The 111,384-nt window shown below is 71.2% G+C and carries 106 protein-coding genes (2 of these 106 cut by a window edge); 50 read left to right on the plus strand and 56 right to left on the minus strand.

Going from position 1 to position 111,384, the window contains the following annotated elements:
• Positions 1-269: the 3' portion of a methylated-DNA--[protein]-cysteine S-methyltransferase gene (locus ACTOQ2_RS11240; RefSeq protein WP_440099586.1), read on the plus strand. Its footprint begins 247 nt before the window's first position; the window shows 269 of its 516 coding nt (coding positions 248-516); its start codon lies beyond the left edge, outside the window; the stop codon is at positions 267-269.
• Between the two features lie 43 nt (positions 270-312).
• Here ACTOQ2_RS11240 and ACTOQ2_RS11245 read toward each other — a convergent pair whose 3' ends face one another.
• Entirely contained in the window at positions 313-666 is a 354-nt protein-coding gene (locus tag ACTOQ2_RS11245; protein WP_440099587.1) for an antitoxin, read from the minus strand.
• Between the two features lie 73 nt (positions 667-739).
• On the opposite strand from ACTOQ2_RS11245, the gene miaA reads away from it, so the two are divergent.
• From miaA to ACTOQ2_RS11270, 5 genes are all read left to right on the plus strand, one after another.
• The gene (gene miaA, locus ACTOQ2_RS11250; protein ID WP_440099588.1) at positions 740-1,645 is read left to right on the plus strand and encodes a tRNA (adenosine(37)-N6)-dimethylallyltransferase MiaA; all 906 of its coding nucleotides are present in this window, start codon (positions 740-742) and stop codon (positions 1,643-1,645) included.
• Between the two features lie 72 nt (positions 1,646-1,717).
• A complete protein-coding gene (gene dapF / locus ACTOQ2_RS11255) occupies positions 1,718-2,524 on the plus strand; it encodes a diaminopimelate epimerase (protein ID WP_440099589.1) in 807 nt (268 codons plus the stop codon).
• Between the two features lie 83 nt (positions 2,525-2,607).
• Positions 2,608-4,884 (plus strand): tetratricopeptide repeat protein, encoded by a 2,277-nt coding sequence (locus ACTOQ2_RS11260; RefSeq protein ID WP_440099590.1) that lies wholly within the window; start codon positions 2,608-2,610, stop codon positions 4,882-4,884.
• Between the two features lie 252 nt (positions 4,885-5,136).
• The gene (locus tag ACTOQ2_RS11265) at positions 5,137-5,895 is read left to right on the plus strand and encodes an SDR family NAD(P)-dependent oxidoreductase (RefSeq protein WP_440099591.1); all 759 of its coding nucleotides are present in this window, start codon (positions 5,137-5,139) and stop codon (positions 5,893-5,895) included.
• 204 nt (positions 5,896-6,099) lie between these two features.
• The gene (locus tag ACTOQ2_RS11270) at positions 6,100-6,780 is read left to right on the plus strand and encodes an HNH endonuclease family protein (RefSeq protein ID WP_440099592.1); all 681 of its coding nucleotides are present in this window, start codon (positions 6,100-6,102) and stop codon (positions 6,778-6,780) included.
• Here ACTOQ2_RS11270 and ACTOQ2_RS11275 read toward each other — a convergent pair whose 3' ends face one another.
• The 3 genes from ACTOQ2_RS11275 to ACTOQ2_RS11285 all read right to left on the minus strand — a co-directional run bounded on the left by ACTOQ2_RS11275 (position 6,781) and on the right by ACTOQ2_RS11285 (position 8,987).
• A complete protein-coding gene (locus ACTOQ2_RS11275; RefSeq protein WP_440099593.1) occupies positions 6,781-7,170 on the minus strand; it encodes a PepSY domain-containing protein in 390 nt (129 codons plus the stop codon).
• Positions 7,171-7,305: 135 nt separating this feature from the next.
• Positions 7,306-7,929 carry a hypothetical protein gene (locus ACTOQ2_RS11280; RefSeq protein ID WP_440099594.1) on the minus strand — a complete coding sequence of 208 codons (624 nt, stop codon included), beginning with the start codon at positions 7,927-7,929 and terminating at the stop codon, positions 7,306-7,308.
• Positions 7,930-8,105: 176 nt separating this feature from the next.
• Positions 8,106-8,987 (minus strand): STAS domain-containing protein, encoded by an 882-nt coding sequence (locus tag ACTOQ2_RS11285; protein ID WP_440099595.1) that lies wholly within the window; start codon positions 8,985-8,987, stop codon positions 8,106-8,108.
• Positions 8,988-9,071: 84 nt separating this feature from the next.
• On the opposite strand from ACTOQ2_RS11285, the gene ACTOQ2_RS11290 reads away from it, so the two are divergent.
• Together ACTOQ2_RS11290 and ACTOQ2_RS11295 are read left to right on the plus strand one after the other, a co-directional pair.
• Positions 9,072-10,079 (plus strand): chemotaxis protein CheB, encoded by a 1,008-nt coding sequence (locus tag ACTOQ2_RS11290; protein ID WP_440099596.1) that lies wholly within the window; start codon positions 9,072-9,074, stop codon positions 10,077-10,079.
• 31 nt (positions 10,080-10,110) lie between these two features.
• Complete coding sequence (locus ACTOQ2_RS11295) at positions 10,111-12,105, plus strand: CheR family methyltransferase (RefSeq protein ID WP_440099597.1); 1,995 nt, start codon at positions 10,111-10,113, stop codon at positions 12,103-12,105.
• Between the two features lie 16 nt (positions 12,106-12,121).
• On the opposite strand, the gene ACTOQ2_RS11300 is transcribed toward ACTOQ2_RS11295, so the two are convergent.
• Together ACTOQ2_RS11300 and ACTOQ2_RS11305 are read right to left on the minus strand one after the other, a co-directional pair.
• Complete coding sequence (locus ACTOQ2_RS11300; RefSeq protein ID WP_440099598.1) at positions 12,122-13,381, minus strand: HAMP domain-containing sensor histidine kinase; 1,260 nt, start codon at positions 13,379-13,381, stop codon at positions 12,122-12,124.
• The gene (locus ACTOQ2_RS11305) at positions 13,378-14,061 is read right to left on the minus strand and encodes a response regulator transcription factor (protein ID WP_440083092.1); all 684 of its coding nucleotides are present in this window, start codon (positions 14,059-14,061) and stop codon (positions 13,378-13,380) included. Before ACTOQ2_RS11305 ends, ACTOQ2_RS11300 begins: the two co-directional genes overlap by 4 nt.
• Before the next feature lie 93 nt (positions 14,062-14,154).
• On the opposite strand from ACTOQ2_RS11305, the gene ACTOQ2_RS11310 reads away from it, so the two are divergent.
• Positions 14,155-14,685, plus strand: coding sequence for a hypothetical protein (locus ACTOQ2_RS11310; protein ID WP_440099599.1), 531 nt, complete (start codon positions 14,155-14,157; stop codon positions 14,683-14,685).
• Positions 14,686-14,844: 159 nt separating this feature from the next.
• Here ACTOQ2_RS11310 and ACTOQ2_RS11315 read toward each other — a convergent pair whose 3' ends face one another.
• Together ACTOQ2_RS11315 and ACTOQ2_RS11320 are read right to left on the minus strand one after the other, a co-directional pair.
• A complete protein-coding gene (locus tag ACTOQ2_RS11315; RefSeq protein ID WP_440099600.1) occupies positions 14,845-15,924 on the minus strand; it encodes a CU044_5270 family protein in 1,080 nt (359 codons plus the stop codon).
• The gene (locus ACTOQ2_RS11320; protein WP_440099601.1) at positions 15,921-16,520 is read right to left on the minus strand and encodes an RNA polymerase sigma factor; all 600 of its coding nucleotides are present in this window, start codon (positions 16,518-16,520) and stop codon (positions 15,921-15,923) included. The genes ACTOQ2_RS11315 and ACTOQ2_RS11320 overlap by 4 nt, the downstream gene beginning before the upstream one ends.
• A 201-nt stretch (positions 16,521-16,721) precedes the next feature.
• Between ACTOQ2_RS11320 and ACTOQ2_RS11325 the strand changes: the two genes are divergently transcribed.
• A complete protein-coding gene (locus tag ACTOQ2_RS11325; RefSeq protein WP_440099602.1) occupies positions 16,722-17,651 on the plus strand; it encodes an SPFH domain-containing protein in 930 nt (309 codons plus the stop codon).
• A 168-nt stretch (positions 17,652-17,819) separates the two neighbouring features.
• On the opposite strand, the gene ACTOQ2_RS11330 is transcribed toward ACTOQ2_RS11325, so the two are convergent.
• The 6 genes from ACTOQ2_RS11330 to aceB all read right to left on the minus strand — a co-directional run bounded on the left by ACTOQ2_RS11330 (position 17,820) and on the right by aceB (position 25,121).
• Positions 17,820-18,590, minus strand: a complete 771-nt coding sequence (locus ACTOQ2_RS11330) for an IclR family transcriptional regulator (RefSeq protein WP_440099603.1) — start codon at positions 18,588-18,590, stop codon at positions 17,820-17,822.
• A gap of 67 nt (positions 18,591-18,657) precedes the next feature.
• Positions 18,658-19,905 (minus strand): (Fe-S)-binding protein, encoded by a 1,248-nt coding sequence (locus tag ACTOQ2_RS11335; RefSeq protein ID WP_440099604.1) that lies wholly within the window; start codon positions 19,903-19,905, stop codon positions 18,658-18,660.
• Position 19,906: 1 nt separating this feature from the next.
• Entirely contained in the window at positions 19,907-21,241 is a 1,335-nt protein-coding gene (locus tag ACTOQ2_RS11340) for an FAD-binding oxidoreductase (protein ID WP_440099605.1), read from the minus strand.
• A complete protein-coding gene (locus ACTOQ2_RS11345) occupies positions 21,241-22,698 on the minus strand; it encodes an FAD-binding oxidoreductase (protein WP_440070135.1) in 1,458 nt (485 codons plus the stop codon). The genes ACTOQ2_RS11340 and ACTOQ2_RS11345 overlap by 1 nt, the downstream gene beginning before the upstream one ends.
• A gap of 91 nt (positions 22,699-22,789) precedes the next feature.
• Positions 22,790-23,425: a DUF1016 N-terminal domain-containing protein gene (locus ACTOQ2_RS11350; protein ID WP_440099606.1), complete on the minus strand. Its 636-nt coding sequence runs from the start codon at positions 23,423-23,425 to the stop codon at positions 22,790-22,792.
• Between the two features lie 109 nt (positions 23,426-23,534).
• Entirely contained in the window at positions 23,535-25,121 is a 1,587-nt protein-coding gene (gene aceB, locus ACTOQ2_RS11355; RefSeq protein WP_440099607.1) for a malate synthase A, read from the minus strand.
• Positions 25,122-25,365: 244 nt separating this feature from the next.
• Here aceB and ACTOQ2_RS11360 point away from each other — a divergent pair, with 244 nt between their 5' ends.
• Both ACTOQ2_RS11360 and hflX read left to right on the plus strand, forming a co-directional pair.
• Positions 25,366-26,049 (plus strand): DUF4097 family beta strand repeat-containing protein, encoded by a 684-nt coding sequence (locus tag ACTOQ2_RS11360; RefSeq protein WP_440099608.1) that lies wholly within the window; start codon positions 25,366-25,368, stop codon positions 26,047-26,049.
• 250 nt (positions 26,050-26,299) lie between these two features.
• Positions 26,300-27,670 (plus strand): GTPase HflX, encoded by a 1,371-nt coding sequence (gene hflX, locus ACTOQ2_RS11365; RefSeq protein WP_440070215.1) that lies wholly within the window; start codon positions 26,300-26,302, stop codon positions 27,668-27,670.
• Between the two features lie 52 nt (positions 27,671-27,722).
• Here the strand turns inward: hflX and ACTOQ2_RS11370 are convergent, their stop codons facing one another.
• Genes ACTOQ2_RS11370 through ACTOQ2_RS11395 form a run of 6 tightly spaced genes read right to left on the minus strand, consistent with a single transcriptional unit; the run spans position 27,723 to position 33,635 of the window.
• On the minus strand, positions 27,723-29,303 hold the full coding sequence (locus tag ACTOQ2_RS11370) for a SpoIIE family protein phosphatase (RefSeq protein ID WP_440099609.1): 1,581 nt from the start codon (positions 29,301-29,303) through the stop codon (positions 27,723-27,725).
• Positions 29,296-30,978, minus strand: coding sequence for an ATP-binding response regulator (locus tag ACTOQ2_RS11375; protein WP_440099610.1), 1,683 nt, complete (start codon positions 30,976-30,978; stop codon positions 29,296-29,298). The genes ACTOQ2_RS11370 and ACTOQ2_RS11375 overlap by 8 nt, the downstream gene beginning before the upstream one ends.
• Positions 30,975-31,985: an ATP-binding protein gene (locus ACTOQ2_RS11380; protein ID WP_440070129.1), complete on the minus strand. Its 1,011-nt coding sequence runs from the start codon at positions 31,983-31,985 to the stop codon at positions 30,975-30,977. The genes ACTOQ2_RS11375 and ACTOQ2_RS11380 overlap by 4 nt, the downstream gene beginning before the upstream one ends.
• A complete protein-coding gene (locus tag ACTOQ2_RS11385) occupies positions 31,973-32,374 on the minus strand; it encodes an anti-sigma regulatory factor (RefSeq protein WP_440099611.1) in 402 nt (133 codons plus the stop codon). Before ACTOQ2_RS11385 ends, ACTOQ2_RS11380 begins: the two co-directional genes overlap by 13 nt.
• Positions 32,371-32,751, minus strand: coding sequence for an STAS domain-containing protein (locus ACTOQ2_RS11390; protein WP_440083107.1), 381 nt, complete (start codon positions 32,749-32,751; stop codon positions 32,371-32,373). The genes ACTOQ2_RS11385 and ACTOQ2_RS11390 overlap by 4 nt, the downstream gene beginning before the upstream one ends.
• A complete protein-coding gene (locus ACTOQ2_RS11395; protein WP_440099612.1) occupies positions 32,751-33,635 on the minus strand; it encodes an STAS domain-containing protein in 885 nt (294 codons plus the stop codon). The genes ACTOQ2_RS11390 and ACTOQ2_RS11395 overlap by 1 nt, the downstream gene beginning before the upstream one ends.
• A gap of 827 nt (positions 33,636-34,462) precedes the next feature.
• On the opposite strand from ACTOQ2_RS11395, the gene hutI reads away from it, so the two are divergent.
• From hutI to holA, 5 genes are all read left to right on the plus strand, one after another.
• Complete coding sequence (gene hutI, locus ACTOQ2_RS11400) at positions 34,463-35,671, plus strand: imidazolonepropionase (protein ID WP_350974555.1); 1,209 nt, start codon at positions 34,463-34,465, stop codon at positions 35,669-35,671.
• Positions 35,672-35,942: 271 nt separating this feature from the next.
• Positions 35,943-36,812, plus strand: coding sequence for a DegV family protein (locus ACTOQ2_RS11405; protein ID WP_440099613.1), 870 nt, complete (start codon positions 35,943-35,945; stop codon positions 36,810-36,812).
• A gap of 169 nt (positions 36,813-36,981) precedes the next feature.
• On the plus strand, positions 36,982-37,857 hold the full coding sequence (locus tag ACTOQ2_RS11410) for a helix-hairpin-helix domain-containing protein (RefSeq protein ID WP_440099614.1): 876 nt from the start codon (positions 36,982-36,984) through the stop codon (positions 37,855-37,857).
• A 163-nt stretch (positions 37,858-38,020) separates the two neighbouring features.
• On the plus strand, positions 38,021-40,579 hold the full coding sequence (locus ACTOQ2_RS11415) for a ComEC/Rec2 family competence protein (protein ID WP_440099615.1): 2,559 nt from the start codon (positions 38,021-38,023) through the stop codon (positions 40,577-40,579).
• Positions 40,580-40,755: 176 nt separating this feature from the next.
• Positions 40,756-41,727, plus strand: a complete 972-nt coding sequence (gene holA / locus ACTOQ2_RS11420) for a DNA polymerase III subunit delta (RefSeq protein WP_440099616.1) — start codon at positions 40,756-40,758, stop codon at positions 41,725-41,727.
• Positions 41,728-41,855: 128 nt separating this feature from the next.
• On the opposite strand, the gene rpsT is transcribed toward holA, so the two are convergent.
• Together rpsT and ACTOQ2_RS11430 are read right to left on the minus strand one after the other, a co-directional pair.
• Positions 41,856-42,128: a 30S ribosomal protein S20 gene (rpsT, locus tag ACTOQ2_RS11425; RefSeq protein ID WP_440099617.1), complete on the minus strand. Its 273-nt coding sequence runs from the start codon at positions 42,126-42,128 to the stop codon at positions 41,856-41,858.
• A gap of 168 nt (positions 42,129-42,296) precedes the next feature.
• Positions 42,297-43,298 carry a hypothetical protein gene (locus ACTOQ2_RS11430; RefSeq protein WP_440099618.1) on the minus strand — a complete coding sequence of 334 codons (1,002 nt, stop codon included), beginning with the start codon at positions 43,296-43,298 and terminating at the stop codon, positions 42,297-42,299.
• Between the two features lie 41 nt (positions 43,299-43,339).
• Between ACTOQ2_RS11430 and lepA the strand changes: the two genes are divergently transcribed.
• On the plus strand, positions 43,340-45,211 hold the full coding sequence (gene lepA / locus ACTOQ2_RS11435; protein ID WP_440070121.1) for a translation elongation factor 4: 1,872 nt from the start codon (positions 43,340-43,342) through the stop codon (positions 45,209-45,211).
• Between the two features lie 181 nt (positions 45,212-45,392).
• Here the strand turns inward: lepA and ACTOQ2_RS11440 are convergent, their stop codons facing one another.
• The gene (locus ACTOQ2_RS11440) at positions 45,393-46,670 is read right to left on the minus strand and encodes a glycoside hydrolase family 18 protein (RefSeq protein ID WP_440099620.1); all 1,278 of its coding nucleotides are present in this window, start codon (positions 46,668-46,670) and stop codon (positions 45,393-45,395) included.
• A 521-nt stretch (positions 46,671-47,191) separates the two neighbouring features.
• Between ACTOQ2_RS11440 and ACTOQ2_RS11445 the strand changes: the two genes are divergently transcribed.
• On the plus strand, positions 47,192-47,788 hold the full coding sequence (locus ACTOQ2_RS11445; protein ID WP_440099621.1) for a hypothetical protein: 597 nt from the start codon (positions 47,192-47,194) through the stop codon (positions 47,786-47,788).
• Positions 47,789-47,889: 101 nt separating this feature from the next.
• Positions 47,890-49,101 carry a radical SAM family heme chaperone HemW gene (hemW, locus tag ACTOQ2_RS11450; RefSeq protein ID WP_362677355.1) on the plus strand — a complete coding sequence of 404 codons (1,212 nt, stop codon included), beginning with the start codon at positions 47,890-47,892 and terminating at the stop codon, positions 49,099-49,101.
• Between the two features lie 28 nt (positions 49,102-49,129).
• Here the strand turns inward: hemW and ACTOQ2_RS11455 are convergent, their stop codons facing one another.
• Genes ACTOQ2_RS11455 through ACTOQ2_RS11465 form a run of 3 tightly spaced genes read right to left on the minus strand, consistent with a single transcriptional unit; the run spans position 49,130 to position 51,485 of the window.
• Complete coding sequence (locus tag ACTOQ2_RS11455) at positions 49,130-49,819, minus strand: DUF4870 domain-containing protein (protein WP_440099622.1); 690 nt, start codon at positions 49,817-49,819, stop codon at positions 49,130-49,132.
• Positions 49,820-49,852: 33 nt separating this feature from the next.
• Positions 49,853-50,677 carry a DUF3097 domain-containing protein gene (locus tag ACTOQ2_RS11460; RefSeq protein WP_440099623.1) on the minus strand — a complete coding sequence of 275 codons (825 nt, stop codon included), beginning with the start codon at positions 50,675-50,677 and terminating at the stop codon, positions 49,853-49,855.
• A gap of 58 nt (positions 50,678-50,735) precedes the next feature.
• A complete protein-coding gene (locus ACTOQ2_RS11465; protein WP_440099624.1) occupies positions 50,736-51,485 on the minus strand; it encodes a hypothetical protein in 750 nt (249 codons plus the stop codon).
• Positions 51,486-51,667: 182 nt separating this feature from the next.
• Between ACTOQ2_RS11465 and hrcA the strand changes: the two genes are divergently transcribed.
• The 3 genes from hrcA to ACTOQ2_RS11480 all read left to right on the plus strand — a co-directional run bounded on the left by hrcA (position 51,668) and on the right by ACTOQ2_RS11480 (position 54,705).
• The gene (gene hrcA, locus ACTOQ2_RS11470; protein ID WP_440099680.1) at positions 51,668-52,681 is read left to right on the plus strand and encodes a heat-inducible transcriptional repressor HrcA; all 1,014 of its coding nucleotides are present in this window, start codon (positions 51,668-51,670) and stop codon (positions 52,679-52,681) included.
• Positions 52,682-52,695: 14 nt separating this feature from the next.
• Positions 52,696-53,835 (plus strand): molecular chaperone DnaJ, encoded by a 1,140-nt coding sequence (gene dnaJ, locus ACTOQ2_RS11475; protein WP_440099625.1) that lies wholly within the window; start codon positions 52,696-52,698, stop codon positions 53,833-53,835.
• A 138-nt stretch (positions 53,836-53,973) separates the two neighbouring features.
• Positions 53,974-54,705, plus strand: a complete 732-nt coding sequence (locus ACTOQ2_RS11480; protein WP_440099626.1) for a 16S rRNA (uracil(1498)-N(3))-methyltransferase — start codon at positions 53,974-53,976, stop codon at positions 54,703-54,705.
• A gap of 180 nt (positions 54,706-54,885) precedes the next feature.
• Here ACTOQ2_RS11480 and ACTOQ2_RS11485 read toward each other — a convergent pair whose 3' ends face one another.
• Complete coding sequence (locus ACTOQ2_RS11485) at positions 54,886-55,587, minus strand: hypothetical protein (RefSeq protein ID WP_440099627.1); 702 nt, start codon at positions 55,585-55,587, stop codon at positions 54,886-54,888.
• Entirely contained in the window at positions 55,584-56,063 is a 480-nt protein-coding gene (locus tag ACTOQ2_RS11490; protein ID WP_043655278.1) for a SigE family RNA polymerase sigma factor, read from the minus strand. The genes ACTOQ2_RS11485 and ACTOQ2_RS11490 overlap by 4 nt, the downstream gene beginning before the upstream one ends.
• Before the next feature lie 284 nt (positions 56,064-56,347).
• On the opposite strand from ACTOQ2_RS11490, the gene ACTOQ2_RS11495 reads away from it, so the two are divergent.
• The 7 genes from ACTOQ2_RS11495 to era all read left to right on the plus strand — a co-directional run bounded on the left by ACTOQ2_RS11495 (position 56,348) and on the right by era (position 62,305).
• Positions 56,348-56,698, plus strand: coding sequence for a histidine triad nucleotide-binding protein (locus tag ACTOQ2_RS11495; RefSeq protein WP_440099681.1), 351 nt, complete (start codon positions 56,348-56,350; stop codon positions 56,696-56,698).
• A 92-nt stretch (positions 56,699-56,790) separates the two neighbouring features.
• Positions 56,791-57,858 (plus strand): PhoH family protein, encoded by a 1,068-nt coding sequence (locus ACTOQ2_RS11500; protein ID WP_344742684.1) that lies wholly within the window; start codon positions 56,791-56,793, stop codon positions 57,856-57,858.
• A 132-nt stretch (positions 57,859-57,990) separates the two neighbouring features.
• Positions 57,991-58,473 (plus strand): rRNA maturation RNase YbeY, encoded by a 483-nt coding sequence (gene ybeY, locus ACTOQ2_RS11505; protein WP_344742683.1) that lies wholly within the window; start codon positions 57,991-57,993, stop codon positions 58,471-58,473.
• Positions 58,470-59,771 (plus strand): hemolysin family protein, encoded by a 1,302-nt coding sequence (locus ACTOQ2_RS11510; RefSeq protein ID WP_440099628.1) that lies wholly within the window; start codon positions 58,470-58,472, stop codon positions 59,769-59,771. The genes ybeY and ACTOQ2_RS11510 overlap by 4 nt, the downstream gene beginning before the upstream one ends.
• 458 nt (positions 59,772-60,229) lie before the next feature.
• The gene (locus tag ACTOQ2_RS11515; RefSeq protein WP_440099629.1) at positions 60,230-60,841 is read left to right on the plus strand and encodes a hypothetical protein; all 612 of its coding nucleotides are present in this window, start codon (positions 60,230-60,232) and stop codon (positions 60,839-60,841) included.
• A gap of 193 nt (positions 60,842-61,034) precedes the next feature.
• A complete protein-coding gene (locus ACTOQ2_RS11520) occupies positions 61,035-61,367 on the plus strand; it encodes a cytidine deaminase (protein WP_440099630.1) in 333 nt (110 codons plus the stop codon).
• 17 nt (positions 61,368-61,384) lie between these two features.
• Complete coding sequence (gene era / locus ACTOQ2_RS11525; protein ID WP_440083127.1) at positions 61,385-62,305, plus strand: GTPase Era; 921 nt, start codon at positions 61,385-61,387, stop codon at positions 62,303-62,305.
• A 94-nt stretch (positions 62,306-62,399) separates the two neighbouring features.
• On the opposite strand, the gene ACTOQ2_RS11530 is transcribed toward era, so the two are convergent.
• From ACTOQ2_RS11530 to ACTOQ2_RS11555, 6 genes are all read right to left on the minus strand, one after another.
• Positions 62,400-63,266, minus strand: a complete 867-nt coding sequence (locus ACTOQ2_RS11530; RefSeq protein ID WP_440099631.1) for an urease accessory protein UreD — start codon at positions 63,264-63,266, stop codon at positions 62,400-62,402.
• A gap of 4 nt (positions 63,267-63,270) precedes the next feature.
• Positions 63,271-63,939 (minus strand): urease accessory protein UreG, encoded by a 669-nt coding sequence (ureG, locus tag ACTOQ2_RS11535; RefSeq protein WP_440099632.1) that lies wholly within the window; start codon positions 63,937-63,939, stop codon positions 63,271-63,273.
• 28 nt (positions 63,940-63,967) lie between these two features.
• Entirely contained in the window at positions 63,968-64,828 is an 861-nt protein-coding gene (locus ACTOQ2_RS11540; protein ID WP_440099633.1) for an urease accessory protein UreF, read from the minus strand.
• Between the two features lie 72 nt (positions 64,829-64,900).
• Entirely contained in the window at positions 64,901-66,616 is a 1,716-nt protein-coding gene (locus tag ACTOQ2_RS11545; protein WP_440083130.1) for an urease subunit alpha, read from the minus strand.
• Positions 66,606-66,932: an urease subunit beta gene (locus ACTOQ2_RS11550; RefSeq protein ID WP_435287046.1), complete on the minus strand. Its 327-nt coding sequence runs from the start codon at positions 66,930-66,932 to the stop codon at positions 66,606-66,608. The genes ACTOQ2_RS11545 and ACTOQ2_RS11550 overlap by 11 nt, the downstream gene beginning before the upstream one ends.
• A gap of 166 nt (positions 66,933-67,098) precedes the next feature.
• A complete protein-coding gene (locus ACTOQ2_RS11555) occupies positions 67,099-67,401 on the minus strand; it encodes an urease subunit gamma (protein WP_362677318.1) in 303 nt (100 codons plus the stop codon).
• A 331-nt stretch (positions 67,402-67,732) separates the two neighbouring features.
• On the opposite strand from ACTOQ2_RS11555, the gene urtA reads away from it, so the two are divergent.
• From urtA to ACTOQ2_RS11590, 7 genes are all read left to right on the plus strand, one after another.
• Positions 67,733-68,968, plus strand: a complete 1,236-nt coding sequence (gene urtA, locus ACTOQ2_RS11560) for an urea ABC transporter substrate-binding protein (protein WP_440099634.1) — start codon at positions 67,733-67,735, stop codon at positions 68,966-68,968.
• A 118-nt stretch (positions 68,969-69,086) separates the two neighbouring features.
• Complete coding sequence (urtB, locus tag ACTOQ2_RS11565) at positions 69,087-69,953, plus strand: urea ABC transporter permease subunit UrtB (protein WP_362677314.1); 867 nt, start codon at positions 69,087-69,089, stop codon at positions 69,951-69,953.
• Positions 69,950-71,056 (plus strand): urea ABC transporter permease subunit UrtC, encoded by a 1,107-nt coding sequence (gene urtC, locus ACTOQ2_RS11570; protein ID WP_440083132.1) that lies wholly within the window; start codon positions 69,950-69,952, stop codon positions 71,054-71,056. Before urtB ends, urtC begins: the two co-directional genes overlap by 4 nt.
• Complete coding sequence (urtD, locus tag ACTOQ2_RS11575; protein WP_440070102.1) at positions 71,053-71,811, plus strand: urea ABC transporter ATP-binding protein UrtD; 759 nt, start codon at positions 71,053-71,055, stop codon at positions 71,809-71,811. Before urtC ends, urtD begins: the two co-directional genes overlap by 4 nt.
• Positions 71,789-72,478: an urea ABC transporter ATP-binding subunit UrtE gene (urtE, locus tag ACTOQ2_RS11580; RefSeq protein ID WP_440070101.1), complete on the plus strand. Its 690-nt coding sequence runs from the start codon at positions 71,789-71,791 to the stop codon at positions 72,476-72,478. The genes urtD and urtE overlap by 23 nt, the downstream gene beginning before the upstream one ends.
• Before the next feature lie 126 nt (positions 72,479-72,604).
• Complete coding sequence (locus ACTOQ2_RS11585; RefSeq protein WP_440099635.1) at positions 72,605-74,191, plus strand: transporter substrate-binding domain-containing protein; 1,587 nt, start codon at positions 72,605-72,607, stop codon at positions 74,189-74,191.
• Positions 74,188-75,294, plus strand: coding sequence for a hypothetical protein (locus tag ACTOQ2_RS11590; protein ID WP_440099636.1), 1,107 nt, complete (start codon positions 74,188-74,190; stop codon positions 75,292-75,294). Before ACTOQ2_RS11585 ends, ACTOQ2_RS11590 begins: the two co-directional genes overlap by 4 nt.
• Before the next feature lie 33 nt (positions 75,295-75,327).
• Here ACTOQ2_RS11590 and ACTOQ2_RS11595 read toward each other — a convergent pair whose 3' ends face one another.
• A complete protein-coding gene (locus tag ACTOQ2_RS11595) occupies positions 75,328-75,573 on the minus strand; it encodes a DUF2630 family protein (RefSeq protein WP_440099637.1) in 246 nt (81 codons plus the stop codon).
• A 320-nt stretch (positions 75,574-75,893) separates the two neighbouring features.
• Between ACTOQ2_RS11595 and leuA the strand changes: the two genes are divergently transcribed.
• The 5 genes from leuA (at position 75,894) to ACTOQ2_RS11620 (ending at position 81,869) form a co-directional block, all read left to right on the plus strand.
• Positions 75,894-77,606 carry a 2-isopropylmalate synthase gene (gene leuA, locus ACTOQ2_RS11600; RefSeq protein WP_440099638.1) on the plus strand — a complete coding sequence of 571 codons (1,713 nt, stop codon included), beginning with the start codon at positions 75,894-75,896 and terminating at the stop codon, positions 77,604-77,606.
• 561 nt (positions 77,607-78,167) lie between these two features.
• Positions 78,168-78,803: an SSI family serine proteinase inhibitor gene (locus tag ACTOQ2_RS11605; RefSeq protein WP_440099639.1), complete on the plus strand. Its 636-nt coding sequence runs from the start codon at positions 78,168-78,170 to the stop codon at positions 78,801-78,803.
• Positions 78,804-79,199: 396 nt separating this feature from the next.
• Positions 79,200-79,586, plus strand: coding sequence for a TraR/DksA family transcriptional regulator (locus ACTOQ2_RS11610; RefSeq protein WP_440099640.1), 387 nt, complete (start codon positions 79,200-79,202; stop codon positions 79,584-79,586).
• A 299-nt stretch (positions 79,587-79,885) separates the two neighbouring features.
• Entirely contained in the window at positions 79,886-81,169 is a 1,284-nt protein-coding gene (locus tag ACTOQ2_RS11615) for an FAD-binding protein (protein WP_440099641.1), read from the plus strand.
• Between the two features lie 148 nt (positions 81,170-81,317).
• A complete protein-coding gene (locus ACTOQ2_RS11620) occupies positions 81,318-81,869 on the plus strand; it encodes a hypothetical protein (protein ID WP_440099642.1) in 552 nt (183 codons plus the stop codon).
• A gap of 102 nt (positions 81,870-81,971) precedes the next feature.
• On the opposite strand, the gene ACTOQ2_RS11625 is transcribed toward ACTOQ2_RS11620, so the two are convergent.
• Together ACTOQ2_RS11625 and ACTOQ2_RS11630 are read right to left on the minus strand one after the other, a co-directional pair.
• Positions 81,972-82,265: a hypothetical protein gene (locus tag ACTOQ2_RS11625; RefSeq protein WP_440099643.1), complete on the minus strand. Its 294-nt coding sequence runs from the start codon at positions 82,263-82,265 to the stop codon at positions 81,972-81,974.
• Positions 82,266-82,439: 174 nt separating this feature from the next.
• A complete protein-coding gene (locus tag ACTOQ2_RS11630; protein WP_440099644.1) occupies positions 82,440-83,141 on the minus strand; it encodes a TetR/AcrR family transcriptional regulator in 702 nt (233 codons plus the stop codon).
• A gap of 112 nt (positions 83,142-83,253) precedes the next feature.
• Between ACTOQ2_RS11630 and ACTOQ2_RS11635 the strand changes: the two genes are divergently transcribed.
• The 3 genes from ACTOQ2_RS11635 to ACTOQ2_RS11645 all read left to right on the plus strand — a co-directional run bounded on the left by ACTOQ2_RS11635 (position 83,254) and on the right by ACTOQ2_RS11645 (position 85,650).
• Positions 83,254-83,598 (plus strand): YrdB family protein, encoded by a 345-nt coding sequence (locus ACTOQ2_RS11635; protein WP_440099645.1) that lies wholly within the window; start codon positions 83,254-83,256, stop codon positions 83,596-83,598.
• Positions 83,599-83,655: 57 nt separating this feature from the next.
• Entirely contained in the window at positions 83,656-84,600 is a 945-nt protein-coding gene (locus tag ACTOQ2_RS11640; protein WP_440099646.1) for an NAD-dependent epimerase/dehydratase family protein, read from the plus strand.
• A 162-nt stretch (positions 84,601-84,762) separates the two neighbouring features.
• The gene (locus ACTOQ2_RS11645) at positions 84,763-85,650 is read left to right on the plus strand and encodes a Gfo/Idh/MocA family protein (protein ID WP_440099647.1); all 888 of its coding nucleotides are present in this window, start codon (positions 84,763-84,765) and stop codon (positions 85,648-85,650) included.
• Between the two features lie 163 nt (positions 85,651-85,813).
• Here ACTOQ2_RS11645 and ACTOQ2_RS11650 read toward each other — a convergent pair whose 3' ends face one another.
• The 3 genes from ACTOQ2_RS11650 to ACTOQ2_RS11660 form a co-directional block, all read right to left on the minus strand.
• Positions 85,814-86,824, minus strand: coding sequence for an acetamidase/formamidase family protein (locus tag ACTOQ2_RS11650; protein WP_440099648.1), 1,011 nt, complete (start codon positions 86,822-86,824; stop codon positions 85,814-85,816).
• Between the two features lie 159 nt (positions 86,825-86,983).
• Complete coding sequence (locus ACTOQ2_RS11655; protein WP_440099649.1) at positions 86,984-88,411, minus strand: APC family permease; 1,428 nt, start codon at positions 88,409-88,411, stop codon at positions 86,984-86,986.
• A gap of 102 nt (positions 88,412-88,513) precedes the next feature.
• Positions 88,514-89,602, minus strand: coding sequence for a substrate-binding domain-containing protein (locus ACTOQ2_RS11660; RefSeq protein ID WP_440099650.1), 1,089 nt, complete (start codon positions 89,600-89,602; stop codon positions 88,514-88,516).
• An 86-nt stretch (positions 89,603-89,688) separates the two neighbouring features.
• Here ACTOQ2_RS11660 and ACTOQ2_RS11665 point away from each other — a divergent pair, with 86 nt between their 5' ends.
• Positions 89,689-90,180 carry a MarR family winged helix-turn-helix transcriptional regulator gene (locus ACTOQ2_RS11665; protein WP_440070083.1) on the plus strand — a complete coding sequence of 164 codons (492 nt, stop codon included), beginning with the start codon at positions 89,689-89,691 and terminating at the stop codon, positions 90,178-90,180.
• A 154-nt stretch (positions 90,181-90,334) separates the two neighbouring features.
• On the opposite strand, the gene ACTOQ2_RS11670 is transcribed toward ACTOQ2_RS11665, so the two are convergent.
• Positions 90,335-91,624: a Glu/Leu/Phe/Val family dehydrogenase gene (locus tag ACTOQ2_RS11670; protein ID WP_440099651.1), complete on the minus strand. Its 1,290-nt coding sequence runs from the start codon at positions 91,622-91,624 to the stop codon at positions 90,335-90,337.
• A 259-nt stretch (positions 91,625-91,883) separates the two neighbouring features.
• Here ACTOQ2_RS11670 and ACTOQ2_RS11675 point away from each other — a divergent pair, with 259 nt between their 5' ends.
• The gene (locus ACTOQ2_RS11675) at positions 91,884-93,455 is read left to right on the plus strand and encodes an alkaline phosphatase D family protein (protein ID WP_440099652.1); all 1,572 of its coding nucleotides are present in this window, start codon (positions 91,884-91,886) and stop codon (positions 93,453-93,455) included.
• Positions 93,456-93,513: 58 nt separating this feature from the next.
• Here ACTOQ2_RS11675 and rocD read toward each other — a convergent pair whose 3' ends face one another.
• From rocD to ACTOQ2_RS11700, 5 genes are all read right to left on the minus strand, one after another.
• Positions 93,514-94,725 (minus strand): ornithine--oxo-acid transaminase, encoded by a 1,212-nt coding sequence (gene rocD / locus ACTOQ2_RS11680; protein ID WP_440099682.1) that lies wholly within the window; start codon positions 94,723-94,725, stop codon positions 93,514-93,516.
• 41 nt (positions 94,726-94,766) lie between these two features.
• Positions 94,767-95,573: a dimethylargininase gene (gene ddaH / locus ACTOQ2_RS11685; protein WP_440099653.1), complete on the minus strand. Its 807-nt coding sequence runs from the start codon at positions 95,571-95,573 to the stop codon at positions 94,767-94,769.
• A gap of 133 nt (positions 95,574-95,706) precedes the next feature.
• Positions 95,707-96,204, minus strand: coding sequence for an Lrp/AsnC family transcriptional regulator (locus ACTOQ2_RS11690; protein ID WP_440070079.1), 498 nt, complete (start codon positions 96,202-96,204; stop codon positions 95,707-95,709).
• 128 nt (positions 96,205-96,332) lie between these two features.
• The gene (locus ACTOQ2_RS11695) at positions 96,333-97,043 is read right to left on the minus strand and encodes a DUF5941 domain-containing protein (RefSeq protein ID WP_440099654.1); all 711 of its coding nucleotides are present in this window, start codon (positions 97,041-97,043) and stop codon (positions 96,333-96,335) included.
• Entirely contained in the window at positions 97,040-98,614 is a 1,575-nt protein-coding gene (locus ACTOQ2_RS11700) for a CDP-alcohol phosphatidyltransferase family protein (RefSeq protein WP_440099655.1), read from the minus strand. The genes ACTOQ2_RS11695 and ACTOQ2_RS11700 overlap by 4 nt, the downstream gene beginning before the upstream one ends.
• A 171-nt stretch (positions 98,615-98,785) precedes the next feature.
• Here ACTOQ2_RS11700 and recO point away from each other — a divergent pair, with 171 nt between their 5' ends.
• From recO to ACTOQ2_RS11715, 3 genes are read left to right on the plus strand one after another with little or no spacing between them, the layout of a single operon-like run.
• A complete protein-coding gene (gene recO, locus ACTOQ2_RS11705) occupies positions 98,786-99,523 on the plus strand; it encodes a DNA repair protein RecO (RefSeq protein WP_440070076.1) in 738 nt (245 codons plus the stop codon).
• Positions 99,520-100,338, plus strand: coding sequence for an isoprenyl transferase (locus ACTOQ2_RS11710; RefSeq protein ID WP_440070075.1), 819 nt, complete (start codon positions 99,520-99,522; stop codon positions 100,336-100,338). Before recO ends, ACTOQ2_RS11710 begins: the two co-directional genes overlap by 4 nt.
• 44 nt (positions 100,339-100,382) lie before the next feature.
• Complete coding sequence (locus ACTOQ2_RS11715) at positions 100,383-101,147, plus strand: crotonase/enoyl-CoA hydratase family protein (protein ID WP_440099656.1); 765 nt, start codon at positions 100,383-100,385, stop codon at positions 101,145-101,147.
• Positions 101,148-101,327: 180 nt separating this feature from the next.
• Here the strand turns inward: ACTOQ2_RS11715 and ACTOQ2_RS11720 are convergent, their stop codons facing one another.
• The 10 genes from ACTOQ2_RS11720 to ACTOQ2_RS11765 all read right to left on the minus strand — a co-directional run.
• Entirely contained in the window at positions 101,328-101,876 is a 549-nt protein-coding gene (locus ACTOQ2_RS11720; RefSeq protein WP_440099657.1) for a CGNR zinc finger domain-containing protein, read from the minus strand.
• A 244-nt stretch (positions 101,877-102,120) separates the two neighbouring features.
• On the minus strand, positions 102,121-102,528 hold the full coding sequence (locus tag ACTOQ2_RS11725; RefSeq protein WP_440099658.1) for a Fur family transcriptional regulator: 408 nt from the start codon (positions 102,526-102,528) through the stop codon (positions 102,121-102,123).
• Positions 102,525-103,358, minus strand: coding sequence for a metal ABC transporter permease (locus ACTOQ2_RS11730; protein WP_440070071.1), 834 nt, complete (start codon positions 103,356-103,358; stop codon positions 102,525-102,527). Before ACTOQ2_RS11730 ends, ACTOQ2_RS11725 begins: the two co-directional genes overlap by 4 nt.
• Positions 103,355-104,107 (minus strand): metal ABC transporter ATP-binding protein, encoded by a 753-nt coding sequence (locus tag ACTOQ2_RS11735; RefSeq protein WP_440070210.1) that lies wholly within the window; start codon positions 104,105-104,107, stop codon positions 103,355-103,357. The genes ACTOQ2_RS11730 and ACTOQ2_RS11735 overlap by 4 nt, the downstream gene beginning before the upstream one ends.
• Before the next feature lie 36 nt (positions 104,108-104,143).
• Positions 104,144-104,950 carry a metal ABC transporter substrate-binding protein gene (locus ACTOQ2_RS11740; protein ID WP_440099659.1) on the minus strand — a complete coding sequence of 269 codons (807 nt, stop codon included), beginning with the start codon at positions 104,948-104,950 and terminating at the stop codon, positions 104,144-104,146.
• A gap of 495 nt (positions 104,951-105,445) precedes the next feature.
• Positions 105,446-106,279 carry a formate dehydrogenase accessory sulfurtransferase FdhD gene (gene fdhD, locus ACTOQ2_RS11745; RefSeq protein ID WP_440070069.1) on the minus strand — a complete coding sequence of 278 codons (834 nt, stop codon included), beginning with the start codon at positions 106,277-106,279 and terminating at the stop codon, positions 105,446-105,448.
• The gene (locus tag ACTOQ2_RS11750) at positions 106,272-107,267 is read right to left on the minus strand and encodes a 2Fe-2S iron-sulfur cluster-binding protein (RefSeq protein WP_440099660.1); all 996 of its coding nucleotides are present in this window, start codon (positions 107,265-107,267) and stop codon (positions 106,272-106,274) included. The genes fdhD and ACTOQ2_RS11750 overlap by 8 nt, the downstream gene beginning before the upstream one ends.
• Positions 107,264-109,360 carry an NAD(P)H-dependent oxidoreductase subunit E gene (locus ACTOQ2_RS11755; protein ID WP_440099661.1) on the minus strand — a complete coding sequence of 699 codons (2,097 nt, stop codon included), beginning with the start codon at positions 109,358-109,360 and terminating at the stop codon, positions 107,264-107,266. The genes ACTOQ2_RS11750 and ACTOQ2_RS11755 overlap by 4 nt, the downstream gene beginning before the upstream one ends.
• 7 nt (positions 109,361-109,367) lie before the next feature.
• Entirely contained in the window at positions 109,368-111,302 is a 1,935-nt protein-coding gene (locus tag ACTOQ2_RS11760; RefSeq protein WP_440099662.1) for a molybdopterin oxidoreductase family protein, read from the minus strand.
• Positions 111,303-111,348: 46 nt separating this feature from the next.
• Positions 111,349-111,384, minus strand: partial view of a 2-dehydropantoate 2-reductase gene (locus ACTOQ2_RS11765; RefSeq protein WP_440099663.1) — the end only. 954 nt of this gene lie beyond the right edge of the window; 36 of the gene's 990 nt are visible here — the last part of the coding sequence; the start codon falls outside the window, past its right edge — the gene reads right to left on this strand; the stop codon is at positions 111,349-111,351.

Here is a 111,384-nt window from a genome sequence, read left to right on the forward strand (position 1 = left end):
AGCGCAGGGTGCTCGGCACGCTCTACGAGACGGTTCCGTACGGCAAGGTGGTGACCTACGGGGAGCTGGCGGCCCGCAGCGGGACGGGTGTGCCGGCGCGGGCCATCGGGTCGATCATGGGAGCCAATCCGCTCCCCGTCATCGTGCCGTGCCACCGGGTAGTCGCCGGGAACGGGCTCGGCGGGTTCAGCGGAGGCGACGGCGTGGAGTCGAAGCGCCGGCTGCTCACCCTGGAGGGCTACCTGCAGCCGATGCTCGACTGGGACTGACCGGGGACCGGGGCCGGGACCTGTGATCGGCCTCGCCGACCGCCTACGGCCCGTAGGGCGGCGGCGTGGTGCCGGGCTGGCCGGGACCGGACGTGTCGTCGTCCCGTCCGGTGGGCGTGGCGCGGCCGGGCGCGGGTGTCGTGCCGGGCCGGCCGGGACCGGACGCGCTGTCGTCCCGCCCGGGCGCGGGTGTCGTGCCCGGTGGTCTGGTGTCCGGTTCGTTGATCTTGTCGGCCATCTCCCTGGCCTTCTGCGCGGCGGTGTCGATGCGCCGGGCGTGTTTTCCGCCCAGCTTCGCCTTGGCGATCCGTTCCGCCTTGTCGATGCCCTGTTTGGCGAGTTCTTCGGTCTTGGCGCCGCCGCCGAGCATGTGCTTGACCTTGTCGAGGATCGACATGGTGAATCCCCCAATTCCGATGCGAGGACGCATCGTTTCTCATCCATACCCGGGGAGTTGGCAGACTTACCCCGTGCCTCAGCTACCCGTCATCGCCGTCGTCGGCCCGACCGCGGCCGGAAAGTCCGACCTGGCCGTGGATCTCGCCCTCGAACTGGGGGGCGAGGTGATCAACACCGACTCCATGCAGCTTTACCAAGGAATGGACATCGGGACGGCGAAACTCTCCGTGGCGGAGCGCAGGGGGGTGCCTCACCACCTGCTGGACATCTGGGACGTGACCAGGGCGGCCAGCGTGGCCGAGTACCAGTCGCTGGCCCGGCCGATCATCGACGGCCTGCGGGTCAAGGGGATCGTGCCGATTCTGGTGGGCGGATCCGGGCTGTACGTGCGGGCCGCCCTGGACGACCTGGAGTTCCCCGGCACCGACCCGGAGGTCCGTGCCCGGCTGGAGGCCGAACTCGACCTGCGCGGCCCCGGCCCGCTGTACGAGCGGCTCCGCGAGCGCGACCCGAAGGCCGCCGAGACCATCCTCCCGGGCAACGGGCGCAGGATCGTCCGGGCCCTGGAGGTCATCGAGATCTCCGGCCGGCCGTTCTCGGCCACGATGCCGTCGTACGACGCCGTCTACGACAGTGTCCAGCTGGGGGTGGAGGTGCCCAGGGAGGTGCTGGACGCCCGGGTCGAGGCACGGGTCGAGCACATGTGGCGGGCCGGGCTGGTGGACGAGGTCAGGGAACTGGCCGCGCGCGGGCTCGCCGGGGGCCGTACGGCCAGCCGCGCCCTCGGGTACGCGCAGGTGCTGAGCTTCCTCGGCGGTGAGTGCACCGAGGAGGAGGCGAAGCAGGAGACGGTACGGGCGACGCGCAGGTTCGTCCGCCGCCAGGAGTCGTGGTTCCGCCGCGATCCCCGCGTGATCTGGCTGCCCCAGCGGGAACCGGACCTCCTGGGCCGCGCGCTCGCCGCGATCCGCGGTTGACCGCTCCCCGGGCCGGAGACCGGCCGGGGCGGGGCGGCGGGGGCGGACGCGTGCCTGGATAGAGTTGGTCACATGCGATTCGCGAAGGGACACGGCACCGAGAACGACTTCGTCATCCTCCCCGACCCGGACGGTGAGCTGGAGTTGCCCGCGACGCTCGTGGCGGCGTTGTGCGACCGGCGCGCGGGGATCGGCGCGGACGGCGTGCTGCGCGTGACGCGGACGAAGCTCTGCCCGGAGGTGTCCGGCCAGGCGGGCGAGGCCGAGTGGTTCATGGACTACCGCAACGCCGACGGCGGCATCGCCGAGATGTGCGGCAACGGGACGCGGGTCTTCGCCCGATACCTGGTCGACGCGGGCCTCGCCGCGCCGGGGGAGTTCGGCGTCGCGACCAGGGGGGGCGTCAAGCGGGTGCGGCTCGCGGAGACGGGTGACGTGACCGTCGAGATGGGCCCGCCCCGGGTGCTGGGGTCGAGCCGCACGACCGTCGCGGGCCACGAGTACGAGGGTCTCCACGTCGACATGGGCAACCCCCACCTGGCCTGCGTCATCGGTGACCCGGTGGCCCAGCTCGACCTGAGCCACCAGCCCGCGTTCGACCCCGAGGTGTTCCCCGCCGGGGTCAACATCGAGCTGCTCAATCCGGTGGGCGCGCGCCGGGTCGTCATGCGGGTCTTCGAGCGCGGCTCGGGCGAGACCAGGTCCTGCGGCACCGGCGCCGTCGCCTCGGCCGTGGCCGCCGCGCGGCTGGCCGGTGAGACCAGCGGCACCTGGGCGGTGGAGGTGCTCGGCGGCACCGTCACCGTCACCCTCGACGAGCGCACCAGCTATCTGGCGGGTCCCGCCGTCCTCGTCGCGTCCGGTGAGGTCACGCTCTGAGCCGTGCGCGCCACCTGCCGCTTCGCCCCGGTGTTCGCCAAGCCGTTTGGGGCATGCTCGCCGACCTGGCAGACTGACGTCTCATGGACGTGGACATCTGGGCCTGGGTGGGCGACACCCAGCGGCAACTGCATGAAGCAGGTAACACCGGTCTGGCTATGGCGATCGGAGATGTGCCCGCGCAGGCGCTGGAAGGCCGATACGCGCAGCTCGACGTGCTCGCGCCCGCCATCGCGCAGCAGGCGGAGAACCTGCGGCTGCCCTGGCTGGAGTTCTACGCCCGCTACTGGCACCTGATCGGCCGCGTCGGCGACCGCGCGCAGGGGACGGTCGCGATCGCCGACGCCGAGACACTGGTGGAGTTCACCAAGCGGGAGGACGTGCGAGAGTGCCCGGCCGTGCCCGGTGCCGTCGTGGCGCTGGCCATCGCGCAGGCGAACGCCGACGGTCCCGGTTACGCCGCCGAGCGGCTGGCCGCGCTCTCGGCGCTGGACGTCGAGCCGGACTCGCTGGCCTTCGCCTCCGTCGCCGAGCACTACGTCGCGGCGCTGGTCGACGCGGGCCGGGTCGATGAGGCGATCTCGCACGCCGAGACCGCGGTGGCGGCGCTGGGCGGCGCGGGCCGCGAGGCGAGCTGGGAGCTGGGGGCCGCCTCGGCCCGCGCGCTGCTGGCCGCCGGCCGCGCCGAGGACGCGCTCACCGCGCTCGACGCCGCGACCGGTTTCAAGCCCGACGACCCGGTGGCCAAGGAACACCGCGAGGGAGTGCTCCGCGCGCTCGTGCTCGCCACCCTCGACCGGGTGCAGGAGTCCGTCGACGCCCTGCCCGACCTCGACGTGGTGGGCGACCACCCCCGCGTCTGGGTGGAGTGGTCGTACGCCATCCGCGCGCTCGCCGGAACGGCGCAGATCACCAACACCTGGCAGCTGGGCCGGGTGCTCAAGCAGTGGATCGACTACTTCGCCATGATGGGCGGCTACCGCGCCCGGGTCGAGCTGTCGCTCGTCGCCGGGCACCTGGCGGTCGCACGCCAGGGACTCTGGCAGGCGCGCCTCCTGGCCGATCTCGCGGAGTCGGCGGCCGGCGAGCTCAGGAACCCCGGCGACACCGCCAAGCGGATCGCCGAGCTGCGCACCGCCGCGGACGAGGCCACCCCGCTTCAGGCCCCGAGCCCCGAGGCCGAGCTGGTCGGTTCCTTCGACGCCGCCGACGGCTTCAACGCCGACCCGGAGCGCTGGGTGGGCTGGCTGACCCCGCTGTCCGGCCGTGACGTGGAGGCCACCCGGCGCCACACCACCACGCTGGGCTTCCTCGGTTACCCGGCCAGGGGCGCGGACATCTACTGGACCATGCTGGTCGAGTCCGGCGACATCGAGAACGCCGACCCGCAGGACGCCGCGTACCTCAGTGGCCTGCTGATCGAGGCGCGTCAGGACGAGCGTCTGGAGCAGATGGCCGAGCGGCTGCCCGACGCGCAGCGCCACCTCGCCCTGGGCCGCCTGTACACCGCGCGGGAGCGCTGGGAGCAGGCGGCGGCCGAGGGAGAGGCGGCGTTCGTCGCGGGCGCCGGCATCGAGGCGGCCCGCCTGTGGTCGGCCGCGGTGCAGCAACTCGGCGACAACGCCAAGGGCGCGGGCATCCTGCGCGACCTCCTCGACTCCGGGGAGATCGAGCAGCAGGACGTCTGGCGGATGGTCGTCATGGCGACGGCCGCCGAAGACTGGGAGACCGTCCGCCTGGGCGCCGCCAAGATCGGGATGCCGCTGCAGTCGAGCGAGGGGCCGATCGAGGAGGAGATGGGCCTGGTGCGCATCATCCTTCCCGCCCCCGACGGCAGCCAGCGCCAGGTCCTGAGCGTGCGCACCGGCCCCGCGACGGCGCGCCTGGCCATTCCCCAGCCTCCCGGCATGGAGTACAACGCGGGTGACCTGGTCGTCTTCGAGCCGCAGCTGCTCGAGCCGATCCCGGAGAGTGCCGAGGAGCAGGAGAACTTCGTCCCGCCCTTCGCGGCGGTCAGCATGCTCCGTCCGGGCGGCTACACCAGCTGGTTCTTCGACGGCGCCGCTCCCAGTCAGGCCGACTGGACGGAGTTCAACGACGTCATGGCCGAGCGCGGCTGGCCGATGTGGGTCTACAGCGACGACAACTACACCGTGAACCACCCGACCTCGGGCGAGCCGCTGCCCGGCGTGTTCGGCTGGATCGCGGTCCCGCCGGACGTCAGCCCGGTCGAGCTCGACGCGCTTCTGGACGACGCCACCGAGCGCTGGGTGCACCCGCTGGCCTGGCTCGACCTGGCCAAGGCCGTCGACGTCGAGGTGGAGCGGCACGAGAGGATCACCAAGGAGTACGGCCTGTAGGACGGCTCGCCACGGCCGCGCCCGGCGGCCCGTGGCGTCGTCCGGTCTCGGAAAAGTCGTCCGGTCTTGGAAAAGGGGAGGCGGCTCCTCCCTGACCACCTCGGAGCCCGGGAAGCCGTACCGTCCGTGCACCGCTCGGGCCATCGGCCGCACAGGACAACGCGTCGCCCGTGAGGAGAACCCTTACGGGCGATTCTCGTCGCGGTCACTAGAATCTCATTCGGCGCATTGGGCGGACGAAGGAGAATCCGGATGCTGGAACGATTCCGGCTGGACGGCAAGGTCGCGATCGTCACCGGCGCGTCCTCAGGACTGGGGGTCGCGTTCGCGAGGGGCCTGGCCGAGGCGGGCGCGGACATCGTGATCGGGGCCCGCAGGAAGGACCGCCTTGAGGAGACCCGCACCCTGGTCGAGGAGACCGGCAGGCGATGCGTGGCCCTTGTCACCGACGTGACCAGGCCGGAGGACTGCCAGGCGCTGGCCGAGGCGGCGGTGGCCGAGCTGGGCGCGGTGGACGTCCTGATCAACAACGCCGGCGTGGGCTCGGCGGTCCCGGCGCTGAAGGAGACGCCCGAGCAGTTCCGCCAGGTCGTGGACGTCAACCTGCACGGCACCTACTGGATGGCACAGGCCTGCGCCAGGCTCATGCGGCCGGGCTCCTCGATCGTCAACGTCGGGAGCATCCTGGGCGAGACGACCGCCGGGCTGCCGCAGGCCGCCTACAGCGCCTCCAAGGCGGGGGTCGTCGGCCTCACGCGCGATCTCGCCCAGCAGTGGACGGGACGGCGCGGCATCCGGGTCAACTGCCTTGAGCCGGGTTTCTTCACCTCGGAGATGACCGACCAGTACGCCGAGGGCTATCTGACCTGGCACCTTGAGCACCGGGTGCTGATGAGGCGCCCCGGCGATCCGGCCGAGCTCGTCGCCGCCGCGATCTTCCTCGCCTCGGACGCCGCCTCGTACGTCACCGGTGCGGTGATCCCGGTCGACGGCGGGATCCTGATCACCTGATCTCCAGGGGGTGATCACCTGGTCCGGTGACCGTGGCGCGCTTGTGAGGGTATTTGTGCAGGTCACGTGAGGGATGTCGTTAAGGCGTGAATTGATGCGCCGGAAATTCTCGTGTCCCCCCAAAGACTGCTTGAGGCTTTTAAGATTGAGGACGTTATCTGAGGTAATTTGCCGCTTCAGAGAGTGATGCGCGTGAGAGGTGGCATGGTGCGGACTGCGCTGGTACGAGGTGTGGTCGTCGCGACGATCGCGTTCACGGTGGCGGGCTGCGGCCCGGTGCCGGACGGAGGTGTGGACGACGGGGCGCAGTCCTCCGGAGGGGGGAAATCCGCGTCCGAGGCGCTCAAGGATCTGAAGAAATTGCAGGTCAAGGGGCGCGCCTCGATGACCGGGTTCGACCGCGACGAATTCGGTTCCGCGTGGTCGGACGTCGACGGGAACGGCTGTGACACCCGCAACGACATTCTCATTCGCGACCTGAAGGAAGAGGTCTTCAAGAAGGGCGAGGACGGCTGCGTCGTGCAGTCCGGAATTCTCGAGGATCCGTACAGCGGCAAGACCATCAAGTTCGAGCGCGGGACGCGGACCAGCATGGCGGTGCAGATCGACCACGTGGTCGCGCTCGCCGACGCCTGGCAGAAGGGCGCCCAGCAGATGTCCGAGTCCAAGCGGAAGGAACTCGCCAACGACCCGCTGAACCTGCTGGCCGTGGACGGGCCGCTGAACAGCCAGAAGGGCGCCGGAGACGCGGCGACCTGGCTGCCGCCGCGCCGCGCCTACCGGTGCCCCTACGTCGAGCGTCAGATCAGGGTGAAGGTCAAGTACGACCTTTGGGTGACGTCCGGCGAGAAGGACGCCATGGAGTCCGTTCTCAAGTCCTGCTGATCAGTCGTCGTAGTCGCGCTTCAACTTGATGATCTTTCCGGTCTTCGCCGACACGTAGACGTCGTACTCCCAGGCGCCCTTGTGCAGCTCGACCTTCCAGGCCCGCCGGCCGTGCTCCCACTCGCGCTCGACCTTGCTGACGCGCGCGCCGGGAACGCGCTTCTTGGCGATCTGCACGGCCTTGCGGGAGGAGATGCCCGCCGAGGTGGTGACCGGTGCGGCGTCCGTGCCCGTGGCGCCGGTCGCGGTCGCACCGGTCGTACCGGTGCCACCCGCGGTGGCGGTGATCGCCGCGCTGTCCGGCTGCGCGGCGAGAGCGATGCCGCCTCCACCGATCAGGAGAGCGGCGGTCGCCAGGGTTCCGACAGTGATCTTGGCAATTCGTGTCATATGCCAAGATTTGCGTAGACTTTGCTAGGGGCGCGCTAAGGGACCGTTAACCAAAGGCGAGTTCGGCCCGTCGCTGAATTCCGGCGCGTTTTCGTACGCCACTTCAGGTTCGTGCGCCACTTCAGGAAGACCGCATCAGGGGCCGGTCCGCCCGGGGTCGTCTTTCCGGAGATCCTCAGGGTCGTCTTTCCGGAGATCGGGGCCCGCCCGCTCGGCCATGGACGCCCGGTGCTCGTCGGCGGCGGCCTGGCGGCGATGCGTCAGCGCCTGGAGCCGGTGGGTCTCCGCGTCCCCGCTTCCCGCCGTCGCGGCCCGGTCGTGGCTCGCGGCCGCGTTCCGGTGGGCCTGGGCCGCCGACCGGTATCCGGCCACCGCGCGCTCCCTGGCCTGGTCGGCCCGCAGGCGCGCCTTTCCCAGGTGGGCGTCGGCGCGGTCCGTCCGCTCGGCGCGGTCCGTCCGCTCGGCCTGGTCCGTCCGCTCGGCGCGCGACGAGAGTGACTCGGGGGGTGAGAGTGAGCCGGAGGACGAGGGAAACGCGGGGGACGGCGGGGACGGGGGCGGCGGGGAGGCGCGTGACATCGGCGCGGTCTCGCCGCGGGCGAGCTCGTGCCGGCGCTCGGCGGCCTGCCCGGCCCGCTCGCCGGCCTGGACGATGCGCTCGCGAGTGCGCTCGCTCCACTCCCTGCGGGCCTCGCGGCGCTCGTCCTGTGGCTCGTCGTAGGCGTCTGAGCTGTCGTGGATCTCGGGATCGCCCGCCATATGGCTTGCCCTTCGTGGAACCGCGGTAGCGGCTCAGCGGAATTCCCCTCCCTCAGGGAAGCGGAAAAGTCACGACATCATGCTTTCCGGCATGGCCGCGGATAACCGCGAGGGCGCCTGATCATCCGCTCGGCGACCCGGCCGCGGTGCGCCTCGGCCGGATCCGCCGGGAAGTCTCAGCCGGACCCGGCAGGGAAGGAGGCGGCGAGCTCGCGCGCCCGATCCGCCTTCGCCCGGTCGGCGTGGTCGTCGCAGGCCAGCCTCACCGCGGCCCGCATCGCGAGGTGGGCGTCCAGCCCGGCCTGGAGGGCGGCCATCCGGTCGTGGATCTCGGCCAGCGTCGCGCAGGTCGTCTGCGTCTGGAGGTGGAGCGTCTCCAGGCGTGCCGCCGCCTCCCGCCTCAGCCGCGCGGCCCTCTCCAGCGCCGGGTGCGCCGCGCGTTCGGCGGGAGGGTGTCCCGGGTCCGGCTCGGCCCGGGGCGGCGTGCTCTCCTTAGGCGTGCTCTCCTTAAGGGAGGCGATGCGCCCCCGGAGCGTCGTGCTCTCCTGCTCCCAGGGGGAGGTGTGCTCCGGCGGGGTGGCATCCGGTGGGGAGGACTTCTCCGAATCCGGGATCCCGGCGCGCCGGGTGGCGTCCCGGTGGGTGCGGCGCCTGCCGCCGATGCGCCGCAGGGCCGGGAGGTGCCGTGGGGGGAGCGGTGGGATCTCGGGAAAATCGTCCAGGCCGGAGGCGTCGACCAGGCCGGGGTGCTCGGGCTCCTGCGCTCCCCAGAGCACGGTGAACAGCCGGACCACGGCCGGGGAGGGGACGACGAACAACTCTCCTCCGGCCGCGCGGAGGGCCTCGTGAATCCGCTCCAGCGCCCGGGCCCCGCTGACGTCGCAGAAAAGCAGCTCGCCGGCGTCCACGAGGATGTGTCGTATGCCTCTGAGCATGAGCGACTCCAGCTCCGACTCCAGCAGCCGGTAGTTGAAGGCGTCTATCTCGCCCATCACGGCCACCAGGGCCGTGTCACCATATTGATGAATGACATACACCGACATATCCATATTGGCCATACCCTTCAAGGGTCTTTCAGGGGCCCCGCCGACAATCCTACGGTTCCCCAGTATGAATGGGTCCCGACGGGATAGAAGCTAAATGTGGCAGGTTCCAGCGGGCGTGATGTGGTGGTCGTCGCGGCTTCGGCCGGTGGTGTGGAGGCTCTGCGCGCCCTGCTCGCGCGGTTGCCCGGCGATCTCGCCGCCTCCGTCCTCGTGGTGTTGCACCTGCCCCCCCGCGGGGGGAGCAGCCTCGCGGGGATCCTCGACCGGGCCGGGCCGCTGGAGGCCGCCACCGCGGGAGACGGCGAGCCCCTGCGGCACGGCCGGGTCTACGTGGCGCCTCCTGACCGCCACCTGATGGTCCGGGACGGCGCGATCAGGCTCTCGCGCGGCCCCCGCTACAACGGTCACCGGCCGGCCGCCGACCCGCTGTTCCTCAGCGCCGCGCTGGACGCGGGTCCCCGTACGCTCGCCGTCGTGCTGAGCGGCACGCTCGACGACGGGGCGAGGGGGTGCGCCGTGGTGGAGCGCCATCTCGGCGCGGTCGCCGTCCAGGATCCCCGGCAGAGCATGTTCGACGGGATGCCCCGCGCCGCCCTGGCCGCGGCACGGAGCGCGGAGGCGTTCCCTGTGGAGGAGATCGCCGAGTGGATCGTGCGGCAGAGCCGCACGATCGTCGAGGACGAGGTCGTGAAGGATCCGGGCATCGAGAAAGAGGTCGCCCTCTACCTGTTATCCGGTGAGATCGGCCCGTACGGGGGCGATCTCACCGGATTGAGCTGCCCGGAGTGCGGCGGCCCCGTGTACGAGGCGAAGAACGGCGGCGAGGCCCACTACGGCTGCCGGGTGGGTCACGGATGGTCCCCGCAGGGCATGGCCGCGAGCCAGGCCGAGGCCGTGGAGCGGGCGCTGTGGACGGCGGTCCTGCGGCTGGAGGAGCGGCTGCGCATGCTGGAGCGCATGCTGGGGCGCGCGGAGGCGCAGGGAAGGAAACACTCGTCGCGGCGCCTGCGGGAGGACGCCGAGCAGACCAGGCAGGCACTGGAGACGATGCGAATGCTACAAAGCCGCATCGACGGCACCGGGGACACCCTTGCCCTCACGTAGCGGTCGGTGACGGGCCTAGGCTGGCAGTGTGATGCCCGGCGACGAACGTGAATTCGACGACCTCCTGCTCATGTTGAAGGAGACGCGCGGCTTCGACTTCACGGGATATAAGCGCACCACCCTCATGCGCCGCATCAGCAGGCGTCTGGAGGCGCTCAAGCTCCGTGACTACGGCGAGTACCGGGACTATCTGGAGCTGGAACCCGAGGAGTTCAACCGGCTCTTCGACAGCCTGCTGATCAACGTCACCGCCTTCTTCCGCGATCCGGCCGCCTGGCAGACGCTCCGCGAGACCGTGATCCCCAGCCTGCTGGCGAGCAAGGGGCCCGGCAAGGTGATCCGGATCTGGAGCGCCGGCTGCGCGACGGGCGAGGAGGCCTACAGCCTCGCGATGGTGCTGGCCGAAGAGCTCGGCATGGACGATTTCCGCGAGCGGGTGAAGATATACGCCACGGACCTCGACCAGAAGGCCCTCCAGACGGCGCGGACGGCCGTGTACAGCGAGCGGCAGCTCGCCGAGGTGCCGGAAGATCTGCGCCAGACCTACTTCGAGCCGGTGGAGGCCGGTTTCGCGTTCCGGCGCGACCTGCGACGCCAGCTGATCTTCGGTCGCAACGATCTCACGCGCGACGCGCCGATCTCCCGGGTCGACCTCCTGCTGGCCCGCAACACGCTGATGTACTTCAACAGCGAGACCCAGCTCAGCATCGTGCGCCGGTTTCACTTCGCGCTCTCCGACCCCGGCTACCTCTTCCTGGGCAAGGCGGAGATGCTGCTGAACCACGGCGACAGGTTCGAGCCGGTGAACCTCCGGATGAGGCTGTTCAAGAAGATCGGATCGCCGCCGCCGGGCAGCAGGACCACCTGGGCCCCCGGTGCCGGCGTGTCGCAGACCCGCCCGTACGTGCGGCACACGGTGCTGCAGGCGGCGGCGCTCGCCACCGGCCCGGTCGCGCAGATCGCGCTCGACCGCTCCAGGAACCTCGTCCTGGCGAACTCGCGCGCCGAACTGCTCTTCAACCTCAACCCCCGAGACATCGGGCGGCCGTTCCAGGACCTGGAGGTGTCCTACCGGCCGGTCGAGCTCCGCTCGGTGATCGAGCAGGTGGAGCTGGACCTGCGCGTCGCCGAGCTGCAGGACGTCACCTGGCACCGGCCGAACACGCCGGAGCCGAGCGTCTTCGACATCGCAGTCGTCCCGCTCCTGGAGCCGGGCGGTGAGCTGGTCGGTGTCGGCGTCACCTTCCACGAGGTGACGCGCTACCGCCAGCTTCGCGACCGGCTGGAGCAGACGAACCGGGAGCTGGAGCACGCCTACGAGGAGCTGCAGTCCACCAACGAGGAGCTGGAGACCACCAACGAGGAGCTGCAGTCCACCAACGAGGAGCTGGAGACCACCAACGAGGAGCTGCAGTCCACCAACGAGGAGCTGGAGACCACCAACGAGGAGCTGCAGTCCACCAACGAGGAGCTGGAGACCACCAACGAGGAGCTGCAGTCCACCAACGAGGAGCTGGAGACCACCAACGAGGAGCTGCAGTCCACCAACGAGGAGCTGGAGACGATGAACGAGGAGCTGCAGTCGACCAACGACGAGCTCCAGCAGATCAACGACACCCTCAACTCCCGCAGTGACGAGCTCAAGCGGGCCACCCTCCTCGTCTCCTCGGTGGTGCGCAGCCTCGGCGACGCCGTGGCCGTGATCGACACCGACACGCGGGTGGTGATCTGGAGCCCGGGAGCCGAGGAGCTGTGGGGGCTCCGCGCCGACGAGGCGATCGGCTGCCGGCTGGCCTCCCTCGACATCGGCCTCCCCGTCGCGGAGCTTCTGACCAGGGCTCAGCGGATGCTGGAGGCGGGGCCCGAGCCGGGGAACGGCCGCGCCGACGCCGTCACCCTGGACGGCGTGAACCGGAGGGGACGTCCCGCCCGGCTCAACGCCGAGCTCTCCCTCCTGCACACCGACGACATGTCGCCCCATGGAGTGATCATGGTGATGAACCTCCTCCAGCAGGAGCGGGAGTAGCCTTCCGCCCTCGGCCTCAGGGCGTGACGGCCGGCAGGAACAGGATCACGCTCGCCCCGCCCTCGGGGGAGGCCCCCAGGGACAGCGAGCCACCCGCCGACTCCGCCGTCCGGCGGGCGATGTCGAGGCCGAGACCGGTCGACCCGGCACCGCTCTCGCCGCGCTGCGACGGGTCGGGCGTGGCGAAGCCGGGACCGGCGTCGGCGACGGTCAGCAGCGCGCCGCCGCCGGTCGCCTCCAGCCGTACGGAGAACGAGACCCCCTCCGGCGTGTGCGCGAACACGTTGCCGAGCAGGGCGTCCACGCAGGCGGCGAGGTCGTCCGCGGCGACCCCGACCGGCAGCGGGCCGGGGACCAGATCGAGGGTGAAGTGCCGCGACTGGTCCTCGGCGAGCACCGACCAGAACGCGACCCGCGCCCCGGTCACCGCCGCCGCGTCGCACTCGGCCCGCTCACGCCCCCGCCGCCTGGCCTCGGTGATCACCGAGGTGACGGCGCGTTCCAGGGCGTCCACCCGCGCCTCGATCCTGGCCGACTCCTCGAGATCGGCCAGCGACTCCGCCTCCAGCCTCAGCCCGGTCAGCGGGGTGCGCAGCCGGTGGGACAGGTCGGCGGCGCTCTCCCGCTCCTCCGCGAGCAGACCGGTGATGCGCTCGGCCAGGTGGTTGAGGGCGACGCCGACCGCCTGCACCTCCGGAGGGCCGTCGGGCACCGTCCTGGCGGACAGATCGCCCGCCGCGAGCCGGTGCGACACCCCCGCCAGCGCGGTGATCGGCCTGATCACCGCGCGGGCCAGCCGGTCGCCGACCAGCACGCCCAGCCCGACCAGGGCCAGGCCGAGCGCCGCCAGCCCGGCCCAGACCTGGGGCACGCCCCTGGTCAGGCGGCCGTCGTCCAGGAACACCCGGACCACCGCCGTACCCCCGGGTGCCCCCTGGACCGCGACCAGGATCTCCCGCCCGCCGGGGGCGGCGGCGGTGACGCTGCGACCGCGGGAGGCCAGTTCCACGGCGGCGGAGCGCGGGGCGGGATCGCCGATCACCTCGCCGCCGGGGAGGAAGACCGTGACCGGATGCTCGGCCTGCTCCGCGGTGAGCCGCAGGGTCTCGGTGTCCACCGCGCCGACCACGACCGCCACCGACTCGGCCTCGCTCTCGGCCTCGCTGACCGCCCCGCTCACCGCCACCGTGCGGACCAGCAGGGCGAGCGGGACCAGCAGCGCGATCAGCACGAGGGAGGTGGTCGCCGCGACCAGCAGGGTCAGCCAGCGCCTCATGCCGGGGCGGCCAGCCGCACGCCGACACCCCTGACGGTCTGCAGGTAGCGGGGCTCCTGGGACGTCTCGCCCAGCTTGCGGCGCAGCCAGGAGAGGTGGACGTCCACCGTCTTGTCGGCTCCGCCGTAGGGGATCTGCCAGACGTGGGTGAGCAGCTCCCGCTTGGTGACCACCTCGCCGGGCCGGGCCGCCAGGTAGTGGAGCAGGTCGAACTCCCGGGGACTCAGATCCAGCGGCGTCCCGTCCAGGGTCGCCTCCCGGGTGCGCGGGTCGATCCGCAGGCCCCCCACGGTGACCGCGCTGTCGGCGCGGCTCTCACCGGCCACCCGCCGGAGCACCGCGCGGATCCGCGCGTCGAGCTGGGCCGCGCTGAACGGCTTGACCACGTAGTCGTCGGCACCCGCGTCCAGCAACCTGACCATCTCCGCGTCGCCGTCCCGCGCGGTCGCCACGATCACCGGGACCCGGCTCACCGCGCGGAGCATCCGCAGCAGGTCCAGGCCGTCCATGTCGGGCAGACCGAGGTCGAGGACGACCAGGTCGGGGCGTTCCTCGACGGCCAGCCGCAGGCCGTCGAGAGCGGCGGGGGCGGACGACACGGCGTGGCCGCGGTCGCGCAGGCCCCGGGTGAGGGAGGTGCGGATCGCGACGTCGTCCTCGATGAGCAGCACGTTCGACATTTGCCGTCACGTTAGCCCCCTTCCGTACCGCGTCAAAAGCGGGTTAGCGGCTCCTTAGCGTTGTCTTATCGTTTCCGGTGGCACAGTGAGGGCATGCGCAAGCGTCTTTCCCTGGTCGTGGCCGGGTGGCTGATCACCGGGCTCCTCGCGATCGGAGTGGGGGTGGCGGTGATCGACCGGCTCAGCGAGCCGCTGACGGACACCGGGCTCCGGCCGCTCTCCGCCGCCGAGGTCGACGAGGCGCTCGCCCTCGCCTCGTCCCTGCCCAACGCCCTTCCCCCGTCCGTCCCGCCCTCCGTCCCCCCGTCCGCTCCTCTCGCCGAGGGCACCCCGGACCCCGCCGGGCCCACTCCCGCGCCGACCGTCACCACCACCGCCACGCCCGCCCCGGAGCCCGGCAAGAGCCGGTTGATCACCACGGTGGGCGGCAAGGTCATCGCCCGGTGCGAGAACGGCCTGGTCACCCTCCGGTCCTGGAGCCCCGCCCAGGGATTCCAGGCCGACGACGTCGAGCGCGGACCCGCCGGCCGGGCCCGCGTCGAGTTCGAGTCCGAGGAGGACGAGGTCAAGGTCGAGGTCCACTGCGCGGCCGACGGATCACCCGTCCACAGCGTTCACGCCTGACCACGAAGGGCGGAGCAGGGAACCCCGGGCCCGTCTCGCGCACCGTCCGGCCGGCAGGCGGGGCCGGAGAACCGGAGGCCCGTCTCGCGCACCGTCCGGCCGGTCAGCGGCGCCGGGAACCCCGGGCCCGCGGTGCGGGCGGGACCGGGAGGGCGGCTGTCAGCCGCATTTGTCCGCGTCCGTGATCTCCACCTCGGGAGCCTCGTCGGCCACGGTGACCGAGAGCCGGGCGGTCGAGGCGACCAGGCTGCCCTTGGGAGACCTGGCGGCCTTCTCGTCGACCACGATCCCGCGCTCGCCGAGCAGCTCGTACGTCTTCGCGTCGAAGATCAGATCCTCCCTGACGCCGCCGACGCCGACCCGGCCGACGCCGATCCCCTGGCGTCCCGCCGCGTCCTCGGCCCGCTCGGTGACGTCGACCCCGGGGATGGTGCCCACCGCCTTGAACAGTGCCGCCCGTTGCGCCGGAGGCATGTAGGTCTCCCTGAGCATGTCGCCCGCCGCGGTGAAGGCCGCCTCGTCCTTGGAGTTGCCACCCCGGTCGCCGGTGTAGAGGTGGGCGCGCATCCCCTCGACGTCCGTGGGGAGCTTCTTGAGCGCGGCGTGGTCGGTGCGCATGTAGTCGGGGGTCTTCCCGCAGTTCACCAGCGGGAGCGTCTCGACGCCGGTCCGCTCGTACGCGCTCTCGGGGATCGGCCAGCCCGGGTAGGCCTTGGGCTCCAGGTGTTCGATCCGCACCACGCCGTTCCTCGTCCCATCGGCCGACAGCCAGATGGCCCGCTTGGTCCGGTAGAGGTAGCGGGTCTCCCCGCCGGCCTCACCCGTCTCCGCGTTCGTGGCCTCGTCGCCGTAGAAGCCGTACATCGTCTCCGACTCGACCTTGACGAACTGGTCGTCACGCGGCGCCAGGTCCGTCCGCACGGTCGCCCGCGCCGCCCTGTCGAGCACCTCGCCCGCCGAGACGGCGACGATTTTTGGCATCGTCACCACGACCTCCTCCACGGGGCCCGGCGAACCGCCGGGAGCCCGTGCCAGGGTGATCGCGGTCGCCCCCACCGCCACCGCGAGCGCCCCGGCCAGGGCCATCGCGTACGGTCCGCGCCACCGCGGCCGCCAACCCCGGGCCTGCGGCGTGGCGGCCGCGACCAGCCCCCGCCGGGCCGCCTGCCTCGCCTGGTCGTCGTACGGGGAAGCCTCGGGCCGGATGGCGGCCACCAGCTGGATCTCGTCGTCGTTCATCTGTGCGACTCCAGGGAGCGGCGGATCTTGGTCCGGGTGCGGGAGAGGCGGGACCTGACGGTCCCGATCGGGATGCCGAGCGCCTGCGCGGCCTCCTCGTAGGTCAGGTCGGCCCAGGCCACCAGCAGGAGCAGGTCCCGCTCGGCGGAGCCGAGCCCGGCCAGCGCGGCGGCGAGGGCGGGCCTGAGCCGGTCGGCGGTGACGCGCTCGGCGCTGCGGTCCTCGAACTCGGCCGCGCGCTCGGGAGCCTGCCGGGCGAGCGCCTTCAGCCTGCGGGTCTCCGACCTGCGGTGACCGGAGATCAGGTTGGAGGCGATCCCGTACAGCCAGGGTCTGGCGTCGGCGCGGCCGAGGTCGTACCGGGCCCGCTTGCGGAAGGCCGCGAGGAATGTCTCGGCCGTCACGTCGTCGGCCGTGGTCACGTCGTCCAGCCGCCGCGCCACGTACCGGTGGATCTCGTCGGCGTGGCGGTCGAAGAGTCCCGCGAACCGGTCGGGGTCCGTCAGGGACTCCCCGATCAGTGTCGCGTCGGTCGTGTCGTCGGCGGGTGTGGGCGGCGGGAAGGCCCCGGCCCGTTGGGGGAGACCCAGTGTCACCACCCGCTTCGTCCAGTCGTTGTCACGGTGCATCCTTACCGGAGCGCGTCCGCGCTCTCACCTCCTACTCCGCCGGTCACCTGCATCGGGTTCCATAGATGTATATGTCTCCCTTGGGCGTCGAGTCGCCGGAGGCCCCACCGTCCGTGATCGGCCGCCACTAAGCTCCGCCTTCACGAAACGGGTGCAAAGGGAGAGATGATGAGCGCTCAGAAGGCCGGTGGCGGCAGGCGGTTGTTGCTGAAGGGGTTCCTCCTCGTGGTCGCCCTGCTGGTGGTCTCCGGGTTCGCCCTCAGCGCGTGCTCGCGGGTGAGCACCCAGCCCGACGAGGTGGTCCTGCACTACGCGGGCGGTGCCCTGGAGGCCATCAAGTTCGAGAAGTGCATCAACCCCTCCAGCGGCGCCACGCTCCTGGGCCCCGGCGACAACGGATACTCCTACCCGTTCGGCCAGCGGACCTTCGACTTCTCCGGGGCGGACGACGCCGAGTCCAAGCCGCTGTCCGTGGTCTCCAAGGACAACGTGGAGATGACCGTGTCCGGGGTGGCGACGTTCACGCTGAACACCGACTGCAGGACGCTCCAGCAGTTCCACGAGAAGATCGGGCTGAAGTTCCGCGCCTACTACGAGGAGGGCGAGTCGTCCGACGGCTGGCGGCGGATGCTCAACATCTACATGCGGGTGCCGCTGGACCGCGCGCTGGACGCCGCCTCGCAGGAGTTCGAGTGGCGGGGACTGTTCAACGACCCGAAGGTGAAGCAGGCCTGGGAGGCGCGGGTCGGCCAGCTCGCCAGGGAGTTCATCAAGGCGACGGCCGGGGGCGACTACTTCTGCAACCAGAACTACGGGGGCAGCGGGCAGTGCGGTGACATCTCCCTGACCATCCAGAAGCCCGAGCCGCCGGAGGCGCTGGTCGCCGCTCTGGCCTCGGAGCAGGCGGCCAAGGCGGAGAACGTCGCGCAGACCCAGCGCAACGCCAAGGTCCGCACCGAGATCGAATCGATCAAGGACCTGGTCAAGGTTCTCGGCCCGCAGGGCGCCGTGCTCTGGCAGGCCATCCAGAAGGGGCAGGTCAGCGTGGTGCCGGTGCCGCAGGGCAGCGACCTCAATATCACCCCTCAGGGCCGCTGACCCCGGCGCCCGGAACCCTCGCCCGGCCGTCGCAGGAAGGGGGCGGCCGGGGAGTCGCCGGGGAGTCAGGGCAGAAAGTGTGCCCGTCCCCGGAATCCTCGTCCTGCGGCCGCCGCCGGATGATCCCGTGGCCGCCTCACGCCGTATCCGCCGGGGTGGGCGACCGGCTCACGACGTGCGGTCCGCCCGGTCGGGCATGACCGGGCCCAGCTCGGCGCCGAAGTCGTGCGCGATCCTGCGCATGCCCTCGGCGAGGTCCCGCTGGTCGAGCGCGGTGATGCGCTCGGCCGGTCCGGACACCGACAGCGCGGCGATCGTCCGCGCCCCGTCCCGTACGCCCACCGCCAGGCAGTGCACGCCCAGCTCCTCCTCGCCCAGGTCCATCGCGTACCCGTGCTCTCGCACCCGCTCCAGCTCGGCGAGCATCCCGGGCAGGTCGGTGATCGTGTTGGCGGTCCTGCGCGGCATACCGGTCCGCTCGACCAGCGACGCCACCTCGGTGTCCGCCCTGCCGGCCATCAGGACCTTCCCCACGGCCGTGCTGTGCGGCAGCACCCGCCTGCCGACCTCCGCGAACATCCGCAGCCGCCTCGGCGAGGGCACCTGGGCGACGTAGACCACGAAGTCACCCTCCAGCACCGCCAGGTTGGCCGTCTCGCCCGACAGCTCGACCAGCCTCGTCAGGTACGGCTGCGCCCACACGCCGACCATGCGCTCGGCCACCCCGCCGAGCCGCACCAGCGCGCCGCCCAGGGCGTAGCGGCGGTCGGACTCCTGGCGTACGTAGCCCCGGGCGAGGAGCGTGCGCAGCAGCCGGTGGATCGTCCCGTACGGCAGCCCGGTGCCGGCCGCGATCTCCGAGAGCCCGGCCTCGCCGCCCCGCTCGGCCAGCGCCTCCAGCACGTCCAGCGCCCGGTCGACCGACTGCACCGCGCTCATGCGCCCCCCTCGATCCCGCACCGGCCGGGCGGGCCGCTCACCGGGCCCCCGCTCACCGAACCCCCGCTCACGGCACCCTCGCCAGTCCGCGCAGCGAGGCGTCGAGGACCTGGGCGGTGTGCGCCACGGGGACGGGTTCGGCGCCCCGGCGGCGGATCGCCGCGGCGATCTGCATGGTGCAGCCGGGGTTGGCCGAGACCAGCAGGTCGGCGCCGGTGGCGAGCACCCGCTCCGCCTTGCGGTCACCGAGGTCCCTCGCGGTCTCCGGCTGGAACAGGTTGTAGGTCCCCGCCGAGCCGCAGCAGATCGCCGACTCGGCGATCTCCCTCAGCTCCAGGCCGGGGACGCCGTCCAGGAGCTTTCGGGGTTCCGACCGTATCCCCTGGGCGTGGGCCAGGTGGCAGGCGTCGTGGTAGGCCACGGTGAGCGGCAGCGGATGCCGCTCGGCCACCGGGCCGAGCGCGACGAGATACTCCGCCAGGTCGACGGTCCTGATCGCCCGCGCCCTGTCCGCCCAGTCTTCGCCCTCGCTCTCGAGGATCTCCGCGTAGTCCTTCATCGTCGACCCGCAGCCGGCGGCGTTGACCACGATCGTGTCGACGCCCGCCCGTTCGAAGGTGGTGATCGTCCGCTTCGCGAACCGCAGGGCCTGCCTCTCCTGGCCGGAGTGCAGCGACAGCGCCCCGCAGCAGCCCTGCGAGGGCGGGATCACCACGTCGCAGCCCTCCATCGCGAGCACCCGGGCCGTGGCCTCGTTGACCTGAGGGAAGAACTCCCCCTGCACGCAGCCGGTGAGCATCCCGACCGTGGCCCTGCGCGTCCCCCGCGCCGCGACCCGGCGCGGCAGCCGCACCCTGGCGGCGGCCGGGGGAGCGAGGTCGGCCATCGCCGCCAGGGACGGGTTGATCCGCTCCAGTCTCGGCGCGACCGCCCGGCGCAGCCCGGCGCTGAGCCGCAGTGGCAGGCGCATCGCCCGCAGCCGCCGGGGATAGGGGAACAGCTGGAAGACCAGCGCCCGCAGCGCCCTGTCGTCCGGCTCCCGCACGTGCACCCGCTCCACCTCGGCCCGGGTCTGCTCGATCAGACGGTCGTACCTCACCCCGGACGGGCAGGCGGTCACGCACGCCATGCACCCCAGGCACGCGTCGAAGTGCCCGGCCATCTCCGGCGTCAGCGGGGTGCCCTCGACGTGCTGCTTCATCAGGTGGATCCGGCCGCGCGGGGAGTCCATCTCCTCGCCCCACAGGACGTACGTCGGGCACGAGGGCAGGCAGAACCCGCAGTGCACGCAGTCGTTGATCAGCTCAGGGTCCACGTCAGATCCCTCCCGCGAACCGGCCGGGGGACATCCTCCGGCCGGGGTCGAACCGTTCCTTGACCCGTCGCATCAGCGGCAGGGCGCCCGACGGGCCCCAGCGGTCGATCCCGCGGGCGAGGGCGGCGGGCGCGGCGAGCACCGTCAGCCCGCCGCCGAGCCGCCGGAGGTCGTCGCGTACGCCCGTCACGAACCCGGCGAACTCCGCCTCTCCGACATCTTCTGGCAAGGCGACCAGCAGGACCGCGGAGGCCACCGACCCACGCACGCGCGCGGGCAGCCCGCGGGCGGCGACCGCCCGCAGCGCCGGGTACGCGGCGGCGGGCGGGACCCGCAGCTCCAGCAGCACCTCCTCGCCGGGCGGCACCGTCCACCAGGCGGGCGCCTCGGTGGTGATCCGCGCGCTCCCGCACTCGTCCATCGTCTTGCGTACGGCCTCGGCCCGGGCGCCGGCCGCCACCCCCTCGACGAGCGCGGACACGGTGGGCCCGCCGGTGAGGTCCGGCCAGTCCAGCTCGACGGCGCTCGGCTCGGCCTGCGAGGCCGCGAGCTCGGCGACCAGCGCGGGCAGCGCGACCGGCGCGGACGACGAGTCCTTCGCCGTGGGAGAACCCGGCCCGATGGAGGCGGGCAGGTCCACGGTGACCCAGCGGCGGCCGGCCGGGATCGGGTGGAGGCGGAAGACGGCCTCGGTGATGACGCCGAGCGTGCCGTACGAGCCGGTGAAGAGCTTGCCCAGGTCGTAGCCCGCGACGTTCTTGACGACGTTGCCGCCAGAGGTGGCGATCGTGCCGTCGGCCAGCACGACCGTGATGCCGATCAGCAGGTCGCGGGCGGTGCCGTAGCGGAACCTGCGGGGCCCGGCGACCGCGGTGGCGAGCGTGCCGCCGACCGTGCCGGTGCCCAGGGGGGTGTCCAGGGCGAGTTCCTGCCGCGATCGCGAGAGCGTGTCGTCGAGGACGTCGAGGGGAAGCCCCGCGCCGGCCCGCGCCACGAGGTCGCCCGAGGAGTGCTCGACCCCCGACCCGTTCCCCAGGAGCAGGCAGCAGGTGTCGATCAGCAGGTCGCACCGTTCGGGGGGATTGCCCCAGTCGAGCTTGGTGCCGTCTCCCACCGGGACCACGGCCAGGTCGTGCGCCGCCGAGACACGCATCAGCGCGGCGACCTCCCCGGTGTTCTCCGGCAGGGCCACCCAGCGCGACCGCACCCCGCCCACCGCGTCGTCGGCGGTCGCCTCCCTGATCGTCACGCCCGTCTCGCGCAGTGCCCTCAGTGCCCTCAGTGCCCTCAGCGTATTCACCGGTGCCGTCAAAGCCGCCTCCAGCGGTGTTCCCATCAGAACTGCTCCGCCTGTCCCGACTCGACCAGCGGGTGCACGCCCTTGCGGACCCCGGGGACCTCGCCGCACAGCCGGGGGGTCGGGAAAATCTTGCCCGGGTTCGACAGGCCGCGGGGGTCGAAGGCACAGCGCACCAGCTGCATGGTGTTGAGATCGTCCTCGGAGAACATTTTGGTCATATATCGGGACTTGTCCACGCCGACGCCGTGCTCGCCGGTGATGGAGCCGCCGTGCTCGATGCACAGGTCGAGGATCCTCCCCGAGACGATCTCCGCCCTCTCCTCCGCGTCCGGCTCCGCGTCGTCGAACAACACCAGCGGGTGCAGGTTGCCGTCACCGGCGTGGAAGACGTTCGCCACCCTGATGCCGTACTCGCGGGAGAGGGCGTCGATGCTCGCCAGCACCCCGGACAGCGCGGTCCGGGGGACGACGCCGTCCTGGACGATGTAGGCGGGGCTGATCCGGCCCACCGCGGCGAACGCCGACTTGCGGCCCCGCCAGATCGCGGCCCGCTCCGCCGGGTCGTCGGCGACCCGTATCTCGAACGCGCCGCTCTCCCGGCAGATCCGCGTCACCTCGCCGAACTGGTGCGCGACCTCCTCGGCGGGGCCGTCCAGCTCCACGATGAGCACCGCCCCCGCGCCCTCGGGATAGGCGCACGCCACGGCCGCCTCGGCCGCCTCGACGGCGAGGGCGTCCATCATCTCGATCGCGGCGGGCACGATGCCGCCGCCGATGATCGCCGACACCGCCTGCCCGCCCCGCTCGATGTCCTCGAACGCCGCGAGCAGCGTCGTGACGGACTCGGGCAGCCTGCTCAGCCGTACGACGACCTTGGTCGCGATGCCGAGGGTGCCCTCCGAGCCGACGAACGCGCCCAGCAGGTCGTAGCCGGGGTCGGTGTCCGAGAGCTCGACGATGTCGCCGTCGGGGGTGACGATCTCCAGGCCGACCACGTGGTTGACGGTGAAGCCGTACTTCAGGCAGTGCGCGCCGCCGGAGTTCTCCGCCACGTTGCCGCCGATCGTGCAGACCTGCTGGCTGGAGGGGTCGGGCGCGTAGTAGTAGCCCAGGTCGCGGACGGCCTCGGTGATCGCCAGGTTGGTGACCCCCGGCTCCACGGTCGCCCGCCGGTTCGGCAGGTCGACGGAGAGGATCCGCCGCATCTTCGAGGTCACGACCAGCACCCCGTCGGCCCGTGGCAGGGCGCCGCCCGACAGTCCCGTCCCGGCGCCCCTGGCCACGAACGGCAGGCCGTACTCGTTGCAGATCCTCACCACGGCCGCGACCTGCTCGGCGCTCTCGGGCAGCACCACGACGCCGGGGGTGACCCGGTGGTGGGTCAGCCCGTCGCACTCGTAGGTGCGCAGCCGTACGGGATCGGTGATGACCGACCCGGGGCCGAGGAGTTCCTCGAACCTGCGGGCCGGCTCGTCCAGGGTCTTCGTCGACATCGTTCCTCCTCCGGCGTGCCCGGCGTGCCCGGCGGACCGGCGCCGCCGGTGCCCGCCGGCCTCCATCGGCCGATCGAGGACGGCACCCTCGTCATCCTCGTCTCGAATTCTCGCTCAGCGCGGGGGCGCCGGCGTTCCTGCCGTGCCTGGGGCCCTCGTCCACGAGACCGGCGAAGCGGGGCTCGCCGGCCGCCCGCTGCGACGCCCGGCAGTCGGGGGAGGGCGGCGTGCGGGCGGGTCCTGCCGGGGAGCGGCGGATGCGCAGGTGGAGCCGGCCCTTGATCATCGTGATCAGGACGCCCCTGGCCCATCCCTCGTCCGCGGTCTTGCGCGCGTAGAACTCCCTGGTCGCCCTGTTGTCCAGCATATCCAGCAGGACGATGTGGTGACCCCAGGGAATCGGCCGCGCAGTCTGCGGGACGGAGTCGGGCCAGGCCGCCGCGAAGGCCCTCATGTAGAGGAGGTTGGTCCGCGAGTAGCCCGTCGCCTCGGGGAACGCGCCGCGCAGGTCGGCCGAGAGCCGGGGCACCATCTTCCTTCCCCACTCCTCGTCCGGCTGCCGGTCGAGGATGTGGCGGCCGATCCGCCAGTACTGGCGGATCAGCTCGGTGTCGGTGGTGAGCAGTGCCACCCGCCCCCTGCTGCCGATGATCTCGCGCTTGACGGCGTCGAGCAGCGCTTCGTACCCGTCCTGTCCGGCTCCCTCGCCGTTCCTGTCATCGCTCATGCACGCAAAGTATCCACTCGGCCCGACGTCCGCATCCGCCCCCGGTGGCCGCTCGGAGTGAGGAATCCCCGCCAGGGGATGAGGATTCCTCACCGTCGGAATGGTCATGTCACGGCATACGCGCATACGCCGGGAGAGTAAGGAACTCCGCGAAGTCGTCGTCCAGGGCGACTTCCTTGAACAGGGCGGTGGCCTGGCCGTAGAGGGTCTCGTCGTAGCCGGGCTCCGCCTCGATCTTGGCGAGCTCCTCGTCAATGATCTTCTCGACCAGTTCCCTGGTCACCACATTGCCGGTGTCGGCGAGCTCGATGCCGTTGTGGATCCACTGCCAGATCTGGGAACGGGAGATCTCGGCGGTCGCCGCGTCCTCCATCAGGTTGTGGATCGCCACCGCGCCCTGCCCGCCCATCCAGGCGGCCAGGTAGCGCAGCGCCACGTCCACGTTGTTGCGCAGCCCCGCCTCGGTGATGTCGCCGGGGGTCTTGGAGACCGCGAGCAGGTCGGCGGCGGAGACGGAGACGTCCTCGCGCAGGCGGTGGAGCTGGTTCGGCCGGTCGTCGAGAACGGCGTCGAAGACGTCGCGGCAGATCGGCACGAGGTCGGGGTGCGCCACCCACGAGCCGTCGAAACCGTCACCGGACTCGCGGGTCTTGTCGGCGGTGACCTTCTCCAGAGCGACCTTGTTGACCTCGGGGTCGCGGCGGGAGGGGATGAACGCGGCCATCCCGCCGATGGCGTGGGCCCCGCGCCGGTGGCAGGTGCGGACCAGCAGCTCGGTGTAGGCGCGCATGAACGGGGCGGTCATCGTCACGGCGTTGCGCTCGGGCAGCAGGAACTCGCGGCCGCGGGTGCGGAACTTCTTGATCACGCTGAAGAGGTAGTCCCAGCGGCCCGCGTTGAGGCCCGCGGAGTGGTCGCGGAGCTCGTAGAGGATCTCCTCCATCTCGAACGCGGCCGGGTAGGTCTCGATGAGCACCGTCGCCCGGATCGTCCCCTGGGGGATCTCGAGCAGTTCCTGGGCCCTGACGAAGACGTCGTTCCAGAGACGGGCCTCCAGATGCGACTCGATCTTCGGCAGGTAGAAGTACGGGCCCTTGCCCTTGGCCATCTGCCGCTGCGCCGAGTGGAAGAAGTAGAGGCCGAAGTCGACGAGGGAGGCGGAGAACGGCCTGCCGTCGAGGGTGAGGTGCTTCTCGTCCAGGTGCCAGCCGCGGGGACGGACCACGATGGTGGCCAGCTCGGTGTCCGGCTTGAGGGCGTAATTCTTCTCCCCGGCGGAGAAGTCCAGGGTCCGGTCGAGCGCGTCGCGCAGGTTGAGCTGGCCGCCGATGGTGTTCTCCCAGGTGGGGGCGTTGGCGTCCTCGAAGTCCGCCAGCCAGACCTTGGCGCCCGAGTTCAGCGCGTTGATCGTCATCTTCCGGTCGACGGGGCCGGTGATCTCCACGCGGCGGTCCACCAGCCCGGGCGCGGGCGGGGCGACGTGCCACTCGGACTCGCGCACGTGCCTGGTCTCGGACAGGAAGTCGAGGGTGCCGCCCGCCGACAGCTCCGCCTGGCGGGCCTGGCGGGCCTCCAGCAGCTCCAGGCGTCGGCCGTCGAACTCACGCTGGAGGGTGGCCACGAAGGCCAGTGCCTCCGGCGTGAGGATCTCGTCGAAGCGGTCCTGGATGGGGCCGCCGATCTCCACACCGTCCATGAGTCCCTCTTTCCGTGCAATTTTCCGCATAGTAGAAAAGTAATTCTGAATTGTGGAATCGACGCTACTTGAGGGTCGGTTGCGGGTCAAAGGCAGGGTCTTCCTCAGGGCTCGCTCGGGGAGTTCCCCGATGATCTGGGAGGCGGACTCGGAGAGAGTGGGGTCAGCGCCCTCGGCAGAGGGGGAGAACGGACCGGTCGCACATGGGGAGCGAGGGCTTCCCGGGAAATCGAGGATTGAGCGCATGAGGAAGAACATGCTCGTCACCGGAGCGGTCCTGGGGTCGGTGTTCGTGCTCTCGGGATGCGACCTCGCCCTCGACTTCCGCGAGCGGCGGCAGGAGGTCGTCTCCTACGACGTCACCGCCAAGCTGACGAACCTGGACGTCGCCGCCGGCTCCGGCGACATCGTGGTCACCGAGTCGGACCGGACGGCCGTCCACGTGACCGAGACCATCCACTGGCGCGGCGACAAGCCCACCCCCCGGCACCCGGTGGACGGCGGCACGCTCACCCTGCGCGACGAGTGCCGCGGGAACTGCACGGTGGACTACAAGGTCGAGATCCCGCGGGGCCTCGCGACCAAGCTCGACACCGGCTCGGGCACCATCACGATGCGCGGGCTGACCGGGGAGGTGAACGCCGTGAGCGGCTCCGGCGACATCGAGGCCGGCAGCCTCACCTCCAAGCGGTTCACCGCCGAGACCGGCTCCGGCGACATCGAGGCGAGATTCTCCGCCGCGCCCGAGGGGGTGCGGATCGAGACCGGGAGCGGCGACGTCGTCGCGTACCTTCCCCAGGGCGGCTACGACGTCACCGCCGAGACCGGCTCCGGTGACGAGGCCGTGGAGGTGACGAAGGACCCCGCCTCGCCCCGCAAGGTCACGCTGAAGACCGGTTCCGGTGACGCCCAGGTCCTGCTTCCCTGACGCCACGACCCCGGGGCGTTCCCCGGAGCCCGATCGGGGCGCCCGGGCCCCGCGGGGACGAAGTGGTGATAACCAGGTGATGACGTAGGGGTTCCCGTGGCACCATCGGGGGGAAGAGACCCGGGGTGTTCGGGCGTTCACTCATATGAGAAGAACGCGTAAGCACCAACCATCTGAATGGAGCGACGACATAGACACTCGTGAGCCGCTGGACATCGACCGATTCGACGACCTGCTCGACAACGGCGAGATGGATCTGGCCGAGCGCCAGGCACTCCGCCGGGTGGCGGGCCTCTCCACGGAGCTGGAAGACGTCACCGAGGTCGAATACCGCCAGCTGCGGCTTGAGCGGGTCGTCCTGGTCGGCGTCTGGACCTCCGGAACGGCGACCGACGCCGAGAACTCCCTCTTGGAGCTGAAGCTCCTCGCCGAGACCGCGGGTTCGGAAGTGCTGGAGGGTCTGATCCAGCGCCGGCAGAAGCCCGACACCGCGACCTACATCGGTTCGGGAAAGGCACAGGAGCTCGCCGACATCGTCTCCGCCACCGGTGCCGACACCGTGGTGTGCGACGGAGAGCTGAGCCCCGGCCAACTCCGCCAGCTGGAGGAGATCGTCAAGGTCAAGGTCATCGACCGGACCATGCTGATCCTCGACATCTTCGCCCAGCACGCCAAGAGCCGCGAGGGCAAGGCGCAGGTCGAGCTCGCGCAGCTCAACTACCTGCTGCCGCGCCTGCGAGGCTGGGGTGGCAACCTGTCCCGCCAGGTCGGCGGTCGCGCCGCGGGCGGCGTCGGCATGGGCGGTCGTGGCCCCGGTGAGACCAAGATCGAGCTGGACCGCCGCCGGATCCGCGAGCGGATGGCCAAGCTGCGCCGCCAGATCGGCGAGATGACCACCGCCCGCGTGACCAAGCGCTCGCGGCGCCTGCAGCGCGAGGTCCCCGCCGTGGCCATCGCCGGATACACCAACGCGGGCAAGTCCTCGCTGCTGAACCGGCTGACCGGCGCGGGAGTGCTGGTCGAGGACTCCCTGTTCGCCACGCTCGACCCGACGGTCCGCAGAGCGCACACGCCCGACGGCCGCCTGTTCACGCTGGCCGACACCGTCGGGTTCGTCCGGCACCTGCCGCACCAGCTCGTCGAGGCGTTCCGCTCCACGCTGGAGGAGGTCGGCGACGCCGACCTGATCCTGCACGTGGTCGACGGCTCGCACCCCGACCCCGAGTCGCAGCTCGCCGCTGTGCGCGAGGTGATCGGTGACATCGAGGGCGCCCGCGACATCCCCGAGATCGTGGTCATCAACAAGGCCGACGCCGCCGACCCGGTGGTGCTGGCCCAGCTGACCGCGAAGGAGAGTCACACCGTCGTGGTCTCGGCCCGCACCGGTGCCGGGCTCGACGAGCTGAGGGCCGTGATCGAGCGGGAGCTGCCCCGCTTCGACCAGGAGGTCAGGCTTCTCGTGCCGTACGAGCGCGGCGACCTGATCTCCCGGGCGCACAAGGAGGGCGAGGTCCTCGGCGTCGAGCACACCGGGGACGGCACGGTCCTGCACGCCAGGGTCCTGCCCGGCCTCTTCGCCGAGCTGGAGAAGACCGCCAAGCCGGTCGAGACCGCCGTCTGACCCGCCCTTCCGGCACGCCGTACCGTCCCGCGGGACGGTACGGCGAAGGGTCTCAGCGACGCGCCCCGCGGCGGAACATCACCAGCGCCACGTCGTCCTCCCTGGCGCCGAACCGCTCGATCAGCCGGTCGCAGAAGACCTCCTGGTCCTCCTCCACCCGCTCCGCCAGGTGCCGCACGATCTCCAGGCTCTCGTCGAGCAGCTTGTCGCGGTCCTCGATGAGCCCGTCGGTGAACATCAGCACCGAGCCTCCCTCGGGGATGTTCACCCGGTCGACCCGGTAGGTCTCCTCGGCCACTCCCAGCAGGAGATTGCCCAGGCGGTGATAGCCGGCCTGGTCGTCCGCGATGAAGAGGGGCGGGATGTGCCCCGCGTTCGCGATCTCCATCTCCCCGGTCGCCGGGTCGAGCAGGAGCAGGCACACGGTGGCGGTCATGCCGGGGTGGTAGCGCCGCAGCACCTCGTTGAGCAGCGCCATCGACGCGCCGAGGTCCGAGGTGCCGATGACGGAGGCGCGCAGTGCGTGGCGCAGCTCCGCCATGACGGTGGCGGCCAGCAGCGAGTGTCCCTGGACGTCGCCGATGGCGATGAGCACCCGCCGGCCCATCCGCAGGACCTCGTAGAAGTCGCCGCCGACCTCGACGTTGTCGACCGCCGGCTGGTACCGCCAGCTGATCGCGAGCCCGGGGATCTCGGGGATCCGCGTCGGCAGCAGGCTGCGCTGCAGGGTGAGGGCGATCGCGTGCTCCTCGGCGTACGCCCGCAGCGCGTCCACGGCCAGGGCGAGGGCCTGCCCGAGCTGGCGCAGCACGTTGGACTCGTCGGCGTCGAGTGGCGATGTCCCCTCCACCCCGAGGTAGACGGGAGGTCTGCCCAGCTTGGTGCGGCAGACCACGGCCGAGACGTCGCCACTGAGCGTCGCGTCGGGCATCAGCTCCAGCCACTCGGCGGCCGGCACCGTGAAGACCTGCGTACCGGCGGCGGCGCCCAGGGACATCGCGCTCAGCCCGGGCAGCGTGTCCGGCGCCGCGACCTTGGCGACGGGGGCCTCCGAGGGGAAGGCGGAGAACCTGCGGGTCCGGCCGTCAGGGGGCAGGGCGAGCGTGCCCGCCTGCCTCCCCATGATTCGTGAGGTTCCCTCGACGGCCGTGGCGAGGAGCTCCTCGAACGTCTCGGCGGCGTTCATCGAGAGCGTGACCTCGGTGAGGGCGGCCAGCCGCATGGCCATCAGCTCGGCCCGCTGCCGGGCGCGGTAGTAGCGCAGCGTGGCCTCGACGGTCGCGGCGAACTCGTCCGGCTCGACCGGCTCCGCCAGGTAGGCGTCGGCCCCGCGTTCGAGGCCCTGCGCCCGGTCGGCCGGGGTGATCGCCGCCCCGGAGATCTGGATGACCGGGATGGAGGACGTCGCCGGGTCCGCCTTGATCTGCTCGCAGACCTCGTAGCCGCTGATGTCGGGCAGCCGCACGTCCAGGACGACGAGGTCCGGCCGCAGCTCCCTGACCTTGACGAGCGCCTCCATGCCGCCGGTGGCCTGCACGACCTGGTGCCCCGAGCGCCGCAGCCAGCTCGACAGGATGTACAGCTTGGTCGGGGTGTCGTCCACGACGAGTACCGTCGCCCCGTTGTCACCCATCCACGTGTCCGAGGGCGCTTCCGATCGCCTCCAGAAGGGTGTCACGGCGGAGCCCCTGCTTGGAGATCATCATGTGTGCCCTCTCGGGGACCTGGCGCGACGTGGCGACGGTCACGACGATCACCGGAACCTCGCGCAGCCGCTCGTCGTCCGACATCCGCAGCATCAGCGCGGTGCCGTCGAGGCGGGGCATCAGCAGGTCCACCAGCGCGATGTCGGGCGGGTTCTCCTTCATCATCTCCAGGGCCATGAGCCCGTCGGAGGCCTCGTCGATGTGCGCGGCGAACCCGGTGAGCATCCGGCGTACGGTGGCGCGGAACTCCTCGTCGTCGTCCACGATGAGCAACCGGCCGACCACGGGAGCCCCGTCGTGCCGGTAGGGCAGCCTCAGGGTGGCCGTGGTGCCGGACCCGGCGACGCTGGCCAGGTGCAGCGCGCCGCCCAGCGCCTCCGCCAGCCGCCGGGCGTACGGCAGGCCGAGCCCGGTCCCCTTGCTCCGCACCTGGATCGGCCCGGGAACCTGGAAGAACTCCTCGAAGACGCGTTCCAGGTGCTCCTCGGGCACGCCTATTCCCGTGTCGGTCACGGTGAAGACCAGGTCGTGGGTGGCCGCGTCGAGGTTCACCTTCAGCTTGACCTCGCCGTGCTCGGTGAACTTCAGCCCGTTGGAGAGCAGGTTGCGCAGGATTCGGGTGAGCATCACCTCGTCCACCAGCATCTCCCGCGGCGCCTGGGAGACCTCTACCGTGAGCGTCACCTCGTCGTTGCCGGTGGTGGGGCGCAGCGTCATGCGCAGCCGTTCGGCCAGGGCCACCAGATCGACCATGGAGGGCTGGGGGTCGAGTCTCCCCGCCTCGGCCTTCGCCATGTCGAGCAGCTCGCTCACCAGTGACAGCAGCGTCTCCGCCGAGGAGCCGATGAGGTTGATCTGGTGGAGCTGCTCGGCGGCCAGCGGATCCCCGCCCGGTCCCACCAGCAGGCGGACCAGGCCGATGATCGAGTTGAGGGGGGTGCGCAGCTCGTGGCTGACGGTGGCCCAGAACCTGTTCTTCGCGTCGCTCGCCGCCCGGAGCTGCGCGGACTTCTCGTCCAGCTCCGCGTAGAGCGCCACGACGCCGCGGTTGGTCTCCTCCAGCTCCTCGGACAGCTGGTTGTAGAGCGCCAGCACCCCCTGGTTGGTCTCCTGGAGCTCGGTGTTGAGCTGCAGGACCTCCTCCAGGGTCTCGGCGAGCTCGCTGTTCTGCCTGCGCAGCTCGTCGAGGGCGGTGGTGGGTGTCGAAGCGGCGATCTTGGCGCGGATCTCCTCCGCCGAGAGTCTCGGCTTGCGGCCCTGCGGGAGCCGTTTGACCATGCTTATTCTTCCCTCGGCGGGATCGAGCTCGATGAGGTCGACGAGACGCCCCGCCAGTGTCACGCCGTCCGAGGGACGGAAGTCGGTTTTCGCCGAGAAGTCGACCGCGACGAGCAGGGCGTCCCGCTCCAGCCGGAAGGAGACGGAGATGTCGGCACCCGCCTCGACGAACTCCCTGCCGATCTCGCTCAGCGCGGTGGCCACCCGGATCTGGTCCTGGGCCTCCAGCCCCACGCTCTCCGCCACCTCGCGACCCAGCTTGCGCATGGCGAAGACGTCCTGGTCGTCCTGGACGTGAATCCGGCTCAGCTCGTCCCCGGTCATGCGCCCGGCCTGACGGCGACCACGCAGGCGTCGTCCCGGCGGGTCCCGGCATCACGCAGCAGCGTGCCGGCGACGACGGAGGGGAGGCGCGTGACGAGCCCGGGATAGGAGGTGATGTCCCAGCGTTCGGTCAGGCCGTCGGAGTGGAGCAGGACGACGCCGTGCCGGGGCAGTGCGTACTCGTACTGGCGCAGGGTCCTGGCCTTGTGCCCGGCGATGCCCGGGACGGAGATCATTCCCTGGCGGCCGTCGTTGTGGGCGATCCACGCGGAGACGTTGCCGAGGCCGGCGAAGCTCACCGTGCCCGCGGCGCCGTCGACGCGGGCCACGGCGACCGCGCCGCCCCTGGTGTGGCCGAGGCCGGCGTGGATGCGCTCCAGGGCGGTGACCGGGGCGAGGTCGGCGTGCCGCAGGAACAGCCGTACCGCCTCCTGGGCGGCCTGGGCGGCCGCGGGTCCGTGCCCCAGGCCGTCGCAGAGCATCACGGTCGTCGTGGTGCCCTCCTCGGTGATCACGAACGCGTCGCCGCAGACGGTCTCCTCGCCGATCGGGCGGGTCAGGCCGCTCACCCGGCACGCAGGACGCGAGGCGTCCTGCGCGACGAAGTACATGCCGAGAACGGTGCCCCGGTTGGGTATCGAGTGAACCTCGTACCCGCTGGCCATCCGGGCGATGCCGCCCAGCCCGATGCCGAGCGTGCCGGTGGTGGAGTAGCCGTCGCGCAGGGCGCGCGAGACGTCCGGCATTCCCGGCCCCCGGTCGATCGCGAGGACCTCCACGGCCGAGTCCAGCTCCGGATGCGGGCGGATCAGCATCACGCCCTCGGTCGCGTGCTTGACCAGGTTCGACGCGGCCTCGCTCACCGCGACGGCGACCCGCCCGGTGTCCTCCTCGCTGAACCCGCGGATCTCCGCGAGCGTCACGGCGGTACGGCGGAGGGCGCCGATCGCGCTGGCGTCCTCGGCCCGTACCCAGGTGTCGTGCTGGGAGTGGATCAGCGTGCCCATTTCGTCACCGTGATCAACGTGCCCTCACCGGGAGTCGATTCCAGGTCGAACTCGTCGACCAGGCGGCGGGAGCCGCTGAGGCCGAGGCCGAGGCCTCCGCCGGTCGTCCACCCGTCGGTCAGCGCCTGCTCGATGTCCGGGATGCCGGGCCCGTTGTCGCTGAACACCATCCGCAGGCCCCGCCGCACGCCCTTGTGGACGACCTCGACCCGTACCTGCCCGCCTCCCGCGTACACCAGGGCGTTGCGGGCCAGCTCGCTGGCCGCGGTCACCACCTTGGTCTGGTCGACCAGGGACAGGCCCACGTTCACGGCGACGGTCCTGACGTGCTGGCGGACCAGCACGACGTCGCCGTTGACGTTGATGGGCAACTCCTCCACGGTCGTCACCAGGCGGCCGTGGAGGCTTGGGAGCTTTCGATCTGGTTCAGCAGCGCGACGCCCTTCTCGAGGTTGAGCGCCGTGCGCACGCCGCCGAGGGAGAGGCCGAGCTCGACGAGGGTGATCGCCACCGCCGGGCGCATGCCGACGACGATCGTCTCGGCGTCGAGCATGCGGGAGATCGCCGCGATGGTGGCCAGCATCCGGCCGATGAAGGAGTCGACGATCTCCACGGCGGTGATGTCGATGATCACTCCTCGCGCGCCGGTCTCGACCACCTTCTCCGACAGGTCCTCCTGGAGCGCGAGCACGCTCATGTCCTGCAGGTCGATCTGGATGGAGACGATCAGGATGTCGCCGAGCTTGAGGATGGGGACGCGATCCATCAGCTCTCCACCGTCCGTACCGCTATGCGGGACTCCCCGCCCTTGACGAATTTGACCCCGCTCGCCCGCAGCGTGTGAGCCAGCGCGTCGGCGAGGGTGGCCTTGGTCACGATGTCGCCGAACTCGATGCCGAGGGTGACGATGGTGTGGGCGATCTGCGGGCGGATGCCGGAGATCACGCACTCGGCGCCCATCAGCCGGGCCGCCACCACGGTCTTGAGCAGGTGCTGGGCGACCTCGGTGTCGACGGCGGGCACACCCGTGATGTCGATGACCGCGTGCTCGGAGCCGGTGTCGACGAGCGTCTGCAGCAGCTTCTCCATGACGACCTGGGTCCTGGCCGAGTCGAGCGTGCCGACCAGCGGCACCGCGACGATGCCTTCCCAGAGCTTGACCACCGGGGTGGACAGCTCGAGCAGCTGTTCCGCCTGATCGATGATGATCTTCTCCCTGGCCGCCGTGTAGCTCTCCATGGTGAAGAGCCCGAGGTCGTCGATTACCCGGGAAAACCAGATGAAACCTCGCACGGCCTCGGGAGAGCCGTCCTCCTCGACGATCTCGTAGAGCGCCTCCTTCAGGCCGAACACCACGATCGCGGTCTCGGTCGGGGTGAAACCCTGGCGGGCACGGTCCCGGGAGAGCTCGGCGAGCAGGCCGCGCAGGTCGCTGAGGTCGCCGGAGTCGTCGAACGACTGGCGCAGCGCCTGGTAGAGCTCGCCCAACTGGTCGGCGAGACCTCCGCGATCCGCCTGATTGCCGGTGCCGCCGGTGGACGAACGGGCGATCTCAAGCCAGCGCTTGAGGACGCGCGCCTCGTGCTCCTGGAAAAGTTCTTCGATGCGACGCCGACCGGCGTCCGCGTGGACGGACAAGGCAACTCCCATGCGTACGACCTGGAGACAATTCGCACGAAAGGCTACATGGGACGTCCTGCTTACGACCTTTTTTGAGGTTGGGCGGGACGCTTGTCATCAGAGCTTCGGAAGGGTGGGGCGACCGGGTCGAGCGGCCGGCGCGGCCGTATCACGTCACGGGCTTCGGGGGTGATCTCAGGGTGCCGTGCCACGCGCGGAGTCCCGAGGAAGATCGCGGGTGAGCGCGGGGGCCGCAGGAGGGGTCGCGAGGGGGCCGCAGGGGAAGAGGGCCGAGGGGGCGTGAGCCTTCCGGATGTCAGCCTAGAGTGGTGGCGAACGGTGTTTCAATGGTGAAACTTGCGCCGAGAGGCCCGATGTGGCTGTACTACAAGAGGGATAAAACGTACAAAAGCCTCAAAAGTGACAGTGGTCGCCCAAGGTTTAGATTGCTACCATAAGGCAAATCTAGCGAGATGTTATGACGCAAGTTGCTCTGGTGACTACTGTTACGGGCGATGAAGAAGTAGTCTGAGCTGTGGAAAGTTGCTCAACGCCACGCGTGATCGTCGAGCCGACGGGTGAGGTGCGGTCGCGGAGGGGCGGCGTTCTTCCCAATTAGCCTGTACAGCGGGCCGACTTGTGAAATAACGTAACTGAACTGAAATCGCCCGATCATGATCTCGGCGATACTGTCGCCGCACAGCGAATACGCGGATGAGAGCAGGAGACCCCCCGATGCCGTCCGGACTCACAGCGGGCTTGAAGGGCACGGTGCCCGGCGACGTCCGGGGCGGCTCGCCCCGTCCGGGTGCGGTCCTCCTCCAGGTGTCTTCCCCTGAACACAAGGCGGTGATGCGATGACGGTCCGCCTCCTGACCAACATCGGCCGGCTCTGGACCGGAAACGACGTGTTCAGCAACGCGGCGATCCTCGTCCACAACGACCGGATCGCCTGGGTCGGCCGCGCCGCGGATCTTCCGCAGAGCGTGCCGGGGGTCGTCGACGACATCGTCGACGTCGACCATGTCGAGAACCTGGGCGGCGCGCTGGTCACTCCCGGCCTGATCGACGCGCACACCCATCCGGTCTACGCGGGAAACCGCTACGCCGAGATGGCGATGCGCTCCAGCGGGTCCACCCCGTCCGCGATCACCGCGGCGGGCGGCGGCATCGGCTCCACCGTGACGGTCACCCGCGGCACCGACCCCTGGACGCTCTGCAACGGCGTCCGCGAGCGGCTCCGCGACTGGCTGCTCAGCGGCACCACCACCATCGAGGCCAAGACCGGCTACCACCTCACCCGTGACGGCGAGCTGGCCGACGTGCGACTCCTGCGCGAGCTGGAGAAAGAGCCGATGATGCCGCGGGTGCACGTGACCTTCATGGCCGCGCACGTCGTCCCGCCCGAGTATTTCGGCCGCCAGCGCGACTACGTCGAGGCCGTGGGCGCCTGGTGCGCCGACGCCGCCGCGGCGGGAGCCGACGGTGTCGACGTCTACTGCGACGAGGGCCACTTCACCGCGGAGGAGGCCCGCTGGGTCCTGGCCTCCGGACGCAACGTCGGCCTGCTGCCACGCCTGCACGCCGGCGCCTACACCCGGCGCGGCGCCGTCCAGCTCGCCGCCGAACTCGGCTGCGCCTCCGCCGACCTGCTCCACCACACCACCGACGAGGACATCGCGATACTGGCCCGCTACGGCGTCCCCGCCGTGGTCTGCCCCGGGACCGCTCTCCAGCGTGGCAGCCTGCCCCCGGTCCGCCGGATGCTCGCCCAGGGGGTCACGGTGGCCCTCGGCAGCGACCACAACCCGGGCCACTGCGGCATCACCTCGATGTCCCTGGTCATCAGCCTCGCCGTCGCGGCCTTCGGCATGAGCGTCGGCGACGCCCTCCGGGCCGCCACCCTCGGTGGTGCCACGGTCCTCGGCGCTCCCGATCGCGGCGTTCTCGCCCCCGGCCGCCTGGCCGACATCGTCCAGTGGGACGCCGACCACGAGGGTGCCTTCGCCTGGGCCTTCGGCCTCAAGCCCCGCCGGGTCTGGCGCGGCGGCACCCCTGTCCAGTAGGTCTCCCCCCTTCCGGAGGCTTCGCCCTCGGAACCCTCGCCCGCCGGATCCTCCCCTCCGGCGACCCCTCCCTTCCTCCCCTCCGGTGGCCCCTCCGTCCGACGGGTTCTCCCCTCGAGCGGCCGTTTCCCTCGCGCTCGCGGCTCCTCGCCGTTCACGAGGGCTCCTCCTCTTTCAGGAGGGCTCCTCGTCGTTCACCCGGGGAGTCGTTCACCCGGGGAGGAACCGATCCCGTCTCCTCCGTGTGATCTCCACCGCGTAACCTCTGGGCATGTCTCCGCCGGTCGCCGTCGTCACGGACTCCACCGCCTACCTCCCTCCTGAGGAGGTCTCCCGCAGGGGAATCGTCGTGGTGCCGCTCCAGATGATCGTGGGAGGCAGACCGCTCGACGACATGCCGCGGATCGAGGGCGCGAGCATGGGCGACATGCTGCGGGAACGGCGCCAGGTGACGACCTCCATGCCCGCCCCGAGCCGTTTCACGGACGCCTACAACGAGGCGGCGGCCCGGGGCGCGACCTGCATCGTCTCCATCCACCTGTCGGCGGAGATGTCCGGCACTGTCGAGGCCGCCCGGGCGGGGGCCGAGCATTCCCCCGTCCCGGTCGACGTCGTCGACAGCAGGTCCATCGCCATGGGTCTCGGGTTCCCCGTCCTGGCCGCCGCGAGCGCCGCCGCGGCGGGCGCGACACGGGCCGAGGTGGCGGACGCCGCCCGCCGCCGCATGGAGTCGGTGCGCAGCTTCTTCTACGTCGACACCCTGGAGTATCTCCGCAGGGGAGGCCGGATCGGCGCGGCGGAGACCCTCCTCGGCTCGGCGCTGATGATCAAGCCGATTCTGCACATCTCCGACGGTGCGATCTCTCCCCTGGAGAAGGTCCGTACGGCGAGCCGTGCCATCGCCCGCCTCGAAGACCTCGCGGTCGAGGCCGCGGGTACGGGCCCGGTGGAGGTCGCCGTCCAGCACCTCGCCGCCCGGTCCCGCGCGGACACCCTGGCCGCACGACTGCACCGGCGCATTCCCGCCCTTGCCAAGGTCATCGTCGTCGAGGTCGGCCCGGTGATCGGCGCGCACGTCGGTCCAGGCATGCTCGGCATCACCGTCTCCGCGGGCGAGCCTCTGGTGTCCACCGATCCGTGAGGTCCGCTGGTCCGTGTCGTCTTCGAGCCCGTGTGGTCTTCGGATCCGTCTGATGACCCGCGCGCCGATCAGGCCGACCTGTGTCCCCGCTCTCCGCCGATCGTCCCCTTATCCCCAGAACGAGATTCGGTGAAAGTGCGCCCGCCACCGTCTCCGTAACGTCCTGCGGGTGCGGACCACAGGCCAGAACACCGAGCGGTTCCAAGCCGAGTCGCGACTGCGGATCCTGACCGGGAGCGGATCACCCGGCCGGGTGCCCCCATCGTGCCGTCCGGCCGGCACGCCGTGCCAGGGCAGGCATGCGCGGGCCGGCGGTCAGGGCGAGCCGGAGGACGTCGTCCACGACGGTCCCGCCGCGCGCATGCGTTCGGCGCCGATCCCTCCGTCCTTCGAGGCGCTTCGCAAGGTCGTGGCGACCCAGAAGGTCGCACTCGGTCCTGACCGCCCGGGGCTGCGCCTCCTGTTGCTCGTCGCCCTGGTGGCCACCGTCGCGGGCGGCGTGTACGCCTGGCGGTCCCAGCCGGAGCCCGAGCCCTTGGCCCCGCCGATGCCGATCGCCGGGTCACCGCTGTCGGCGCCCGTCACCGTTTCGCGGCAGGGGTCCACGCCGGTCGCCGAGCTGACCGTTCACGTGACGGGTAAGGTCCGCCGGCCCGGGGTGATCACGCTGCCCGGCGGTTCACGGGTCGCCGACGCGCTCCAGGAGGCCGGGGGCGTCCGTGGAGCGGCCGCCACGGGATCCCTCAACCTCGCGCGCAGGCTCGTCGACGGCGAGCAGATCGTCGTCGGCCTTTCCGGTACGGCCGCCGTCGCGGCGGCGCCCGCTCCGGTGAATCCGGCAGATCCCGCCACCGCCGTCGTCGACCTCAACACCGCCACCCCCGAGCAGCTTGAGGAGCTACCGGGCGTGGGCGAGGTGCTCGCCCGGCGCATCGTCGAATACCGCGACGCACACGGCGGCTTCCGCTCCGTCGAGCAGCTTCGCGACGTGAGCGGGATAGGCGACCGGAAGTACGCAGAGATGCGGGACAGGGCCCGTGTTTGACACCTCGGCCGCGAGGACGGCCGTGACGAGGTTCGCCACGGCCGGAGTCTCCGGTGGCTCCGCACCCCCCGGCGGGTCCGAGGGGTCGGGAATCCTGGGCGGTTCAGGAAAGGGGTGGCGTGCGCATGCCACGCATCTGGTCCTGCCGGCGGCGGTCTCATGGATGACCGCCCTCGTCCTGCTGGGTTGCTCAGCCGCGACCGGTGCGGTGACGGCCGGTCTCATGGCCACGGGTGCCCTGGCCGTGGCCGTCCTGACCCGGGCACAGGGGGCGGCGAGCCGGCGGAACGCGGCGATCGCGATCCTGGGATGCGCCGCCGCGGTGGCGGGGTCGGTGGCCTTCCGGGTGCACGCGGTCGGTACGGGGCCGGTCGCCGAGCTCGCGGGCAGGAACGCCTCGGCGACGGCCGAGGTGGTGGTCACCGACGATCCCCGGGAGACGAACCGTGGGGGAGGGCCCTTCCCGCGGGAGAGTTTCGTGGTGCCCGCCCGGGTCGAGTCGGTCGGGACGGGCGCGGGCAGGGTGGCGCTGCGGGCTCCGGTGGTGCTGTTCGTCTCGGGCGCCGGGTGGCGATCCCTGCTGCCCAGCCAGCGAGTGGAGGTCAGCGGGCGCTTCGGCCGGGCCGACCCCGGAGAGCTGCTCGCGGCGGTGGTGCTGGTCAGGGGGGCACCACGAGTCCTGAGCGGGCCTTCCTGGGAGCAGCGCGCGGCCGGGACACTCAGGTCGGGGTTACGGGAGGCGGCCGACGTGTTGCCGCCGGCGCAGCGCGGGTTGTTGCCCGGCCTGGTGGTCGGCGACGTGTCCCGGATGGACGAGCAGGTCAAAGCCGACTTCAAGGCGGCGGGCCTCAGCCATCTTCTCGCGGTCTCCGGCGCGAACCTCGCCGTCGTGGCGGGGGCGGCGGTCGCGCTGGCCAGGGTGGCCGGGCTGCCTCTCGCGGCGCGGGCGGTGCTGGCGATGGCGGCCATGGTCGCCTTCGCGGTCGTCGCCCGGCCCTCGCCCAGCGTGCTCAGGGCCCTCCTGATGGGCGGGGTCGCCGCCCTCGCCCTCGGCACGGGCCGCTCGCGCGACGGTGTCGCGGCCCTGTCGGCGACCGTCCTGGGGCTGGTCTTCTTCGTCCCCGACCTCGCCCGCTCCTACGGCTTCGCCCTGTCGGTCTCGGCGACCGCGGGCATCCTGGTCCTCGCCCCGGGCTGGCGCGACCGGCTCTCGGCCCGTATGCCCCGATGGTTCGCCGAGGCGACCGCGGTGGCCGCCGCCGCCCAGGTCGCGGTCACCCCGGTCCTGGTGCTGATGTCGGGACAGCTCGCACCGGTGGCGATCCCGGCCAACCTGCTCGCGGGCCCGGCCGTGGCCCCCGCCACCCTGCTCGGTTTCGCGGTGGCGTTGGTCGCGCCCCTGCACATGGGGCTCGCCCAGCTGCTGGTCCGGCCGGCGGGGCTGGCCACCGGATGGATCATCGAGGTGGCCGAGCACACCGCGGCGCTCCCGCTGGGCGTGATCCCGTGGCCGGGCGGCGTCACCGGGCTGCTCCTGCTGGCCGGTGCCGTGCCACTCGCCGTGCTGGTGCTGCGGCACCGGCGGCCGCGCCTGATCGCCCTGGCGGCCCTCACCGGGCTGGTCCTCGCCGTGACGGTGGCCGCGCCGATCGTGGCACGCTGGCCGCCTCGCGGATGGCTACTGGTGGCCTGCGACGTCGGTCAGGGAGACGCTCTGCTCGTCGCGGCGGGGCCAGGGCGGGCCGTGGTGGTGGACGCGGGGCCGGACCCGGTGCCGGTGGACCGCTGCCTGCGCTCCATGGGGGTCGGGGAGGTGCCGCTGGTCGTTCTCACCCATCCGCACCTCGACCACGTGGGCGGTCTCGACGGTGTCTTTCGCGGGCGCGCCGTGGGAGCGGTGATGGTGACACCGCACGGTGCCGGAGAGCGCGAGGGGGTGAGGCTGAGCGCCGATCTCGCCCGCCGCCACGTGGTCGAGTGGGCGGCGAGGCCCGGTGCGAGCTGGCGGTTCGGGCCCTCGGAGCTCACCGTCATCGGCCCGGTGGCCGAGGCCTCCCCGCCCGGCGCGGGGGAAGGGGCGGCCGTCAACAACGCCAGCGTCGTGATGCACGTCCGCTGGGCCGCGGGGGCGGCTCTGCTCAGCGGAGACATCGAGACCGAGGCCCAGGCGGAGCTGCTCCGGCGCGGCCTGCCATCCGCCGAGATCCTCAAGGTTCCGCACCACGGCTCTGGCAGGTACGACCCGGCCTTCCTCGCCGCCTCCGGTGCCCGCGCCGCTCTGATCAGCGTGGGGGCGGACAACGGCTACGGCCATCCCGCCCCGTCGACCCTGGCCGCGCTGCACCGGCTCGGCATGCGCGCCTACCGGACGGACCTGTCGGGAGACCTCGCGGTGGTGGTCCGCGAGGGGGCTCTGGCGGTCGTCGCCCGGGGGCGCGCGGCCCCGTTGGCGGGCGGCTCGTGGCGCCCGGCCCGGATGGGCGGGGCCGGTGCGGTCGAATCCCGGTCCTGGCCGGGCGGTGCGGGTCAGGCCTCGGTTCTGGCCTGGCGATTCCGGCCGGGTGGCGCGGGCCGGGTCCTGGTTCCGGCCGGGCGGTGCGGGCCGGATCCCGGTTCTGCCCGGGGAGCGCGGGTCAGCTCCCGGTCCTGGCCGGGCGGCGGAACTCGGTGTCCACGTCGGCGGCGTAGACCGACCGGCTGCAGCGCGCGCAACGGTACATGATCGGACCCTCGTCGAGGGACGTTCCGCAGCGGGGGCAGGCGTGGCGGCGAATAGTGGAGTTTGTCATGGTTCTCACCTCCTGTGTTGTTCCCAGGGTGCCTCGCGGCACCTGCATTCCGATTGCGAACGACTTGCCGGCGGCTCACCCGGCACCGGGACGTGGCATGCTGCTCGTCATGGCGGCAACCGATCCGGCACCCGTGATCCTGATACTCGGCGACGAGGAACTCCTGGCCGACCGCGCGGTGAGCGAGGTGACCTCGGCGGTCAAGGCCGCCGATCCGACCGCCGAGGTGCACGATCTGCCCGGCTCGAAGATGGAGCTCGGAGAGCTCACCCGCATGACGTCGCCCTCACTGTTCGGTGACAGGTCCGTGGTGGTCGTCCGCTCGGCCCAGGACCTCGGCAAGGACGTCATCGCCGAGGTCGTCTTCTACGCGGCCCACCCGGCGGACGAGACCGTGCTGGTCCTCGTCCATCCGGGAGGCGTCAAGGGGAAGGCCCTGGTCGACGGGGTCAAGAAGGCCGGAGCCCAGGTGGTCTCCGTCACCAAGGTGACCAAACCGGCCGAGCGCCTGGCGTTCGTCAAGGCGGAGCTGAAGCGGGCCGGACGCACCATCGGGGCCGACGCCGCCGCCGCGCTCCTCGACGCCGTGGGCAACGACCTGCGCGAGCTGGCCGCCGCGTGCAGCCAGCTCGCCTTCGACACCCCCGGCAAGACGATCGACGAGGCCGCCGTCGCGCGCTACCACCGGGGCAGGGCCGAGGTCAGCGGGTTCACCGTGGCCGACTCGGCCGTCGAGGGACGGCTGGGCGACGCTCTGGAGCAGCTGCGCTGGGCGCTCTCGACCGGTACGGCACCGGTCCTGCTGGTGAGCGCGCTCGCCGGGGGCCTGCGCTCGCTGGCCAAGGTGGGAGGCGCGCCTCGCAACCTCCGGGGCGGCCAGCTCGCCAGCCATCTCGGCATGCCGCCCTGGAAGATCGACCGGGTCCAGCGGCAGCTGAACGGCTGGGGCCCCGAGGGTCTCGCCCGCGCGATCCAGGCCGCCGCCACCGCCGACGCGCAGGTGAAGGGCGGCGGAGCCGACCCCGCGTACGCGCTGGAGCACATGGTCCAGACCGTGGTCGCCAGCCGCACGGGGCGTTAGGCGCTTCGGGGAGAGGCGGCCTGAGCCACCCCGAGCCACAGGGCGGGGCATGAGGCGCACCGGGAAGAGGCGCCTGAAACGCAAGAACGCCGCATCCCCGAAGGGTGCGGCGTTCGCGAAACGTGGAGCTACTTGGCGACCGACAGGGCGGCGGCGCGCTGGGCGATCGCCGACTTGCGGTTGGCGGCCTGGTTCTTGTGAATCACGCCCTTGCTGGCGGCCTTGTCCAGCTGGCGGGAGGCAGCGCGCTGCAGCACGGCGGCCTCTTCGACGTTACCCTGGTCGGCGGCCTCGCGGAACTTGCGGATGGCCGTCTTCAGGGAAGACTTGACAGCCTTGTTACGCAGCCGGGCCTTCTCGTTCTGCCGGTTGCGCTTGATCTGGGACTTGATGTTCGCCACGAAGAAGCCTCGGTGAATGTCGTTGGATGGGGCGCGCGGGCAGAGAGGGCGCGCCACACGCAGTTGACTAGGCTACCAACTGCCATGGTCGACACTCAAATCGACAGGCCAGGCAGAAGGATGCCTGATCAGTTTAGCGTGTGACCGTGGTGGCTCGGACCGTAATCCTCACGGCTTGAACCAGAACTTCTCGTACTCCGCCCAGTCCTCCTTGGTGGCGGCGAAGTCGACGTAGAGCGCCAGGCCGAACCGTTCGCGCGGTTTGCCGTGCGAGGTCAGTGCCAGCCGGGCACCCCTGGCCGCCTTCTCGACGCTCTCGGCCTCGTCGGCCCAGGAGACGCCGTGGTCGTGATAGGCCGGGGCGCCGATCAGCACCGTCTTCTCTTCGGGGACGAGCTCCAGCGCCAGCGAGCTCTGCCGCACGACGTAGCCGCCGTAGACGGAGGGGAAGGGGAGGTAGGAGTCGTAGGTCATGATCGCCACCTGGTCGGTGAGCTTCGCCACCTGGCGGAAGTAGTCGGGCGACCAGTACTTGTCGCGGCCGGTGGCGGCGCGCGCGGCCGGGCGGACGAGCGGGAACGGCTCGATCTGCGGGGTCGAGGTGGACAGCAGGCCGTCGCCCACGATCGCGCGGGTCTGTGTGAGCAGGTCGAGGAAGTCGGTGTCGCCGTCGCCGATCGGCTCGAAGTTGTAGTGGACGCCGTCGAAGCCGAGCGCCGTGATCGCGCGGGCGCCGTCCAGCACGCGCTGCCTGGAGGCCGCGTCGTCGAGGTCCAGGACGCCGTCGACCTTCTGGCCGAGCCAGGCCGACACCCTGACCTTGGGGAGTTCCTCGCGCCACCACTTCAGGAAGTCGGCCGCCTTTGGATATTTGCCGGCGGGTAGTGTCCCGTCGGGGTCGAACGGGCCAGAATGGACGTACACGTCCTTGATCCCGGTCTTTCGCAGTCGGGCGGCGAGGGTACGCACATCGTCGGCCGTCTTGCGGCCGTCGACCCACGCGTGGCCCAGCCACAGGGCGTCGTGGCCGGTCGTCTTCGCCCATGGGGCGGGTGTCCCGGTAAACTGCAGGGTGAGGGTGGCCACGGCCACCCCTGGAAGCGCGAGGAGCAGGGCCGCCACCATAGCGAGGAACCGCAGGCCGCGCCGTGCTCTGGTCCGGGCAATCACCCGGACATGTCACCATGGAAGACGGCTGGCATGCCAGCCGTATGATCGTCATCAATCTGTTGAAACGGACCCCGGTGCGCATTCAGCCTGGCCAGACCGACCCCGCTGTGCTCCGCAACTTCTGCATCATCGCGCATATCGACCATGGCAAGTCGACACTCGCCGACCGCATGCTGCAGATCACCGGAGTGGTCGACGACCGTTCCATGCGCGCCCAGTATCTCGACCGGATGGACATCGAGCGCGAGCGCGGCATCACGATCAAGTCGCAGGCGGTCAGGCTACCGTGGAAGGTCGGGGACACCGACTACGTCCTCAACATGATCGACACCCCCGGGCACGTCGACTTCACCTACGAGGTCTCCCGGTCGCTCCAGGCGTGTGAGGGCGCGATCCTGCTGGTCGACGCCGCGCAGGGCATCGAGGCGCAGACCCTGGCCAACCTCTACCTGGCCATGAACAACGACATGACGATCATCCCGGTGCTCAACAAGATCGACCTGCCGGCCGCCCAGCCGGAGAAGTACGCCGCGGAGATCGCCCACCTCATCGGCTGCGAGCCGGAGGACGTGCTGAAGGTCTCCGGCAAGACCGGCATCGGCGTCCGCGAGCTGCTGGACCACGTGGTGGCGAACGTCCCGGCCCCGGTCGGCGACGCCGACGCGCCCGCCCGCGCGCTGATCTTCGACTCGGTGTACGACACCTACCGCGGCGTGATCACGTACGTCCGGGTGATGGACGGTCACCTGGGCAAGCGCGAGCGCATCCTGATGATGTCCACCACCGCGGCCCACGAGACGCTGGAGATCGGCGTCATCTCGCCCGAGCCGAAGATCGCCGACAAGGGGCTCGGCGTCGGCGAGGTGGGCTACCTGATCACCGGCGTGAAGGACGTCCGCCAGTCGCGGGTCGGCGACACGGTGACCTCCGTGACGCGTCCGGCCCTCAAGGCGCTCAGCGGCTACGAGCACCCCAAGCCCATGGTCTTCTCCGGCCTGTATCCGATCGACGGTGACGACTACCCCGACCTTCGCGAGGCCCTGGACAAGCTCCAGCTCAACGACGCCGCCCTGGACTACGAGCCGGAGACCTCCGCGGCCCTGGGCTTCGGATTCCGCTGCGGTTTCCTCGGCCTGCTCCACATGGAGATCGTCCGAGAGCGGCTGGAGCGCGAGTTCAACCTCTCGCTCATCTCCACCGCGCCCAACGTGGTCTACCGAGTGATCATGGAGGACGGCAAGGAGGTCGTCGTCACCAACCCCTCGGAGTTCCCCACCGGCAAGGTGGAGAAGGTCTTCGAGCCGATGGTCAAGACGACCGTGCTCGTCCCCTCGGAGTTCATCGGCGCCATCATGGAGCTCTGCCAGAACCGCCGGGGCAACCTGCAGGGCATGGACTACCTGTCCGAGGACCGCGTCGAGATCCGCTACACCATGCCGCTCGGCGAGATCATCTTCGACTTCTTCGACCAGCTCAAGTCCCGTACGCGCGGCTACGCCTCGCTGGACTACGAGCCCTCGGGCGAGCAGGAGTCGGACCTGGTGAAGGTCGACATTCTGCTCCAGGGCGAGGCGGTGGACGCCTTCAGCGCCATCGTCCACCGGGAGAAGTCGTACGCCTACGGGGTCGAGATGGCCAAGAAGCTGCGCGAGCTCATCCCCAGGCAGCAGTTCGAGGTGCCGATCCAGGCGGCCATCGGTGCCCGGGTCATCGCCCGGGAGAACATCCGCGCCATCCGCAAGGACGTCCTCGCCAAGTGCTACGGCGGCGACATCTCCCGCAAGCGCAAGCTGCTGGAGAAGCAGAAGGAGGGCAAGAAGCGGATGAAGATGGTCGGCCGCGTCGAGGTTCCCCAGGAGGCGTTCGTCGCCGCGCTGTCCACCGAGTCCTCCACGGACAAGGCCAAGAAGTAGGCGCTTCCCCCAGGCACCCCGGGCCCGTCCCGCGACCGGCTCGGTCCACCCCGCACCGCCCCCGCACCGGCTCGGCCAGATGTGAAGGGCGCCCGGGGGAAGGAGACCGGGGAGGAAGAACGGGCGGGCGAGGCCGCTGGTGACCCAGATCCTGCGGCCTCGCCCGGTATGAGGGGGTTGCTCAGCGCAGGACGCTGTAGAGCGCCGAGGTGAGCGATGCCTTGGTGTCGTCCTGGTCGATGGACCACATCATCGAGCCGCCGAGGCCCTTCAGACGGATGTAGGCCGCCTTCTGGAGCAGCGAGGCCGGGTCGTCGTAGGACCAGAACTCGTTGCCGTCGTAGAGCCACACGGACCCGGTCAGCAGGTCGCGGTAGCGCTTGCCCGGCTTGTTCACGAGGATCTTGTAGTCCTCGCTTCCTGCGGCGAAGGTGCCGGGAGCGGGGCCGGTGGCGGTGCCGTACAGGCCGTTCCTCCCGCCGGTGACGCCGGTCCAGCCCTGGCCGTACGCCGGTACGCCCACCACGATCTTCTTGGCGGGTGCGCCGCGCGTCAGGTAGTCGCGGACGGTCTGGTCCACGCTGTACTTCACCGGGTGGGGGTCGCGCCGGTCGTTGAACAGGTTGCCGTTGTGGCCGGTGACGGTCTCCCACGAGCCGTGCAGGTCATAGCCCTGAACGGTGGCGAAGGTGAGCTGCCTGAAGACGTCGCGGACCTCGAAGCCGGCGTCGATCTTCGCGGCGGCGGCGGGCAGGAAGGCGGTCAGCTCGGTGCGCCGGTCGAACTCGTTCATCTGGCGGCGGAGTTCGGTGACGAACAGGGTGAAGTTCCGCTTGTCCTCGGGACGGATGATGTTGCCGTCGGCCCCGGAGGAGCCGGGCCACTCCCAGTCGAGGTCGATGCCGTCGAACACGCCCGCCCCGGTGCCGGCGGCGGTGCCGGGCAGGTTGCCCTTGAGCCACAGGTCGATGCAGGAGGAGGCGAGCTTGGCGCGGCCCTCGGGGGTCAGCACCGCGTCGGAGAAGTACTTCGAACCGGTCCAGCCGCCGAGGGAGATCAGCGCCTTGAGGCCGGGGTGCTTGGCCTTGAGCTTCTTCAGCTGGTTCAGGTTGCCGTTGAGCGCCTGGCCCTCGGCGTCGGCGACGCCGTCCACGCTCTGCTCGGCGGGCACCGGGCGCTGCCAGTCGGCCCACGGGTCGGGGGAGTAGCAGTCGCCCCCGGCGTTGACGAAGCCGAAGGCGTAGTTGATGTGGGTCAGTTTGGCGGCGGCGCCGCTGGTCTCCATGTCCTTGACGTGGTAGTTGCGGCCGTAGACGCCCCACTGGATGAAGTAGGCGACCCGCTTGTAGCGGTCACCGTGCTCCCGGGGGGTCTGGGCCTGGGCCGTGGACGGCACGGCCACGGCCACGAGACCCGCGGCGAGGGCTGCCGCGAGCACTTTACGGAGGAGTCTCTGCACGGGCTTCTCCACTGCTTGGAATAAGTAACTTATAGGAAACTTTCCTTTAAGTTTTCCCGGATCGTAGACCTGCGGGATCTGGCCGTCAACGGCCAACGGCGTTTTGACCGGTGGACGGCGGGATGCTTCGGCTAACTTGGGAAGGCATGGAGCAGCAGGCGTTCTGCAACCGATGTGGCACCCCTGTGCGCGGGCTGTCGCGATGCCCCGGGTGCGGGGCGCCGACGGGGGGTCGGCCTCCGCTGGATCAGTCCTCACCGGCCCGGTTTCCACCGGCTCAGCCCTCGCGGGACGTTCCCGCGGGCGGGACCCGGGTCCCGCCGGAGGAGTGGCGGCAGGACCCCGCCGACTGGCAGCAGCATCTCCCCCCGGACGAGCGTCCCCCCCAGTGGGAGGAGCGGCCCCGGCAACCCCCGGCGGGGGACCGGGCTCCGGCACCACCGCCGGACCGAGGCCGGGACCGGCCGCCACGCGGGGATCGCAAGGTCTGGCCACTGGTCGCCACGGTCACGGTCCTCGCGATGTCGCTGGCCACCGCGGGGTCCTTCTGGCTCACCCCGCGAGGCGGCGGGACGTCCGCGGTGGGCGGCATCCGGACGGCGATGACCGGCGACCGGGCGGAGGCCGAGGCCGAGACGCCCCCGGCGGGGCGCGCTCCCCAGGGGCCCCATGACGCCGAGACCCAGGCCAGGGTCCTCGACGCCCTGCTCGCCGACAGCGGCGGCTCCAGATCGGGCCTCGGCTCGGCCCTCGACCAGCTGCGCTCCTGCGAAGGCACCGCCACCGGCCTCGCCACGCTCCAGCGGATCACCGCGGCCCGCCGCGAGCAGGTGGTCCAGGTCGACGCGCTGGGCACCGGCGAGCTCGACGGCGGCGACGCGGTCAAGGCGCGCCTCACCAGGGCACTGACCGCCTCGTTCAACGCCGACGAGGCGTTCCTCGCCTGGGCGACCCGCCAGGAGGCCGGGTGCGGCCGCGCCTGGAGCGGCGACGACGACTACCGGCGCGGTCTCGCCTTCTCCGGCGAGGCGACCACCGCCAAACGGGGCTTTTTGAAGCTGTGGAACCCTCTCGCCCGGCGGTACGGCCTGCCGGTGCGGGACGAGCACGAGATCTGACGCCCGGGGGTGCCGCTTCGGCGTCCCTGAGCACCGGATCCTCGGCGAGCACCGGATCCTCGGCGTCCCGGGCATCGCGGAGGAGGCGGCAGACTTGGGGCGTGCCATCCACACTTCCCGACGGGGACCCCGCGCCCGCCTCGGGCGAGCTCCCGGAGAGCGCGCTCGCCGGGCTCGGCGAGCGCCCCTTCGGCTTCTACGTCCACGTCCCCTTCTGCGTGACCCGGTGTGGTTACTGCGACTTCAACACCTACACGGCGTCCGAGCTCGGTCCCGGCGCGTCGCAGAAGGACTACGCGGACACCGCCGTCGACGAGGTGCGACGGGCGCGGGCCAACCTCGGCGCCGCGCACCTCCCCGTCGAGACCGTGTTCTTCGGCGGGGGAACCCCCACCCTGCTCCCCGCCGGAGACCTCGTACGGATCCTGCGGGCGATCGAGGAGGAGTTCGGGCTCGCCCCCGGCGCCGAGGTGAGCACCGAGGCCAACCCCGAGTCGGTGGACCCCGCCTACCTGGCGGAGTTGCGCGCGGGCGGGTTCAACCGGATGAGCTTCGGGATGCAGAGCGCCCGCGAGCACGTGCTCCAGGTGCTGGACCGCCGCCACACCCCCGGCCGCCCCGCGCGGGCCGTACGGGAGGCGAGGGAGGCGGGGTTCGACCACGTCAACCTCGACCTGATCTACAGCACGCCCGGGGAGAGCGACGACGACTGGCGCGCGTCGCTGGCCGCGGCGATCGAGGCGGGCCCCGACCACGTCTCCGCGTACTCGCTGATCGTCGAGGACGGGACGAGGCTGGCCGCCAGGATCAGGCGCGGCGAGCTCCCGATGCCCGACGACGACGTGGCCGCCGACCGCTACCTGATCGCCGACGCCATGCTGGCCGAGGCGGGGTTCGAGTGGTACGAGGTGTCCAACTGGGCGACCTCGGAGGCCGGGCGCTGCCGGCACAACCTGCTCTACTGGACCGGCGGCGACTGGTGGGGCGTCGGCCCCGGGGCGCACAGCCACGTCGGCGGCACCCGCTGGTGGAACGTCAAGCACCCCGCCGCCTACGCCCAGCGCCTGGCCGCGGGCACCTCGCCCGCGCACGCGCGCGAGGTGCTGGGCCCCCAGGACCGGGCGGTGGAACGGCTGATGCTGGAGCTGCGGCTCGCTCGGGGTTTCCCGCTCGAGGAGCTGGAACGCCCCCCGGTGGTCGCCCGCGCGCTGGCCGACGGCCTGCTGGAGGTGGAGCCGTTCAAGGCGGGCCGCGCGGTGCTCACCCTGCGCGGCCGCCTGCTGGCCGACGCCCTGGTCCGCGACCTCACCTGAGGCTCCACCCCGGGCCCGGTAGCTCCCATTAGCTGACGAAGCGGATGTTCATCGGATAGCGGTACCTCTCTCCCCGGTTGGCCGCCACCGCGGCGACGATCGCCATGACGATCGACGCGACCCAGAGGAAGAACATCAGCACGAAACCGATGAGCACGAACGCCAGGATCCAGGAGACGAAGTAGACGATCAGCACCGTGAGCTGGAAGTTGAGCGCCTCGGCGGCCTGGTCGCGCACGTAGGGCGACTCGTCCTTCTTCGCCAGATAGAGCACCAGCGGGCCGACGAAGGAGGTCAGCAGACCCAGCAGGTGGGCGAGCACCGACATGGTGGTGTCGTCGCTGCCGGGCCGCGGGCCGTACGTGCCCGGCGGGGCCTGGTAGCCGTATCCCTGTGCCGCGCCGTACGCGCCGTACTGGGAGTATCCGGGCTGGTGGCCGCCCGCGTCGTACGGGGAGGCGGGCGGCGGGTAGCCCCCGTACCCCTGGTCTGGCTGCCCGTATCCCTGACTCGGTTGCCCGTAGCCCTGCCCGGGCCGGCCGTAGCCCTGATCGGGTTGCCCGTAGCCTTGGCCGGGCTGCCCGTACCCCTGGTCAGGCACGCCGTAGCCCTGGCCGGGGGGCGGGGCACCCTGGCCCGGCCACGTGTGGCCGGGCGGGGGATCGCCGATGCGCCGCGTCCGGTCGTCGCCCTGCGGGTCCTCGGGGTTCTCGCTCATGTCCCCTCCTGATGGGTTGACGGCCCTGACGGGTCAGACGGCCTGGCCGTCCTCGCCGGGAACCGTCACGAAGTCGATCAGCTCCTCGACGGGGCCGAGGAGCTCGGGCTCTAGATCGGCATATGTCGTGACCGATCCGAGAATGTGGCGCCATACGGCGCCGGGCTCCACGTTCCAGCCCAGCGCGGCGATGACGCCCTCCTTCCAGGGCACGCCGCGCGGCACCGACGGCCAGGAAGGGATCTTGAGCACGTGCGGCCTGACCGCCTGCCAGACGTCCACGAACGGATGCCCGACGATCAGCACGTGCGGTGAGGAGACCTGCGCGGCGATCCGGCTCTCCTTGGAGCCGGGGACCAGGTGGTCGACGAGCACGCCCAGCCGCCGCCCCGGCCCCGGGCCGAACTCCTCGACGATCGAGGGCAGGTGGTCGACCCCCTCCAGGTACTCCACGACCACGCCCTCGACCCGCAGGTCGTGCCCCCAGACCTTCTCCACGAGCGCGGCGTCGTGCACGCCCTCCACGTAGATCCGGCTCTCCTTGGCGACCTGGGCCCGCAGGCCCTCCACCGCGATGGAACCCGACGCGCTCCGCCGGGGACCGCGCGGTGCCGCGGCGGGCCGTACGAGCGTCACCGCCTTGCCCTCCAGGAGGAACGCGGCCGGCTCCAGCGGGAACACCCGCCGGCGCCCGAAGCGGTCCTCCAGGGTGACGGCCTCCTTGTCGCAGGCCACCACGGCGCCGCAGAAGCCGCCGTCGGCGTCCTCGACGACCAGGTCGAGCTCCGCGGGCACCTGGGGGATCGTCCCCCTGCGCGGGCGCCGCCAGTCGCCCGCCAGAACGTCACGCTCGTACATCACCGACCGCCCACCCTCTCTCGCCGGGGATCAGGTGGGACGCTAGCAAACACCACCGTCACCCGCCGTAGGGTCCCGGCTGTCCCCACTGCCCCACCGGCACCGCGGAGGCCCGGCGCTTGCGGGCGTTGCTGCGCTTCACCAGTACGACGATCGTCACGACGATGGCGAGCAGGATCCCGACGCCGGGGATCACGAACAGGGCGACCACCCCGCCCACCAGCGATTCGGCGGCGAGCTCCTTGCCCACGCCGAAGGTCGTGCCCTCCGCGGGGTCGGCGGAGCACTGGACCTGGTAGTCGCCCGCCTGGTCCACGCCGACCCGCAGGCCCATCTCCCAGGTGACGCCGTCGGACCCCGCGACGGTCTGCTGGATGTCGGGCTTCTGCAGGCTGGGCGTGCCCGTGCCGCCCTTCAGCGTGCACTCGAACTTGGTGGGCCCGCCCGTGGCGACGTAGATCGCCGGCTTGTCCGCCGGGTCGATCGTGACCGTCGTGGCCTGGCCGGGGGCGAAGGTCTGCGTCGGGGCCGCGTCGGTGACCGCGCCGACGAGGCCGCCGGCGAAGCCGCCGATGCCGACGATGATGCTGACCAGGGCGAGCAGCCAAACCCCCACGATCCACCCGATGCCGGGCTTGATCTTTCCGGCGGGGGGCGGCGGTCCCTGCGGGGCGCCGTAGCCGGGAGGTGCGTAACCGTACGAGGGGGGCTGCTGGCCGTACTGCTGCTGGCCATACGGCTGCTGGGGGCCGCCGTAACCGGGGCTGCGGGAGGCGTCGCCCGGATAAGAACCGAAATCGTTGGACATGACCGAATTCTGATGGGTGCCGCTTGGATCGCGATAGCAGTTGACTTGACAACGGCTTGCCGTCATCATCCGCAGCTCTTGCTTATCGCGCCTTCCGCACCGGGGCCGTACACTTGGCACTCGGGAACACAGAGTGCCAAACCTCGTGTTTCCCTCTGAACGCAGGCAGGGAGGTGACCACGTTGGTCGACGACCGCAAGCTCGCCGTGCTCCGCGCCATCGTCGAGGACTACGTGTCCACCAACGAGCCGGTGGGTTCGAAAGCCCTCGCGGACCGGCACAACCTGGGGGTGTCCCCGGCGACGATCCGCAACGACATGGCGGTGCTGGAGGAGCAGGGCTACATCGCCCAGCCCCACACCAGCGCCGGCCGGGTGCCCACCGACAAGGGCTACCGGCTCTTCGTCGACCGCCTATCGCAGGTGAAACCCCTGTCGAGCGCGGAACGCAAGGCCATCGAGAGCTTCCTCGCGGGCGCGGTGGACATCGACGACGTCGTCATGCGGACGGTACGGCTGCTGGCCCAGCTCACCCGGCAGGTCGCCGTGGTGCAGTACCCGACGCTGACCCACTCGACGGTCAGGCACGTCGAGCTGGTGCCGCTGAGCGAGCGCCGGCTGATGTTCGTGCTCATCACCAACACCGGCAGGGTCGAGCAGCGCGTGGTCGAGCTGCCCGACGTCGTCGACGAGCAGCGCGTGGCCCATCTGCGCGCGATGCTCAACGCCTCCCTCGACGGGTGCGGGCTCACCAGCGTCCCCGACAAGGTCGCCGACCTGCCGGAGCGGCTGCCCACGGAAGACCGGCCGCTCGCTGCCACTATCCTGTCAGTGCTGCTGGAGTCCCTGGTGGACCGGCACGATGAGAAGATCGTTTTTGCCGGAGCCGCCAACCTCGCGGGAGCCGACTTCACCGTCGGGCTCCGCGACGTGCTGGAGGCTCTGGAAGAGCAGGTCGTGCTCATGCGACTGCTCGGTGAGACCTCCGACCTTTCGGCGCTGACCGTGCGGATCGGCTCGGAGAACCCCTACACCGGACTCCAGGGCACGTCCATCGTCGCCGCCGGATACGGTTCTGGGGACAAGCAACTGGCCCGGCTCGGTGTGCTGGGCCCGACGCGAATGGACTACCCGGTCACGATGGGCGCGGTGCGCGCGGTGGCACGCTACGTCAGCCAGATCCTGGCTGCATCATAAGAGGTCAACGAAAAGTGGCTAAGAGCGACTACTACGGCACCCTCGGGGTGCGCCGCGACGCCAGTGCGGAAGAGATCAAGAAGGCGTACCGACGCCTGGCGCGCGAGCTGCATCCCGACGTCAACCCCGACCCCGAGACCCAGGAACGCTTCAAGGAGATCACGCAGGCCTACGAGGTCCTGTCCGACTCCAGCAAGCGGCAGATGTACGACATGGGTGCCGACCCGTTCGCCTCGGGCGGCGCGGGGGCCGGGGGCTTCGGTGCCGGCTTCCCGTTCAGCGACATCATGGACGCCTTCTTCGGCGCGGCCGGTGGCGGCGGTGGCCGGGGTCCCCGCTCCCGTGCCCGGCGCGGGCGCAACGCCACCATCCGGGTCGAGCTCGACCTGCGCGAGTCGGGCTTCGGCACGACCCGCGAGCTGGTCGTCGACACCGCCGTGGTCTGCGAGGTCTGCACGGGCTCCGGCGCGGCGGCCGGCACCCACCCCGACACCTGTGACATGTGTCACGGCCGGGGTGAGGTGTCCCAGGTCACCCGGTCCTTCCTCGGCCAGGTCATGACCTCCCGCCCCTGCCCCCAGTGCGGCGGCTTCGGGTCGATCATCCGCAACCCCTGCCAGGAGTGCTCCGGCGACGGCCGGGTCCGCACCCGGCGGACCATCAAGGTCCGCATCCCGGCCGGGGTCGAGGACGGCACCCACATCCAGCTCGCCGGCGAGGGCGAGATCGGCCCGGGGGGAGGCCCGCCCGGCGACCTGTTCCTGGAGATCGTCGAGCGTCCCCACGAGATCTTCGAGAGGCGCGGCGACGACCTGCACTGCACCGTGCAGATCCCGATGACCGCGGCCGCGCTCGGCACCATCCTGACCATGGAGACGCTCGACGGCGCCGAGGAGCTCGACATCCGTCCCGGCACGCAGTCGGGGCAGACGATCCCGCTCTACGGGCGGGGCGTGCAGCGCCTGAACGAGACGGGCCGCGGAGATCTGCTGATCCACGTGAACGTGGAGACCCCCTCCCGCCTCGACGCCGAGCAGGAGGAGCTGCTGAAGGAGCTCGCCAGGCTCCGCGGCGAGGAGCGCCCGCCGGGCAAGTTCGCCCCAGGGCAGCAGAGCTTCTTCTCCCGCCTGAGGGACGCCTTCAATGGCCGCTGACCCGGCCCGAGCCCGGTCGCGTCGCGGCCTGGCCCGCGTGCGGCCGGGGCGTCCCGCCCCGGCCGTCTCAGGGGCGTGTCACCCGCGCCGGCTCGGCTCCGGGGTGTGGCGCCCCGGCTCCTCCGGCTCCGACGGCCCATGACCGTCCCGGTCTTCCTGGCCGACCCCGCCGACCTGGTCAGGCCGGCGTTCGTCTTCGGCGGTCCCGAGGGGCGCCACGCGGCGGCCGTACGGCGGCTGCGGGCGGGGGAGCGGCTCGACCTGACCGACGGGGCGGGCTCCGTCGCCGAGTGCGTGGTGACCGAGGCGGGCAGGGACTCGCTCCGGGTCGAGGTGCTGCGCCGCCACGACGTGCCCGTGCCGTCACCGCGCCTGGTCGTGGTCCAGGGCCTGCCCAAGGGCGACCGGGGCGAGCTGGCCGTGGAGATGATGACCGAGGCGGGGGTCGACGTGATCGTTCCCTGGGCCGCGGCCAGGTGTGTCACCCAGTGGAAGGGCGAGCGGGCGGCCAAGGCGCTGGCCCGCTGGCGGTCCACGGCACGCGAGGCGGGCAAGCAGTCGCGCCGTTTCCACCTGCCGGAGGTGACGGAGCTCGCGTCCACCGCGAAGGTCGCAGGCCTGCTGTCGGCGGCGGCGCTGGGAGTGGTGCTGCACGAGGAGGCCGCCGCCCCGCTGTCCGGCCTGCCCCTCCCCGCCGGTGGCGACATCGTCGTGGTGGTCGGCCCCGAGGGCGGGGTCTCGGGCGAGGAGATCGCCGCGTTCCGTGATGCCAAGGCGGTGCCGGCGCTGCTCGGGCCGACGGTGCTGCGCACCTCGACCGCCGGGGTCGTCGCGGCGGCGGTGCTTCAGACGCGCAGCGGCCGCTGGTGACATCCCGCCGGTGCGCGGCCGGTCGCCCCTCGGCGGTCGCCGGTCCCGGCGAATCCGTGTCATGAGGCCCCGGGAAGCGTGAGGCCACCGGGAGGTGTCCGTGAGGCCCCCGGGAACCCGCCCCCGCGAGCGGGTGACGAGGAGAGAACCGGTCAGGGTTCGCCGTGACCGGTCACCGCGCTAACTCTGGGTGGGGATCGGAACCGGGGTGCTCGCCTCCGTCGGCATGGGGGGCGAGGCGTCGCCCGACGGCGCGCACTCGTCGGGCGAGCACGGGCTCTCCGAGGGAGCCGGCCTCGTCTTCGTCGGCGTCGGTGTCGCCTCGATCTCCTCGCACCTCCTGAAGACCCCGCTGGGCTCGACGGTTGGGCTGTCGAGGGGGGTGGGGCAGGTGGGCGTCGGTGTCGGCGTGGGCCTGGGAGCCGTCGTCGCCGGGTTGGGCCTGGAGGTGGGCCGCGTGCTGGGCGCCGCGCTCCTGGACGGTGCGGGCCTCGGCGAGAGCACGGTGGCGCCGGGGTTCGGCCTGCTGGCGGCCGGAAGCGGGGCGGGGTCGGACGGCGGCTGCGAGGAGGGCGCCGGGGGGCGTGAGGTGGCGGACCCGTCGACGGGAGGGGTCGACTCGGCGAACTTGATCCACTCGACCCTCACCTGGCGGCCCACCTCCTCGCGGAACTGGGGAACCACCATGACGACGGTCGCCGCGACGAGGACCGCGCCCGCGACGGAGGCTCCGGCGCGCCACCACACCAGCCGGCGGATCCCGCGTCGCTCGATGCGTCCGCGGATCACCTCCAGCCCGTCCGGGGAGGGAACGACCGAGTTCGCCTCCGCGCTGAGCGCGCGGCGAAGCAGCTCGCCGTACTCATCCGGGGAGTCGGTCATGACAGTTGCTCCAGTGAGGTTCGTAGGGCGGCCATGCCGCGAGCCGTGTGGCTCTTGACCGCGCCTTTGCTGATGCCCATCGCATGGGCGATCTGCGCCTCGGACAGGTCTCCGTAGTAGCGCAGCACCAGGGCCTCCCGCTGGCGTGCGGGCAGCCCGCGGAGCGCCTCGATGACGGCGGAACGCTCGAACTCGCCGATCGCCCCGTTCTCGGCGCTCGGCGCGTCGGGCATGCCCTTGGGCGCGTACTTCTCGACGACCGCCCGATGCCGAAGCACCGAACGTGATCGGTTGACGACCGACTGTCGCAGGTAGGCCAGTGCCTTGTCGGTGTCGCGCAGTCGGCGCCAGGCGCCATGGATGGCGACGAACGCGTCCTGCACGACCTCCTCCGCGGTTGCCATGTCGCGGACGAGTAAGACGGCGAGACGGACAAGAGACCGATAGTGCGCGCTGTAGAGCGCGGTAACGGCCATGTCGGCATCCCATCCGACGGGCACCGCCCCGAGCGACCTGTCGGCCACGAGGGTCTCGGTGGTCACATCAGTGGGACGCTTGGCCTTCCCAGAGGGTTTACGCTCTTCCGGTTCATTAGGGGGCATGACCCAGTCGTGTCCTCGCCAGGCGGCCATATATTGCTGCGCGCAAAGGGCTGTCGTGGTTGAAGTTTTGCACACCCACCTTATCCGGGCGGATCTTTGTTTGCTGACGGGAACCATCACCGATTCGCAACGTCCTCGGCGGTATGGTGCCTGTCATGGTGAGCGAAGCCGACTGCCTGTTCTGCAGGATCGTGGCCAAGGAGATTCCCGCGGAGATCGTCTACGAGACCGATCGCGCGCTGGCCTTCCGCGACGTCAATCCCCAGGCGCCGACCCACGTGCTGGTGATCCCCAAGGGTCACTACCGGGACGCGGCCGCCCTGGCCGCCGCCGACCACGGCCTGGCCGACGAGGTGATCAAGGTCGCGCACGAGGTCGCCCTGCGCGAGGGGGTCGCCGAGTCGGGCTACCGGCTGGTGTTCAACACCGGGCCCGGTGCCGGCCAGACCGTCTTCCACGTGCACGGACACGTGCTCGGCGGGCGCGGCCTGCAGTGGCCGCCCGGCTGAAAACCGGTAGGCGCGATCCTGGCGATCGCGGCTAGCATGGCGTTGAAGTTCCGCGCCTATATCTGGAGGCGAACAGGCCGTAAGGCCCGCTCATGTCCGAGACAAACGATTCCAGCAGAACGCCGCCGCGGTCCCGGGGTGCCAGCCGGACCCAGGCGAAGGTGGTTATTCCGGACGATCAGTCGATGGTCAGCCTGCTGGGCTCGCGCGACGAGCTGTTGCGCGTCATCGAGGGCGCCTTCCGCGCCGACATCCACGTCCGGGGCAACGAGATCACCGTCACCGGCAGCCCCGAGGAGAGCAGCACCGTGGTGCGGCTCTTCGAGGAGATGTCCGAGCTCGTCCGCGGGGGCGCGCAGCTCACGGCCGACGCGGTCGAGCGCAGCATCGCCATGCTGCGGATGACCTCCGACCGGCCCGCCGAGGTCCTCTCCCTGGACATCATCTCCTCGCGGGGCCGGACCATCCGCCCGAAGACCGTGAACCAGAAGCGTTACGTCGACGCGATCGACAAGTTCACCATCGTCTTCGGCATCGGACCGGCCGGCACGGGCAAGACCTATCTCGCCATGGCGAAGGCGGTGAAGGCCCTCCAGGAGAAGAAGGTCAACAGGATCATCCTCACCCGCCCCGCGGTAGAGGCGGGCGAGCGGCTGGGATTCCTGCCCGGCACGCTCTACGAGAAGATCGACCCCTACCTGCGCCCGCTCTACGACGCGCTGCACGACATGCTCGACCCCGACTCGATCCCCAGGCTGATGGCCGCGGGCACGATCGAGGTCGCCCCCCTGGCCTACATGCGCGGCCGTACGCTCAACGACGCCTACATCATCCTGGACGAGGCGCAGAACACCTCGCCGGAGCAGATGAAGATGTTCCTGACGCGGCTGGGCTTCAACTCGAAGATCGTCGTCACCGGTGACGTCACCCAGGTCGACCTGCCGAACGGCACCCAGAGCGGCCTCAGGGTCGTCCAGGACATCCTCGAGGGCATCTCCGACATCCACTTCAGTCGCCTGACCAGTGCCGACGTGGTGCGGCATAAGCTGGTGGGAGACATCGTGGACGCATACGGGCGCTACGACGAGACGCAGCGCCAGAGCAGCGCGGTGGAGCAGATCAAGGGCGTGGTCAAGCAGCGCCCCCGGGGGAGATCATGAGAGTGGACGGGCCGGCGGCCGGTCGAGAAGCGGTGGGCGAGCGATGAGCGCGGAGCGGCTCCGGCGCGAAAAGCGGATCGGGTCGTGTGGCACGAACCGGTCGCGCGGCGGGCGGGGAGCGGGGAACGGCCGATGAGCGTCGAGGTCAACAACGAGTCCGGCGTCGAGATCGACGAGGGGCTCATCGTCTCGCTGGCGGGGCACGTGCTGGAGCGGATGGGCATCAACCCGCTCGCCGAGCTGTCGATCCTGGTCGTCGACGAAGAGGCCATGTCGGTGCTGCACGAGCAGTGGATGGGTGAGCCGGGTCCCACGGACGTGCTCGCCTTCCCGATGGACGAGCTGCGCCCCGGTCCCGGCGCGGGTGCCAGGCAGGAGGGCGACGCGCCCACCGACCCGGCGCTCCTCGGCGACGTGGTGCTCTGCCCGCAGGTGGCCGCCAAGCAGGGGGCCGAGGCCGGGCACGGCACCGAGGCCGAGCTGGAGCTGCTGTGCACGCACGGCATCCTCCACCTGCTCGGCTACGACCACGCCGAGCCCGAGGAGCACAAGGAGATGTTCGGCCTGCAGGGCGAGCTTCTGGAGTCGTGGCGGGAGGTGCGCCCCCAGCGGTGAACTTCGCCAACGGGTGGTTGTTCTCGGCCGTCGTCCTCGTCGTGGTCGGCGGGTTGATCGCCAGCGCGGAGACGGCCCTGACCCGCATCTCAAGGGTCCGCGCGGAGGAGTTCGTCCGCGACGGCCGCCGGGGCGCGGAGCGCCTGCAGGCCATCGTCGCCGACCCGCCGCGCTACCTGAACCTGCTGCTCCTGCTCCGGCTGAGCTGCGAGCTGGTCGCCACGGTGATCGCCACGCTGCTGTTCATCGACTGGCTCGGTGACCAGGGCTGGGCCTACACCGCCGCGGCGGCCGTCATGATCGTCGTCAGCTACGTGATCGTCGGGGTCTCTCCGCGCACGCTGGGCCGCCAGCACGCGGAGCCGATCGCGCTCGCCAGCGCACCCCTGGTCTACGGCCTGACCCGGATCTTCGGGCCCCTGCCCAAGCTGCTCATCCTGCTCGGCAACGCGGTAACGCCCGGCAAGGGCTTCCGCGAGGGGCCCTTCACCTCCGAGGCCGAGCTGCGCGACCTGGTCGACCTGGCCGAGGAGCGCAGGGTCATCGAGCCCGACGAGCGGGAGATGATCCACTCGGTCTTCGAGCTCGGTGACACCCTGGTCCGCGAGGTCATGGTGCCCCGCACCGACATGGTGTTCATCGAGCGCGGCAAGACGCTGAACCAGGCCCTGTCGCTCGCCCTGCGCAGCGGTTTCTCGCGGATCCCGGTGGTCGGTGAGAACGAGGACGACGTCATCGGCATCGCCTACCTCAAGGACATCGCGCGCCGGGTGCAGGACATCGGTGAGGAGGGGCGCGCCGAGCCGGTGGAGTCCCTCATGCGCCCGGCCACCTACGTGCCGGAGAGCAAGCCGATCGACCAGCTGCTCCGCGAGATGCAGGCCCGCCAGATACACCAGGCCATCGTCATCGACGAGTACGGCGGCACGGCCGGCCTGGTCACCATCGAGGACATCCTGGAGGAGATCGTCGGTGAGATCGCCGACGAGTACGACCAGGAGGCGCCCAGGGTGGAGCCGCTGGAGGACGGCGCGGTCCGGGTGACCGCCAGGCTCCCGGTCGGCGACCTGGAGGACCTGTTCGGCATCGAGCTGGAGGTCGACGATGTCGAGACCGTCGGCGGGCTGCTGGCGCACGCGCTGGGCCGGGTGCCGATCGCCGGTTCCCAGGCGGTGGTCGAGGGGCTCAGCCTGACGGCCGAGAGCCTCGCCGGTCGCCGCAACCGGATCGGTACGGTCCTCGTCACCAGGGCCGTTCCCGCCGAGCCCGACTCGGTCTCGGCCTCCGCCGACCAGTGAGGGCTCCCGGGCCGCCGTGGTGGCCCGGGGAGCGCCCGGGACGGGTGGATCCAGGGCGGCCGATCCCGGTGGGCGGATCCGGTGGGCCGATCCGTTCCCAAGCCGCCCGCAAGCCTCCTGCAAGCGGGGCGCGCGATGCTCCTCTCACGGCACCCGGTCGCGCGGGGGCCGGTGGAGAAGGTCCCGGCGCCCGGAGGGGTTCGCGGTGCGTGGGATCGGCTTCAGGGGGAGACAGAGTCACGCAGGGCTCCGAGGCTGTTCTGCGTCACTCGCTCAAGGGTGTTCTCGACCGTGAAATGCGGTTGAGGGCACCCTTGGGCGTTTATTGAATGATTGCCGCTTTTGCCGACGGGGAAGAAAGCGAGTCGGTGGGGACGGGACGCCTCGCCCATGACATCGGGGGAATGCTCATGGCACGGGGAGCGAGGTTTGTCGTTTTTGCGGTGTTATGTGGGCTTTTGTCAAGTATTTCGGTCGGGTGTGGCGGTGAGGCGGGGCCCGACGGCGCCACGGACCGTGCCGCGGAGCTGAACCGGCTGCGGAGGGTGCTCGGCGAGGCACGGGACCTGCCGGACGGGTTCTCGGCCCGCCCGCGCAACGGCTGGCGCGCCCCCTTCCGGGCCGTCGACGAGGACTGCCGGCTCGTCCTCGACGCCGCCGGAGGCAGGCCGCCGACGCGGGCGCTGGGAGCGCGGGCCGCCGTGACCTATCAGGGCGACGGGGTCGGGGAACTGGCCGGGTTCGGCCTCGCCTCCTACGGCGGTGACGACGCGGCGCTCCACTTCGGCGAGCTCGCCGAGGCGCTGGGCGGCTGCCCGGTCGCGCGGGCCCCCGTCGCCGGGCGCGGCACCGCCTTCAGGGTCTCCGATCTGGACCTGGGCCCGGTCGGTGACGGGGTGCAGGCCAGGCGGCTGCACGGCAGGCTGAACGGATACCCGTACGAGATCCACCTGGTGTTCGCCCTCAGCGGCCACACCCTGATCTCGCTGGTGCACGCCGGGGTCAGGGACGTCGACGCCGCGCGTACCGGGCAGCTCGCCCGCCTGCTGGTCGGCGAGGCCGGCGCGTGAGAGGTCACCGTCCGGGCTGTGAGAGGCCACCGTCCGGCGAAGGGGTCACCCTCTGGGAGGTCACCGTTCGGGTGAGCCCCGTTCGGGTGAGCACCGCCTGGGGGAGGCCGCCGGGGTGCCGTTGCTCGAAGGGGATCTCCGCCTGGGCGAGGCCGGGTCGCCGCGGGGGCCGGGAGCTGAATACCCTTGTGCCGTGAGTGACACGACCCTCGATCCCGAGGACAAGAAGATCATCGTGCTGGCCCGTTCCGCCCGTGCCCGCAACGGTGCCGCCGAGGGGGCAGCCGTGCGGGACGAGACCGGCCGGACCTACTCGGCGACCAATGTGGCACTGCCGTCTCTGACCTTGTCGGCGCTCCAGGTCGCCGTGGCGATGGCCGTGTCCAGCGGAGCGGAGTCGCTGGAGGCCGCCGCGCTGGTCACGGCGGGTGACGGTCCCTCCGACGCCGACACTTCGGCGGTCCGCGATCTGGGCGGCGAGACCGTGCTCGTGGCCGGTCCCGACGGGACACCGCGTCAGAGCTGAGTCCGGGATCGGCGACAATGGTTGACGTGAGTTCCTCAGCTGCTGATTTCCATGCCGGTTTCGCCTGCTTCGTCGGTCGGCCCAACGTCGGCAAGTCCACGCTGATGAACGCGTTGGTCGGCACGAAGGTGGCGATCACCTCTTCCAAGCCCCAGACGACCCGCCGGGCCATCCGTGGCATCGTGCACCGCCCCGACTCCCAGCTCGTCATCGTCGACACGCCGGGCCTGCACCGGCCGCGCACGCTCCTGGGCGAGCGGCTGGACAGCCTGGTGCTCTCCACCCTCACCGAGGTCGACGTGATCGGCTTCTGCGTGCCCGCCAACGAGCCCATCGGCAAGGGCGACCGGTTCATCGCGGAGAAGCTCGCGGGCATCAAGAAGACCCCGGTGGTCGCCGTGGTGACCAAGTGCGACCTGGCGACCCGCGAGCAGATCGCCGCGCAGCTGCTCGCGATCTCCCAGCTCGCCGACTTCGACGACATCGTCCCGGTCTCCGCGCAGTCGGGCGAGCAGCTCGACGTGCTGGCCGACGTGCTGGTCCAGCGACTCCCGGAGAGCCCGCCGCTGTACGAGGGGGGGCAGCTCACCGACGAGCCCGAGCAGGTGCTGGTGGGCGAGCTGATCCGCGAGGCGGCCCTGGAGGGCGTGCGCGACGAGCTGCCGCACTCGATCGCGGTCGTCGTCGACGAGATGATGCCGAGAGAGGGCCGCGACGACCTCCTTGACATCTACGCGCACATGTTCGTCGAGCGCCCGTCCCAGAAGGCCATCGTGATCGGGCACAAGGGCTCCCGGCTCAAGGACGTCGGCAGCCGCGCCCGCCAGCAGATCGAGGCGCTCCTCGGCACCCGCGTCTACCTCGACCTGCGCATCAGCGTCGCCAAGGACTGGCAGCGCGACCCCAAGCAACTCCGCCGCCTGGGCTTCTACGACTGACGGTGATGATGTTCATGCTGACGCTGCGGCGGGTCTGACCCACCGACGGACTGACGTCTAGGCTGCCGGCCCGGCCGCCCCCTCAAGGGCGGTTTCACGACCGGGAGTCCGGCCCCGCCCCGTCAAGGGCGGTCGCCTCCTCACCGTGCCGGAGCCGCCGCCGTAGTTCGACGGCGTCCCGGCCGAGCGCGGAGACCAGGGTGCCGGGGCCGGCCAGGGGGAGGACGGCCCAGCCGTCCCCGACCACCGTCTCCGGCGCCCGCCCGGTGATCAGGGTGCTGCCCACGCAGCGGGCGTCGCCGTAGACGGCGGAGCTGCCGTCGATCTCCGGGTCGCCCACCACGAACTCCTGGCGGAGCAGCGGCACCCCGCCGAGGACGGCGTCGAAGCGCGAGTGGCAGCGTCCCGGCCGCTCGCCGTACCGGCCGAAGACGATCTCCTCGCGCCAGAGCACCCGCGCGTCCTCCGCCAGGTCCAGCCGGACGACCGTGCGATGCAGGCAGCCCGCCGCGAGCACCGTCGGCTCCGGCGCGAACCGCAGCGAGGCGCCCGCGCCGACCCTGGCCGTGATCGTCATCACCGACTCGGCCCCCGCGGAGCCGGGCAGCACCAGCGTGCTCGCGACCGACCGCACCTCCAGGGAGGTTCCCGGCGCCACCTCGATGTCGAGGGCCAGGTCGTCGCCGCCCAGCGGGCCCGCCGCGGTGGACACCAGGTGCACCCGGTCCGGCGCGGTCGCCCGCACCGTGACCGGCGGGCCAGAACGCATCGTGGCGAGGACGGTCCGGCCGCCGGAGTCCCGGCGGGTGACGATCGCCGCCCGCGCCCTCATCGACCGCCGCCCGGCCGGCCCCGGCTCCGGCCGTACGGATCGTGCGGACGCGGGGACGTCGTCGTGGACGGGTGCGGGCGCGCGGCCGCGGCCGGGGGCGGGAGCCGGGGCGGAGTCGGTGACGGGCATGGGGTCAGGCGTTGGAGTGCTCGTGGGCCCAGGACGCGACCAGGCCGGTGACCCATTCGGAGACCGCGTGCGCGCTCGGATCCTCCCTGATCGAGGTGAACAGCACGGGCCTGCCCTCCCGCACGGCCGCCGCGTCGCGCGACATGACCGTGAGGTCCGCGCCGACCATCGGGGCCAGGTCGGTCTTGTTGACCACGAGCAGGTCGGCCGTCGTCACGCCCGGGCCGCCCTTGCGCGGGACCTTGTCGCCGCCCGACACGTCCAGCACGAAGATCTGCCGGTCGGCCAGGCCCCTGCTGAAGGTCGCGGTGAGATTGTCCCCGCCGCTCTCCACGATCACCAGGTCGAGCGGGCCGAACCGCTCCTCCAGGGTCTCCACCGCGTCGAGGTTGGCCGCGATGTCGTCGCGGATGGCGGTGTGCGGGCAGCACCCGGTCTGCACGGCGACGATCCGCTCCGGGTCGAGCACGCCCGCCCTGCGCAGGAAGTCGGCGTCCTCGGTGGTGTAGATGTCGTTGGTCACCACGCCCAGGCGCATCGAGGGGCCGAGCGTCCGGCATAGGGCCGCGGTCAGCGCGGTCTTGCCGCTGCCGACGGGCCCTCCGATGCCCAGGCGCAGTGCTCGTCCGTGAGGGTCGGCGGCGTGATGGTGGTCGTCGTGGTTGGCGCCCATGGGGGGTCACCGTCCTTCCAGGTGGTCGTCAGGAGACGAAGAGCCTCAGATCTGCGCGGATGTGCTGTTCGGCGAGCAGGTCGAGCGCGGGGGCGGCGTGCGCGGGCAGTGACTCCCAGGATTCCCAGGATTCCCGGGAATTCCGGGAATCCTGGGATTCCCGCGACCGCGGGGCCTCCCCGGTGGGGACGGTGGCCGCGACCCGTTCCAGGGCCGGGGCGAGATCGGCGAGCAGGCGGTGGACGGCGACCGGGTCGAGGCCCAGCAACCGCACCGCCGCCGTGGCGGGTCCGGTGACGGAGGTGTAGGCCGCCGCGAGGGCGGCCTCGGCGGGGGAACACCCCGCCACGGCCGCCACCGCGCCGAGCGCGAGCGGGTGGTGGACGCCCTGGGACACGGCCCCGGCCAGGGTGTCGAGCACGGGGGAGGGCCAGATCCTCCGCGAGGTACGCAGCAGCAGCCTGCCCTGCGTGCGGCTCGCCTCCCGCTGGGCGGGAGAGGAGATCCTGGCATCGGCTTCCGCGTCCAGCCGTACCCACCCGGAACGGCCCGTCTCCGGATGAGGGGACGAGCCGTTCGCGGGAGCGGGGCCGTGCGCGGGAGTGGGAGCGGGGGCGATGCCGTTCGTCCGCGCGGGGACCTCCGCTGGTGGGCCGTCCGCCGGGGGAGGGAGGCTCGCGGAGAGGTGGGCCGCGCCGAGCTCGCAGGCCGCGGCGGCGAGGGCGGCCGTCACCAGGCCCGCGGTGGCCAGGCGGCCCCGCAGGAAGGCGGCGAGGCCGGGAAGGTCGTGGATCGCGCCGATCCTGACCGCCTCCTCGGCGCCCCCGGAGTGGCCGTGACCCCCGGCGGGCAGCCGGGAGTCGGCCAGGAGCAGCAACGCGGCGTTCATGCGCTACGGGGTCTCCTTTCGGCTGGACGGGACCTGCTGGGCGAGGCGGCGCCGCGGTCGAGCGGGCGCCGGTCAGAACAGGAAGTAGCGCTGGGTCATGGGCAGGGTCTCGGCGGGGGCGGGTTCGATCACCTCGCCGTCGACGCTGACGGCGAAGGTGTCGGGGTGGACCTCGATCCTGGGCATGGCGTCGTTGAGCGGCATGCTCTCCTTGCCCCTGCGCCGGACGTCGGCCACCGGCAGCAGGCGCCTGCGCACGGCCAGGCGGTCGGCGAGGCCGTCCTCGAGCGCGAGGGGGGCGACGAAGTGGACCGACGTGGCGGCGGCGGTGACCGGGGCGGCGCCGAACATCGGGCGCGGCATGACCGGCTGCGGGGTCGGGATGGACGCGTTGGCGTCGCCCATCTGGGCGTACGCGATGACACCGCCCTTGACCACCAGGTCCGGTTTGACGCCGAAGAAGGCCGGGTCCCACAGGACCAGGTCGGCCAGCTTGCCGGTCTCCACCGAGCCGACCTCGCCGTCCAGGCCGTGGGCCGTCGCCGGGCAGATCGTGTACTTGGCGACGTAGCGCCGGGCGCGGAGGTTGTCGGCCGGGCCGTCGCCGGGCAGCGCGCCGCGGCGGCGCTTCATCACGTGCGCGGTCTGCCAGGTACGGATGATCGTCTCGCCCACCCGGCCCATCGCCTGGGAGTCCGAGCCGATCATCGAGATCGCGCCCATGTCGTGCAGGATGTCCTCGGCCGCCATCGTGGACGGCCGGATCCGTGACTCGGCGAACGCCAGGTCCTCGGGGATGGACGGGTTGAGGTGGTGGCAGACCATCAGCATGTCGAGGTGCTCGTCGAGCGTGTTGACGGTGTGCGGGCGGGTCGGGTTGGTCGAGGACGGCAGGATGTTGCCGTAGGAGGCGACCCGGATGATGTCCGGCGCGTGGCCGCCGCCCGCTCCCTCGGTGTGGTACGCGTGGATCATCCGGTCGCCGATCGCCGCCAGCGTCGACTCCACGAACCCGGCCTCGTTGAGGGTGTCGGTGTGGATGGTGACCTGGGTGCCGGTGGCGTCGGCGACCGACAGGCAGGCGTCGATGGCGGCCGGGGTGGTGCCCCAGTCCTCGTGCAGTTTGAAACCCGAGGCCCCGGCGCGGAGCTGTTCGAGCAGGCCCTCGCGGCTGACCGTGTTGCCCTTGCCGAGCAGCGCGACGTTGATCGGGTAGGAGTCGAGCGACTCCAGCATCCGGGCGAGATACCAGGTGCCGGTGACGGTGGTGGCCTTGGTGCCCTCGGCGGGCCCGGTGCCGCCGCCCACGACGGTGGTCACCCCGGCGGCGAGGGCCTCGTCGAGGATCTGCGGGCAGATCAGGTGGACGTGGGAGTCGATCGCGCCGGCGGTCAGGATCTTCCCGTTGCCCGCGAGGATCTCGGTCGAGGGGCCGATGACCAGGTCCGGGTGGACGCCGTCCATGGTGTCGGGGTTTCCCGCCTTGCCGATCGCGACGATGCGGCCTTCCCTGATCCCGATGTCGGCCTTGACCACACCCCAGTGGTCGAGGATCACCGCGCCGGTGATCACCAGGTCGGGCGAGCCCTCGGCCCTGGTGGTCCTGGCCTGGCCCATCGACTCCCTGATGACCTTGCCGCCGCCGAAGACGGCCTCGTCGCCCGCCCCCGACGGGCCCATCGAGAGGTCCTCGGTGACCTCGATGAGCAGGTCGGTGTCGGCCAGCCTGATCCGGTCGCCGGTGGTGGGGCCGTAGAGCGCGGCGTAGCGGGATCGTTCAATGAACACTGGGGCTCCCGTCGAGAGGTCCGGCCCACTCCGGGCGGAGACCGGGGACGATCCGCAGCCCGCCGATCGGTACGAGGGTCACGTCGCGTTCCACGCCGGGCTCGAAGCGCACCGCCGTGCCGGCCGGGACGTCGAGCCGGGTGCCCCAGGCCGCCTGGCGGTCGAACTCCAGACCCGGGTTGCACGCGGCGAAGTGGTAGTGCGAGCCGACCTGGATCGGCCGGTCGGCGGTGTTGACGACGCGGACGGTGACGCGCTCGCGGCCCGGGTTGAGCGGGATGGGCGCGTCGCCGTACTGGATCTCACCGGGTGTCATCGGCGTTCACCGTTCCTGGAGTGCGGCAGGGTGTGTCGCGGATCGCCCGGCGTGCGCGCGAGCGGCTGGTCATCACGGAACCGCCCGGCGTGCGCGGGGCGGCCGGTCTCCACGGGGTCGCCCGGTGTGCGCGAGGGCGGCCGGCTCTCACGGGATCGGCCTGGGCTCACGGGATGGGCTGGTGGACGGTGACGAGCTTGGTGCCGTCGGGAAAGGTGGCCTCGATCTGGACCGACGACAGCATTTCCGGCACCCCGTCCATGACGTCGTCGCGGGACAGCACCTTGCGGCCCGCGTCCATCAGCTCGGCGACGGTGCGCCCGTCCCTGGCGCCCTCCATGAGGAAGGACGCGATGATCGCGGTGGCCTCGGGGTGGTTGAGCCGGAGGCCCCGTGACCTGCGGTCGCGGGCGACACCGGCGGCGACGTGGATGAGCAGGCGTTCCTGCTCGTGTGGTGTGAGCCGCATTCCCGGACCATAGGAACCGGCGGTTTCCATGATGTTGCGCGTCGATGTCGTGCCGGTTTCCAGGTGCCGCGAGTGGTGCGAACGGGGAAGAAGCGCTCCTCGACGCGTTCTTTCCTGCGGGTATGCCGCCGCATTCCGAAGCAGATATCACGAAATTTGGTGATATATCGGGATAAAAAATGGTGTGGTGTCCGCGCCGCCGTGTCCTGTCACGGCGGTGAAATCCCGGTAAACCGCAATTAACAAATGCGAACTAGGCGGGAAACCTCACTCAGTCACCTTGACGGCAGATAGATCGGTGCGGGGGCCGTACCGGCAAGGAGGAAAGTCATTGAGGAACACAGCATGGCGCTCCGGAGTCGTCGTCGCGGCGCTGGCCACGGCGCTGGCCGCCTGCGGAGGCGAAGCCCCCTCGGGCACGAACGAGGCCTCCACCGGCGGCGGTGAGGACGGCATCAAGGTCGGCATCCTGCACTCGCTCAGCGGCACCATGGCCATCAGCGAGGTGACCGTCCGGGACTCGGAACTGCTCGCCATCGAGGAGATCAACGCCGCCGGAGGCGTGCTCGGCAAGAAGCTGATCCCCGTCGTGGAGGACGGCGCGTCCGACTGGCCCACCTTCGCGGAGAAGGCCACCAAGCTCATCCGCCAGGACAAGGTCGCCACCACCTTCGGCGGATGGACCTCCGCCAGCCGCAAGGCGATGCTGCCGGTGTTCGAGCGGAGCAAGGCCCTGCTGTGGTACCCGGTCCAGTACGAGGGCCTGGAGAGCTCGCCGTACATCTTCTACACCGGCGCCACCACCAACCAGCAGATCATCCCCGGCCTCGACTACCTCAAGGAACAGGGCAAGAAGAAGATCTTCCTGGTCGGCAGCGACTACGTCTTCCCGCGAACCGCCAACAAGATCATCAAGGCGTACGCGGCGGCGAACGGGATGGAGATCCTCGGCGAGGAGTACACCCCGCTCGGCCACACCGAGTACAGCACGCTGACCAACAAGGTCGTCCAGGCCAAGCCGGACGCCGTCTTCAACACCCTCAACGGCGACAGCAACGTCGCCTTCTTCAAGCAGCTCAACAGCGCCGGGGTCACCGCCGAGCAGATGCCCGTCCTGTCGGTGAGCGTCGCCGAGGAGGAGGTCAAGGGCATCGGCGTCGACAACATCGCCGGCCACCCCGTCGCCTGGAACTACTACCAGACCACCGAGAACCCGGCCAACGAGAAGTTCGTCGCCGCGTTCAAGGCCAAGTACGGCGCCGACAAGGTGACCTCCGACCCGATGGAGGCCGGGTACAACGCCGTCTACCTCTGGGCCGAGGCCGTGAAGAAGGCCGGGTCCGTCGAGGTCGAGGCCGTCAGGAAGGCCGCCGGAGGCATCGCCCTGGAGCGTCCCGAGGGCCTGGTCACCATCGACGGCGAGAACCAGCACATGTACAAGACGGCGAGGATCGGGGTGATCCAGCCCGACGGCCTCATCAAGGAGGTCTGGAACTCCGGCGAGCCGATCAAGCCCGACCCCTACCTCAAGGGTTACCCCTGGGCGAGCGGCCTGGCCAACGGCTGATCCCCTCTCAGACCGGCTCCGGGCCGGGCCGTGACCAGATCACGGGCAGCACCGTGACGCACCCACAATGCGGCACGGCCCGCCCCGGAGCCAAACACTCGTAGGAAGGGGACCTTCGGTGGAGGCGTTTCTCAACCAGCTCCCGATCGGCCTGTCCATCGGTGCCGTACTGCTTCTCATCGCCCTCGGCCTGACGTTCACGTTCGGCCAGATGGGCGTGATCAACATGGCCCACGGCGAGTTCATCATGGCGGGCGCGTACACCGCCTACCTGCTCCAGGACCTCACCGGCCGGATGGCCGTGATCGTCGCCCTGCCCGTCGCCTTCCTGGTCGCCGGGCTGATGGGCCTCATCCTGGAACGGACCGCGATCCGGCACTTCTACGGCCGCCCGCTCGACACCCTGCTGCTCACCTGGGGCGTCAGCCTCGTGCTGCAGCAGCTCGCCCGCGACCTGTTCGGTGCGCCCAACGTGCAGGTCCAGGCGCCAACCTGGCTGCAGGGCGGCATCGCGTCCCTGCCGTACAACCGGCTGTTCATCTTCGCCCTCGCCGTCGCCACCGTCGTCGGCGTCTGGGCCTACATGAACCGCACCGGCCAGGGCCGCCGGATGCAGGCGGTGATGCAGAACCGGCAGCTCGCCGCGGTCAGCGGCATCAACACCGCCCACGTCGACCAGCGCACCTTCTTCATCGGCTCGGGCCTGGCCGGGGTCGCCGGGGTGGCCCTCACCCTCATCGGCCCCGTCGGGCCCGCCCTCGGCACCTACTACATCGTCGACGCCTTCCTGGTGGTCGTCGCCGGAGGGCTCGGCCAGCTGCGCGGCGCCGTCATCGCCGCCGCCGGACTCGGCCTGCTCAACTCCTACGCCGAGTTCTGGAGCGACGCCAGCCTGGCGAAGGTCATCGTGTTCGCCGCGATCATCGCCTTCCTCCAGTTCCGGCCGCAGGGCCTGTTCGTACTCCGATCGAGGGCGCTCACATGAATCTCGCACGCCTCAGGGGGCCCGGGGTCTTCGCGGTGGTGGCCGTGCTGGCCCTGGTGGTCGCACCGCTGCTACTGGAGCCCTTCCGCCTCGGCCTGCTGGCCAAGTATCTCTGCTTCGCGATCATCGCCCTGGGCATCGGGCTGGCCTGGGGGCAGGGCGGCATGCTCGTCCTGGGCCAGGGCGTGTTCTTCGGGCTCGGCGGCTACGCGATGGCCATGCACCTGAAACTGGTGGACGCCCAGGGCGACCTGCCCGACTTCATGGTGTGGAGCGGGGTCGAGCAGCTGCCCGCCCTGTGGAAACCGTTCGCCAACCCGGTGTTCGCGCTGGCCATGGTCGTCGTCGGGCCGATGCTGATCGCCACGGTGCTGGGCCTGCTGGTGTTCAGGCAGCGGGTGCGCGGCGCCTACTTCGCGATCCTCACCCAGGCGCTCGCCGCCGCGTTCGTCATCCTGCTCGTCGGCCAGCAGGGCCTGACCGGCGGCACCAACGGCCTGACCAACTTCTACGACCTGTTCGGCCAGGACCTGGCGGCCGACTCGACCCAGCGCGGGCTGTACTTCACGGTCGCGATCGTCACGGGGCTGCTCTACCTCGGCGCCCGCCAGCTGGTCAAAAGCCGCTTCGGGCGGCTGCTCGTCGCCATCAGGGACGGCGAGGACCGCGTGAGGTTCCTCGGCTACGACCCGGCCAGGGTCAAGACCGTCACCTTCGCGCTGTCGGCGGGCATGGCCGGGCTCGCGGGGGCCCTGTTCGTGCCCGTGGTCGGCATCATCTCGCCCGCGCTGCTGGGTGTGGTCCCCTCCCTCGAACTCGTCGTCGCGGTCGCGGTGGGCGGCAGGTTCGCGCTGGCCGGGGCGATCCTCGGCGCGGTCGTGATGGGGTACGCCAAGACGTCCTTCAGCGAGCAGTTCGCCGACGGCTGGCTCTACCTGCAGGGCGCGCTGTTCATCCTCGTCATGACCCTGGCCCCCAAGGGGATCCTCGGCGTGGCGGCGTCGGCGCGCGACGCCTGGGCGCGCAGGTCGGGGCGCCGTACGGACCCCGAACCGCCGCCCGCGGACGCTCCCGGTACGAGAGTGATGGAGGAGGTCGGATGAGCCCGATGATCGAGGTACGCGGGCTGTCGGTGGTCTTCGACGGCTTCCGCGCCATCGACGGCATCGACCTGACGGTCGAGAAGGGGGAGCTGCGATTCCTGATCGGCCCCAACGGGGCCGGGAAGACCACGCTCATCGACGTCATCACCGGCCTGACCCGCCCGACCACCGGCGAGGTCGTCTTCGACGGGCGCAGCCTGGTCGGCCTGCGCGAGCACAGGATCGTCCGGCTTGGCGTCGGGCGGACCTTCCAGACCTCGGTGGTCTTCGAGGAGCTCACCGTCCTGGAGAACCTCGACCTGGCCGCGTCCTTCCGCCGCCCGCTCTGGTCGCTGGCCCGGCGCAGGCGAGGCGTCTCCGACGCCGTCGCCGAGGCGCTGGAGACCACCGGCCTGAAGGAGCTGGCCGACCGGCCCGCGGGGGTGCTCTCCCACGGGCAGCGGCAGTGGCTGGAGATCGGCATGCTGCTCACCCAGCGCCCCAAGCTGCTCCTGCTGGACGAGCCGGTGGCCGGTATGTCCAAGGACGAGCGGGAGCGCACCGGCGAGCTCCTGACGTCCGTGGCGAACGACCACACGGTGATCGTGATCGAACATGACATGGAGTTCCTGCGCAGGTACGCCTCGCAGGTCACCGTCCTGCACGAGGGCAAGGTGCTGATCGAGGGATCGGTGGACCAGGTCCGCGACGACCCGCGCGTGCAGGAGGTCTACATCGGAAGGAAGCGCAGCGATGCTGTCGGTACGGGAACTTGACGCGGGGTACGGCAGGGCCCGGGTGCTGTTTGGGGTCTCCCTGGAGGTGGAGCCCGGGCAGCTGATGTGCGTGATGGGCCGCAACGGGGTGGGCAAGACCACCCTGCTCAACACCGTGATGGGAGTGCTGCCCGCCACCTCGGGGTCGGTCACCTTCGAGGGGCGCGACGTGACGCGCCTGCCGCCCCACGAGCGGGTCCGGCTCGGCATGGCGTACGTCCCCCAGGGGCACGAGACCTTCCCCCAGCTCAGCGTGCTCGGCAACCTCCAGGTCACGCTGGAGGCCGCCAAGGGGCCGCAGGAGGCGCTGGAGGAGGCCCTGGAGACCTTCCCGCGCCTGAAGCCGCTGCTCAAGCGGCGCGCCGGCTTCCTGTCCGGCGGGCAGCAACAGCAGCTCGCCATCGCCCGCGCCCTGGTCACCCGTCCCAAGCTGCTCATCCTCGACGAGCCCACCGAGGGCATCCAGCCGTCGATCATCATCGAGATCGAGGAGGCGATCGAGCGGCTGCACGCCACCGGCCTGTCGCTCCTGCTGGTCGAGCAGTATCTGGACTTGGCGCTCCGCCTCGCCGACCGCTTCCTCATTCTCGACGCCGGGCACGTCGTCCACTCGGGGGAGGCCGAGGAACTGCGCGGGGAGGGAATTCACCGCCTTCTCGCCGTCTGACCGTTAAAGCGCTGAATCGGACTTTCCGGAGCAAGAAGGCTGCGTTTGATCACTTCTTGATGAAGAGGCTCCCGCCGCGAGTGATGACGACATAACCTGCCCAGAAAAGCGGAGTCCGGGGGTGTCATGGCGAAGGAACCTGCGGACGGGCAAGAGCGGCCGGAGCGAGTGTCCTTCCCTCCGGAGCCCTCCGAGTCTCCCGCGAAGCGGGGCCGGTCTCCTGGCGGGGAGAGTGGTTCTTCCCGTGAGAGCGGTTCTTCCCGTGAGGAGCCCGAGGGCCCGGCCGGTGACGAGCGTGAGGTACGGCCCGGCCGCGCGGCCGGTGAGCCGGCCGGTGACGCTCCCGGCCGGCGAGTCGGCCGGGAGACGGGGGAGACGTCCCTCGGTGAGCGCAGGGACCGAGTCGCGGGCGAGCGTGCTCGGCGGCCGGGCGACGGGCGCGACCGGCGGCCCGATGACCGCTACGAGTCCGACCGCTACGAGTCCGACCGGCGGGACGACGATCGGTACGGGCGTGGGCGGCGCTCCTCCGGAGCGTACGAGCGCGACCGCTGGGACGACGACCGCTACGAGCCCGACCGGCGGCCCGATGACCGGTATGACCGTGGCCGGTGGGACGACGACCGGTACGACCGCGACTCGCGGTCCGAGGGCGCGGACGCCGAGGGCCCCCGCTCAGGGCCGCCGTCCGGCCCGCCCGGACCGTCCGGCCCGCCCCGCCGCCGCAGATTCCGCCGCTTCCGGCTGGCCGCCTGGATCGCGCTGGTCCTCGCCGCGGTCGTGGTCGGGGTGTCCATCGTGTGGGTGAGCGGGCCTCCCACCGAGGCCGAGTTACGGGAGAAGGCGGGGCTTCTCAACAAGGACAGGCTGCTGATCGGCGTGAAGGAGGACACCCCGGGCATCGCCCTGCGGAAGCCGGGCGAGACCGGTTTCACCGGCTTTGACATCGACATCGCCTACATGATCGCGGCGGATCTGGGCTTCCGGCCCGACCAGGTCGACTTCCTGTCCATCGAGACCGAGGACAGGGCGCGCATGCAGGCCCGCGACACGGACGGCGCGTTCGTCAAGGTCGACCTCGTGGTGGCGACCTTCAGCGTGACGCCGGAACGCAGGGCCGATCCCTCCGTCGGCTTCTCGACGCCCTACCTCTACACCGAGCAGTCGGTGGTGACCAGGGCCGACTACCCCGACGACAACGTCGCCTCCCTGGGGCAGCTCGAGGGCAAGAGGGTCTGCTCGCTCGGTACCTCGACCTCCCTGGTCGAGCTGAAAAAGGCGATCAAGGTTGACCCCATCGCCGAGCTTCTGATCAGCAAGTGCGTGGATCGTCTCGCGGACGGCCTCGCGGCCGGCAGGGCGGCCGACGCGGTGACCACCGACGCGGCCCTGCTGGCCGGGTTCGTCGCGGACCCGGAGAGGAATCTGCGCCACCACGACATCGCGCTGGAGAAGACGGAGATGTGGGCGGTGAACGCAGGCTCCAACGGCGCGCTGCGCACCCTGGTCGACCTCGCGCTCTACCGCTCCTACGCCGATCCGGACAACAAGATGTGGGAGGAGGCGTACGAGAAACACATCCGGCCGTTGCTGGCGGCCAACCCGGGGGTGGACGTGGCGCAGGCACGGCAGCCGTGCGCGCTTCCCCCGGACGTGCGCCGCTGGCCGTGGGAGCGAACCCTCCCCGTCCAGGATTGCCCCTCCGCCCCTTGAAACCCGACGCGCGGGTGAGGGACGCGCCGAGGAACCAGGAGTGGTTCCTCACGCTGCTGCCGGTGTTCCCGATCGTCCTGCTGGTGATGCGGCTGTGGTACGCCAGCAAGCAGGACACCCAGACGCTGCTCCTGCTCGTGCAGACCATCAGCCCGCTGGGCCTGCTGAGCGCGGTCCTGCTGACCACGGTGTGGGTGCTGCCCGTCGTCGTGGTCGGCGGCAGGCTTCTCGGCACTCTGCACTGGATCAGCACGGGCCGCTCCTCGTGGCTGGTGCACAGCGCTCAGCGGCTGCCGGGCTGGGTGGTGGTCCTCGCCGTCGCGATGGGCGTGTGCACCTGGCAGCTGCGCTTCCTGCCGACGCTGGCGATGCTGTCACTGGCCCTGCTGGGGCTCACCGTGCGTGAAAGGTTCCCGGACCACGAGGAGCTGCGGACCACGTTCTGCTACGCGCTTCCGGTGATCGCAGCCGTGCTGTCGTACGTCCTGCTATGGCCGGCCATCGTCTCCGCGTTCGCCGCGCGGGACGTGGCGACCGCGATCCTCCTGACCCTTCCCCCGGTGTTCGCGGCGCTGCTGACCGGTCCGGTGCCCGAGGCGCCGGCCAGGGTGCTGACCCACGGCATCGCGATCGCGATGGCGGTGTTCACCCCGTTCCTGGTCGGCGTGGTCGTGATGAGGGCGCCGATCCTCCCGCTGATCGCCATGCAGATCACCCTGGAGAAGCCGACCGCGGAGAGGTCCGCGGAGGTGGTGGTGGGCTACATGGTCGCCAGCGACGACCAGATGACCACCGTCCTCAAGCGTGACGGTGTCGTGGAGTTCATCCAGAACGACCGGCTGCAGTCGAAGGTGCTCTGTCCCGACCCCGGTGAGGTGCCCCGGACGTGGGTGAACCTGCACGGCTGGTACGTCGAGCACAGCGTGATCTCCTGGCTCGCCCCGGTCTCGCAGCGGACTCCTGCCGACTCGCGCTGCGAGGGCCGCCCGGCCGGGGAAACCGGCCCGGCCCCGCCGAGCTCGGGATCGGATGAGTCTCCAGGACCGGCCGGGTCTTCGAGCCCCGCCGAGCCCCCGCCCCCGGCCGGATCGCGCGGCGGGTGACGACCTCCAGGAAGGGACTTCCCGGACCGGCGATCACTGAAGGTAGCCTTCGACCTCGTCGATCGGGCGGGGGGCCGCCGAGTTGGGGTCCTCACCGAACTCGCGGCGCGCCCGGCGCTGCCTGAGCAGGTCCCATGCCTGGTCGAGGGCCTCCTCCAGGTGCTTGATCCGGTTGTTCTCCTCGTGCGAGGAGATCGAGTGCGAGCCCAGCTTCGCCCGGAGCTCCTGCTCCTCGGCGATCAGCTCGTGGATGTGGGCGAGGATGTCGCCGTCCCTCATGTCCGTTCCCCCTGTCAGAGTTTTTCTGGACTGTATCCGATCGGCGGGTCACCGCACCGTCGGAGGCCGACCCCGCGACGGCGGCCCTTCCGCGGGTGAGACGCCGGAGATCTCCGGGCCCCGCCAAGTGAGCGAAGATCTTCGAGTCCCGCCATGTGAGACCGGGGCCCGGGCATCCTGAGACGTCTGCTAACGTGCTAGGCATGCTGCGCGGCCTGCTTCTTAGCTGCCGCGACGAGGGCCTGTAGAGGCCGGCTCCCTCGTCGCGGAGCGAGCCATGCGCGTCGGCCACGATTGTTTTCCCAGTCGAGGAGCCTTGCATGTATCCGCAGCAGCAGCCCAGTCCCATGCCGTTCAAGCGCTATGAGTCCTTCGCGCCGATCCAGCTGGCCGACCGCACCTGGCCCGGGAAGGTCATCGACCGGGCCCCCCGGTGGTGCGCCGTCGACCTGCGTGACGGCAACCAGGCGCTGATCGACCCCATGGACGCCCACCGCAAGCTCCAGATGTTCGAGCTGCTGGTGAAGATGGGATACAAGGAGATCGAGGTGGGCTTTCCCGCCGCCTCCCAGACCGACTTCGACTTCGTACGGCAGATCATCGAAGAGGGCCTGATCCCCGACGACGTGGTGATCCAGGTCCTGACCCAGTCCAGGGCCGAGCTGATCGAGCGGACCTTCGAGTCGGTGCGCGGGGCCAAGCAGGCGATCATCCACCTGTACAACTCCACCTCCACCCTCCAGCGCCGGGTCGTCTTCGGCCAGGACCGCGAGGGCATCACCGCGATCGCGGTCGAGGGTGCCAAGCTCTGCAAGAAGCTGGCCGCCGAGATGGACGACACGGAGATCTACTTCCAGTACTCCCCGGAGTCCTTCACCGGCACCGAGCTGGAGTACGCGGTGGAGGTCTGCGACGCCGTCAACGACGTCTGGCAGCCCACCCCCGACCGCAAGGTCATCCTCAACCTGCCCGCCACCGTCGAGATGGCCACGCCCAACGTCTACGCCGACCAGATCGAGTGGATGCACCGCAACCTGGCCTACCGCGACTCGATCGTGCTGTCCCTGCACCCCCACAACGACCGCGGCACCGCCGTCGCCGCCGCCGAACTGGGCTACATGGCCGGGGCCGACCGGATCGAGGGCTGCCTGTTCGGCAACGGCGAGCGCACCGGCAACGTCTGCCTGGTCACGCTGGGCATGAACCTGTTCTCCCAGGGCGTCGACCCGGAGGTCGACATCTCCGACATCGACGAGATCCGCCGGGTCACCGAATACTGCAACCAGCTGCCCGTCCACCCGCGCCACCCGTGGGGCGGCGAGCTCGTCTACACCGCCTTCTCCGGCTCCCACCAGGACGCCATCAAGAAGGGCTTCGAGCACCTGGAGCGCGACGCGGCCGCCGCGGGCGTCCCGGTCGAGGAGTTCGCCTGGGCGGTCCCGTACCTGCCGATCGACCCCAAGGACATCGGCCGCACGTACGAGGCGGTCATCCGGGTCAACAGCCAGTCCGGCAAGGGCGGGGTCGCCTACATCATGAAGGCCGACCACCACCTGGACCTGCCGCGGCGCCTGCAGATCGAGTTCTCCCGCGCCGTCCAGACCCACACCGACACCATCGGCGGCGAGGTGAACGCCACCCAGATGTGGGAGGTCTTCACCGACGAGTACCTGCCCAACCCGACGAGCCCGTGGGGCCGCCTGGGCCTGCTGGCCCACCGGACCACCTCCAGGGGTGACGGGCAGGACGCCATCAGCGCCGACCTGCGTCTCGACGGGGAGATCCGCGAGGTCGAGGGAGTCGGCAACGGTCCCATCTCCGCCTTCTGCGACGCCCTGGCCCGGGTCGGGGTCCAGGTACGCGTCCTCGACTACGCCGAGCACGCCATGAGCGCGGGGACCGACGCCAAGGCCGCCTCCTACATCGAGTGCGAGATCGCCGGCCGGACCCTGTGGGGTGTCGGCATCGACTCCAACACCACCACCGCCTCGCTCAAGGCCGTCATCTCCGCGGTCAACCGCGCCGGCCGCTAGCGGAGCGGACGGGGCGGCACGGCTCCCGCGTACGGCCGCGCCGGCAGCACCGGTAGCACCGCCCGCGCACCTGCCGCCCGGCACCGCCCGCGTCGCCCCGCACCCGTACCACCCACTCCCTCCCGCACAGTCCCCGCCTCGTACGGCACGATCTGCCGTACGAGGTCCGACGGCCGCCCACAAGGCGTCCACGTCGCTCACCCGACCGCGCCCACCGCGAGATCCGTCCGGGCGCGGTCGAGTCGTTTCCGCTCGTCCAGGGGCACGGGGACGCATCGGTGGAGCCGCCGTGGCCCCGCGGATTCCGGATCGGTACCGCGGAACCGGCTTTTCCGGGTATGGGCCGGCGCCGCGGACGGGCTCGCGGATCCCTCTCCATCCGGGCCGTCCGGCGGGTTTCCCGCCTGCTGAATTCATGGCATTCCATGGCGAGTCGCTGCGAGACATCCCAAGGTCGTCGACATAGCCTCTTTGCAGCTCAGGGTGTAAATCGCTCCCCCCGAACTGACCGAACGCGACATATTCGGCTGTTTACTGAATTCGTATTTATCGGGGGAATTCATGCGATGTATCCTCGGCCTGGCCACCGCCGGGCTCGTCATCCTCAGCGGTACCGCCGCCGCGGACGCACAGCCGGCGCGCTACGAACCCGGCCCGTCCGAGGCTCGATCGACCGTTGATCCGCCCCCGTGGCCGCCCCGGCCGGTGCCGCTGCCCCGCCCCCTGCCGCCTCGCCCGAATCCGGAACCACCCGTCCCCGACCCGTCGTGGATCCGGCCGACGCCGCCCAGGCCCCTTCCGTTCCCACCCCGGCCGATCCCGCTGCCACCTCGCCCCCAACCGCTGCCGCCTCGCCCGCCCGTCGCGGTCCCGCCGTGGGGCCCGACGATCGACGGCCCGTACCCCAAGCGCCTCACGCTGACCGTCTCGCGCATGGGCAGGACGCGGACCGTCCGGCTCGCGTGCGCGCCGATGTACGGCATGCACCCTCGTGGGCCGGAGGCGTGCGCGCTGCTGAGCCGGGTGCAGGGCAACCCCGCCTACCTCAGATTGCCGTGGATGGCCTGCCCGCGGCACTACGACCCCGTCACCGTGTCCGCGACCGGCACCTGGAACGGGCGTTTCGTCCAGTACCGGCGGACCTTCAGCAACCAGTGCGAGGTGCGCGCCGCGACCGGGGCGATCTTCTCCTTCTAGGACCCGTCCTGTGGAACGCGTCCGGAACACCTGTCCCGGACCCGCTCGGCGTCCGGGACAGGTGACGGCCCGCCGCTCGGCGTCCGAGAGGCGGCAGGCACCGGAGAGACAGGAGAGACCAGGGGCCGGGGGGATCGCAGCGGGCCCGTCGTCGGACGGCGGGCGGAGCGGCCAACGGCACGCTCACCGGCGGACGGCCCCCGGTTTCCACGAGAGGGGCTCGTACGGCGGCGGGGACGTCCCCGCCGCCGTACGAGCCCCTCCGGGCGCCGGGCGGGGGCCGCTCGCCTCACGGGCCGTAAAATGGAGGGAAGTCCCAGGTCGGCGGCCTCGCGTCACGAGCCGGCGACGCCCACGGCCAGGAGCGGATCCGCGGTAGGACGGGGTGAGACGGCGATGGGCAAGCAGCCTTCGGGAACCGTGCTTTCTTCTGCTCAGCGGGCGGCCATGCGGGATCTTCTGACCGCGGACCGCGAGCGGACGGTGACCCAGATCACGGCGTTGACGCGCGACTGGGACGACCTCGTCGATTCGTCGACGCTGGTGGCCAACGACGACGAGCACGACCCGGAGGGGGCGACGATCGCCTTCGAGCGGTCCCATCTGCAGGCCCTGCTCGACAGAGCACGAGATCATCTCGCCGCCCTCGACGAGATGGTCGGACGACTCCAGCAGGGCACCTACGGCGTGTGCGACGACTGCGGGCGACCCATCGCCCTGGAGCGCCTGAAGGCACGCCCGGTCGCCCGGACCTGCATCGAGTGCGCCGGACGCGGGCGGTGACGACGCTTGAGAGGCCCTGAGCGAGCCGGGGCCCGCCACCCGCGCCGAGCGCGCCGGACCGGGCGGTGACGACTCGCGGCGGATGTAGCGAAATTCCTGAACTACCCTGGGTGCGGCGATGCCCGCCGTCGCGTCTCGGATGATCATCGGCCATGAGCCGTGCCTCGCACGGCCACGACCGCCCGGCCACGACCCGTGCCCCTCACGGTCACCCGGTGAGCCCGTGTCCCGCACGATCACCCGCGTGTGGCGCGCATCCGCCGCGTACGGCCTGGCGTGAGGCGTAGAGAGGGCACATCGTGACCAGAGAACCGCAGAACTGGGCGGGCAACATCACCTACGGCGCCGCGCGGTTCCACCGCCCCGGCGGCATCGAGGAGCTCCAGGAACTGGTTGCCGGCAGCGGCGCCGTCCGGGCACTCGGCACCCGCCACTCCTTCAACGAGATCGCCGACCATCCCGGTGGCGACCTCGTCTCGCTGGAGGGCCTGCCCGCCGATTTCGAGCTCGACCCGGTGCGGGGCACGGTCACGGTGGGCGGCGGGGTGCGCTACGGCGAGCTGAGCCGGTGGCTGGACGACCGAGGCTACGCGCTGCCCAATCTCGGCTCACTGCCGCACATCTCGGTCGCCGGTGCCTGCGCCACGGCCACGCACGGCTCCGGCGTCGCCAACGGCAACCTGGCCACCGCCGTCTCCGGCCTCGAACTGGTCACCGCGGACGGTGAGATCACCGTCCTCAGCCGGGAGAAGGACGGCGACCGCTTCGCCGGGGCGGTCGTCGCCCTCGGTGCGCTGGGCATCGTCACCAGGGTCGTCCTCGACGTCGTCCCGGCCTTCGAGGTGCGGCAGTACGTCTACGAGAACCTGCCCTGGGCGCGGATGGAGGAGCACTTCGAGGAGATCCTCTCGGCCGCGTACAGCGTGGGCCTGTTCACCGGCTGGACCGGTTCCGGGATCGACCAGGTGTGGGTGAAGCGCCGCGACGGCGACCCCGGCCCGTGGGAGCCGGAGCCGCGTTGGCTGGACGCCACGGCGGCCACGGCCGACCGGCACCCGCTGCCGGGGATGTCCGCCGTCAACTGCACCGCGCAGATGGGCGTGCCGGGCCCCTGGTACGACCGGCTGCCGCACTTCCGCCTGGACTTCACGCCGAGCAGCGGGGAGGAGCTCCAGTCGGAGTATCTGTTGCCGCGCCGCCACGCCCTCGCCGCGCTCCGCGCGCTGGACGCGGTCAGGGACGTCGTCGCCCCGGTCCTGCAGATCTCGGAGATCCGCACCGTCGCGGCGGACGACCTGTGGCTGAGCACCTCCTACCGCGAGGACGTCGTCGCCGTCCACTTCACCTGGAAGAAGGACTGGCCCGCGGTGAGCCGGGTGATCGCCGTGGTCGAGGAGGCGCTGGAGCCCTTCGAGGCCCGCCCGCACTGGGGCAAGCTCTTCCTCATGGGTCCCGAGCGCCTGAACTCCCTGTACGACCGGCTTCCGGACTTCCGGCGGCTGGCCGCCGAGCTCGACCCCGCGGGCAAGTTCCGCAACCCGTTCCTCGACGCCCGGGTGTTCGGGGGAAGTCCCGTTTCCTGACCGTTCGCAGCCTCAACCTTGATCTGTACATCAGTAGATGAGCGGATCGCATGAGTAGATCCGGGTAGTTAACCCCCATCACAGCGGTAACAGCGCGATGTTAACCATAAAGGTCGCGAATCCGACACTTGTGACGAGGGGGAGACGCATGGAACGCAATACGGTCGTGCGCGCGATGCACGACGTGGGGCTGGCCGCCTGGTTCGGGGGCTCGTTGATGGGCGCGATCGGCCTCAACGGCGCTGCCAACGTGGTCAGTGACAGAAGCGAGCGCCTGCGGGTGGCGAACGTGGGATGGGGGCGCTGGAGGCCGGTCAACGCCGTGGGCATCGGCGCCTTCCTCATCGGCTCGGCCGGCCTGCTGGCGGCCAACAAGCAGCGCGTGGCGCACCAGCAGGGGGTGGGGGCGAGCACCGCGGCCAAGGCCGCGCTGACCGCCGCCGCGCTGGCCGCGACCGCCTACACCGGGGTGCTCGGGGTCAGGCTCGCGGACGCGGGCGACGTGCCCGTGGAGGGCGCGGTGAAGCCGGAGAAGGAGACACCGGAAGAGGTCGCCAAGGCGCAGCAGCAGTTGCGCGTCATGCAGTGGGTCATTCCGGCCGTCACCGGGATGATCGTTGTTCTCACCTCCCTGCACGGGGAGCAGCAGCGGCCGGGCCAGATCCTCCGGGGAGCCATGCGAAAGAAGTTCTCCCGGTAGGAGGCTTCCGGCCGGTCACACGGTCTCGCGGAGATCGTCGTACGCCCGCGGGGCGCCGCCGTCGGCACCTCGGCCGCGCGGGCGGCGTCAGACGACCTCCGGTCACGTCGGCGACGTCGCGGCGCGCCTCTTCCGCCTGTGAGAACGAGCGGAAGAGGTGCGCCGCCCTGTTCGCCGGGTGGGAGCGCGGAAGCTCGCGTTGACGGACCTGGGCAGGAGCAACAGGGCACAGAGGCGGTTGCGCCGGATGCAGAACTCCGCCGTGGTCTTGACCTCGGCCCTGTGCCGCTCGAAGCGGTTGGCCCAGACGTGCTCGATCTCGTACTCGCGCCATCCCCGCAGGAACTCGTACTCGTGGTTTCCCCCCTCGCACTCGCGCTGGACGTGGGCGGTCATCCGGGAGAGCGGGTAGCGGACCAGGCGGCGGTTGTTGGCCCCACTCGTGGCTCGTCGGCGTCGATCCAGCTCTCCTGGTCCAGCGGCAACTGCCGGAGATAGATCAGCACGAGGTGGAGCGTGGTGACGCGCTGCCGGCCGTCGACGAGGAAGGTGCGGCCGAGTCGTGACGTGTCAGGCAGGCAGTCCGAGGGTGCGGGCCTGGCAGCGCATGGCGTGGTCGAAGGCCGCCGCGAGGTCGAGGATCGCGTTGTTGAACTGGCCGAACAGCTCGAAGTTGAGCCAGCCGAACAGGCCGGTCCAGGCGATCAGACCGCGGACGATCACGTCGTCGGGGACGTCGGGCATCAGCTCGCGCACGCGCGCGGCATCCTCGTGGAAGGACGGCGGGGCGGGCGGCTGGGTGGTGTCGGGCGGGTTCAGCACTCCGGCGCGGTGGGCGTCGGAGACGATCCGGCCGTAGACGACGGTGTCGCGGACCGCGGCGGGGACGGTGTCCTGCGGTGCCCGGTAGCCGGGTACGGGTGAGCCGTACAGCAGGGCGTACTCGTGCGGATGGGCCAGGGCCCAGTCCCGTACGGCATGGCAGACCGCCATCCACCTGCCGCCGTGGTCCTCGGGCGGTACGGCCGCGTCGGCGTTCTCCACGGCCTCGCCGACGGCGTTGTAGCCGTCGATGATCAGGGCCGTGAGCAGGTCGTCCCTGGACGGGAAGTAGCGGTAGATCGCCGACGAGGCCATGCCCATCTCGCGGGCGACCGCGCGCAGGGACAGGCCGCTCGCGCCGTCGACGGCCAGCTGCCGCCGGGCGACGTCCGTGATCTCGCGGGTCAGCTCGGCTCTGACCCTCTCGCGTGCGGTGAGGCTCGAACTCATGCCGCGACCATATCAGAGCACTGAAAACAAAAGAGAGCACTGCTCTTGACGAGCGGTGCTCTCTAGCGAGAGCATTGCTCTCAGAATGGAACGGCAATCTCAAGGAGCCCCCATGCTGTCCCTGGCCAGAAACCTCAACCTTCTCGTCATGTTCCTGTTGGAACTGGGCGTGCTGGCCTCCGTCGGTTACTGGGGCTTCGTCGTGAGCTCGAACTGGCCGCTGAAGCTGCTCCTCGGCCTCGGCGGACCCGCCCTGTTCATCGCGATCTGGGCGATCTTCGGTGCGGCCAACGGCGCGATGATCCCGCTCACCGGCTTCGCCCGCGTCGTCCTTGAGGTGATCTGGTTCGGCGGCGGCGCCGTGGCGCTGGTCATGGCGGGCCGCCTCGTCCCCGGAGTCGCCTTTGCCGCCGTTTTCGTCCTCAACGCCGTCCTCCGGCTCGTCTGGAACCAGTGAGCCGACACATCGGCGATCAGCGATCAGCGATCAGTGATCAGTGAAGGAAGAGGAATCATGGGCAAGCACGTCATCGCGGGAGCCGGTCAGGTCGGCTCCGAGGTCGCCCGGCAGCTGGCCGGGCAGGGGCACGAGGTTGTCCTCGTCAGCCGCTCGGGCTCGGGTCCCGACCTGCCGGGCATCCGCAGGGTCGCCGCCGACGTGAGCGACCGCGAGAGGCTGACCGCCCTGACCGGGGGCGCCGCCGTCCTCTACAACTGCGTCAACCCGCGCTACCACGAGTGGGCGCGCGACTGGCCGCCGCTCGCCGCGTCACTGCTGGGAGCCGCCGAGACCACCGGCGCGGGGTACGTCATCCTCGGCAACCTCTACGTCTACGCGGCTCCCGACCGGCCGATGAGGGAGGGCGACCCGCTGGACCCGCCCAGCGCCAAGGGCGCGATCCGGGTCAAGGTGTGGCGGGATGCCCTGGCCGCGCACGAGGCGGGCCGGGTCAGGGTGACCGAGGTGCGCGGATCCGACTACTTCGGCCCCGGCTGCCTCGACCAGTCGCACCTCGGGGAGAGGTTCGTCCCCGCGCTGCTGGCCGGCAAGACCGTCCGCTTCGCCGGTGACCCCGCCCAGCCGCACAGCTGGACGTACGTGCCCGACGTCGCGCGGACCCTGGTCGCGGCGGGCGAGGGCGACCGTGCCTGGGGCCGCGCGTGGCACGTCCCGACGAACGAGCCGATGTCGGTGCGCGAGGTCGCCGAGCGCCTGTGCGCCCTCGCCGGAGTCACCGACCCGGGGGTCAAGGCCATGCCCCACTGGCTGCTGCGTGCCGCCGGGCTCTTCTCGCCGATGCTCGGGGAACTGGAGGAGTTGCGCTACCAGTTCGTCCGCCCCTTCGTCCTCGACTCCGGCGAGTCCCAGGCCGCCCTCGGCCTCGCGCCGACCCCGATGGACGAGGCGCTGGCCGCGACGCTCGCCTGGTGGCGCGACCGCTTGGCCGTGGCGGCGTAGCGGAGGACGTCCCACGCCGTACGCGGGGGACCGCGGGGCTCCCCGCCGGGTGGGATCGGCGGCACGCCGCCCGTGCCGGGGCGGGGCCGCACCCGCCCCGAATGGGGAGGCCGGGACCGCACCCGCCGGGGTGGGACCGGGGGCACGCCGTACGCTTTGAGCATGAAGATCGCTGTCATCGGCCTCGGGGACATCGCGGAGAAGGCGTACCTGCCGGTCCTCGGCGCGACCCCCGGACTCGACCTCCACCTGTGCACCCGTGACCGCGCCACGCTCGACCGCCTCGGCGACGCCTACCGGGTCGAGCGCCGCTTCTCCTCGGTGGAGGAGGTGCTCGGCGCGGGAATCGAGGCGGCCTTCGTGCACGTCGCGACGGCCGCGCACACGAAGGTCGTCGAGCCGCTGCTGCGCGCGGGCGTGCACGTCTACCTGGACAAACCGATCGCCTACACCCTCGCCGAGTCCGAGCGCCTGGTACGGCTGGCACGCGAGAGCGAACGGTCGCTGCTCGTCGGCTTCAACCGCCGCAGGGCGCCGTCCTATGCGGCGCTGCGCGACCTTCCCCGCGACCTGGTGGTGATGCAGAAGCACCGCGCGCGCCACCCCGCCGACCCGCGGACCGTCGTCTACGACGACTTCGTCCACGTCGTGGACACCCTCAGGTTCCTGGTGCCCGGCGAGGTCGAGCACACCGGCATCCGCACCCGGGTCAGGGACGGGCTGCTGGAGTACGTGACGCTGGAGCTGTCCGGGGACGGCTTCACCGCCTTCGGGATCATGAACAGGATGAGCGGTACGGCAGAGGAGACCGTGGAGGTCATGGGAGGCGGTGCCAAGCGCCGCGTGGTCAACCTGGCCGACGTGATCGACCATGCCGGCGCCGAGACTCTCACCAGGCGAGGCGACTGGATCCCGGTCTCCCGGCAGCGGGGCATCGAGCGGGTCTGCCTGGAGTTTCTCGACGCGGTCCGCTCCGGCACCGTCCTCGACGCCGGCGACGCCCTGGCCACCCACGCGATCTGCGAGGACATCGTCGCCGCCGCGACCTGACCGCCCGCGCCGCGAGCCGGCCCTCCGCGCTGTGAGCCGGCTGTTGCCGCCATGAGCCGGCCGTCGCCGCCGCGAGCCGGCCGCCCGCGTCGCGCGCCCCGGTGGCACGACGCGGACGGCCGGCTCGCCGGGTCCCCGCCGGCAAGCGGCGGGACGTCCCCGGTCAGCGTTCGGCCAGGTATCTCCGGCCGAGGGCGCGCAGGCGATCGTGGGCCGACTCGTAGGCGTCCGGACGGCCGAGGGCGGACTTGGGAAGCTTGGCGACCATCGTGTAGTTGGTGTCGCAGACGTTGCCGACCGGGGCCTCGCCGATCTGGCTGACCAGCTGGTAGGCGTCCAGCGGGTCCAGGCCGGTGAGCTCGGAGGTCCAGGTGACCAGGTCGTGCTGGCTGATCCGGTAGGCGTCCTCCAGCGGGCGGGCCGAGCCGGTGGACATCAGGTGGACGTCGTCCTCCAGGCGGGGCCACGGGGTGCTCACCCCCTTGATCAGCTCCACGGCGACGACGGTGTTCATCGCCGCCTCGACGGCGGTGCCGCACACCTCGCCGTGCCCCTGCCTGGCGTGCCCGTCGCCGATCGCGAAGAGCCCGCCCTCGACGTTGACGCCGAGATAGACGGTCACTCCGGCGCGCAGCTCGGGGGTGTCCATGTTGCCCCCGTGGGCGTCCGGGGTGATCGTCATGCGGGCCTCGGACGCGGCGGGCGCGACGCCGACCGTGCCGTGCATCGGGTCGAGCGGCAGCTCGACCGTGAAGTCGCTCCTGCGCGCGTGGTAGCGGACCACGCCCGCGGCCGTGTCGATGTCGTAGCGCCACACCAGCTCCTCCAGGGGAGGGGTGAGCATCGCGGTGGTGTGGGTGCCCGTCAGCGCGCCGAAGTGCGGGAACGTGGCCGACACGGCCCAGTCCCTGGCGGGTTCGATGGAGACGAAGTGCAGCGCGAGCGTGTCGCCCGGCTCGGCCCCCTCCACGTGGAAGGGCCCGGTGACGGGGTTGAGGTAGGGGAACTCGCAGACCCGTGAGGGCAGGTCGTCGACCGAGGTCACCAGGCCGCCGAAGCAGTCCTCGGTGTACGTCTCGACGATCGAGCCGGGGGCGACCCTGGCCACCGCGGGCCGCCCGCCGAAGGTGTAGCTGAGGTCCTCGGGCGCGGGGCGGTAGGAGAAGACGTTCATCGCGCGCCCTCCAGGGGGAGCGGCACGGAACCGCGTCCCGCGACGGGAAGGGCGGAGGGGGCGCGGAAGGAGCCGAGCCCCTCCCCGACCTCCAGGAAGATCTCGAACACGGTTCTGCCCTCGCATGTTGTCGGGTGGGTGGGACGGGGGCGTGGGCTCTCAGGGCCTGCCGGCCGTGTCGGGTGCCGCGGCCGTGCCGGATGCCTCCGGGGTGTCGACGAGTCCGGCCAGGGTGGGCCGGCGGCCCGTGGCGTAGGAGACGCCGAGCACCACCAGGCCGACGCAGAACCAGACGATGCCGAGCGTCTGGGCCGCGATGCTGGCGTTGATCACGACGTAGAGCAGGATCGCGAAGCCGAGCACCGGGGCGACGAGGTGCCGCCACAGGTCGCGGCTGCCCCGGCGCACGACGTAGTGGACGACCACCGACACGTGCAGCGCGAGGAAGGCGGTCATCGCCCCGAAGTTGACCAGCCCGCTGATCAGCGTGATGCCGTCGTCGCGGGTGGTCAGGTAGAGCCCGACGATCAGGGAGACCGCGGCCACCACGAGGGTGGCGTTGACGGGCACCCGGTGCCTGGGGTGGATCCTGGCCAGGAAGGAGGGGAGCTGGCGGTCGCGGGCCATCGCGAACAGCAGGCGGGAGGTGGCGGCCTGGGCGACCAGGGAGTTGGCGAAGCCCCAGGCGATGGCGGTGGCGACCGCGGTCAGCACGCTGAGCCAGTGGCCCCCGGCGAACGCGGCCATGTCGTAGAAGGCGGTGCCCGCGGGGTCGCCCTTGGTCAGCAGGTCGGCCCGGTCGGGGGTGAGCAGCGCGGCCACCCAGGTCTGCGCGATGAACAGCACCCCGGCCAGGCCCAGCGCCGCGACCATGGACCTGCCGAGCCGCCGCGAGTCCTCGCGGCTCTCCTCGGCCATCATCGAGATGCCGTCGAAGCCGAGGAAGGACAGCACCGCGATCGAGACCGCGCCGAAGACGAGCGACCAGGAGAAGGTCGAGGAGTCGAACAGCGGGCTGAGCGCGCCCGCCTGGGCCTTGCCCTGGGCCAGGGCGACCACGCCGACGACCATGAAGATCGCCAGCACGATGAGCTCGCCGACCAGCATGATCTTCGTGATGCGCGCGGTCATCTGGATGCCCGTGTAGTTCACGACCGTGTTGAGCACCACGAAGACGATCAGCCAGCCCCAGACGGGGATGGCGGGCACGAAGGAGGCCATCGCCGCGCTCGCGATGAGATAGAGCAGGGCGGGCACCAGCACGTAGTCGAGCAGGATCACCCATCCGGCCAGGAAGCCGACGGGCGCGGCGATGCCGCGGCCCGCGTAGGTGTAGACCGATCCGGCCATCGGGAACGCGCGGGCCATCTGCGCGTACGAGAGCGCGGTGAAGGCCATCGCGACCATGCCGATGGCGTACGCGAGGGCGACCATGCCACCCGAGGCCTGGAAGACGCCACCGAAGATGCCGAACGGCGCGATCGGGACCATGAAGATCAGGCCGTAGACGAGCAGATCGGTGAAGCTCAGTGACCTGCGGAGTTCCTGTCGGTAGCCGAATTGCTCCAGTGAGGGCTCGGTTGTCATGTACGGCTCCTTGAAGTGGCTGCAGCCGTACCCTAGAACTTTTCCTTTCAAAGGAAAAGTTTTCAGTCGGACGTTTTTGTCCGACCTTGACCCGCCGCGCACCTAGCGGACGATGTCGAAGTCCAGCCCGTCGGCCCGGCCGATGTGGGCCTGCCGCCGCACCCCGCGTCCGCGCAGGGTCAGCCGCCCCCGCGCGGTGACGATGGAGGTGCCGTCGGCGATCGCGTCCACCTCGGGCACGGCGAGCGTCCCGGCGCGCGAGCCGAGCGCGGCGAGCATCAGCACCGCCTCGTAGCAGCCCTGCCCGTGCCCGTTGAGCAGCGGCGCGGTCGATCCGAACCTGCGGGCGTAGCGCTCGCCGAGGCTCAGGCTGTCGTCGGTGCCCAGGCTCGCGAAGTAACCCATCGCCCCGTACAGCTCGCCGGTGGCGTCACCGCCGATGCCGAGCAGGCCGTGCTCCTCCAGCGCGCCGCAGAGCCGCGGCCAGGACAGTCCGGCCGCCGCGAAGGCCCGGTTGAAGGCGACCAGGTCGCTGCCCACCAGGCTGAGCAACACCGCGTCGGGCCGGCCGGCCACCAGCCTCTCCAGGGCCGGGGAGAAGTCGCGGGTGCCGTACGGCACCAGGAGTTCGCCGACGACCCCGACGTCCCGCGCGGCGAGGTGGCGGCGGGCCGCTCCGTGGACCAGGCGCGGCCAGACGTAGTCGTTGCCGAGCAGGAACCACCTGCGCGCCCGGCGGCGGTCGATCAGCCAGTCGAGGCCGGGCCGCAACTGGCGGGCGGGGGTCTCGCCCAGGAAGTAGACCCCCGGCGCGTGACCGCCCCCCTCGTACGGCGGCGCGTAGACGAACGGCACCCTGCCGGCCAGCGCCCGCACCACCTCGATCCTGACGTCGCTGCCGTGGGTGCCGACCACGGCGTCGATCGCGCCGCAGCGCGCGAGCCCCGCCACCTCGGCGGCCACCTGCGCCGCCGGACGGCCGCCGTCGACCAGGACCAGCTCCACCGGCCTGCCGAGCATCCCGCCCGCGAGGTTCACCTCGTCGGCGGCGAGGATCGCGCAGTTGATCGCGCACGGCCCCACGAGGCCGAGCACGCCGGAGATCGGCACGACCAGCCCGACGCGCAGCGCGTCCCCCGGGAGCAGCCGGGCTTCCAGGGGTTCTATGACGGGTGTGATGGCTTCTGCCACACAGACGAGTATCCTCCGGAATGGATGGGTACGGCAGTCCCGTCACTCGGACGGGACACGGATCGTGACGCAGACGGGAGCTCCATGTGGTGACGACCGGGCTGGGATCCTCGCTCGCCTACCTCCTCAGCAGGGCCGAGCGCAGTGTCAACCGGGGACTCGCCGCGGCGGTGACCGCCCAGGACGTCTCCGTCGAGCAGTGGCGCATTCTGCGCGCCCTCGCCGACGGCCGGGGGCACTCGATGGGCGACCTGGCCGAGGCCGTGCTGATGCCGCACCCGACGCTGACCAAGGCCATCGACCGGCTCATCGACCGTTCCCTCGTCTATCGGGGTCACGACCCGGGCGATCGCCGGAAGGTCGCCGTCTTCCTCGCCGACCGCGGGTCCGAGCTGCTGGCCCGGGTCGAGGGCGGGGTGGCCGAGCACCATCGGCTGATCGAGGCGGTCTACGGCACCGAGCGCACCGAGCGGCTCATGCGGGATCTGGAGGGGCTGGTCACCGCCCTGGACGATGCTCCGGCGGTCCCGTCGCCGGCGGTCCCGGAGCGCGCTCCCGGCGGCCCCGGTCGCTCGTGACGCACCCCGGCCGGCGGCGTCGGAGCCCGTGCGCGCTCTGACCCGCGGGGACCGTGCCGCGCTCCGGTCCACGGGTTCCTCAGGCCCCATGACACGCCCCCTCACGGCCTCAGGAGTGCAGCCCTCGGCGACACGGCCGGCACCGATCACGGCCTCAGGAGTGCAGCTCGCGCGCCCGGTGGGCCTCGGCGACACGGCCGACACCGATCACGTGGGCCGCCTGGCGCAGGGTGATCCCGCACTCGGCGGCGACCGTCGCGGTCGTGTCGAACGCGTCCTCCACGATGCCGCGGAGCCTCGCGTCGACCTCGCGCGCGCTCCACGAGCGCGCCTGCATGTCCTGCAGCCACTCCAGGTAGGAGACGATCACGCCGCCCGCGTTGGCCAGGATGTCGGGGACCACGGTGACGCCCGCGTCGGCGAGGACGCGGTCCGCCCCGGGCGTGGTGGGGGAGCTGGCGCCCTCCACGACCAGGCCGGCCCTGATCCGGGTGGCGTTCTCCTCGGTGATCGCCCCTTCCATCGCGGCGGGGACGAGCACGTCCACGTCGAGCTCCAGCAGTTCCTCCCGCGACAGCGCGTCCGCCCGGTGGTAGCCGCGCACGCCGCCGGTCTCCTCCGACCACGCCCGCAGGGCGTCGACGTCCAGGCCGGAGCGGTCGATCACGGCCCCGGTGCGGTCGGAGACGGCGACCACGAGGCAGCCCGCGTCGGCGAGGTAGCGCGCGGCGGGGGCGCCGACCTTGCCGAAGCCCTGGATCGCGACGGTGCGGCCCTCGGGGGAGCCGTCCAGGGCCCTGAGCGCGGCGATCCGCACGCCGCGAGAGGTGGCCCCGGCCCGGTCGGGCGCGCCGCCGGGGGTCACGGGACCGCCGATCGTCACGCCGGGCACCGGGTAGCCCGCGTTCACCGAGTAGGTGTCCATGATCCAGGCCATGGTCCGCTCGTCGGTCCCGACGTCGGGGGTCGGGACGTCCCTCTCGGGACCGATGATCGGCAGGACCTCGTTGACATAGCGCCGGGTGACCCGTTCCAGCTCGCGGGCGCTCAGCGAGGCGGGGTCCACCGAGACACCGCCCTTGGCGCCCCCGTAGGGGATGCCGGCCAGCGCGCACTTCCACGTCATGCCCATGGCCAGGGCGGTGACCTCGTGGACGTCGGTGCGGGGGTGGAAGCGGATGCCGCCCTTCGCCGGGCCCCGGGTAGTGTTGTGCTGCACCCGGAAGCCCTGCACGACGTCCATCCGGCCGTCCTCGCGGCGGACCGGGACCGAGACGGCGAGCGAGCGGCGGGGGGTGGCGAGCATGGCGCGCAGGCTGTCGTCCAGGTCCAGCCGGTCGGCCGCCTGGTCGAGCTGGAACAGCGCGGAGTCGAGGGCCTGCCGGCCCGGACTGGCCGAGGTGGTGGCGGCCGGCGTCGTCGACGGCACCGTGAGCGTTGTCAAGGCAAACCTCCGTACGGTGAGCGGAGCGCCCTTGCTCCACTCGGGGCACATGGTCACGATCAGAGTAGGTGTGGTTTTTTGCCCGCAGGGACGGGCCGTGTTTCGTTCTGATGACTGATCACCAGGCCTGTTCGCGAGCATGCGACCAGGAGGTGCGTTGTTATCTGCCGGTCCTCTTGGGCAATCTGGGGGTAACACGCAGATTTGGCAGTCTCCGGTCAAGGATTCTTGCCGTTGTGCGGTGGCTGAGGGGATGAACGTGCCGGAACTTGTGGTCGGACCGATGCTGCGTTATGTCGACGAGACGAGCGCGTCGGTATGGGTGGAGACGAGCGAGCCGTGTGAGGTGACGGTCGAGGTCGGCGGCGTGCGTTCGGAGGCCAGGACGTTCACCGTCCACGGTCACCACTACGCGATCGTCGACGTGGAGAGCGGCGGGACCTACGAGGTGCGCCTGGGCGGGGAGACCGTGTGGCCGCTGCCCGACCAGCCGCCGAGCCGCATCCGCCTGCTCGGCCCGGACGGCCCGAACCGCGTCATGTTCGGCTCCTGCCGGACCAGCGTGCCGCACGACCTCGTGTACACGATCTCCCACGGGGTGGACGTGCTGCGCGCGTACGGCGGCACCCTGCCGGACGCGCCCGACGAGCGCTGGCCCGACCTGCTGCTGCTCCTCGGCGACCAGGTCTACGCCGACGAGCCGTCCGCCGAGATGCTGGAGTTCATCGCGAGCCGCAGGGACACCGACCCGAAGAAGGAGATCGCCGACTTCGAGGAGTACGCCGAGCTGTACCGCCTGGCGTGGACCGACCCGGAGATCCGCTGGCTCCTCTCCACCGTGCCCACCGCGATGATCTTCGACGACCACGACCTGCGCGACGACTTCAACACCTCCATCTCCTGGCGCAAGGCGATGGAGGACGTGCCCTGGTGGCGGCACCGGGTGGTCTCCGGGATCGGCGCCTACTGGGTCTACCAGCACCTGGGCAACATGTCGCCGGCGGAACGCGCCTGTGACGAGGTGCTCAGCAAGGTGTGCGCGGCCGAGGGGGACGGCGCCGAGGTCCTCGACGTCTTCGCCGAGAACGCCTACGACGTTCCCGCCGACAGCCGGTGGAGCTACGCCCGCGACCTCGGCGACACCCGCCTGATCATGCTCGACTCCCGCTGCTCCCGCCAGCTCGACCCCGCCGACCGGCGCATGATCGACCCGGTGGAGTGGGAGTGGCTCACCGAGCAGCTCCGCAGGGACGGCGCGAAGCGCTTCGTGATCGGCTCCTCGGTGCCGTTCCTGCTCCCGGCGGGCATCCACCACATCCAGAACTGGAACGAGGCCCTGGCCCAGGGCGCCTGGGGCAAGACGGTGGCCCGCTGGTCGGAGGCCCTGCGCCAGGCCGTCGACCTGGAGCACTGGGCGGCCTTCCGCCGCTCGTTCGAAGACCTGTCCAAGCTGCTGATGGGGCTGGGGAAGCCGGTGATCATGCTCTCCGGCGACGTGCACTACTCCTACGTGGCCAAGGCCCGCGGGCTTCCCGTCTACCAGCTGGTCTGTTCCCCGATCCGCAACCCGCTGAGCCGCACCCTCCGCCTGGCCAACATCGTCGCCCAGTTCGGCATCGCCAGCCTGATCGGCCGCTCGCTCTCCCGCGCGGCCAGGATCCCGAAGCCGCCGTTCAAGTGGCGGATCACCAACGGCCCGTGGTTCTCCAACGCGGTGGCGATCCTCTCCCTGGACACCGCCCCCACGTCGGTGCGCTGGGACACCGCCACGGGCACCGAGGTCTCGGAGATCACCGTCGTGGAGCTGGAGGAGGACTCACCCGTCCGTTAGAGGCCCCGGGATTCCGGTGCGGCGCGTCCACCCCGGGACGCGGGCCGCACCGGAGGGGTCACCGCGCGAGTTCCGCCAGGACCGCGCCGAGCTGGTCGACCGCCCACAGGAGGTCCTCCTCGGAGACGACGATCGGCGGGGCGAGGCGGATGGTCGAGCCGTGGGTGTCCTTGGCCAGGACGCCGTGGGCCATGAGCGCCTTGGAGACCTCCCGCCCGCTCGCCAGCGACGGGTCGATGTCGACCCCCGCCCACAGGCCGCGCCCGCGCACGGTGATCACACCGTGGCCGATCAGTCCGCGCAGCCTCTCGTGCATGACCTCGCCGAGCTCCCTGGCCCGCGCCTGGTACTCGCCGGTGCCGAGCAGCTCGATGACCGCGTTCGCGACCGCGCAGGCGAGCGGGTTGCCGCCGAAGGTCGAGCCGTGCTGCCCCGGCCTGATCACGCCGAGCACGTCCTCGTTCGCGGTGATCGCCGAGACCGGGACGACGCCGCCGCCCAGCGCCTTGCCCAGCACGTAGATGTCGGGGACGACGCCCTCGTGGTCGCAGGCGAAGGTCTCGCCGGTGCGGCCGAGGCCCGACTGGATCTCGTCGGCGATCATCAGGATGTTCTCCGCGGTGCACAGCTCGCGCACCTCGGTGAGGTAGCCGTCCGGCGGCACCAGCACCCCGGCCTCGCCCTGGATGGGCTCCAGCAGCACCGCGACCGTGTTGGCGTCGACGGCCTCGCGGATCGCCTCGACGGAGCCGTACTTCACGATCCTGAAACCGGGGGTGTACGGGCCGAAGCCGCCGCGGGCGTCGGGGTCGGTGGAGAAGCCGACGATCGTGGTAGTCCGGCCGTGGAAGTTGTCCTCCATCACGATGATGTTGGCCTGCTCGGCGGCCACGCCCTTGACCTCGTAGCCCCACTTGCGGGCCACCTTGATCGCGGTCTCCACGGCCTCGGCGCCGGTGTTCATCGGCAGGACCATGTCCTTGCCGGTGAGGTCGCCCAGCCCGGCGGCGAAGGCGGCGAACTGGTCGTGGAAGAAGGCGCGGCTGGTCAGGGTGAGCCGCGACAGCTGCTCCTGCGCCGCTGCGATGATCTTCGGGTTGCCGTGCCCGAAGTTCAGTGAGGAGTAGCCGGACAGGCAGTCGAGGAACCGCCTGCCCTCCACGTCGACGACCCAGGCGCCCTGCGCCTCGTGGATCACGACGGGCAGGGGGTGGTAGTTGTGTGCGCTGCGGCGCTCGCTCAGCTCGATGAAGTCGTCGGTGCCGGTCATCCGATGTCCCGCCCCTCCCTGGTTCGCCTGGTCCGTGGCCGTCATGCCGCGCGCCGTCCCCGGATCTCCAGCGTGCAGCACTTGGGGCCGCCGCCCGCCTTGCGAAGCTCCGACAGGTCCACCGGGATGACCTCGAAGCCGCGGCGCTTGAGTTCGAGCTGCAGGTCGGCGGCCTCGGCGTTGATCACCACGTTGACGCCGTCGCTGACGGCGTTGAGGCCCAGTACGGCCGCGTCGGCCTCGCTCGCGACGACGGCGTCGGGGAAGAGGACGCGGAGCACCTCCTGGCTCCCCGGCGAGAAGGCCTCTGGGAAGTATGCCACGTTATGTCCGTTTAGCGGGAAGAGTGCGGTGTCCAGGTGGTAGAACCGGGGGTCCACCAGCTGCAGCGTCACCACCGGGCGGCCGAGGAACTCCTGGGCCTCCTTGTGCGCGGTGATGTCGGTGCGGAACCCGGTCCCGGCCAGCACCAGGTGGTCGAGCGTGAGGAAGTCGCCCTCGCCCTCGTTGGTGAAGGCCGCGTCGCGGACCCGCTCGTAGCCGTTGTCGACGAACCACTTCAGGTACGCGGGCCCCTCGGCCGCGCGCTGCGGGTGGGTGAACCGCGCGCCGTACACGCGGCCGTCCACGACCAGCGCGCCGTTGGCGGCGAAGACCATGTCCGGCAGGCCCTCCACCGGGTCGATGAGGCTGACGCGGTGCCCGAGCTCCTCGTAGGCGCTCCTGAGGGTCTCCCACTGCCTGATCGCCACCTCGCGGTCGGCGCCGGCCTCGGGATGCATCCACGGGTTGATCGCGTACTCGACCGCGAAATGGTCGGGCCGACACATGAGGTAGTGCCTCGTCATGGATAACCCCGCAGTTAAAGGTCGTGGTGACAGCCGCCGTCACGGTCTCGACGGCGGTGCCATCAGCCTAGGAACAGCGTTCTCGCAGGCCAAGGGGCTGCGTTTGCGCGCTGACGCGGGTTTCTTGCGTGCTTCAGGCCAGAAACGTCGATTCGTTGTGCGGGGCGACGAACGGCTCGCTGCGCGAGGTGACCAGGGGGGCCTCGATCAGGCGGGAGAGCACGATGGAGCTCTTGGTCCGCACCACGAACGGCTCCGCGGCGATGCGCTCGATCACCCTCTCCACGTGCCGCACGTCGGTGGCCCTGATGTGCAGCAGCGCGTCGGCCTCGCCGGTGATGGTGCACGCCGAGACGACCTCGGGATGGCGGCCGACGGCCACCCCGATCTCCGACGGCGAGGTCTTGCCCGCGCAGAACAGCTCCACGTAGGCCTCGGTGGTCCAGCCGAGCGCCGCGGGCTCCACCCGGGCGGTGAACCCGGTGATGGCGCCGGTCTCGCGCAGCCGGTCCACCCGGCGTTTCACCGCCGACGCCGACAGGCCCACCCGCTGCCCGATCTCCGCGTACGTGGCGCGGGCGTCCTCGATGAGCGCCCCGATGATGTCGCGATCCAGCCTGTCCAGTTCCACGCAGACCTGTATACCGCCTGGGTCGGCGCGGGTTCGCGATGGGCGGCGGTGGCGTGCGGCCCTGGACACGCGAATGCCGCCGGACAGATGATCTGTCCGGCGGCATTCGCCGTTCGCAAGGTCTCCGGTCAGGTCTGGTCGGCCTCGCCGGTGGCCTGTTCCTGGGCCTCCTCGGGGGAGGTTTCCAGGTCGTCGCTCGCCTGGGCGGCGTTCGCCGTCTGCTTGTCCAGGCCGACCCAGCTCGTCACGCTCTCGACCGCGAACAGCACGCCGAGGTAGAGCGTGAGCGCGGCCAGCACCCACGTCAGCACGCCCAGCGCGGCGCCGGCGCCGACCAGCAGCAGCCGGAGTTCCCAGCCCAGCCCGGCCTGGAACACCCAGGGGGCCGGCCAGATGCTCTGCCGCGTCCGGTACACCGTGTCGTAGGTGTGGTAGCCGATCACGTAGATCAGCACGTACAGCAGCCACTTGGGCGCGTCGGCCGCCAGGCCGATCAGGATGATCGTGAGGAACTCGGCCGCCCGGATCAGCGGCGGCGTCAGCCAGTCGAGCTTGCCGAGGTGGTCGCGGGCCGCGGTGGGCAGCACCAGGACGATCATGACCAGCACCGGGACGAGCAGGATAGGCCCGTTCACCAGCATCCCGGTCACGGCCATCGCGATGATCGCCAGCAGCGCGGCGAGCGAGGCGGGCACCGGGGGCAGGCCCGGACCGACCTTGTCGCGCAGCAGCGTGACCAGCGGGCCGTCATCGCGGTAGGCGAGCAGCCGGGCGGTCTGCACGCGCAGCCGCTCCTCGTACGGATCCGGAGCGGGGGTGGTCTGCGGCTGGGTGATCATGCGAGAGACCTCATCAGGCGTCCGGTGAGCGAGTAGGCGGCCCCGATGCCGCCCCAGATGATCAGTGTCAGGAAGGTGATCCTGGCGTCGAACAGGGCGCTGACGATCGCGATGGCGGCGAAGCGCTCACCGATGGGGAACACGATCATCTTGCGGGCCCAGTGCACGGCCCGGTACCTGCCGGCCCTGCCCCACATCTTCAGCAGGTTGCGGATCCCGCTGGTCGTGGCGTTCTTGCGCTGCTCCAGCGCCTGGCGCAGGCCGGTGTCGGCGCTGACCGACAGCGCCACCGAGGGCAGCGGCGACGGGGGCTTGCGCCGGTTCGCCGCGCCGTAGGAGAAGTCGAGGAGGTGCTTGATGGACTGCACGCCGAGCGCGATCAGCGCCAGCGTCCAGACGTCGCCCACGCCGGAGACCGCCGCGCCGACCGCCAGGCCCGCGAAGACCACGTACTCCTTGAACCGGTCGAACGTGGCGTCCAGCCACGCCCCCAGCACGCCGAACTTGCGGGCGTACCGCGCGACCTGGCCGTCCACGCAGTCGAAGACGAACGCGAAGTAGATCAGCACGCCGCCCGCGACCATCCCGGCCCGCTCGCCGGTGGCGAAGCACAGCGCCGCCGCCACGCCCAGCGCGATCGAGATCAGCGTGACCTGGTTGGGGGTGAGCCCCCGCCTGGCGGCCCAGCGGGCGATGAACCGGGAGTAGGTGCTGACGAAGTACGTGGTGAAGAAGCCGTCGGCGCCCTTCACCGCGTTGTTCAGCCGCGCCTTGTCCTCGTCGAACGTGGACATCTCGGCGAGCGCCTCGGCGGCCTGCTCGGGAGAGGACACTCGGCGGAAGAACAGGTCGCGGCGGCCGCGGATGCCGACGGAGACGCCCTTGCGCACCAGGCCCAGGACCAGCAGCTGGACCAGGTCGTCGTCGGGACCCAGCAGGTGGGCCATGTCGGCCAGCTCGCGGGCGGCCTCGGCGAGGACGGGCGCGTGCTTGTGGTGCAGGTGCAGCGGGCCGAGCAGGACCGAGTTGGGCCTGGTCACCCCGTGGAAGGCCGAGCCTACCGAGATGACCCGGGACTTGCGGGCGCGCACTCGGACGGGCAGGCCCTCCAGCGTCCGGTCGCCGATCTCCGGCAGGGCCTCGTCGATCGGGACGTCGGGGACGATGACGTCGCCGTTCTCGTCCTCCTCCCGCGGCTCCTTGGTGATCAGCGCGAGGGCCCCGCGCTTCGACTTGGTGATCTGGTAGATCAGCTCGTCGTGGATCAGCGAGTTGGCCGGCAGGAAGAGCAGGTTCTCGGTGGCGCCCTCGACCGCGTCGGCCACGGCACGCAGGTCGCCGGCCAGGTCGGAGGTCTCGACCAGGCTGCCGGGGAAGCCCCGGTGGGCGGCGGCGTCGCCCGAGCGGACGATCGTCACCGGCTGGGGGTCGAGTGAGGCGAGCTGGCCGTGCAGCTTGCCGATCACCGTGGGGCAGCCGGGAAGCGCGGGCAGGGTCAACGCGGCGGGCGTCGCCTGGCCGGGAGCGGCATCGGGGCCGGGCGATGAGCCCAGCAGGACCACGCGGGGCATGGCACCCTTTCGTGCGGAGACGGGTGTTGAGGCGGTGTAACCGGGGGCGGCATTTCGCCAGAGGCCAAAGTTTAGTGAGTTTTGGGTGAACAACACGCACCGGTGATCTATCCGTGTCGTTTGATCATGGTTCCACCTCTGCCAAGTGAACGGTCCCACTACACTGTGCGGGTGAGTCTGTACCGTGACGACGGCATCGTGCTGCGCACCCACAAGCTGGGCGAGGCCGACCGCATCGTCACCGTCCTGACCCGGCGGATGGGCAAGATCCGGGCCGTCGCCAAGGGGGTCCGGCGGACAACATCACGATTTGGGGGCAGGCTCGAGCCGTTCACCCACGTCGACCTCCAGTTCCACACCGGCCGCACGCTCGACATGATCACTCAGGCCGAGACCATCCGGTCCTACGGCGAGCCGCTCGTCTCCGACTATCCGCGCTACACGGCGGGCACCGCGATGCTGGAGACCGCCGACCGCCTGGTCATGGGGGAGAAGGAGCCCGCGCTGCGCCAGTTCCTGCTGCTCGTCGGCGGCCTGCGCACGCTCGGTTCGGGTGACCACGAGGCCAGGCTCGTCCTGGACGCCTACTTCCTGCGCTCCCTCGCCGTCGCCGGGTACGCCCCCGCCCTGGAGGCCTGCGCCCGGTGCAAGGCCGTCTCGGTGCGGGCCTTCGCCATCGTGGCCGGGGGCGTGGTGTGCGGGACCTGCCGTCCCGCGGGCGCGGCGGTGCCCGAGGGGGAGACCCTCGCTCTGATGGTGGCGCTGCTCAAGGGCGACTGGCTCACCGCGGACGCCTCCGTCGCCCGGCACCGCGCCGAGTGCAGCGGCCTGGTCGCGGCCTACCTCCAGTGGCATCTCGAACACGGCATACGCTCTCTTCGACACGTAGAAAGGGAGCTCGCCACGTGAACGTCCGCCCACCCGTCCCGCATCCCTCCGGCGCCACCCCGCCCCCGATCCCGCGCGACCTCGTGCCCCGGCACGTGGCGATCGTGATGGACGGCAACGGGAGGTGGGCCAAGCAGCGCGGCCTGCCCCGCACCGAGGGGCACAAGGCGGGCGAGGCGTCGCTCTTCGACGTGATCGAGGGCGCGATCGAGCTCGGCATCCCCTACCTGTCGGCCTACGCCTTCTCCACGGAGAACTGGAAGCGCTCCCCCGACGAGGTCCGCTTCCTGATGGGTTTCAACCGCGACGTCATCCGCCGCCGCAGGGACCAGCTCCACGCGATGGGCGTGCGGGTCCGCTGGGCGGGCCGCCCCGGCCGGCTGTGGAGGAGCGTCATCCAGGAGCTGCGCGACGCCGAGGAGATGACCGAGGGAAACTCCACGCTCACCCTGCAATTCTGCGTCAACTACGGCGGCCGCGCCGAGATCGTGGACGCCGCCCTGCGCCTGGCGCAGGACATCGCCGACGGGCGGGTGAAGCCGGGCCGGGTGAAGGAGGAGACCTTCGCCCGATACCTGGACGAGCCGCAGATCCCCGACGTCGACCTGTTCGTGCGGTCCTCCGGCGAGCAGCGCATCTCCAACTTCCTGATCTGGCAGACGGCGTACGCCGAGATGGTCTTCCTCAACCGTCTCTGGCCCGACTTCGACCGCCGCGATCTGTGGGAGGCCTGCGAGACGTACGCCAAGCGCGACAGGAGATACGGGGGAGCGGTGCCGAACGCGGTCCCGTCCGCGCGGGACGCCTCGGGCGGCCCGGGTGCCGCAGCGGAATAATGTTATGTTCCGGGTGACGCCGACCCGCTGAGAGGTGCCCCCGGATGACTGTCAGGATCGAACGCGACGGGCCCGTCACCACCGTCGTGCTCTCCAGGCCCGAGGTCCGCAACGCCGTCGACGGCCCCACGGCCCGGGCGCTCGCCGACGCCTTCCGCGGCTTCGACGCCGACCCCGGCGCGGCGGTGGCCGTGCTGTGGGGCGAAGGGGGCACGTTCTGCGCGGGAGCCGACCTCAAGGCCGTCGCCGAGGGCCGCGCCAACCGGGTGGACCCCGAGGGCGACGGGCCGATGGGGCCCACCCGGCTGCGGCTCGGCAAGCCCGTGATCGCGGCCGTCGCCGGGTACGCGGTCGCCGGAGGGCTGGAGCTGGCCCTCTGGTGCGACCTGCGGGTGGCCGAGGAGGACGCGGTGTTCGGGGTCTTCTGCCGCCGCTGGGGCGTCCCGCTGATCGACGGCGGCACCGTCCGGCTGCCGCGGCTGGTCGGGACGGGACGGGCGATGGACATGATCCTCACCGGCCGTCCGGTGGCCGCCGCGGAGGCCCTCGGCATGGGGCTGGTCAACCGGGTGGTGCCGGCCGGCACCTCGCGCGCCGCCGCCGAGAACCTGGCCGCCTCCATCGCGCGCTTTCCCCAGGAGTGCATGCGCGGCGACCGCATGTCGGTGCTGGAACAGGAGGGGCTGCCCGAGCGGGAGGCCATGGCGGGGGAGCTGCGCCACGGCCTGAACGCCCTGCCCGGCGCGATGGCCGGTGCGTCCCGCTTCGCCGCGGGAGCCGGCCGCCACGGCGACTTCGGCGCTCTGTGACCCGCGGTTCCCCGGCGGGGGCCGGGTTCGCGCCCCTTCGCGTCGCCGCGGTGCCCCGGCTCAGGCCTTGACCTCGCGCAGGCGGCCGGCCTCCACTTCGTGGACGAAGCCGCGCACCGAGTCGCGTCGCAACCTGCCCGCATCACCTACTCGGTCAATAGGTGTTAGCGGGGAGTGACGTCAGGCCCGGCGCCGGGCGCGGTAGGCGGCGACGTGCATCCGGTTCCCGCAGGTGCGGCTGTCGCAGTAGACCCGCGAGCGGTTGCGTGACTCGTCCACGAAGACGTGGTCGCAGTCGGGCGCCGAGCAGGTGCGCAGGCGCTCCCACTCGCCCTCGACGAGCAGGTGGGCCAGGGCGACCCCGATGTCGGCCGCGAGGTGCTCGTGGAGCGAGGCGTCCGGCGCGAAGTAGTGGACGTGCAGGGGGTGGCCGTCGTGCTCCGCCAGGCGCGGGGTGATGCGGGTCCCGCTCAGCAGGGTGTTCAGCCGGATGACCGCGGTGGGCTGGTCCGGGGCGGTGAAGACCTTGTGGAAGGCCTCGCGCAGCGCGCGCACCTGGGTCAGGTCGGCGGCGTCCAGCTCGCCGACCCCGCTGACCTCCCAGCGCGCCACGAAGTCGCCGAGTTTCCTCAGGTCGGTCAGGGTGTCCTCGCCTCCGGTGGAAGGGGAGGTGTTGACCAGGTCGACCGCGGTGGCGAGTGAGTGCACCATGTCATGTCCGAATGGCATGTTGACTCCTGTAGGAGGCGATTGCAACGTGGAGGCGCGTACGGCGGCTCGCCGTGTCGGAAGCGTATCTCTCCCGTGGACCTCCGGCGCCCCCTCTCGGGCGCCCGTCACCGTGGCGCGCCCCGTGCGACAAGGCTTTCCGTGAAGCATGTCCTGGTGAGCCGTGATGTTGTACGCCGCGTCCTGAAAACAGTCTTCTCGTACAGTGTGCTCCGTCGCGCCGGGGTGTCCGCTCGGGCGGGGCTCAGGCGCGGCTCGGCGTGCGGAGCGGCTTGGCGGCGGTGACGCAGGAGGCGCAGGTTCCGAAGATCTCCACCGTGTGGGTGATCTCGGTGAAGCCGTGCTCGGAACCGACGGCCTCGGCCCAGCGCTCCACCGCGGGCCCGGCCACCTCCACCGTACGGCCGCACCTGCGGCAGACCAGGTGGTGGTGGTGGTCGCCGCTGGCGCACGCCCGGTAGACCGACTCGCCGTCGTCGGTGCGCAGCACATCGACGTGACCGGTGTCGGCGAGCGCCTGGAGCGCCCGGTAGACGGTTGTCAGTCCGATCTTGGCGCCTTCCGCGCGCATCTCCGCGTAGACGTCCTGCGCGCTGCGGAACCCCTCGCTCTGGCGGAGGATCGTGTGGACGGCGTCACGCCTGTTGCTCATGGGCTGGACTCCTGAGGTCGGCTTCGACGTACGAATCTACCGAGCCCGAGGGCGAGGACGAACCCCGCGAGAGCGACGATGACAATGATCGCGCCCGGCGGGACCTCGATGTAGAAGGAGGAGGTCAGGCCACCGACCGTGGAGATCATCCCGAACGACATGGAAAGGAACATCGTGCTCACGAACCCCCGGGTGAGCTGCTGGCTGGTCGCCACGGGTACCACCATCAACGCGCTCACCAGAAGCAATCCTACGACGCGCATGGCGATGACCACGGTCAGCGCGGCGGTCACGGCGATCAGCAGGCTGAGGAAGCGGACCGGCAGGCCGCTGGCCTTGGCGACCTCCTCGTCCTGGCACAGTACATAGAGTTCCCGCCCGAAGACGGTCACCACGCCGAGCACCGCCACCGCCAGCAGGCCGATCACCCACACGTCCTCGACGGCGACGCTGCTGATCGAGCCGAACAGGTAGGACATCAGCGTGGCGTTGCTCCCCCCGGGAGCCAGCGAGATGAGCAGCACGCCTCCGGCGATGCCGCCGTAGAACAGCAGGGCGAGCGCCACGTCCCCGCTGGTCCTGCCGCGCTCGCGAACCAGTTCGATGGCCACGGCGCCCAGTATCGAGACCACCACGGCCGTCAGCACCGGGGCCGTTCCGGTCAGGAAGCCCAGGGCCACGCCGGTCAGCGCGACGTGCCCGATGCCGTCGCCCAGCAGGGCCAGGCGGCGCTGGACCATGAACGTGCCGATGGCGGGGGCGGCCAGGCCGACCAGGAGAGCGGCGATCAGCGCCCGCTGCATGAAGTCGAACTGCAGAAGCTCGATCATGAGGCGGGCCTCCAGTCGAGCGGGCTCACGGGCTCCTCCTCGGCGTGCGGGTGCACGTGGTCGTGGCCGGGCAGCGCGTGCGTGCCGACCGCCTGGGGTGGCGGGCCGTCGTGGCACACGTACCCGTCCCGCAGGACCACCGCCCGGGTGATCAGGGGCTCCAGCGGGCCGAGCTCGTGCGCGACCAGCAGGACCGTCTTGCCCTGAGCGACGAGCGTGGACAGGGTCTCCGCGAGGAGCAGCTGGCTCTCGGAGTCGACGCCCGCCGTGGGCTCGTCCATGACGAAGGTGTCGGGCTCTCCGGCGAGGGCGCGGGCGATCAGCACCCGCTGCTGCTGCCCGCCGGACAGCGCCTGCACCGGGTCGGAGGCGCGGTGGGCCAGGCCGACGGCCGCCAGGGCCCTGCCGGTCGCCTCACGGTCGGCCGCGCCGGTCGGGCGCAGCCGGCGCTGCCTCGCGATCCTGCCGGAGGCGACGACCTCGCGGATCGTGGTCGGCACACCCCCGCCCACCGAGAGCCGCTGGGGTACGTAGCCGATCCGCCACCATTCGCGGAACCGGGCGGGCGGCCTGCCGTACAGGAGGGTCTCGCCGCCGGAGAGGGGGATGAGGCCGAGCAGGGCGCGGATGAGGGTGGACTTTCCCGATCCGTTCGCGCCGAGCACCGCCACCGCCTCACCGGGCTCGACGGACAGGTCGATCCCGCGAAGCACCGGACGGCGGTCCAGGTTGACCTGGCCGCCGTTCATGGTGAAAACCGTTTTGCTGGATGTCACGTGTGGCCTTTACGAGCAGCCGAGCGCTGCCTGGAGTGTGGAGAGGTTCTGGCGCATGGCGGACAGGTAGTCGCCGTTCGACGGCTGGCTCTCCACCGGATCGAGGACCGCGGTCTTCGCACCGACCTCCTGGGCGAGAATCTCGCCGACCTTCGGGCTGACGAGGGTTTCGGTGAAAATCGTAGTTACTTTCTCCTGCTTGGCTACTTTTGCCACTTCAGCGAGGCGCGCGGGAGAGGGCTCGCCGTCGGGATCGAGACCGCTGATACCGATCTGGTGCAGCTTGTAGCGGTCGGCGAGATAGCCGAACGCGGCGTGGCTGGTGACGATCGCGTCCGAGGAACAGCCGGCCAGGCCCTTGGCCAGCTCCTGGTCCAGGGCGGTGAGGTCGGCGGCGGTGGCGGCGGCGCGGTCCCGGTAGCCCTGCGCGTGCGCGGGGTCGGCGGTGGCCAGCCTCTCGCCGAGCTTGGTGGCGACCGTCGCGAAGCGGGCCGGGTCGAGCCAGAGGTGGGGGTCGTGACCGGTCTCCTCGTGGCCATGTCCCTCCTCACCGTGGTCCTCCTCCTCCGCGACCGCGGGAAGAGGGGTGACCGAGGTGGCCGCGTCGAAGGCCCGGTCGGCGGCGTGCTGCTCGACGGCCTCGTCCACCGCGGGCTGGACGCCCTTGATGTAGACGACGAGCCCCGTCTTCTCCAGCCCGGCCACCTGGAGCGGGGACAACTCCAGATCGTGCGGCTCGACGCCGGGCTTGGTCAGGCCGGCGACGGTCGCGTCGGGACCGCCCACCCGCTCGGCGAGCCACTGCAGGGGATACATGGCCGCGGTGACGGCGGGTTTCCCGTCCGCGGAAACGCCCGACGCCCCCCCGGATGAGCCGCCGGTGGTTGAGCCGGCCTCGGCACCGCAGGCGGTGACGGCGGCGAGGAGGACGGCGGACGCGGCCAGGCTGGCATTACGTATAGGGATACGTCGGGAGGACTCGGACATCATGCTAGCTAGTATGCGCGTAAATGAAAATGGTTGTCAAAATCGGGTCTCGCGCGATGCCCGCGGCTGGGAACGGGGGGCCTCCGGACGGCGGGCGTCGGAGAGCCCGGCCGGCGCGTCAGAGAGCCCGGCCGGCGAAGGGGGCGAGTATCGCGGGCCGGGCTCTCGTCGCCGGGCCGGGGAGCCGCCGCTCTCCGGCCTCGGCGGTCGGTGGTGGGGGAACGCGGTGATTTCGGCCCGGCGGAGAGGAGCCGGGCCGCACCTCCCGGCGCCTGGGAGTGCGGGCGCCCGGCCCTGCTGGTAGCCGGGAGGTGCGGCCCAGGCTCAGCCGGGGACCAGGTCGACGCGTCCTTCCCCGGTGTAGACGTTCATCGAGCTGCCCCTGACGAACCCGATGAGTGTCAGCCCCGTCTCGGCGGCCAGCTCCACGGCCAGCGAGGAGGGGGCCGAGACGGCGGCGAGGATCGGGACGCCGGCCATCACGGCCTTCTGGACCAACTCGAAGGAGGCGCGTCCCGACACCATGAGCACGGTCGAGGTCAGCGGCAGGCGCCCGTCGCGCAGCGCCCAGCCCACCAGCTTGTCCACCGCGTTGTGCCGGCCCACGTCCTCGCGCACGCAGAGCGCGTCGCCGCCGAGCGTGAACAGGCCCGCGGCGTGCAGCCCGCCGGTCCGGTCGAATACCCGCTGCGCCGCGCGAAGCCGGTCGGGCAGCGCCGCGATCACCTCGGCCGTCACCGGTGCGGGATCGCCGTCCACCCGCCATTTCGCGACCGTGCGGACCGCGTCGAGCGAGGCCTTGCCGCACACCCCGCACGAGGAGGTGGTGTAGAAGTTGCGCTCCAGGGAGGTCGCCGGCGGGGAGGTGCCCGCGGCCAGCCTGACGTCGAGCACGTTGTAGGTGTTGGCGCCGTCGGCGGTGGCACCCGCGCAGTAGCGGATCGCGGTGACCTCCTCGGCGGAGGTGACCACCCCCTCGCTCACCAGGAAGCCCGCCGCCAGGTCGAAGTCGTCGCCCGGCGTGCGCATGGTGATCGTGAGCGGCCGCCCGTCGAGCCGGATCTCCAGCGGCTCCTCGGCCGCCAGCACGTCGACCCGGTGGGCGGCCGCGGCCTCCCGCAGCCGCAGGACCCGGCGTTTGACGGTGACCCTACCCATCGGCGGAGGCCGTCCGCGTGCCGGGGACAGGTCCGGAGGCGGAACCGGGGACAGGTCCGGAGGCGGGTACGGAGACAGGGTCGGAGGCGGGTGCGGAGGCAGGGCCGGAAAGGGGGATCGTGTCCTCCGAGGTGGCCACGTTCTGGACGTGCTGGAAGCCGAAGCGGCCCTTGATGCACAGGTTGCCGTGGGTGACCGGGTTGTCGTGCGGCGAGCTCACCTTGACGATCCGGTTGTCCTGCACGTGCAGGGTCAGGTTGCAGCCGACCCCGCAGTAGCTGCAGATCGTCGTCGTCTCGGTCTGCCGGGACTCGTCCCAGCTGCCCGCCGCGCGCATGTCGAACTCGCTCTTGAACGACAATGCCCCGGTGGGGCAGACCTCCACGCAGTTGCCGCAGTAGACGCAGGCGGAGTCGGTGAGCGGGGCGTCGTGCTCGGTCGAGATCATCGCGTCGAAGCCCCGCCCGGCGACCGAGATGGCGAAGCTGTTCTGCCACTGGTCGCCGCAGGCGTCGACACACTTGTAGCAGAGGATGCACTTGGAGTAGTCGCGCACGTAGAGGTCGTTGTCGACCTTCGCGGGCTGCGCGACCGTGGCGGCCTCCTCGCCGAAGCGGTCGGGCCGCGCGCCGTACTCCTCGATCCACTCGGCCGCGCGCGGTGTGGTGGACAGGTCGGCCGTCGAGGCCAGCAGCTCCAGGACGATCTTGCGGCTGTGCCGGGCACGCTCGGTCGCGGTGCCGACGGCCATGCCGGGCTCGGCCCTGCGCGAGCAGGCGGGGGCGAGCGTACGGGCGCCCTCGACCTCGACCACGCAGACCCGGCAGGCGTTCTTCGGGGTGAGGGTGTCGCCGTAGCAGAGGGTCGGGATGTCCTTGCCCGCCGCCGAGCAGGCGTCCAGCACGGTCGAGCCCTCCGGCACCCGGACCGGGTCGCCGTCGACGGTCATCTCGATCAGCCGCCGGGGCGGCTGCAGGGGAACACTCATGATGCCTCCGAGGGGGAGAAGACGCCCAGCCGGTCGATGGCCGACTCGACGGCGTTCCAGGCGGTCTGGCCGAGCCCGCAGATCGAGGCGTCGCGCATGGCCTGGCCGACCTCTCGCAGCAGCGCGATGTCGCCGGAGGTGGGCCTGCGGCGCAGCCGGTGCAGCGCCTCCTCCTGCCGCACGGTGCCCACCCGGCAGGGCACGCACTGCCCGCACGACTCGTCGCGGAAGAACTCCGCGATGCGCACGAGGATGTGCGCCAGGTCGACGCTGTCGTCGAGCACCAGGACCACGCCCGAACCCAGTGTCGTGCCGGCCGCCCGGGTGCCCTCGAAGGTCAGCGGGACGTCGAGCTCGTCCGGGCGGACGAACCCGCCGGCCGCGCCGCCCAGCAGCACTGCCCGGAGTTGCCCGGTCGCGCCCCCGGACAGATCGAGGAGCTCGCGCAGGGTGGCGCCGAACGGCAGCTCGTAGACGCCCGGCCTGGCGACCGTGCCCGAGACGCAGAACAGCTTGGTGCCCGTCGAGCCCTCCGTGCCGGTCGCCGCGTAGGCGGCCGCCCCGCCGGCCAGGATAGGCAGCACGTTGACCAGGGTCTCGACGTTGTTGACCACGGTGGGCTTGCCGAACAGGCCCTTCTCCACGGGGAAGGGCGGTTTGCTGCGCGGCTCGCCGCGGAAGCCCTCGATCGAGTTGAAGATCGCGGTTTCCTCGCCGCAGATGTAGGCGCCCGCGCCGCGCCTGATCTCGATGTCGAAGGCGAAGCCCTGCCCCATGACGTCGGCCCCGAGCAGGCCGCGCGCACGGGCGACCTCGATGGCGTGGGCCATCCGGCCGATCGCCCGGGGATACTCCCCGCGGATGTAGAGGTAGCCCTTGGGGCAGCCGGTGGCGTACGCGGCGATGGTCATCGCCTCCACCAGCGCGTACGGGTCGCCCTCCATGACCACGCGGTCCTTGAAGGTGCCCGGTTCGCTCTCGTCCGCGTTGCAGACCAGGTAATGGGGGTGGTCGAGCTGGCGGGCCGCGGCCTCCCACTTGCGCCCGGTGGGGAACGCCGCCCCGCCCCGCCCGACGAGACCGGATTCGAGCACCTCGCGGATGACGCCGGCGGGGCCGATCCTGACGGCCTCGCGCAGCGCGGTGTAGCCGCCCTCGGCCCGGTAGTCGTCCAGGCTCGCCGGGTCGACGACGCCCACCCGGCGCAGCAGCACGAGGGAGGGGTCGCCCGCCTGCGGGACGGCGTGCTCGGCGGGCGGCTCCGCACGCTCGGCCAGGGCGGGGCCGCCGGTGGCGTCCATGCCGCTGAGGCCGCCGAGCTTGCTGAGATCCCTCACCTTGCTCGCGTCGCCCGCGCCGCCGGCGCCGCTCGTACCGCCCGTGCCGTGGGTGCCCTCCGCGGCACGAGCGTCGCCCGCGTTGCCGACGTCGCTCGTGCCGCTCGCGCCGCCGGTGTCGTGGGCGCGGCCGACTCCGTTGGCTGCGCCGCTTCCGTTGGCGCCGCCGCCCCCGTCCGGGTCGTTGTTTCCGTGCGCCTCGCCGTTTCCGTTCGCACCGCCGGTGGAGGCCGGTGCCGGTTCGGCCGGGCCGTACACGGTCGCCCCAGGGAACTCGCCGGCCTGCAGGGCCAGCGCGGCGGGTGCCCGCTCGCACAGGCCGAGACAGGGGCTCGGCTGCCAGGACATGCCCGGCGGGCCGAGCCTCTCCTCGGTGCTCCGCCGCACCGCGTCGGCGCCGCGCGCCTGGCAGGCCAGGTCGGTGCAGACGTGCAGCACCCGCGCCGGTCGCGGCTTCATGGAGAACAGCGAGTAGAAGGTCGCCACCCCGTATGCCTCGGCGGGCGGCACGGTCAGGCGGCGGCAGATGTAGTCGAGGGCTCCCTCGCTGATCCACCCGATCCTGTCGTTGACCGCGTGCAGCGCGGGGAGCAGGAGGTCACGCCTGCCGCGGGCCTCGTGCCCGCCGACGGCGATCCGCAGATCGCCGTCCGAGCGGGCGCCGCCCTCCCAGCCCGTCGCGGGGGCGCCGAGGAAGGCGTCGACGGCGGCGCGTTCCTCGGCCGAGGGCCGGGCGTCACTGAACCGGAGATCCACGCCCCCTTCACCCGGCCTTCGCGGGTACGAGCTTGTCGACGCGCACGGCGGCGGCCTTGAACTCCGCGGTGCCCGCGATCGGGCAGGTGGCCTCGATGGTGAGGGAGTTGGTGTCGACCTCGTCGGGGAAGTGCATCGTCATGAAGACCAGGCCGGGACGCAGGGCCGGGTCGATGTGGACGGGGGCGACGACCGAGCCGCGCCGGGAGCTGATCCTGACCTCCTCGCCGGGACTCACCCCCAGCCGCGCGGCGTCCTCGGGGGACAACTCGATGTTCTCGCCCCTGCGCAGCGGCGAGGCGAACCCGGACGACTGCACGCCGGTGTTGTAGGAGTCGAGACGGCGGCCGGTGGTGAGCCGCAGGGGATACTCGTCGTCGAGCAGGTCGACCGGCGGGGAGTGCTCGAGCACCGCGAACGGCGCGGCCCTGCCCCGCCGGGCCGGGTCGCTCTCCCAGAGCCGCCCGTGCAGGAAGGGCGGTTCGAGGGAGTCCTCCGACGGGCAGGGCCACTGGATGCCCTGCAGCTTGTCGAGCCTGTCGTAGGTCATGCCGGTGTGGGCGGGGGAGAGGGCGCGGAGCTCGTCCCAGACCTCCTCGGCGCCGGTGTAGTTCCAGTCGTGGCCCAGGCGGCGGGCCAGCTCGCAGAGGATCCAGATGTCGTCGCGGGCCTCGCCCGGAGCCTGGAGCGCCTTGCGGACCCGCTGCACCCGCCGCTCGCTGTTGGTGAAGGTGCCCTCGCTCTCGCACCAGGCCGCGCCCGCCGGCAGCACCACGTCGGCCATCTGGGCGGTCTTGGTCAGGAAGATGTCCTGCACGACCAGGTGGTCGAGCATGCTGAGCCGCTTGACGCAGTTCAGTGAGTCGGCCTCGGACTGCACCGGGTTCTCCCCGATGAGGTAGCAGGTGGTGACCTCACCCTCGGCCATCGCCTCCAGCATCTCGGTGAGGTTGAGGCCGTAGCGCGGCTGGATGGGCTTGTCCCACGCCTGCTCGAACTTGACGCGGATCTCCGGGTCGAGGATGTCCTGGAAGCCGGGCAGCCGGTTGGGGATGGCGCCCATGTCGCCGCCGCCCTGCACGTTGTTCTGGCCGCGCAGCGGGGACAGGCCAGAACCGTAGCGCCCGACGTGGCCGGTGAGCAGCGCCAGGTTGATGAGGGCGCGCACGTTGTCGGTGGCGTTGTGGTGCTCGGTGATGCCGAGCGTCCAGCACAGCTGGGCGCGGTCGGCCCTGGCGTAGGCGTGCGCGAGCTCCCGGATGGCGGCCGCGGGCACGCCGGTGACCTGCTCGGCCACCGGGAGCGTCCACGGCTCGACCGAGGCGGCGAACTCCTCGAAGCCCTCGGTGGCGCGCTCGATGAACGAGGCGTTGTGCAGCCCCGCGTGGATGATCTCCCGGGCCACCGCGTGCGCGAGCGGGATGTCGGTGCCCACGTTGAGGCCCAGCCAGAGGTCGGCCCACTCGGCGGTGCCCGTGCGACGGGGGTCGACCGCGAACATGCGGGCGCCCTTCCTTATCCCCTTGAGCACGTGGTGGAAGAAGATCGGGTGCGCGTTGCGCGCCGCCGAGCCCCACATGACGATCACGTCGGCGTCCTCCACCTCCTGGTAGGAGGAGGTGCCGCCGCCACTGCCGAAGGCCGCGGACAGGCCCGCCACGCTCGGGGCGTGGCAGGTGCGGTTGCAGGAGTCGACGTTGTTGGTGCCGATCACGACCCGGGTGAACTTCTGTCCCACGTAGTTCATCTCGTTGGTGGAACGGGCGCACGACAGCATCGCGAAGGCGTCGGGCCCGTGTTGCTCGACGTTGCGCCGGAAGCCCTCCGCGGCCCGTTGCAGCGCCTCGTCCCAGGTGGCGCGGCGCAGCACGCCGTCTTCACGGACAAGGGGATGGGTGAGCCGGTCGTAGTGCTCGGCGCGGTCCCCGCGGTCCCTCTTCATACCCCATCCTTTCGGCAGTCCTGTATACAGTCTACGGTATGTCGTATCAGCTGGCGGCGGCAAGATTTTCCCGGACCCGCTC

Source organism: Streptosporangium sp. H16, from assembly GCF_051918855.1.
Classification (GTDB): domain Bacteria; phylum Actinomycetota; class Actinomycetes; order Streptosporangiales; family Streptosporangiaceae; genus Streptosporangium.

Bases quoted from the DNA above. Each gene is read 5' to 3' on its own strand.
- fdhD (WP_440070069.1), bottom strand. From the start codon at position 106,279: ATGGGTAGGGTCACCGTCAAACGCCGGGTCCTGCGGCTGCGGGAGGCC.
- ACTOQ2_RS11260 (WP_440099590.1), top strand. From the start codon at position 2,608: ATGGACGTGGACATCTGGGCCTGGGTGGGCGACACCCAGCGGCAACTG.
- ACTOQ2_RS11720 (WP_440099657.1), bottom strand. From the start codon at position 101,876: ATGCCATTCGGACATGACATGGTGCACTCACTCGCCACCGCGGTCGAC.
- ureG (WP_440099632.1), bottom strand. From the start codon at position 63,939: ATGGGCGCCAACCACGACGACCACCATCACGCCGCCGACCCTCACGGA.
- ACTOQ2_RS11605 (WP_440099639.1), top strand. From the start codon at position 78,168: ATGCGATGTATCCTCGGCCTGGCCACCGCCGGGCTCGTCATCCTCAGC.
- ybeY (WP_344742683.1), top strand. From the start codon at position 57,991: ATGAGCGTCGAGGTCAACAACGAGTCCGGCGTCGAGATCGACGAGGGG.
- ACTOQ2_RS11460 (WP_440099623.1), bottom strand. From the start codon at position 50,677: ATGTACGAGCGTGACGTTCTGGCGGGCGACTGGCGGCGCCCGCGCAGG.
- ACTOQ2_RS11310 (WP_440099599.1), top strand. From the start codon at position 14,155: ATGCGCAAGCGTCTTTCCCTGGTCGTGGCCGGGTGGCTGATCACCGGG.
- ACTOQ2_RS11455 (WP_440099622.1), bottom strand. From the start codon at position 49,819: ATGAGCGAGAACCCCGAGGACCCGCAGGGCGACGACCGGACGCGGCGC.
- ACTOQ2_RS11635 (WP_440099645.1), top strand. From the start codon at position 83,254: ATGCTGTCCCTGGCCAGAAACCTCAACCTTCTCGTCATGTTCCTGTTG.
- holA (WP_440099616.1), top strand. From the start codon at position 40,756: ATGGCGGCAACCGATCCGGCACCCGTGATCCTGATACTCGGCGACGAG.
- ACTOQ2_RS11700 (WP_440099655.1), bottom strand. From the start codon at position 98,614: ATGCCCCGCGTGGTCCTGCTGGGCTCATCGCCCGGCCCCGATGCCGCT.
- urtE (WP_440070101.1), top strand. From the start codon at position 71,789: ATGCTGTCGGTACGGGAACTTGACGCGGGGTACGGCAGGGCCCGGGTG.
- ACTOQ2_RS11715 (WP_440099656.1), top strand. From the start codon at position 100,383: ATGACTGTCAGGATCGAACGCGACGGGCCCGTCACCACCGTCGTGCTC.
- ACTOQ2_RS11270 (WP_440099592.1), top strand. From the start codon at position 6,100: ATGGTGCGGACTGCGCTGGTACGAGGTGTGGTCGTCGCGACGATCGCG.
- ACTOQ2_RS11760 (WP_440099662.1), bottom strand. From the start codon at position 111,302: ATGAAGAGGGACCGCGGGGACCGCGCCGAGCACTACGACCGGCTCACC.
- ACTOQ2_RS11345 (WP_440070135.1), bottom strand. From the start codon at position 22,698: ATGTCGACGAAGACCCTGGACGAGCCGGCCCGCAGGTTCGAGGAACTC.
- ACTOQ2_RS11595 (WP_440099637.1), bottom strand. From the start codon at position 75,573: ATGAGGGACGGCGACATCCTCGCCCACATCCACGAGCTGATCGCCGAG.
- ACTOQ2_RS11650 (WP_440099648.1), bottom strand. From the start codon at position 86,824: ATGAACGTCTTCTCCTACCGCCCCGCGCCCGAGGACCTCAGCTACACC.
- ACTOQ2_RS11610 (WP_440099640.1), top strand. From the start codon at position 79,200: ATGGGCAAGCAGCCTTCGGGAACCGTGCTTTCTTCTGCTCAGCGGGCG.
- era (WP_440083127.1), top strand. From the start codon at position 61,385: ATGGTTGACGTGAGTTCCTCAGCTGCTGATTTCCATGCCGGTTTCGCC.
- ACTOQ2_RS11655 (WP_440099649.1), bottom strand. From the start codon at position 88,411: ATGACAACCGAGCCCTCACTGGAGCAATTCGGCTACCGACAGGAACTC.
- ACTOQ2_RS11640 (WP_440099646.1), top strand. From the start codon at position 83,656: ATGGGCAAGCACGTCATCGCGGGAGCCGGTCAGGTCGGCTCCGAGGTC.
- ACTOQ2_RS11395 (WP_440099612.1), bottom strand. From the start codon at position 33,635: ATGGGAGTTGCCTTGTCCGTCCACGCGGACGCCGGTCGGCGTCGCATC.
- ACTOQ2_RS11315 (WP_440099600.1), bottom strand. From the start codon at position 15,924: ATGAACGACGACGAGATCCAGCTGGTGGCCGCCATCCGGCCCGAGGCT.
- urtD (WP_440070102.1), top strand. From the start codon at position 71,053: ATGAGCCCGATGATCGAGGTACGCGGGCTGTCGGTGGTCTTCGACGGC.
- ACTOQ2_RS11490 (WP_043655278.1), bottom strand. From the start codon at position 56,063: ATGGCCGTTACCGCGCTCTACAGCGCGCACTATCGGTCTCTTGTCCGT.
- ACTOQ2_RS11405 (WP_440099613.1), top strand. From the start codon at position 35,943: ATGTCTCCGCCGGTCGCCGTCGTCACGGACTCCACCGCCTACCTCCCT.
- ACTOQ2_RS11750 (WP_440099660.1), bottom strand. From the start codon at position 107,267: ATGAGTGTTCCCCTGCAGCCGCCCCGGCGGCTGATCGAGATGACCGTC.
- ACTOQ2_RS11375 (WP_440099610.1), bottom strand. From the start codon at position 30,978: ATGACCGGGGACGAGCTGAGCCGGATTCACGTCCAGGACGACCAGGAC.
- ACTOQ2_RS11360 (WP_440099608.1), top strand. From the start codon at position 25,366: ATGAGGAAGAACATGCTCGTCACCGGAGCGGTCCTGGGGTCGGTGTTC.
- ACTOQ2_RS11485 (WP_440099627.1), bottom strand. From the start codon at position 55,587: ATGACCGACTCCCCGGATGAGTACGGCGAGCTGCTTCGCCGCGCGCTC.
- rocD (WP_440099682.1), bottom strand. From the start codon at position 94,725: ATGACCGGCACCGACGACTTCATCGAGCTGAGCGAGCGCCGCAGCGCA.
- ACTOQ2_RS11735 (WP_440070210.1), bottom strand. From the start codon at position 104,107: ATGAACGGCGGCCAGGTCAACCTGGACCGCCGTCCGGTGCTTCGCGGG.
- ACTOQ2_RS11300 (WP_440099598.1), bottom strand. From the start codon at position 13,381: ATGAGGCGCTGGCTGACCCTGCTGGTCGCGGCGACCACCTCCCTCGTG.
- dapF (WP_440099589.1), top strand. From the start codon at position 1,718: ATGCGATTCGCGAAGGGACACGGCACCGAGAACGACTTCGTCATCCTC.
- ACTOQ2_RS11305 (WP_440083092.1), bottom strand. From the start codon at position 14,061: ATGTCGAACGTGCTGCTCATCGAGGACGACGTCGCGATCCGCACCTCC.
- ACTOQ2_RS11725 (WP_440099658.1), bottom strand. From the start codon at position 102,528: ATGAGCAACAGGCGTGACGCCGTCCACACGATCCTCCGCCAGAGCGAG.
- ACTOQ2_RS11585 (WP_440099635.1), top strand. From the start codon at position 72,605: ATGGCGAAGGAACCTGCGGACGGGCAAGAGCGGCCGGAGCGAGTGTCC.
- ACTOQ2_RS11445 (WP_440099621.1), top strand. From the start codon at position 47,192: ATGTCGCTGGCCACCGCGGGGTCCTTCTGGCTCACCCCGCGAGGCGGC.
- ddaH (WP_440099653.1), bottom strand. From the start codon at position 95,573: ATGACGAGGCACTACCTCATGTGTCGGCCCGACCATTTCGCGGTCGAG.
- ACTOQ2_RS11415 (WP_440099615.1), top strand. From the start codon at position 38,021: ATGACCGCCCTCGTCCTGCTGGGTTGCTCAGCCGCGACCGGTGCGGTG.
- ACTOQ2_RS11555 (WP_362677318.1), bottom strand. From the start codon at position 67,401: ATGCGGCTCACACCACACGAGCAGGAACGCCTGCTCATCCACGTCGCC.
- ACTOQ2_RS11645 (WP_440099647.1), top strand. From the start codon at position 84,763: ATGAAGATCGCTGTCATCGGCCTCGGGGACATCGCGGAGAAGGCGTAC.
- ACTOQ2_RS11330 (WP_440099603.1), bottom strand. From the start codon at position 18,590: ATGAGCGCGGTGCAGTCGGTCGACCGGGCGCTGGACGTGCTGGAGGCG.
- lepA (WP_440070121.1), top strand. From the start codon at position 43,340: ATGATCGTCATCAATCTGTTGAAACGGACCCCGGTGCGCATTCAGCCT.
- ACTOQ2_RS11325 (WP_440099602.1), top strand. From the start codon at position 16,722: ATGAGCGCTCAGAAGGCCGGTGGCGGCAGGCGGTTGTTGCTGAAGGGG.
- ACTOQ2_RS11340 (WP_440099605.1), bottom strand. From the start codon at position 21,241: ATGGGAACACCGCTGGAGGCGGCTTTGACGGCACCGGTGAATACGCTG.
- ACTOQ2_RS11280 (WP_440099594.1), bottom strand. From the start codon at position 7,929: ATGGCGGGCGATCCCGAGATCCACGACAGCTCAGACGCCTACGACGAG.
- ACTOQ2_RS11245 (WP_440099587.1), bottom strand. From the start codon at position 666: ATGTCGATCCTCGACAAGGTCAAGCACATGCTCGGCGGCGGCGCCAAG.
- ACTOQ2_RS11380 (WP_440070129.1), bottom strand. From the start codon at position 31,985: ATGGGCACGCTGATCCACTCCCAGCACGACACCTGGGTACGGGCCGAG.
- ACTOQ2_RS11390 (WP_440083107.1), bottom strand. From the start codon at position 32,751: ATGGATCGCGTCCCCATCCTCAAGCTCGGCGACATCCTGATCGTCTCC.
- ACTOQ2_RS11550 (WP_435287046.1), bottom strand. From the start codon at position 66,932: ATGACACCCGGTGAGATCCAGTACGGCGACGCGCCCATCCCGCTCAAC.
- ACTOQ2_RS11265 (WP_440099591.1), top strand. From the start codon at position 5,137: ATGCTGGAACGATTCCGGCTGGACGGCAAGGTCGCGATCGTCACCGGC.
- leuA (WP_440099638.1), top strand. From the start codon at position 75,894: ATGTATCCGCAGCAGCAGCCCAGTCCCATGCCGTTCAAGCGCTATGAG.
- ACTOQ2_RS11295 (WP_440099597.1), top strand. From the start codon at position 10,111: ATGCCCGGCGACGAACGTGAATTCGACGACCTCCTGCTCATGTTGAAG.
- hutI (WP_350974555.1), top strand. From the start codon at position 34,463: ATGACGGTCCGCCTCCTGACCAACATCGGCCGGCTCTGGACCGGAAAC.
- ACTOQ2_RS11465 (WP_440099624.1), bottom strand. From the start codon at position 51,485: ATGTCCAACGATTTCGGTTCTTATCCGGGCGACGCCTCCCGCAGCCCC.
- ACTOQ2_RS11625 (WP_440099643.1), bottom strand. From the start codon at position 82,265: ATGACCGCCCACGTCCAGCGCGAGTGCGAGGGGGGAAACCACGAGTAC.
- ACTOQ2_RS11370 (WP_440099609.1), bottom strand. From the start codon at position 29,303: ATGGGTGACAACGGGGCGACGGTACTCGTCGTGGACGACACCCCGACC.
- ACTOQ2_RS11630 (WP_440099644.1), bottom strand. From the start codon at position 83,141: ATGAGTTCGAGCCTCACCGCACGCGAGAGGGTCAGAGCCGAGCTGACC.
- aceB (WP_440099607.1), bottom strand. From the start codon at position 25,121: ATGGACGGTGTGGAGATCGGCGGCCCCATCCAGGACCGCTTCGACGAG.
- ACTOQ2_RS11285 (WP_440099595.1), bottom strand. From the start codon at position 8,987: ATGGCCAATATGGATATGTCGGTGTATGTCATTCATCAATATGGTGAC.
- hflX (WP_440070215.1), top strand. From the start codon at position 26,300: ATGGATCTGGCCGAGCGCCAGGCACTCCGCCGGGTGGCGGGCCTCTCC.
- ACTOQ2_RS11695 (WP_440099654.1), bottom strand. From the start codon at position 97,043: ATGATCACCCAGCCGCAGACCACCCCCGCTCCGGATCCGTACGAGGAG.
- ACTOQ2_RS11480 (WP_440099626.1), top strand. From the start codon at position 53,974: ATGACCGTCCCGGTCTTCCTGGCCGACCCCGCCGACCTGGTCAGGCCG.
- ACTOQ2_RS11500 (WP_344742684.1), top strand. From the start codon at position 56,791: ATGTCCGAGACAAACGATTCCAGCAGAACGCCGCCGCGGTCCCGGGGT.
- ACTOQ2_RS11620 (WP_440099642.1), top strand. From the start codon at position 81,318: ATGGAACGCAATACGGTCGTGCGCGCGATGCACGACGTGGGGCTGGCC.
- ACTOQ2_RS11540 (WP_440099633.1), bottom strand. From the start codon at position 64,828: ATGAACGCCGCGTTGCTGCTCCTGGCCGACTCCCGGCTGCCCGCCGGG.
- ACTOQ2_RS11275 (WP_440099593.1), bottom strand. From the start codon at position 7,170: ATGACACGAATTGCCAAGATCACTGTCGGAACCCTGGCGACCGCCGCT.
- urtC (WP_440083132.1), top strand. From the start codon at position 69,950: ATGAATCTCGCACGCCTCAGGGGGCCCGGGGTCTTCGCGGTGGTGGCC.
- ACTOQ2_RS11730 (WP_440070071.1), bottom strand. From the start codon at position 103,358: ATGATCGAGCTTCTGCAGTTCGACTTCATGCAGCGGGCGCTGATCGCC.
- ACTOQ2_RS11740 (WP_440099659.1), bottom strand. From the start codon at position 104,950: ATGTATCCCCTGCAGTGGCTCGCCGAGCGGGTGGGCGGTCCCGACGCG.
- ACTOQ2_RS11530 (WP_440099631.1), bottom strand. From the start codon at position 63,266: ATGCCCGTCACCGACTCCGCCCCGGCTCCCGCCCCCGGCCGCGGCCGC.
- ACTOQ2_RS11350 (WP_440099606.1), bottom strand. From the start codon at position 23,425: ATGAGCGATGACAGGAACGGCGAGGGAGCCGGACAGGACGGGTACGAA.